This is a genomic window from Sphingomonas sp. 1F27F7B (assembly GCF_005503355.1).
Taxonomy (GTDB): domain Bacteria; phylum Pseudomonadota; class Alphaproteobacteria; order Sphingomonadales; family Sphingomonadaceae; genus Sphingomonas.
In genome coordinates this window covers 1-100,346 of sequence record NZ_SCMK01000019.1, presented here as the reverse complement: position 1 = coordinate 100,346, position 100,346 = coordinate 1, and the positions used below count along the sequence as shown (strand labels likewise).

At 67.3% G+C, this 100,346-nt stretch carries 93 protein-coding genes and 1 pseudogene; 57 read left to right on the top strand and 37 right to left on the bottom strand.

Annotated features, from left to right (window positions below):
- The first annotated feature begins 187 nt into the window (after positions 1–187).
- A complete protein-coding gene (locus tag FFS08_RS17045; protein ID WP_137863460.1) occupies positions 188–2,020 on the top strand; it encodes a hypothetical protein in 1,833 nt (610 codons plus the stop codon).
- A gap of 483 nt (positions 2,021–2,503) precedes the next feature.
- Here the strand turns inward: FFS08_RS17045 and FFS08_RS17040 are convergent.
- A pseudogene (locus FFS08_RS17040) lies at positions 2,504–2,767 on the bottom strand (magnesium chelatase domain-containing protein); the annotation flags it as partial.
- Between the two features lie 79 nt (positions 2,768–2,846).
- Positions 2,847–4,448, bottom strand: coding sequence for a glycoside hydrolase family 18 protein (locus FFS08_RS17035; RefSeq protein WP_137863461.1), 1,602 nt, complete (start codon positions 4,446–4,448; stop codon positions 2,847–2,849).
- A gap of 144 nt (positions 4,449–4,592) precedes the next feature.
- Between FFS08_RS17035 and FFS08_RS17030 the strand changes: the two genes are divergently transcribed.
- From FFS08_RS17030 to FFS08_RS17000, 7 genes are all read left to right on the top strand, one after another.
- Entirely contained in the window at positions 4,593–4,916 is a 324-nt protein-coding gene (locus FFS08_RS17030) for a hypothetical protein (protein WP_137863462.1), read from the top strand.
- A gap of 87 nt (positions 4,917–5,003) precedes the next feature.
- The gene (rpmH, locus tag FFS08_RS17025; protein WP_086128886.1) at positions 5,004–5,138 is read left to right on the top strand and encodes a 50S ribosomal protein L34; all 135 of its coding nucleotides are present in this window, start codon (positions 5,004–5,006) and stop codon (positions 5,136–5,138) included.
- Positions 5,139–5,155: 17 nt separating this feature from the next.
- Positions 5,156–5,488, top strand: a complete 333-nt coding sequence (gene rnpA / locus FFS08_RS17020; RefSeq protein WP_137863463.1) for a ribonuclease P protein component — start codon at positions 5,156–5,158, stop codon at positions 5,486–5,488.
- A gap of 31 nt (positions 5,489–5,519) precedes the next feature.
- Complete coding sequence (gene yidD, locus FFS08_RS17015) at positions 5,520–5,732, top strand: membrane protein insertion efficiency factor YidD (RefSeq protein WP_137863464.1); 213 nt, start codon at positions 5,520–5,522, stop codon at positions 5,730–5,732.
- Between the two features lie 22 nt (positions 5,733–5,754).
- Complete coding sequence (yidC, locus tag FFS08_RS17010; protein ID WP_137863465.1) at positions 5,755–7,464, top strand: membrane protein insertase YidC; 1,710 nt, start codon at positions 5,755–5,757, stop codon at positions 7,462–7,464.
- Positions 7,465–7,481: 17 nt separating this feature from the next.
- On the top strand, positions 7,482–8,099 hold the full coding sequence (yihA, locus tag FFS08_RS17005) for a ribosome biogenesis GTP-binding protein YihA/YsxC (protein ID WP_137863542.1): 618 nt from the start codon (positions 7,482–7,484) through the stop codon (positions 8,097–8,099).
- Between the two features lie 13 nt (positions 8,100–8,112).
- A complete protein-coding gene (locus tag FFS08_RS17000; protein ID WP_137863466.1) occupies positions 8,113–8,451 on the top strand; it encodes a gamma-glutamylcyclotransferase family protein in 339 nt (112 codons plus the stop codon).
- A gap of 351 nt (positions 8,452–8,802) precedes the next feature.
- Here the strand turns inward: FFS08_RS17000 and FFS08_RS16995 are convergent, their stop codons facing one another.
- Positions 8,803–9,576 (bottom strand): DUF3108 domain-containing protein, encoded by a 774-nt coding sequence (locus tag FFS08_RS16995; protein WP_137863467.1) that lies wholly within the window; start codon positions 9,574–9,576, stop codon positions 8,803–8,805.
- A gap of 113 nt (positions 9,577–9,689) precedes the next feature.
- On the opposite strand from FFS08_RS16995, the gene FFS08_RS16990 reads away from it, so the two are divergent.
- The gene (locus FFS08_RS16990) at positions 9,690–10,826 is read left to right on the top strand and encodes an acyltransferase family protein (RefSeq protein WP_137863468.1); all 1,137 of its coding nucleotides are present in this window, start codon (positions 9,690–9,692) and stop codon (positions 10,824–10,826) included.
- Positions 10,827–10,863: 37 nt separating this feature from the next.
- Positions 10,864–12,456 (top strand): methyl-accepting chemotaxis protein, encoded by a 1,593-nt coding sequence (locus tag FFS08_RS16985; protein WP_137863469.1) that lies wholly within the window; start codon positions 10,864–10,866, stop codon positions 12,454–12,456.
- An 85-nt stretch (positions 12,457–12,541) separates the two neighbouring features.
- On the opposite strand, the gene FFS08_RS16980 is transcribed toward FFS08_RS16985, so the two are convergent.
- Complete coding sequence (locus FFS08_RS16980) at positions 12,542–13,825, bottom strand: MFS transporter (RefSeq protein WP_137863470.1); 1,284 nt, start codon at positions 13,823–13,825, stop codon at positions 12,542–12,544.
- Positions 13,822–14,268 (bottom strand): MarR family winged helix-turn-helix transcriptional regulator, encoded by a 447-nt coding sequence (locus FFS08_RS16975; protein WP_137863471.1) that lies wholly within the window; start codon positions 14,266–14,268, stop codon positions 13,822–13,824. Before FFS08_RS16975 ends, FFS08_RS16980 begins: the two co-directional genes overlap by 4 nt.
- A 257-nt stretch (positions 14,269–14,525) precedes the next feature.
- On the opposite strand from FFS08_RS16975, the gene FFS08_RS16970 reads away from it, so the two are divergent.
- The gene (locus FFS08_RS16970) at positions 14,526–15,188 is read left to right on the top strand and encodes a glutathione S-transferase family protein (RefSeq protein ID WP_137863472.1); all 663 of its coding nucleotides are present in this window, start codon (positions 14,526–14,528) and stop codon (positions 15,186–15,188) included.
- A 65-nt stretch (positions 15,189–15,253) separates the two neighbouring features.
- Here FFS08_RS16970 and FFS08_RS16965 read toward each other — a convergent pair whose 3' ends face one another.
- Positions 15,254–15,700: a cupin domain-containing protein gene (locus FFS08_RS16965; RefSeq protein WP_137863473.1), complete on the bottom strand. Its 447-nt coding sequence runs from the start codon at positions 15,698–15,700 to the stop codon at positions 15,254–15,256.
- Here FFS08_RS16965 and dapE point away from each other — a divergent pair.
- The gene (gene dapE / locus FFS08_RS16960; RefSeq protein ID WP_137863474.1) at positions 15,700–16,848 is read left to right on the top strand and encodes a succinyl-diaminopimelate desuccinylase; all 1,149 of its coding nucleotides are present in this window, start codon (positions 15,700–15,702) and stop codon (positions 16,846–16,848) included. The genes FFS08_RS16965 and dapE overlap by 1 nt on opposite strands.
- 14 nt (positions 16,849–16,862) lie before the next feature.
- On the opposite strand, the gene FFS08_RS16955 is transcribed toward dapE, so the two are convergent.
- The 4 genes from FFS08_RS16955 to FFS08_RS16940 form a co-directional block, all read right to left on the bottom strand.
- On the bottom strand, positions 16,863–18,539 hold the full coding sequence (locus tag FFS08_RS16955) for a putative bifunctional diguanylate cyclase/phosphodiesterase (RefSeq protein WP_137863475.1): 1,677 nt from the start codon (positions 18,537–18,539) through the stop codon (positions 16,863–16,865).
- Between the two features lie 79 nt (positions 18,540–18,618).
- The gene (locus FFS08_RS16950; RefSeq protein WP_249341150.1) at positions 18,619–19,179 is read right to left on the bottom strand and encodes a Smr/MutS family protein; all 561 of its coding nucleotides are present in this window, start codon (positions 19,177–19,179) and stop codon (positions 18,619–18,621) included.
- Positions 19,176–20,510: a murein transglycosylase A gene (mltA, locus tag FFS08_RS16945; RefSeq protein WP_137863476.1), complete on the bottom strand. Its 1,335-nt coding sequence runs from the start codon at positions 20,508–20,510 to the stop codon at positions 19,176–19,178. Before mltA ends, FFS08_RS16950 begins: the two co-directional genes overlap by 4 nt.
- 9 nt (positions 20,511–20,519) lie before the next feature.
- Positions 20,520–21,164, bottom strand: a complete 645-nt coding sequence (locus FFS08_RS16940) for a Tim44/TimA family putative adaptor protein (RefSeq protein WP_137863477.1) — start codon at positions 21,162–21,164, stop codon at positions 20,520–20,522.
- Positions 21,165–21,327: 163 nt separating this feature from the next.
- Here FFS08_RS16940 and secB point away from each other — a divergent pair, with 163 nt between their 5' ends.
- The 6 genes from secB to FFS08_RS16910 all read left to right on the top strand — a co-directional run bounded on the left by secB (position 21,328) and on the right by FFS08_RS16910 (position 26,353).
- Positions 21,328–21,840 (top strand): protein-export chaperone SecB, encoded by a 513-nt coding sequence (gene secB, locus FFS08_RS16935; RefSeq protein WP_137863478.1) that lies wholly within the window; start codon positions 21,328–21,330, stop codon positions 21,838–21,840.
- A gap of 23 nt (positions 21,841–21,863) precedes the next feature.
- A complete protein-coding gene (gene murJ, locus FFS08_RS16930; protein WP_137863479.1) occupies positions 21,864–23,426 on the top strand; it encodes a murein biosynthesis integral membrane protein MurJ in 1,563 nt (520 codons plus the stop codon).
- Positions 23,427–23,531: 105 nt separating this feature from the next.
- A complete protein-coding gene (gene trpS / locus FFS08_RS16925; protein WP_137863480.1) occupies positions 23,532–24,521 on the top strand; it encodes a tryptophan--tRNA ligase in 990 nt (329 codons plus the stop codon).
- 80 nt (positions 24,522–24,601) lie between these two features.
- The gene (locus FFS08_RS16920; protein WP_137863481.1) at positions 24,602–24,865 is read left to right on the top strand and encodes a hypothetical protein; all 264 of its coding nucleotides are present in this window, start codon (positions 24,602–24,604) and stop codon (positions 24,863–24,865) included.
- A 93-nt stretch (positions 24,866–24,958) separates the two neighbouring features.
- Entirely contained in the window at positions 24,959–26,002 is a 1,044-nt protein-coding gene (locus FFS08_RS16915) for a CAP domain-containing protein (RefSeq protein ID WP_137863482.1), read from the top strand.
- Between the two features lie 90 nt (positions 26,003–26,092).
- Positions 26,093–26,353 carry a hypothetical protein gene (locus tag FFS08_RS16910; protein ID WP_137863483.1) on the top strand — a complete coding sequence of 87 codons (261 nt, stop codon included), beginning with the start codon at positions 26,093–26,095 and terminating at the stop codon, positions 26,351–26,353.
- 176 nt (positions 26,354–26,529) lie between these two features.
- Here FFS08_RS16910 and dnaA read toward each other — a convergent pair whose 3' ends face one another.
- The 3 genes from dnaA to mutM all read right to left on the bottom strand — a co-directional run bounded on the left by dnaA (position 26,530) and on the right by mutM (position 29,527).
- Positions 26,530–27,894 (bottom strand): chromosomal replication initiator protein DnaA, encoded by a 1,365-nt coding sequence (dnaA, locus tag FFS08_RS16905; protein WP_212742030.1) that lies wholly within the window; start codon positions 27,892–27,894, stop codon positions 26,530–26,532.
- Positions 27,895–28,353: 459 nt separating this feature from the next.
- Positions 28,354–28,617 (bottom strand): 30S ribosomal protein S20, encoded by a 264-nt coding sequence (gene rpsT, locus FFS08_RS16900; RefSeq protein ID WP_086128864.1) that lies wholly within the window; start codon positions 28,615–28,617, stop codon positions 28,354–28,356.
- A gap of 100 nt (positions 28,618–28,717) precedes the next feature.
- Entirely contained in the window at positions 28,718–29,527 is an 810-nt protein-coding gene (gene mutM / locus FFS08_RS16895; RefSeq protein WP_137863485.1) for a bifunctional DNA-formamidopyrimidine glycosylase/DNA-(apurinic or apyrimidinic site) lyase, read from the bottom strand.
- 160 nt (positions 29,528–29,687) lie between these two features.
- Between mutM and FFS08_RS16890 the strand changes: the two genes are divergently transcribed.
- From FFS08_RS16890 to FFS08_RS16835, 12 genes are all read left to right on the top strand, one after another.
- A complete protein-coding gene (locus FFS08_RS16890) occupies positions 29,688–30,443 on the top strand; it encodes a class I SAM-dependent methyltransferase (RefSeq protein ID WP_137863486.1) in 756 nt (251 codons plus the stop codon).
- A 103-nt stretch (positions 30,444–30,546) separates the two neighbouring features.
- Positions 30,547–32,082, top strand: coding sequence for a 2-polyprenylphenol 6-hydroxylase (gene ubiB, locus FFS08_RS16885; protein ID WP_137863487.1), 1,536 nt, complete (start codon positions 30,547–30,549; stop codon positions 32,080–32,082).
- Complete coding sequence (locus FFS08_RS16880; protein ID WP_137863488.1) at positions 32,079–33,194, top strand: hypothetical protein; 1,116 nt, start codon at positions 32,079–32,081, stop codon at positions 33,192–33,194. Before ubiB ends, FFS08_RS16880 begins: the two co-directional genes overlap by 4 nt.
- Positions 33,191–33,664 (top strand): hypothetical protein, encoded by a 474-nt coding sequence (locus FFS08_RS16875; protein WP_137863489.1) that lies wholly within the window; start codon positions 33,191–33,193, stop codon positions 33,662–33,664. Before FFS08_RS16880 ends, FFS08_RS16875 begins: the two co-directional genes overlap by 4 nt.
- On the top strand, positions 33,661–34,848 hold the full coding sequence (coaBC, locus tag FFS08_RS16870) for a bifunctional phosphopantothenoylcysteine decarboxylase/phosphopantothenate--cysteine ligase CoaBC (protein ID WP_171012663.1): 1,188 nt from the start codon (positions 33,661–33,663) through the stop codon (positions 34,846–34,848). Before FFS08_RS16875 ends, coaBC begins: the two co-directional genes overlap by 4 nt.
- Positions 34,838–35,647 (top strand): alpha/beta hydrolase, encoded by an 810-nt coding sequence (locus tag FFS08_RS16865; RefSeq protein ID WP_249341151.1) that lies wholly within the window; start codon positions 34,838–34,840, stop codon positions 35,645–35,647. The genes coaBC and FFS08_RS16865 overlap by 11 nt, the downstream gene beginning before the upstream one ends.
- Complete coding sequence (gene dut / locus FFS08_RS16860; protein ID WP_137863490.1) at positions 35,647–36,093, top strand: dUTP diphosphatase; 447 nt, start codon at positions 35,647–35,649, stop codon at positions 36,091–36,093. Before FFS08_RS16865 ends, dut begins: the two co-directional genes overlap by 1 nt.
- Positions 36,090–36,455, top strand: coding sequence for a hypothetical protein (locus tag FFS08_RS16855; RefSeq protein ID WP_137863491.1), 366 nt, complete (start codon positions 36,090–36,092; stop codon positions 36,453–36,455). Before dut ends, FFS08_RS16855 begins: the two co-directional genes overlap by 4 nt.
- Entirely contained in the window at positions 36,452–37,207 is a 756-nt protein-coding gene (locus FFS08_RS16850; protein ID WP_137863492.1) for a HesA/MoeB/ThiF family protein, read from the top strand. The genes FFS08_RS16855 and FFS08_RS16850 overlap by 4 nt, the downstream gene beginning before the upstream one ends.
- 37 nt (positions 37,208–37,244) lie before the next feature.
- Positions 37,245–38,243, top strand: a complete 999-nt coding sequence (locus FFS08_RS16845; RefSeq protein ID WP_137863493.1) for an NAD-dependent epimerase/dehydratase family protein — start codon at positions 37,245–37,247, stop codon at positions 38,241–38,243.
- A 58-nt stretch (positions 38,244–38,301) separates the two neighbouring features.
- Entirely contained in the window at positions 38,302–39,648 is a 1,347-nt protein-coding gene (locus tag FFS08_RS16840) for a nucleotide sugar dehydrogenase (RefSeq protein WP_137863494.1), read from the top strand.
- A 48-nt stretch (positions 39,649–39,696) separates the two neighbouring features.
- On the top strand, positions 39,697–40,653 hold the full coding sequence (locus FFS08_RS16835; RefSeq protein WP_137863495.1) for a J domain-containing protein: 957 nt from the start codon (positions 39,697–39,699) through the stop codon (positions 40,651–40,653).
- A 55-nt stretch (positions 40,654–40,708) separates the two neighbouring features.
- Here FFS08_RS16835 and galU read toward each other — a convergent pair whose 3' ends face one another.
- Positions 40,709–41,581 carry a UTP--glucose-1-phosphate uridylyltransferase GalU gene (galU, locus tag FFS08_RS16830; protein WP_137863496.1) on the bottom strand — a complete coding sequence of 291 codons (873 nt, stop codon included), beginning with the start codon at positions 41,579–41,581 and terminating at the stop codon, positions 40,709–40,711.
- Positions 41,582–41,710: 129 nt separating this feature from the next.
- Here galU and FFS08_RS16825 point away from each other — a divergent pair, with 129 nt between their 5' ends.
- Genes FFS08_RS16825 through wecC form a run of 3 tightly spaced genes read left to right on the top strand, consistent with a single transcriptional unit; the run spans position 41,711 to position 44,513 of the window.
- Positions 41,711–42,073 (top strand): VanZ family protein, encoded by a 363-nt coding sequence (locus tag FFS08_RS16825; protein WP_137863497.1) that lies wholly within the window; start codon positions 41,711–41,713, stop codon positions 42,071–42,073.
- 24 nt (positions 42,074–42,097) lie between these two features.
- Complete coding sequence (wecB, locus tag FFS08_RS16820) at positions 42,098–43,234, top strand: non-hydrolyzing UDP-N-acetylglucosamine 2-epimerase (RefSeq protein WP_137863498.1); 1,137 nt, start codon at positions 42,098–42,100, stop codon at positions 43,232–43,234.
- Positions 43,218–44,513 (top strand): UDP-N-acetyl-D-mannosamine dehydrogenase, encoded by a 1,296-nt coding sequence (gene wecC / locus FFS08_RS16815; RefSeq protein ID WP_137863499.1) that lies wholly within the window; start codon positions 43,218–43,220, stop codon positions 44,511–44,513. Before wecB ends, wecC begins: the two co-directional genes overlap by 17 nt.
- Positions 44,514–44,522: 9 nt before the next feature.
- On the opposite strand, the gene FFS08_RS16810 is transcribed toward wecC, so the two are convergent.
- Complete coding sequence (locus FFS08_RS16810) at positions 44,523–45,497, bottom strand: M48 family metallopeptidase (RefSeq protein WP_171012662.1); 975 nt, start codon at positions 45,495–45,497, stop codon at positions 44,523–44,525.
- 516 nt (positions 45,498–46,013) lie between these two features.
- Here FFS08_RS16810 and FFS08_RS16805 point away from each other — a divergent pair.
- Together FFS08_RS16805 and FFS08_RS16800 are read left to right on the top strand one after the other, a co-directional pair.
- Positions 46,014–46,247: a hypothetical protein gene (locus FFS08_RS16805; protein WP_137863501.1), complete on the top strand. Its 234-nt coding sequence runs from the start codon at positions 46,014–46,016 to the stop codon at positions 46,245–46,247.
- 104 nt (positions 46,248–46,351) lie between these two features.
- The gene (locus FFS08_RS16800) at positions 46,352–47,122 is read left to right on the top strand and encodes a metallophosphoesterase family protein (RefSeq protein WP_137863502.1); all 771 of its coding nucleotides are present in this window, start codon (positions 46,352–46,354) and stop codon (positions 47,120–47,122) included.
- A 60-nt stretch (positions 47,123–47,182) separates the two neighbouring features.
- On the opposite strand, the gene FFS08_RS16795 is transcribed toward FFS08_RS16800, so the two are convergent.
- The 3 genes from FFS08_RS16795 to FFS08_RS16785 form a co-directional block, all read right to left on the bottom strand.
- Positions 47,183–47,791 carry an FKBP-type peptidyl-prolyl cis-trans isomerase gene (locus FFS08_RS16795; protein ID WP_137863503.1) on the bottom strand — a complete coding sequence of 203 codons (609 nt, stop codon included), beginning with the start codon at positions 47,789–47,791 and terminating at the stop codon, positions 47,183–47,185.
- Between the two features lie 93 nt (positions 47,792–47,884).
- Positions 47,885–48,091: a 30S ribosomal protein S21 gene (gene rpsU / locus FFS08_RS16790; protein ID WP_010545388.1), complete on the bottom strand. Its 207-nt coding sequence runs from the start codon at positions 48,089–48,091 to the stop codon at positions 47,885–47,887.
- A 146-nt stretch (positions 48,092–48,237) separates the two neighbouring features.
- Positions 48,238–48,804, bottom strand: coding sequence for a DUF3617 domain-containing protein (locus FFS08_RS16785; RefSeq protein ID WP_137863504.1), 567 nt, complete (start codon positions 48,802–48,804; stop codon positions 48,238–48,240).
- An 89-nt stretch (positions 48,805–48,893) separates the two neighbouring features.
- Here FFS08_RS16785 and FFS08_RS16780 point away from each other — a divergent pair, with 89 nt between their 5' ends.
- From FFS08_RS16780 to FFS08_RS16765, 4 genes are all read left to right on the top strand, one after another.
- Positions 48,894–50,180 (top strand): MFS transporter, encoded by a 1,287-nt coding sequence (locus tag FFS08_RS16780; protein WP_137863505.1) that lies wholly within the window; start codon positions 48,894–48,896, stop codon positions 50,178–50,180.
- A gap of 139 nt (positions 50,181–50,319) precedes the next feature.
- Positions 50,320–51,060 carry a response regulator gene (locus FFS08_RS16775; RefSeq protein WP_137863506.1) on the top strand — a complete coding sequence of 247 codons (741 nt, stop codon included), beginning with the start codon at positions 50,320–50,322 and terminating at the stop codon, positions 51,058–51,060.
- 4 nt (positions 51,061–51,064) lie between these two features.
- Positions 51,065–52,327 carry an ATP-binding protein gene (locus FFS08_RS16770; RefSeq protein WP_249341153.1) on the top strand — a complete coding sequence of 421 codons (1,263 nt, stop codon included), beginning with the start codon at positions 51,065–51,067 and terminating at the stop codon, positions 52,325–52,327.
- A gap of 88 nt (positions 52,328–52,415) precedes the next feature.
- Entirely contained in the window at positions 52,416–53,321 is a 906-nt protein-coding gene (locus FFS08_RS16765) for a dioxygenase family protein (RefSeq protein WP_137863507.1), read from the top strand.
- A gap of 52 nt (positions 53,322–53,373) precedes the next feature.
- On the opposite strand, the gene FFS08_RS16760 is transcribed toward FFS08_RS16765, so the two are convergent.
- The 3 genes from FFS08_RS16760 to FFS08_RS16750 form a co-directional block, all read right to left on the bottom strand.
- Positions 53,374–53,763: a response regulator gene (locus FFS08_RS16760; protein WP_086128821.1), complete on the bottom strand. Its 390-nt coding sequence runs from the start codon at positions 53,761–53,763 to the stop codon at positions 53,374–53,376.
- A 74-nt stretch (positions 53,764–53,837) separates the two neighbouring features.
- Positions 53,838–56,297 carry an ATP-binding protein gene (locus FFS08_RS24080; RefSeq protein ID WP_249341154.1) on the bottom strand — a complete coding sequence of 820 codons (2,460 nt, stop codon included), beginning with the start codon at positions 56,295–56,297 and terminating at the stop codon, positions 53,838–53,840.
- A complete protein-coding gene (locus FFS08_RS16750) occupies positions 56,297–57,634 on the bottom strand; it encodes a putative bifunctional diguanylate cyclase/phosphodiesterase (RefSeq protein ID WP_249341155.1) in 1,338 nt (445 codons plus the stop codon). Before FFS08_RS16750 ends, FFS08_RS24080 begins: the two co-directional genes overlap by 1 nt.
- Positions 57,635–58,172: 538 nt before the next feature.
- Between FFS08_RS16750 and FFS08_RS16745 the strand changes: the two genes are divergently transcribed.
- From FFS08_RS16745 to FFS08_RS16735, 3 genes are read left to right on the top strand one after another with little or no spacing between them, the layout of a single operon-like run.
- A complete protein-coding gene (locus FFS08_RS16745; RefSeq protein ID WP_137863509.1) occupies positions 58,173–59,489 on the top strand; it encodes a UDP-glucose dehydrogenase family protein in 1,317 nt (438 codons plus the stop codon).
- Positions 59,490–59,514: 25 nt separating this feature from the next.
- The gene (locus FFS08_RS16740) at positions 59,515–60,339 is read left to right on the top strand and encodes a carbon-nitrogen hydrolase family protein (RefSeq protein WP_137863510.1); all 825 of its coding nucleotides are present in this window, start codon (positions 59,515–59,517) and stop codon (positions 60,337–60,339) included.
- Complete coding sequence (locus FFS08_RS16735) at positions 60,336–61,709, top strand: glutamate--cysteine ligase (protein ID WP_137863511.1); 1,374 nt, start codon at positions 60,336–60,338, stop codon at positions 61,707–61,709. The genes FFS08_RS16740 and FFS08_RS16735 overlap by 4 nt, the downstream gene beginning before the upstream one ends.
- 231 nt (positions 61,710–61,940) lie before the next feature.
- Here the strand turns inward: FFS08_RS16735 and FFS08_RS16730 are convergent, their stop codons facing one another.
- Entirely contained in the window at positions 61,941–62,192 is a 252-nt protein-coding gene (locus tag FFS08_RS16730; protein WP_137863512.1) for a hypothetical protein, read from the bottom strand.
- A gap of 201 nt (positions 62,193–62,393) precedes the next feature.
- Between FFS08_RS16730 and FFS08_RS16725 the strand changes: the two genes are divergently transcribed.
- The 4 genes from FFS08_RS16725 (at position 62,394) to nagA (ending at position 66,040) form a co-directional block, all read left to right on the top strand.
- Positions 62,394–63,074, top strand: coding sequence for a helix-turn-helix transcriptional regulator (locus FFS08_RS16725; protein WP_137863513.1), 681 nt, complete (start codon positions 62,394–62,396; stop codon positions 63,072–63,074).
- 83 nt (positions 63,075–63,157) lie between these two features.
- Positions 63,158–64,051, top strand: coding sequence for a glucosamine kinase nucleotide-binding domain-containing protein (locus FFS08_RS16720; RefSeq protein WP_137863514.1), 894 nt, complete (start codon positions 63,158–63,160; stop codon positions 64,049–64,051).
- Positions 64,041–64,922 (top strand): N-acetylmuramic acid 6-phosphate etherase, encoded by an 882-nt coding sequence (locus FFS08_RS16715; RefSeq protein WP_137863515.1) that lies wholly within the window; start codon positions 64,041–64,043, stop codon positions 64,920–64,922. The genes FFS08_RS16720 and FFS08_RS16715 overlap by 11 nt, the downstream gene beginning before the upstream one ends.
- Complete coding sequence (gene nagA, locus FFS08_RS16710) at positions 64,883–66,040, top strand: N-acetylglucosamine-6-phosphate deacetylase (RefSeq protein ID WP_137863516.1); 1,158 nt, start codon at positions 64,883–64,885, stop codon at positions 66,038–66,040. Before FFS08_RS16715 ends, nagA begins: the two co-directional genes overlap by 40 nt.
- Positions 66,041–66,073: 33 nt before the next feature.
- Here the strand turns inward: nagA and rfbB are convergent, their stop codons facing one another.
- Positions 66,074–67,159, bottom strand: coding sequence for a dTDP-glucose 4,6-dehydratase (gene rfbB, locus FFS08_RS16705; RefSeq protein WP_137863517.1), 1,086 nt, complete (start codon positions 67,157–67,159; stop codon positions 66,074–66,076).
- Positions 67,156–68,055 carry a glucose-1-phosphate thymidylyltransferase RfbA gene (gene rfbA / locus FFS08_RS16700; protein ID WP_137863518.1) on the bottom strand — a complete coding sequence of 300 codons (900 nt, stop codon included), beginning with the start codon at positions 68,053–68,055 and terminating at the stop codon, positions 67,156–67,158. Before rfbA ends, rfbB begins: the two co-directional genes overlap by 4 nt.
- A 172-nt stretch (positions 68,056–68,227) precedes the next feature.
- Between rfbA and cysD the strand changes: the two genes are divergently transcribed.
- From cysD to FFS08_RS16680, 4 genes are all read left to right on the top strand, one after another.
- Positions 68,228–69,169, top strand: coding sequence for a sulfate adenylyltransferase subunit CysD (cysD, locus tag FFS08_RS16695; RefSeq protein WP_137863519.1), 942 nt, complete (start codon positions 68,228–68,230; stop codon positions 69,167–69,169).
- A gap of 76 nt (positions 69,170–69,245) precedes the next feature.
- Positions 69,246–71,159 (top strand): sulfate adenylyltransferase subunit CysN, encoded by a 1,914-nt coding sequence (gene cysN, locus FFS08_RS16690; RefSeq protein ID WP_137863520.1) that lies wholly within the window; start codon positions 69,246–69,248, stop codon positions 71,157–71,159.
- Entirely contained in the window at positions 71,156–71,875 is a 720-nt protein-coding gene (locus FFS08_RS16685; RefSeq protein ID WP_137863521.1) for a 3'(2'),5'-bisphosphate nucleotidase CysQ, read from the top strand. The genes cysN and FFS08_RS16685 overlap by 4 nt, the downstream gene beginning before the upstream one ends.
- Positions 71,876–72,023: 148 nt before the next feature.
- Positions 72,024–73,175, top strand: coding sequence for an SET domain-containing protein (locus tag FFS08_RS16680; RefSeq protein WP_137863522.1), 1,152 nt, complete (start codon positions 72,024–72,026; stop codon positions 73,173–73,175).
- A 70-nt stretch (positions 73,176–73,245) separates the two neighbouring features.
- On the opposite strand, the gene FFS08_RS16675 is transcribed toward FFS08_RS16680, so the two are convergent.
- The gene (locus FFS08_RS16675; protein ID WP_137863523.1) at positions 73,246–75,096 is read right to left on the bottom strand and encodes a sensor histidine kinase; all 1,851 of its coding nucleotides are present in this window, start codon (positions 75,094–75,096) and stop codon (positions 73,246–73,248) included.
- Positions 75,096–76,976, bottom strand: coding sequence for a putative bifunctional diguanylate cyclase/phosphodiesterase (locus FFS08_RS16670; RefSeq protein WP_502702045.1), 1,881 nt, complete (start codon positions 76,974–76,976; stop codon positions 75,096–75,098). Before FFS08_RS16670 ends, FFS08_RS16675 begins: the two co-directional genes overlap by 1 nt.
- Positions 76,977–77,143: 167 nt before the next feature.
- Between FFS08_RS16670 and FFS08_RS16665 the strand changes: the two genes are divergently transcribed.
- From FFS08_RS16665 to FFS08_RS16655, 3 genes are all read left to right on the top strand, one after another.
- Positions 77,144–78,013 carry an HpcH/HpaI aldolase/citrate lyase family protein gene (locus FFS08_RS16665; RefSeq protein WP_137863525.1) on the top strand — a complete coding sequence of 290 codons (870 nt, stop codon included), beginning with the start codon at positions 77,144–77,146 and terminating at the stop codon, positions 78,011–78,013.
- Positions 78,014–78,074: 61 nt separating this feature from the next.
- Entirely contained in the window at positions 78,075–80,213 is a 2,139-nt protein-coding gene (locus FFS08_RS16660) for a PAS domain-containing sensor histidine kinase (protein ID WP_137863526.1), read from the top strand.
- A complete protein-coding gene (locus FFS08_RS16655; RefSeq protein WP_137863527.1) occupies positions 80,210–80,566 on the top strand; it encodes a response regulator in 357 nt (118 codons plus the stop codon). The genes FFS08_RS16660 and FFS08_RS16655 overlap by 4 nt, the downstream gene beginning before the upstream one ends.
- 239 nt (positions 80,567–80,805) lie before the next feature.
- On the opposite strand, the gene FFS08_RS16650 is transcribed toward FFS08_RS16655, so the two are convergent.
- The gene (locus FFS08_RS16650; RefSeq protein WP_171012661.1) at positions 80,806–87,981 is read right to left on the bottom strand and encodes an Ig-like domain-containing protein; all 7,176 of its coding nucleotides are present in this window, start codon (positions 87,979–87,981) and stop codon (positions 80,806–80,808) included.
- 472 nt (positions 87,982–88,453) lie between these two features.
- Between FFS08_RS16650 and FFS08_RS16645 the strand changes: the two genes are divergently transcribed.
- Positions 88,454–89,089, top strand: coding sequence for a phage tail protein (locus FFS08_RS16645; protein WP_137863529.1), 636 nt, complete (start codon positions 88,454–88,456; stop codon positions 89,087–89,089).
- A gap of 75 nt (positions 89,090–89,164) precedes the next feature.
- On the opposite strand, the gene FFS08_RS16640 is transcribed toward FFS08_RS16645, so the two are convergent.
- Entirely contained in the window at positions 89,165–89,512 is a 348-nt protein-coding gene (locus FFS08_RS16640; protein WP_249341331.1) for a DUF6916 family protein, read from the bottom strand.
- A 126-nt stretch (positions 89,513–89,638) separates the two neighbouring features.
- Between FFS08_RS16640 and FFS08_RS16635 the strand changes: the two genes are divergently transcribed.
- Positions 89,639–90,106 (top strand): GNAT family N-acetyltransferase, encoded by a 468-nt coding sequence (locus FFS08_RS16635; protein WP_171012660.1) that lies wholly within the window; start codon positions 89,639–89,641, stop codon positions 90,104–90,106.
- A gap of 6 nt (positions 90,107–90,112) precedes the next feature.
- Here FFS08_RS16635 and glmS read toward each other — a convergent pair whose 3' ends face one another.
- Genes glmS through glmU form a run of 3 tightly spaced genes read right to left on the bottom strand, consistent with a single transcriptional unit; the run spans position 90,113 to position 93,732 of the window.
- Positions 90,113–91,936: a glutamine--fructose-6-phosphate transaminase (isomerizing) gene (glmS, locus tag FFS08_RS16630; RefSeq protein ID WP_137863532.1), complete on the bottom strand. Its 1,824-nt coding sequence runs from the start codon at positions 91,934–91,936 to the stop codon at positions 90,113–90,115.
- A 30-nt stretch (positions 91,937–91,966) separates the two neighbouring features.
- Complete coding sequence (locus FFS08_RS16625; protein WP_137863533.1) at positions 91,967–92,374, bottom strand: hypothetical protein; 408 nt, start codon at positions 92,372–92,374, stop codon at positions 91,967–91,969.
- On the bottom strand, positions 92,374–93,732 hold the full coding sequence (glmU, locus tag FFS08_RS16620; protein WP_137863534.1) for a bifunctional UDP-N-acetylglucosamine diphosphorylase/glucosamine-1-phosphate N-acetyltransferase GlmU: 1,359 nt from the start codon (positions 93,730–93,732) through the stop codon (positions 92,374–92,376). The genes FFS08_RS16625 and glmU overlap by 1 nt, the downstream gene beginning before the upstream one ends.
- 86 nt (positions 93,733–93,818) lie before the next feature.
- On the opposite strand from glmU, the gene FFS08_RS16615 reads away from it, so the two are divergent.
- The gene (locus tag FFS08_RS16615; protein WP_137863535.1) at positions 93,819–94,496 is read left to right on the top strand and encodes an HAD hydrolase-like protein; all 678 of its coding nucleotides are present in this window, start codon (positions 93,819–93,821) and stop codon (positions 94,494–94,496) included.
- Here the strand turns inward: FFS08_RS16615 and FFS08_RS16610 are convergent.
- From FFS08_RS16610 to FFS08_RS16585, 6 genes are all read right to left on the bottom strand, one after another.
- A complete protein-coding gene (locus FFS08_RS16610) occupies positions 94,489–94,899 on the bottom strand; it encodes a DUF4019 domain-containing protein (RefSeq protein WP_137863536.1) in 411 nt (136 codons plus the stop codon). The two genes, FFS08_RS16615 and FFS08_RS16610, sit on opposite strands and share 8 nt — an antisense overlap.
- A gap of 60 nt (positions 94,900–94,959) precedes the next feature.
- Complete coding sequence (locus FFS08_RS16605; protein ID WP_212742029.1) at positions 94,960–95,328, bottom strand: VOC family protein; 369 nt, start codon at positions 95,326–95,328, stop codon at positions 94,960–94,962.
- 83 nt (positions 95,329–95,411) lie between these two features.
- Positions 95,412–96,422, bottom strand: a complete 1,011-nt coding sequence (locus FFS08_RS16600) for a nucleotidyltransferase domain-containing protein (RefSeq protein WP_137863537.1) — start codon at positions 96,420–96,422, stop codon at positions 95,412–95,414.
- Positions 96,419–97,264, bottom strand: coding sequence for an HprK-related kinase A (locus tag FFS08_RS16595; protein ID WP_137863538.1), 846 nt, complete (start codon positions 97,262–97,264; stop codon positions 96,419–96,421). The genes FFS08_RS16600 and FFS08_RS16595 overlap by 4 nt, the downstream gene beginning before the upstream one ends.
- Positions 97,261–97,530, bottom strand: coding sequence for an HPr-rel-A system PqqD family peptide chaperone (locus tag FFS08_RS16590; RefSeq protein ID WP_137863539.1), 270 nt, complete (start codon positions 97,528–97,530; stop codon positions 97,261–97,263). Before FFS08_RS16590 ends, FFS08_RS16595 begins: the two co-directional genes overlap by 4 nt.
- Positions 97,531–97,786: 256 nt before the next feature.
- Complete coding sequence (locus tag FFS08_RS16585) at positions 97,787–98,173, bottom strand: hypothetical protein (RefSeq protein ID WP_137863540.1); 387 nt, start codon at positions 98,171–98,173, stop codon at positions 97,787–97,789.
- Between the two features lie 356 nt (positions 98,174–98,529).
- Here FFS08_RS16585 and FFS08_RS16580 point away from each other — a divergent pair, with 356 nt between their 5' ends.
- Positions 98,530–100,095, top strand: a complete 1,566-nt coding sequence (locus tag FFS08_RS16580) for a tyrosine-type recombinase/integrase (RefSeq protein WP_137863541.1) — start codon at positions 98,530–98,532, stop codon at positions 100,093–100,095.
- Positions 100,096–100,346 lie beyond the last annotated feature (251 nt).

Sequence of the window (100,346 nt, the reverse complement as noted above, 5' to 3'; positions counted from 1 at the left end):
CCGGCCAACGTGCCTGGGGGCATGCCCCCAGGCACGTTGCCATCCCATCAACCAACCATCATGAAGGAGCCGGACTCTACCTCTGAGTGGTAACAATCAGGGGCGCACGTCACGCGTAAGCCCGGAGAGCGTCGAAGACCTGTTCGAGGGTGCCGGAGAAAACGTCGAGCTCGCCCGCTTCCTCGTCATGGAAGGCTATCTCGACGACACCTACTATCAATACACATCATTGTTTCACTCGGGCCGTCTATCGCCCAACGACAACAAGTTTCTCATCCAGATCAGGGCGTTCATCACCCCCGATCCCGACTTCCAGATCGACAATGCCAAGGAAGTCGTCGACGCGATGCGCGATACCGATTTCGGACAAGGATATGTACTCAACGTCAAGCTGGTCGACTGCCTGCTCAGCGATCAGGGACGCTACGCCGATCAGATCGCGAAGCTGCTTGGGCTCGTATCGACTGAATTCGACAGGTGCGAGGCCTTTCTCGAAGCCTACTACGTGGGCGGGAAGCGAACGCCGGCGCTGCTCACGAGGCTCACCTCCTTCTGGAAGCAGTTCATCTCGACGGCGCTGATGAGGCAGCGAGGCATCTCGCACGCAACCCGGCTGGTCGCGGACCTGTCCGAAGAAACGCTCCGAAGCCTGGCCGAGGGCAACGGCCTTCCCGCATTCGTGTCGGAGCGCCTCCCGGAGATCCTGGCACACGTGCCGGAACTTCCGCCCCAGCGCCTCAAGTTGCTGAAGATCGAAGTGGAGAGCCTGCCCGCGATCGGCGAGCACCCTTCCATCGCACGAGCGATGGCCGACGCCGGGCTGTTCGAGCTCACGGTCGAGAACGTGGAATACGTCTATCGGCAGGTACTGGGCGGATCGGACCTCCATGCCCTGGCAACCAGAAACTACACGACGCTCCGGTCGATGGGCAGCGACATGCTGGACGGCAGGATCGAACGCGAATTCGAGGCCTATCTCGACGAAGTCCTCTTGAAGCTCGACGACAATACGGACGAGGACGTATCTTCCATATTGGCGATCATACGGCGCGACGATGTCGACTCCGGTAGCCTGCGCAGATTCGTCGAGCGCCAGTCAGCGCTCGTGCCCGAACTAAGCCAGGTTCCCGAAAACCTGCACGCGATGCTGTTCGACCTGCGTAGGATCAGTCCGACGTGGGAAAACTGCCTCGCATTCTTGAGTGGTAGCGGGTTCGATGAGGCGCAACTGATTTCTTATCTGGAAGATGGCAGCGAACGGGCAGCCCTGCTCGAGAAACCCATACCGGCCGATCCAGATTCACGACCGTTGCGAACGTTCCTCTTGAACGCCGCAGGTCTCTCCGACGCCGCCTACTCGGACTACGTCGCCGCATTGCCGAAGCCATTCGGGCGGTTTCCCGAAAACCTCGAGGACTCGAAACGGGAGATCCTGATCAATCAGCGGAAGATCACGTTCACCAAGGAGAGCTTCGACGATCTCGCAGACGAGGTCGATCTGCAGGTCCTCTTCGTGACCGCAAACATCGAGGCCTACATCAACGAGCCGGACATGCTCGTTCTCGATGACGACTTCTTGGATAATCTTCTCGAAGCGGACCTAACCGATGAGAAGAAGACGTCGGTGATAAGCCTCATGAACCTCGATTCAGTCATCGAACTACCGGAACGGGCCGCCCTCATCGGTCCGATCATCGACCGCACCAACTTCGACGTTTCGGACCTGAAGGCCGACGTCGCGAAAAGCCTGATCGCGCATTCCGCACCGCTCTCGACGCGGATCTCGCTCCTGAACAAGGCCCACGCCGTCCTGACGGACGACGATGTCCGCCAAGTCCTCGCCGGGTTGCCGGCCCCGTACTCTGATATAAAGACCGGGTATTACGCGAGATTGGACAACAATTCGGAGAACAGGACGTTGCTCGGCTGGCTAGATTCGAGAAACATCATATCATCTTGGAGCATCGAAAGCGGCATCTTCTTCACCGAATATCTTCGCGTCAATCTCTATAGGCGTTGAATCAGTGGACGAAGCGGAAAGACACACGCGTATCGTTGGAAATTAAGTGCGTCGTTGCACCTGAATGATCGTCCGGCGGTCGCGAACGACGAAGCTGCCCGGAATAGCGAAATCTCGGTCTTTGCGGCTTTATCCGCGTAAACGATCGTCCGCTTCTCACCTGTGACCGCCTGAAAGCTGCCAGTCCGCTACCGGCCCAAAAGCCGCCTGACGAAAGCGTCCTAAAATCAGCCGTTGATCCCCAACACAACGGCTCCCTAGAGCGGCCCCTATCGCGCTCCGTATGGGCTTGGGAGCGGGGTCACGAGCCAACGCGATCGTCGCGCTAGGACGTACGAGTACGGTAATTAAGCACTGCCTTCGGCAGTTGCGATCAGGGCAGTTCGAATATAAAATTCGAACTGCCCTGATCGCCCAAATTTTTCCGACAGGCTATCGACTACTCGACTGCGAAATATACCGTATTTTTCAGTGTAGTTAATTCAATCTGATAGGTTCGGAATAAGTGAGACGTGTGCCTTCCTTGGGCAGGTCGGCCGGCGAGAGGTTGAGGATGATATGCTTGGGGGGCAGCGCCAGCCCGATCGCCGCCATCGCGGCGCGGACGCGCTCGCGGCTCTCCGCCACTGCCTTGTCGGGCAGGCCGACCACCACGAATTTGGGCAGCCCGGCGACGAGGTTGCACTGCACCTCCACCGCACGCGCCTCAAGTCCCAGATAGGCAACCGTCGATACGCTCGCGACCAAGCCCGTTCCCCCCAACCGGAACCGGACGATAGCCGCGGCGAAGCCCGATGCGCGCCGGGATGCCCCCGGAACGGATCAATCAGGGTGCGGCAGTGCGGAAGTTGCGCTTCACCGCACTCAGCAATGGGCTCGTGCCGTCGGGCAGATAATCATAGTTGATCGCCCAGATGATCGCGCCGCCCAGCCCCGCCTGGCGGACATACCGCCCCTTGGCCGCGATCGAGAGCGGATCCTCATAGGACAGGAAACCGGCCGCATTCCGACCGGACCCGGCCGGGACATAGCCCCCGGCATTGGTATAGCTGCGATAGCCGACCTGCGCGATCTCGTCCCAGTGATAGCTGCCGTTGGCGAGATAGCCCATGGCGACGAGGTCGGCATAGTTGAGCGCGACGTCGTCGGTCTCGTAGACCGGATTGCGCTCCGTGTCCTGGCGCGGCCCAGTGACGGTCGGGCCGAAATAGATGCCGTAGAAGCCGATCCCGACGCCGATCTTGCGGCGCGGCACACCGGTCTTCTCATAGGCGATGACGCTGGTGTCCAGGTCGCGCGGCGTGACGCCGGTGGCGCCGTAGACCGGGCTGCTGAACCAGGACAGCCAGCCATTGCCGTTCCAGGTGGTGCCGATGCCGTAGCTCATCAGATTATACTGGTCGACCGCATTGGCGAGGTCCGCCTGCCATTGCGGCACCTTGCCGCCGGGCTCGAGGTCGTTGATCGACACGGTGTAGCCCGGCAGCGTCAGCAGCGCGGCCCTGCCCGTGCCCTGATAGCGCGGCCGCCTCGCGAACTCGGCGCGCAGATCGGCGATCAGCGCGAACAGCCGCCGCTTGGCCTCGGCGGCGCTCACGCGCGGCGTGATGTCGTTGCTGCCCTCGAACTTGTCCTCCCAGTCAAGGTCGAGCCCGTCATAATCGTGCGCCACCATGTAATCGACGATGTTGCTGACGAAGTGCGACCGCACCGTATCGGTGGTGCCGAGCAGGAAGGCATTGCCGTCTCCGGCGCCGCCGAGCATGAGCAGCGCCTTGCGCCCGGCGTCATGCGCCTTCTTGATCAGATAGTCCTCGATGCTGCGGACTCCGTCGGGCGACAGCCCCGGATCGTGCGAGTTGCCGCCGCCCAGGCGCACATCGCCCGGATTGCCGCCCATCTCGCGCCCGCCCGGCGCGACCCGGGCGAAGACGAAATGGGTCAGCGCGCTCATGTCCACCTTCTCCGGCGGATACATGGTGTGCGAGAAATAGCCGAGATAATAGCCCGTCACCCAGGGCCTGTCGGTCACCGGCACGGTGACTGACACCGTCGCCGATGCCGAGGCGTTCGGATCCGCGACGCTCGTCGCCACCACATGATATGTGCCCGGGTTGGCCGGTGCCTCGTAGATTCCGGCGGCCGACATGGTTCCGCCATTCGCTTCCCGCACCGACCAGGTGCAGCGCTTGTCGACTGCGCCGGTGACGACGCAGTCGAAATGGCGCGTCGCCTGGGCGGGCAGCGAGAAGGTCGTCGGCCCCACTTCCACCGACAGTGCGGAAGTCGGCGACGGCGTCGGCGATGGGGACATGCCCGGCGAAGGGCTGGGCGTGGGTGCCGGCGATACGACGACGCCCTCGCCTCCGCCGCCGCTGCAGGCGGCAAGGAACAGCATCGGGGCGAGCAGGCAGGAAGCGCGGGTCATGGCCACGCCATGCCAATCCTGCCCTGGCGGGAGCGATGCATGCGCGACCGGGAACGCCCCGGCGGCGACGAAACAAGGCTAGGCAGCGATGAACCACGGCTCCTGTGTCTTGTGCGAGCAATACACGCTCCCCATCTCCCGCGCATGGCAGCCGCACGCAGCCCGTTCGTCCGCACCGCCCTGTTCGTCACCGGGGTGCTGGTGATCGCCGTTTCGCCGCTGGTCGGCATCCTTCCCGGCCCGGGCGGGATCTTCGTCTTCGCCGCGGGGCTGGTGCTGGTGCTGCGGAACTCGGCCCGGACGCAAAGGGCCTTTTGCCGCGCCAAGCGGCGCTGGCCGCGATTCGGCCATTATGCCGACATGGCGCTCCGCCGCCGCAGCGCCCGCAGGCGCCGCCTGCGCGAAGGAGAAGCGGAAATCGCGCGTACCAAGGCCGAACTGCCCGGTTTGCGGAACGGAACGCGTTGACTCGGCCGGATCACCCCACTATGGGCACCCGACACGCGGCCGCCCCTGTGGTGGCCCTTTTACGTTCTAGATACTCGAGGATGAGCGATGAAGCGGACCTTTCAGCCGAGCAACTTGGTGCGTGCGCGCCGGCACGGCTTCCGCAGCCGCATGGCGACTCCGGGCGGCCGCAACGTGATTCGCGCCCGCCGCGCCCGCGGCCGCAACAAGCTGTCGGCCTAATCACCGACGGTGAAGCGGTGAGCCTCTCCCGGCTCACGCAGCGCAAGGACTATCTCGCGGCGAACGCGGGCAAGCGGGCTCCCATGCCCGGCTTCGTCCTGATCGTCCATGCGCGCAACGATGCCGATCCGGTCATGCGGGTCGGCATTACCGTATCCAAGAAAGTCGGCAATGCGGTGATCCGCAACCGGATGAAACGCCGGTTCCGCGCGCTCGTCCGCGAAGTGTTGCCCGAGGCCGGCCTGCCGGGCGCCGATCACGTGCTGATCGGCCGCAATGGCGGCATCGAGCGCCCGTTCGAGAATCTCAGGGCCGAGCTGGTCAAGGCACTGGGGAAGGTGAAGCGGTGAGCTGCGCCCTTGTCCGTCAGGGGGAATCGGCATGATGGCCAGGCTCCTCATCCTGCTCGCCCGCGCCTGGCAGATCGGCCCGTCGGCGGTGCTTCCGCCCAGCTGCCGCTACCAGCCCAGCTGTTCGGCCTATGCAATCGAGGCGCTTCGCCGCTATGGGGCTGTCAAAGGCAGCTGGCTCGCCATCCGGCGGATCGCCCGCTGCCACCCATGGGGCGGGCACGGCTACGACCCAGTGCCATAAGTTTTTCCGGGGAATCGGTTACGTGAAGGACGATCAGAAGAATTTCATCCTGTTCGCAGTGATCGCGGGGCTGCTGCTGTTCGCATGGCCCTATGCGATGCACTGGTTCTTCCCGCAGCAGCCGGCCTCCTCCACCCAGATGGTGAATGGCACCCAGCAGCCCAAGGCGATCCCGAGCAGCACCGATTCGCCCGCGGCGCTGCGCGACCGCGCCGTCGTGCTGGCCGAATCGCCGCGCGTCGTGATCGACACGCCGTCGCTCAAGGGCTCGATCAACCTCAAGGGGGCCCGGATCGACGATCTCGTCCTCGTCAAATATGACGAGACGACCGCCAAGAACTCTCCGCCGATCCACCTGCTCTCGCCCAGCGGCGCGCCGGGGGCCTATTTCGCGGAGTTCGGCTGGGCCGGCGCCGGCGTGAAGGCGCCGGACGCCAGCACCCTGTGGCAGGCGAGCGGCACCAGGCTGACTCCGACCACCCCGGTGACGCTGACCAGCAAGTCCGCCACCGGCCAGGTCTTCCGCATCGAGCTGTCGGTCGATCAGGACTACATGTTCTCGATCCGCCAGACGGTCGCCAATCTCGGCCAGGCGCCGGTCTCGGTCACGCCCTATGCCTCGGTCTCGCGCGCCGAGCGCTCGAAGGATGCCGGCCAATGGGCCGCCCGCGTCGGGCCGATCGCGGCCACCGCGGACGAAGCCCATTATCTCGGCTGGACCGATGTCGAGGGCACGCCCAAGGAATTCAGGACCAAGGGCGGCTGGGCCGGCTTCACCGATCACTATTGGCTGACCACGCTGATCCCGGATCAGCGCCTGGGCGTCACGCTTGGCCAGCGCCAGAATCCCAGCAAGGCCTATCAGGCCGATTATCAGCTCGATCAGCCGCTCGTCATCGCTCCGGGCAAGCAGACCAGCTATTCCAGCCGCTTCTTCGCCGGCGCGAAGGAAGTGAAGCTGCTCGATTCCTATCAGGAAAAGCTCGGCATCACGCGGTTCAGCTATGCGATCGACTGGGGCTGGTTCGGCGTGATCGAGCAGCCGATCTTCTACTATCTCGACATGCTGTTCCGCCTGGTCGGCAATTTCGGCGTGGCGATCATCCTGCTGACGATCACCATCCGCGGCCTGCTCTTCCCGATCGCGCACAAGCAGTTCGAATCGATGGCACGCATGCGCGTCATCCAGCCGAAGATGAAGGCGCTGCAGGAACGCTACAAGGACGACAAGCAGCGCCAGCAGCAGGAGATCATGAAGCTCTACAAGGAAGAGAAGGTGAACCCGCTCGCGGGCTGCCTCCCGATCCTGCTCCAGATTCCCATCATGTTCGCGCTGTACAAGGTGCTGCTGCTCACGATCGAGATGCGCCACCAGCCCTTCGTGCTGTGGATCCGCGACCTTTCGGCGCCCGATCCCGCGACGATCATCAACCTGTTCGGCTATCTCCACTTCACGCCGCCCTCGTTCCTGGCGATCGGCGTGATCCCGGTGCTGCTCGGCGTGTCGATGTACTTCCAGATGAAGTTCAACCCGGCGCCGATGGACGAGATCCAGAAGCAGGTCTTCGCGATCATGCCGTGGATGCTGATGTTCCTGATGGCACCGTTCGCCGTGGGCCTGCAGGTCTACTGGATCACTTCCAACGTGATCACCATCCTGCAGCAGCAGTGGCTCTATTCGCGCCACCCGGTGCTGAAGCAGCCGATGAAGAAGGAATCCCCGGCGAAGTGAGCGGGTTCGATGAAGATATGATCGAGGCCGCGCGAAAGACCTTCGCCGGTCCGGTCACGTTCCTCAAGTCCGCGCCCGAGCTCAAGTTCCTGCCCGGACAGGAAGTGCCCGAGGTCGCGTTCGCGGGGCGCTCCAACGTGGGCAAGTCGTCGCTGCTCAACGCGCTGACCGGCCGCAACGCTCTGGCGCGCACTTCGAACACGCCGGGCCGCACCCAGGAGCTGAACTTCTTCGACGTCGGCGAGCCGCTGCGCTTCCGCCTGGTCGACATGCCCGGCTATGGCTTCGCCAAGGCGCCCAAGGACATGGTCCGCAAATGGCGCTATCTGGTGAACGACTATCTGCGCGGCCGCCAGGCGCTGAAGCGCGGGCTGGTGCTGATCGACGCGCGCCACGGCATCAAGGAAGTCGATCGCGAGATCCTCGACATGCTCGACGGTGCGGCGGTCAGCTACCGCATCGTCCTCACCAAGGCGGACAAGATCAAGGCGACCGAACTCGCCGATGTGCGCGAGCGTACCGAGGCGGAGGCCCGCAAGCGCCCCGCCGCGCATCCGGACATCATCGCCACTTCGTCGGAAAAGGGCATGGGCATTCCCGAGCTGCGCGCCGCGGTGATCGAGGCGATCGGGTGAGCGACGGCGCCCGATGAGCGAAGGGGCGCTGCTCTTCTCCTATGGCACGCTCCAGCTGGCGAGCGTGCAGATGAGCCAGTTCGGCCGCCTGCTCGAAGGCGGCGACGATTTGCTCCACGGCTATCGCCTGGTCGAGATCACGATCCGCGACCCGGACGTGCTCGAGGCGAGCGGGATCGCGGTGCACCGCGCGCTGGTCCCCGACGAAGGCGCCCCGCCCATCCCCGGCAAGGTCTTCCGCCTGACGGCCGAGGAACTGGCCGCGGCCGATACGTATGAGAGCGAGAACTATGTCCGCGTCGCCGCCCCGCTCGCCAGCGGCACGACCGCCTGGGTCTATGTGAAGGCGTGAGGGGCGTATCCCGCTTGGCCGGGCCTGCCAAGCTCCAGCTTACTCCAGGGTCCAAGATTGGCAATTGCCCGTGCCTGTACCGTCATGCTGACCCCGGACTTGGTCGGAGCTTGTCCCCTTGAGACAAGTACCCCTCTTTCGCCATCCCCGCGCAGGCGGGGACCCAGGGTTTCTCCGCCGTACCCCTCGTGACGCTGGATCCCCGCCTGCGCGGGGATGACGGTTATCGGACCATCCTCGTCCCAAGGGGATAGGTGCCGGACAAGTTCAGCGCGACGGAAATGGGAGAGGTGCGCGGATCGCGCGAACGGCGGGGCCGATCCGTCCCTTGCCCCTCCGGCGGCCCCGCCATCAGAACAGCAGCGTCTTGCGGAACAGCGATCCGTCCGGCGCCTTCGCTTCCAGCTTGACGAATTGCTGCGTGCGCTTGGCATACCAGAAGCGCGACGGGTCCTTGCCGGTGTTGTAATCGCATTCGACGATCCAGCAGTCCACCGGCCGCCCGTCGGGCCCGGCCAGCTGCGCGTCTCCGGTCACCGCCCACAGATAGCGCGCCGGCGGCCCGCCGGCCGGGTGATAGAAGGGGATCGACACCTGATAGCCATGCGCCAGCGGCAGCGTGCCCAGCATCTCCATGTCGGTCTCGAAGTTGAACATCGGCTCCGGGAAGGCGACGTCGAAATCGGCGCGGCTGTTGTCCGCCACGCCCGGCAGGCCGGTGATCCTGTCGGGGGCGAACAGGAAGCCCTCCACGGTCTTCTTGTCTTCCACCGTGGTGACGCGCAGATGACTGGAAGGCCGCCAGGTCCCCGGTTCGAACAGCGAATCGCGCGTGACCAGCGAAGGCTTGGCGCCCGTCCCATCCCAGCGCTGCACGATGCGCAGCTTCCGCACGCTGCCGACCGTCTCGAACCGCACTTCCCGCCGCCAGATGTCGCGGGCGACATGCACGCCGTCCTTCTCGACCGAACGGAGATAGCTGTGCACGCCGGGTCGAAGCAGGTCGAAGCGCGCCAGCCGGTCGCCCATGGCGAGCCTTGCCGGCGCCGCCTTGGCCATTGCCGCGACCGGCACCGCCGCCGCCGCCGCAAGCACGCCCCGCCGGCCGATCTTCGCTCCGTCCATACCCGACTCCCATGATATCGTACTAGATCACTAACACACCGTGACTCGGTCGCAAGCGCGGCACTTTGACCGGGCGGCGCAACCGATCCATGCTGCGCCCGGGGAGGGACGCGATGACCGAAGGCAAGACGCAGGCAAGTGCACGACTCGGCGGGCTCGACCTGTTCCGCGGGCTGACGGTGGCCGTGATGATCATCGTCAATACGCCGGGCAGCTGGGCGCATGTCTGGTGGCCGCTCGACCATGCCGAATGGCACGGCTTCACGCCCACCGACCTCGTCTTCCCTGCCTTTCTCTGCGCGATGGGCGTGGCGCTGGGCCTGTCCTTTCCTCGCGCGGTCGACGCCAGCTTCTGGGGCCGCATCGTCCGGCGCTCGCTGATGCTGATCCTGATCGGCTGGGCCTGGCAGATGCTCGCGCGGCCCGGCCTGGCGGATTTCCGGGTGTTCGGCGTCCTCCCCCGCCTCGGCCTCTGCTACGGCCTCGCCGCCGCCCTGGCGATCCTCACCGCTCGAAGGGACGCGGACGGGCGCGCACATCTCAGCGCGCCGGCACTCGGCATCGCCAGCGTCGTCCTGCTGCTCGGCTATTGGGCGCTGCTCAGCTTCGTACCCGTCCCCGGGCACGGCGCGGGGGATCTCAGCCCGGCGGGCAATCTTGCCGGCTATATCGACCGGATCGCAGTCACCACGCACCACATGTACCGCCTCGGCACCGACACGGCGGGCAATATCGTCTATGATCCCGAGGGCCTGCTCTCCACCCTCCCTGCGCTGGTCAACGTGCTGCTCGGCGCCCTCGCCGCCCTGCTCTGGAAGGCGGCGCCCGAGCGCGCGACGCTGCGCATCCTGCTCGCCGGCATCGCCCTTGCCGCGCTGGGCCTGCTGCTCGCGCCCTGGTTTCCGCTCAACAAGAAGCTGTGGACCAGCAGCTTCGCGCTCCTCACCTCGGGCCTGTCGGCGATCCTGTTCGTCGGCTGCATCCTCGCCGCGCGCAGCGCAGCGGCGCGCAAGATGCTGTGGCCGCTCGACGTTCTGGGGATGAACGCGATCCTCGGTTATCTCCTCTCGCTGCTGCTGTCGCTCGCCGCGATGCGCTCGGGGTTCCAGCCCTGGGCGTGGAAGGCGCTCGCCGCGCTCCTGCCCGGCCACCTTCTCCTCGCCTCGTTCCTGTTCGCGCTGGCGGCGCTTCTGCTCGTGCTGGCGCTGCTGATCCCGCTCCATCGCCGGGGCATCCACTTGCGACTGTAAACGCCATGGTAACCATGTTCGGCTAGTCGCTGGCCAAATGGGAGAGGCGAGCGCACACGCCCTGAGGCGGGCGATCTGGGACAAATGGGCGGCGCTCCCGCCGCCGCTGATGCGCGCGCATGCCATCGCCATCCAGCGTGGCTATCCCATCTCCTATGCCGCTGGCGTCTTCGTCAGCATCGCGCTGGCGCTGACGATCCACGCCAACAGCTTCTGGTCCTGGCACATTGCCGCGCTGGCGCTGCACCTGGCGATCGGCACGGCCGCCCTCGTCCGCTGGCGCGACGGCAAGCGCCGCGACTGGCGAGTCGACGATCCCACCGCAACTCTGCGCGCCACCGTGATCGAGGCCGCCGCCACCGGGTTCGGCTGGTTCCTGTTCCTCGCCACCATCGGCCTGGGCTCCACCGATCAGGAGCTGATCGTCACCACCACCGCCATTGCCGGCGTGGTCGCGATCGGCGCGCTGCGCTATGCCCCGCTGCCGCCCGCCAGCCTGGCGTGGCTCGGTGTCGCCGTGGCGATCTGCGCGCTCTACGCCATCTTCGCCAACATCCCGGCAGGCGTGTTCCTCTTTCTCGCCGTCTTCGTCGCCCTGCTCGCCCGCACCGTGATGGGCCAGGCCGCGCTGGTCAGCGAGCAGTTCGCACAGGGCGAAGCGCTCGCCCGCGCCGCCGGTGAGCGCGATCTGCTGCGCGCCGCCGCCCAGCGCGAGGAGCTGCAACAGGTCGCCCATGCCGCCGAGACCCGCCACCGCGCCCAGCTCGACGCCGAGCGCGATCGCCGCGCCGAGATCGCCCGCATCGCCGACCGGTTCGAGCGCCAGTTCGTCGCCGCGATCAGCGAGCTCGCCGCCGCGGCCGAGCAGACCCGCACCTCCGCCGGCGGCCTGACCAGCACCACCGCCGCCACCCGCGACGAGATCCGCGGCGTCGCCGATCGCGCCGCCCGCGCGGACACCGGCGCCGCCACGCTGCTCGAGGAATCGGCCAATCTAGGTCGCTCGCTCACTGCGGTCGAAGCCAGTCTCGATGCCCAAAGCGAGACCACCGCGCACCTCTACGGCCTCTCCCGCTCGGCCGATGCCCGCTTCGCCACGCTCGTGGAGCACAGCGCCAGCGTCGGCAGCATCGCCGACATGATCGCCGAGATCGCCGCCCGCACCAATCTGCTCGCGCTCAACGCCAGCATCGAGGCCGCCCGTGCCGGCGAGGCCGGCCGCGGCTTCGCGATCGTCGCGCAGGAAGTGAAGAGCCTCGCCGCCCAGACTGCCCATGCCACCGACGACATTCGCGCCCAGCTCGCCCGGATGACCGGCGCGGTGCATGCCACCAGCACGATCGTCGGCGAGATGCGCGACAGCTTCGACCGGATCGGCGAAGTCGGTGGCGCGGTCGGCCAGGCGATGCGCCACCAGGGCGAAGTGATCCGTTCGATCCAGACCTATGCCGGCACCGCCGCGGCGCTCACCGCCGACCTCCAGGCCGGCGCGGCGGGCGCGGAGAGCGCCACCGACGAAGCGGCACGCACCACCGCCGAGATGGACGCCGCCACCGACGAACTGGTCAACCAGGCCCGCCGCCTGCTCGGCGAGATGCAGAGGTTCCTCGAAACGCTGCGCGCGGCATAGGATCGAGCCTCGATCAGACCTTGATTTCTTTCGTCATCCCCGCGCTGCGCGGGGATGACGGTTGAAGGAATATTAGCCCCCCGCCCTAGACCATCGCCAGCCGCTCCCCCGACTTCTCCGTCCGCGCCGCCAGGATCGCCACTGCCGCGACCAGCCCGAACGCGCCTGCCACCAGGAAGGCCGGCGTATAGCTTCCCGTCCAGGCGCGCACCGCGCCCGCGCCGAATGCCGCGGTGGCCGCACCGATCTGATGCCCCACCATCACCCAGCCGAACACCACCGGTGCATCGCGCTCGCCGAAATGGACATTGGCGAGCTTCACCGTTGGCGGCACCGTCGCGATCCAGTCGAGCCCATAGAAGATCGCGAAGATCAGCAGGCTCGATGCGCTGAAATCGAGGAACGGCAGCGCCAGCAGCGACAGCCCGCGCAGCCCGTAATAGACGAACAGCAGCTTGCGCGGATCATAGCGGTCGGTCAGCCAGCCCGAGGCCGTGGTCCCGATCAGGTCGAACAGCCCCATCAGGCTGAGCAGCCCGGCCGCCTGCACCGGCGCGATGCCATGGTCGCCGCAGAACGCGATCATGTGCGTCCCGACCAGCCCGTTGGTGGTCAGCCCGCAGACGAAGAAAGTGCCGAACAACAGCCAGAACACCGGGCTTCTCGACGCGCGGAACAGCGCGGTGAACGCCAGCGCCGGCGTCGCCGCCTGCTTGAGCGCCGGCGGCGGTGCGCTCTCGTCGGTCTCGCCGAAGCGGCGCACGCCCAGGTCCTGCGGATGCTCGGGCACGAACAGCAGCACCAGCGGGATCACGCAGGCGCTGGCGATCGCCACGGCCAGCGCCACCGGCCGCCATGCCCCGCCATCGGCCAGCCAGGCAAGCACGGGCAGGAAGACGAGCGCGCCGGTCGCGGTGCTCGCGGTCAGCATGCCCATCACCAGGCCCTGCCGCGTCGCGAACCAGCGATTGACCACCGCCGCGCCCAGCACCGACGCCACCGCCCCGCTGCCCATGCCAGAGAAAACACCCCAGCTCAGCACATATTGCCAGGGCTCCGACATCCACAGGCTGGCAAAGGTCGAAAGCGACATCAGCACCAGCCCGGCGAGCATCGTCCGCTTGATCCCGAACGACAGCATCAGCGCCGCGGCGAAGGGGCCGACCAGCCCGTAGAGCATGATCCCGATCGCCGCGGCGGCAGAGATCGTCGCCCTGTCCCAGCCGAAATGCTGCTCGAGCGGCAACATCATCACACCGGGCGCGGAGCGCAGCCCGGCGGAAACGAGCAGGGCGACGAACGTGATCGCCGCGACGATGCCGGCATAGCCGCGCGCGCCGAACGGCATCCGGGAAAGTATCGCGATCATATCTGGCTCCCCTCCGCACTGCGCACCAGCCCCTGCAACGCCAGGTCGAGTCCCTGCAGCAATTCCATGCCCATGCCCGCTTCCACGCGGCGCTGCACCACTTCCCAATCCGGCTCGGCAGCGGCCATCGCGGCGCGCCCGGCCGGAGTCAGCACGGCGAGCTTGGCGCGCCCGCTGCCGGGCTCCACCTTCACCCAGCCGCGTTTCTCGATCGGCGCCAGTGCCCGGTAAAGCGAAGTGCGGTCCATCACCAGCCGATCGGCCAGCCGGCTGAGCGGCAGGCCCGGCGTCCGCGACACGTTGCGCAGGATCGCGAATTGCGCGGTCGTCATGCCATGGCCGGCCAGCGCCTCGTCATAGATTCGCCCCACCGCGCGGGACGCCTTGCGCAGCATCGTGCAGGCACAGGCCGACGAAAGCTCATATTGATGCATATGCATCATGTATATGCATCAAATGCGGTTCGGCAACCCCTTTGCCGATGTCGCAGGCTCCCTGGGACGCCGGGGCATCGACCCCAATCAAGCTGTTGTTCCGTATATATTCCTTACCGTTGTCCGACAGCCGCCGAGCCGGCATTTGCTCCTTTTATGTTCCAATCCGGCCATATCTCACCGCCCGAAGCCCCCCAGGGGCGTCAATGCCGTCAACATTTTCCGGCGGTTGCCAGCCCCCCATTCCCACCGCTATCCCCGGGTTCATGAAGCTCTACATCGGCAACAAGGCCTATTCCTCCTGGTCGCTGCGCGGCTGGCTCGCCTGCAGGCAATCGGGCCTCCCCTTCGAGGAAGCGGTGGTGCCGCTGTACGACGAGGCATGGGAGAAGCGGCGCGAGGGCGACGAGTTCGCGCCTTCCTCGGGCAAGGTGCCGATCCTGTGGGATGGCGACGCCGTGGTGTGGGACAGCCTGGCGATCATCGAGTATCTCAACGACAAGACCGGCAACACCAGCTTCTGGCCCAAGGATCCGGCGGCGCGCGCCATGGCCCGCTCGATGGCGGCCGAGATGCATTCCAGCTTCGCCGCCCTGCGCCGCAAGCACAGCATGAACGTGCGCAAGGTCTATCCGCCCAAGGCGCCCGATGCCGATGTGCTGCAGGATATCGGCCGGATCATGGAGCTCTGGGCCCAGGCCCGTGCCCGTTATGGCGGCGAGGGGCAGTTTCTGTTCGGCGCATTCGGCGCGGTTGACATCATGTTCGCGCCGGTGGTGACGCGGTTCGTCACCTATTCGCTGCCGGTGGCGCGCTTTGCGCCTGCCTATATGAACGCCGTGCTCCAGCACCCCTTCATGCAGGACTGGATCGCCGCGGCCCAGGAAGAGGATTGGGTGATCCAGCAGTTCGAGATGGATCCGGCCTGAAGCCGCCAGGCGCCGTTCGCGAACCGATCCCATGCCCATCCCCCTTCGGGGAAGGATGGACACGCCTAGAAGTCGCTGCCGTCCTTCCGCCGAAAGCCCTGTCCGGCAAACAGATGCATGTCGATGTCGGGATAATGGCAATCGGTCTCGGAGGGCCGCCCCACCGCGACGAAGATGCAAGGCGCGTCGCCGCGGTTCTGGAGGACATGGCCGTCGCCGCTGCCCTTGGGAAAGGCCGCGATGTCGCCGGCGCGCAGGACGGTCTCGCCGCCATCCTCGACCAGCACCGCCTCGCCGGCCAGCATCACCACGAACTCGTCCTCGCCGGCATGCCAGTGGCGCTGCGACGACCAGGCGCCGGGCTCGAGCGTCACATGGCTGAACCCGAAGTCGCCGATCCCGCTCGCCGGGGCGAGCCGGCGATACCAGCGGCCCTGCACCGGTCCGGCATATTCGGCCGGATAGCCGGTGGCATTGGTCTGCGGGATTGTATCGAGATCGAGCTTGGGCAATGCCACCTCCATCAACTCCGGAGACTATCTTGCCCGACGCAATCGAACTGACCAAGGCCCTGATCGCCGCCGAGAGCGCCACGCCGGCGCGCGGCGCCGTGTTCGACGTGCTGGAAGCGGCGCTGCTGCCGCTCGGCTTCAAGGTCGAGCGCTTTGTCGAGGGCGAGGCGCCCGAGGGGCCGGTCGAGAACCTGCTCGCGGTACGGGGCGCCGGGCCGCGCCACTTCGCCTTTGCCGGTCATCTCGACGTGGTGCCGCCGGGCGCGGGCTGGACGGGCGACGCCTTCGTTCCCCAGGTGCGCGGCGATCTGCTCTACGGCCGCGGCGCGGTCGACATGAAGGGCGCCATCGCCGCCTTCGTCGCCGCGGCGGCGCGGGTGCCGGAGGGGATGACCAGCCTGATCGTCACCGGTGACGAGGAAGGCCCAGCCACTTTCGGCACCCAGAAGCTGATGGAAAGGATGGCGGAGCGCGGCCTCGTGCCCGACATGTGCCTGGTCGGCGAACCCACCTCGCAGCACCGGCTGGGCGACATGATCAAGATCGGCCGGCGCGGCTCGACGGTGATCGACGTCTCGGTCCCCGGCAGGCAGGGCCATGTCGCCTATCCGCATCTCGCCGACAATCCGGTTCCCAGGCTGGTCCGGGCCCTGGCGGAGATCGATGCCATCGAGCTGGACCGGGGCAATGCCTGGTTCCAGCCGTCGAACATCGAGGTGATCGACCTGGCCGTCGGCAATCCGGCGACGAACGTGATCCCCGGCCACGCCGGCGCGCGGCTCAGCATCCGCTTCAACGACCAGCAGCGCGGCCCGGACCTGATCGCCCGGATCGAGGAGATCGTGCATCGCCACGCCCCCGCCGGGATCGTGAAGGGCCGCGTCTATGGCGAGGCGTTCCTTACCGCGCCCGGCGCGCTCTCGGCGCTGGTCGCGGAAGCGATCGAGGCGAAACTGGGGCTGGCGCCCGAGTTGTCGACCACCGGCGGCACGTCGGACGCGCGTTTCCTGTCGAAGCTCTGCCCGGTAGTGGAGTTCGGCCTGCTCAACGCCACGATGCACAAGCTCGACGAGGCCGTGGCCCTTGCCGACCTGGTCGCGTTGACGGATGTCTATGAGGAGGTGTTGCGGCGGGCGTTCGCGAACTGACCGGGAGGGAAACGTCAGCCCGCCGCGCGCTGCAGTTCGATACCGCGCGCCCATTCGAGGAAGGCATGTTCTTCCATCGGCGTCGCCACGGCATAGCCCTGAAGCACGTCGCACCCGATGACCCGCAACACGGTGGCCTGGTCCTCGCTCTCGATCCCTTCGGCCACGGCTTCGCAGCCCAGGCCGTGGATCAGCCCGATGACCGCCTGGGCGATGGTGCGGGCATCGGCGCTCTCGGCGACTTGCTCGATCAGGCTGCGGTCGAGCTTGATGCGATCGATGGGCAGCTTGCGAAGGCGGGCGATGTTCGAATAGCCGGTGCCGAAATCGTCGATGGCGATGGTGGCGCCATCGGTCCGCAGCGTGGCGATCGCCTCGAGCACTTCGCTCGAACAGTGCATCGCCAGCGTCTCGGTGATCTCGAGTTCGAGCAGGTTCGCCGGGGCGCGGGCCGCCAGCATCGCCTCGCGCAGCTTGCGGAAGAAGCTGGCATGGTCAAGCTGGCGCGGGCTGATGTTGACCGCGAGCCGCTGCTGGATGCCCAGCCGGCCCCAGCGCGAGATCGTCTCGGCGACGCTCTCGACCACCCATTCGCCGATCTCGACGATCAGGCCGGTCTCCTCGGCGCGCTGGATGAAGGTGCCGGGCATCTTGAGCCCGTCCGGGTGGCGCCAGCGCAGCAGCGCCTCGGCGGCGACGATGCGCCCATCGGCGGCGGAGACCTGGGGCTGGTAGACGAGCGTGAACTGGTCCTTGTCCACCGCTTCGCGCAGGTCGCTCTCCAGCCGGGCCCGCTCGGCGATCTCTGCGGCGAGGATCTCGGTGAAATGCTCGGCCCGGCCGCGGCCCATCGCCTTGGCATGGTACATGGCGGCGTCGGCGGCGCGCATCAGGTCGTGCAGCGTGGTGCCGTGCTCGGGGCGCAGCGCGATGCCGATCGAGGCGCCGATCGACACTTCCTGGTCGGCCAGGTCGAACGGCTCGGAAAGGGCATAGAGGATGCCGCGCCCGATCCGCTCGGCGTCGCGCTCGTGGCGCAGCGCCGGGAAGAACATGGTGAACTCGTCACCCGCCAGCCGCCCGATCAGCGGCGGCCGCGCCTCGGCCTCGGCGGCGAAGCGGTCCGCGACGGCGCGCAGGCGGTTGGCCACCATGCCGAGCAGCGCGTCGCCGGTGGCGTGGCCCAGCGTGTCGTTGACGTGCTTGAAGCGGTCGAGATCGATGAAATAAAGCACCGCGACATTGCCCGGCGACAGTTCGGCGAGCATGCGCTCGGCGGTGCGGCGGAAATTGGTGCGGTTGGGCAGCGAAGTCACCGGATCGAACATCGCCAGCCGCTGGACGCTCTCCAGATTGGCGTGGAGCTGGCGGAACAGCCCGTCCATCGCCCGCGCCAGCGTCGGCACCGATTCATGCACCTGGGGCGGGATGCCGCTCTGCAAGTCGCCATTGGCAGCGCCCTGAAGCCGCTCGATCGCCGCATCGATGGCTTCGGCGGTGGAGGCGATGCTGCGCTCCGCCGAGGCCCAGCACATCACGCCGCAGACGATCGCGGCGATCAGCGCGCGACCCGCCGTCTCGACCGTGATCATGCCCGGAGTCGACGCCGCAGCCAGTGCCAGGATGAACGCCACGGCACCGGAGCACATCGCAAAGGCTATCGCACGGCTCTTGAGCGAAAATCCTTCCACTGCGCTCGCTCTTCCCCCAGCAACCCGTTCCGAGCCGGCTCATGCCGGCCTCGATCCCCGGACACATCGCAGACAGAAGTTAAGATTTTTCCCGGGAACGGCGGAGCACGATGTAGAGCGCACCGGCTCCACCATGGCGGGAATGCGCGGTCCTTACGGCAGCGATACGATCGGAATGGCGCGACGAGGCGAGCCAGTCGCCCACTGCCGCGCGGATCGCGCCGCGGGCATGCGGACGCTCGGATTCCGGCCGCGGCGGCTTGCCGGTGACGAGCAGCAGCACGCGGTCGCCCCGCCCGATCGCCGCCTCCAGCCCGAAATCGAGCCGGTCATAGGCCGAAGCGAGGCTGTGGCCGTGCAGATCGACGGAAGAATCGGGAGAGACCAGCCCGCGCGACAAGCGCCTGTCCCAGGATGCATCTAGCGTGTTCACCGCCCGAGCACGCAACGGCGCGGGTGCCTGGGGCGCCGCGCGCAGCGGCGGTACCCGGCCCTTCGGCTTGGCCGGCGCGGACTTCGGCACGGCGGGCTCAGGCTGCCCGGCGACCTCCACTGCCTTCATTGGACGCGCCTCGAGCGGCGTCACGCTGGCGATCACGCGTTGCCAGAGCGCCGCTTCCTCGGGCGCGAGGCGCCTCACCGCTGGCGTTGCGGCGCCGGCACCGTGGCGATCGGCCCCCCGCCCAGCCGGCTGAGCGTGCCGACCGGCAGCAGCAGCCAGGCGGAGCCGCGCGCATTCATGCCGCCCGCGATCGCGCGCGCATCGTCGCCCGCGCCCCAGAAGGTGTCGACCCGGTTGGGGCCCTTGATCGCCCCACCGGTATCCTGCGCGATCCACAGGCCGTTGGCCTCGGCGCGGTCCATCGAGAGGAATACCGGGGCGCCCAGCGGAATGAACTTCGGGTCGACCGCCGCGCTCACTTGCCCGGTGACTGGCAATCCCAGCGAGCCATTGGGCCCGGCGCCCTTCAGTTCCTGGAAGAACACATAGCTCTTGTTCTCCCACATGATGTCCTGCCCCTCTTCGGGGTGCTCGCGCAGATAGGCGATGATGCCCTGCATCGAAGCGCCGCCAGGCTTGAGCAGCCCGCGGTCGCGCATCAACGCACCGATGCCGACATATTCGCGGCCGTTCTGGCCGGCGAAGCCGATGCGCATGACCTGCCCGTCAGGGCCACGGAGACGCCCCGAACCCTGGATCTGGAGGAAGAACAGCTCGATCGGATCCGCTGCCCAGGCGATCTCCAGTCCGCGCCCGTCGAGCGCGCCCTGATCGATCTCCTTGCGGTCGAAATAGGGGATGAAGGTCTTGCCGGCGACCCGGCCGCGGATCTTCTTGCCCTTCATGTCGGCGGAAAACTGGCCGAGATCGACTTCGATGATATCGTCCGGCTTGGCGTAGACTGGCACGCCATAGCCGGGGCGGCGATGGCGCGATCCCGCGATCTCGGGCTCGTAATAGCCGGTCGCCTGCGCCTTGCCGTCGGCGACCTGCACCGTCTCGAACCAGCGCGCGAAGAAGCCGCGCGCATCGCGCTCGGGCCAGGTCTTCGCGGCGTCGCACGCGGGCTGCCAGTCACGTCCCTGCGTGAGCCCGCTCGCATCGGTGCGGCGCACCAGCGAAGGGCAGCTCAGCCGATAGGCGACCAGCGCCCGGACCGCGGCGGCATCGCCCAACGGCAGCGAATCGAACGAAGGGCCGGCAAGCAGGCCGGCCGAGGCCGCGAGGAGGGTGCCCGTGGGCGCCGCCGGCGCCGGAATGGCGGCGAGCGGCGTTGCGGGAATGGGCTGGCGCGCGGCGGGATTGCCATGCGGCTCCGAGATGCGCCCCGGCTCTCGCGGCACGTCGCGCCGACGCTCCCTCGGCGCCTCGCGCGGCGGCGTATAGCCCGGCTCCACCGAATGCGGCACCACGCCGCCCGAACAAGCGCCCAGCAGCGCCGCGAGCGCGACTCCCCCCCAGATCCGCATAATGGCCCCTCAGGCTTCGTCGGTCTCGACGAGCTTCCAGTTGGGATCGTCGCTGCGGAGGCTCCGCGCGAAGGTCCAGATGTCGTGCGTCTCCACGGCATCGCTCAGCGAGCCGGCGACGACATTGCCATCGGCATCGCGCGTCACCGCGGCGATATCGGCATCGAAGCGCACCGTGATGCGGGCGGCCTTGCCCTCCACCACCGCATCCGAGATGAGCGCGCGCTCGATCGCGACCAGGCGATTCTCCAGCACATGGCCGGCGGCCTTGCGGTCGGCGATCGCCTGGGCGAAGCCGGCACGGACATCGTCCTCCACCAGCCAGCCGAGCGTCTCCTCGTCGCCCTTCCAGAAGGCCTCGAGGATCATCTTGTACGCGCTCTTGGCGCCATCGAGGAACTGGGCGACGTCGAAGCTGGAATCGGCGGCGATCACGGCCTTCAGGCCCGATTCCGCACCGGTCTCGATCACCCGGGCGCCCGCTTCGCGCACTTCGGGAGTCTGGTCGATGGTGCGGTTCGCCGGCGGCACCGCCACGCGCTCCTCGCTCGGCTTGGGCAGCGCCTGCTCATGGCCGGTGCGCTTGCCGAGCACGGCATAGAGTCGGAGCGCCAGAAAACCGGCCACCATTGCGAACAGGATTATCGTGTACACTACGCCTCCAAACGCTTCGCCGGTTAACATAGGCGCAAGCGCCGCGGGTTTCAAATCCGGCCGAATCCGGCGGCAATTGAAACCCGTGCGCCCGCCTGCTAGGCGCGCAACCGATCCAACGCTTCAATAGCGCGAAACTATCCGGAAAAGAGGTACTTTAGAAATGGCCGAGAACGACACGATCGCCGAATTCGGCGAGCCCGCTGCCAATGGTGAGGACACCGCCCCGGCCGTCGGCCTGTTGTCGCAATATGTAAAGGACTTCTCGTTCGAGAACCCGAACGCGCCGGCCATCTTCCAGAGCCCGACCGCGCCGGCGATCGACGTGCAGTTCAACATCGGCTCGGGCAAGGTTGCCGAGGACGTCTTCGAAGTCGTCCTCAAGATCGAAGTGCGCGCGACGGCCGACAGCCAGACCGCCTTCATCGTCGACTTGTCCTATGCCGGCCTGTTCGGCATTCGCAACGTGCCCGAGGGCGAGGCGCTCGACGGCTTCCTGCTCGGCGAGGCCCCCCGCCTGCTCTTCCCGTTCGCCCGCCGCGTGCTGGCCGACGCGGTGCGCGACGGCGGCTTCCCGCCGCTGATGCTCGAGCCGATCGATTTCGGCGGCATCTATCTGCAGCAGCGCGCGGCGAACGAGTCGGGCCTGACCGGCGACGTGGCGGGCGAAGCCTGATCCACGCCTGAAGGGGGAAGGCGATGAAGCTCGCCCGCAGCCTGGGGTCGGTCGGCGGGCTCACGCTCGCCAGCCGCGTCCTCGCGCTGGTGCGCGATTCGCTGCAGGCCCGCTATGTCGGCGCGAGCTTCGCGTCGGATGCGTTCACCATCGCCTTCCGCCTCCCCAACATGTTCCGCGCCCTCTTCGCCGAGGGTGCGTTCAACTCGGCCTTCATCCCGATGTTCAATCGGAAGGTAGGCGAGACGGGCGAGCTCTCGCAGGGGCTCGACTTCGCCGAGCGCGCGCTCTCGGTGCTGTTCCTCGCGCTCGCGGCGATGACCGGCGTGATGCTGGCCGCCGCCTGGCCGCTCACCTGGCTGCTCTCCGGCGGCTTCAACGACGTCGCGCCCGACCGCTTCGCCTTCGCAGTGGAGCTGAGCCGGATCGCCATCCCCTATCTGATGCTGATCAGCCTGGCCTCGCTGCTGGGCGGCATCCTGAATTCGCTCGACAAATTCTGGGTCAACGCCGCCGCGCCGATCCTGCTCAACATCGCGATGGTGGTCGCTCTCGCCGTGTTCAACGGCGATCCGTTCGAGACGGCCCGTGCCCAGGCGATCGCGGTGCCGATCGGCGGCGCGCTCCAGCTCGGCTGGCTCGCGCTGGCCTGCCGCCGCTCGGGCGTCTCGCTCAAGCCCCGCCTTCCCCGGCTCGATCCCGAAGTGAAGCGGCTGATGAAGCTGATCCTGCCGGCCGCCGCCGGCGCGGGCGCCGCGCAGATCAACCTGCTGATCTCGAGCGCATTGGCCGGCGGGCTGCTCGCCGCGGGCTCGCTTTCCTACATCTATTATGCCGACCGGCTGAACCAGCTGCCCCTCGGCATGATCGGCATCGGCCTCGGCACCATCCTGCTTCCCACCATCTCGCGCCTGCTCGGCGCCGGAAAGGACGAGGAAGCGATGGAAACGCAGAATCGCGGCATCGAACTGGCGCTGTTCCTCACCTTGCCCGCGATGATCGCGCTGATCGTCGCGGCCGAGCCGATCGTGCGCGGCCTGTTCCAATATGGCCATTTCGGCCCCGAGGCGACGCGTGCCTGCGCGCTGGCACTCGCCGGCTTCTCGGTCGGCCTGCCCGCCTATGTGCTCGTGAAGGTGCTAACGCCCGGCTATTACGCGCGGCACGACATGAAGACGCCGGTGCGCTATGCGATCGTCTCCGTCGGCGTGAACATCGCGCTCAACCTGGCGTTGATCCCGCTGATCGGGGCCAGCGGCCCGCCGCTCGCCACCGCGATCTCGTCCAGCGTCAACACCTTCATGCTCTATCGCACGCTCAATCGGCGCGGCCATTTCACCGCCGACGCGCAGCTCAAGCGCCGCCTGCCTCGCCTTGCGCTCGCGGCTGCCATCATGGGCGGGGCGCTGTTCGCCTTCGATCACCTGCTCGATCCCTGGCTCAACGGCCATATGGTCGAGCGCTACGGCGCGCTCATCGTCCTCGTCGGCGCAGGCTGCACGATCTACGTCCTGGCCTGCTTCGTCACGCGCGCCTTTCTGATCTCTGACATCAAGGCGCTGGTCCGCCGCCGTTCGGCGCGCTAGAGGCCTCCGCGTCCCTGACATCCTTGTGCGGCTGCGTCCCCGCCGTCTCGGACCCGCGGCCCGTCCAAAGGCCGAACGGTCAGCCCGGGCGCGGAAGGAAAATTCATGCGTGTCGTTTCCGGCATCCAGACCACCGGCAATCTCCACCTCGGCAACTATCTCGGGGCGATCAAGCAGTGGGTGGCGATGCAGGATCAGGGGGAATGCCTCTTCTTCCTCGCCGATCTCCATGCGCTGACGGGCAACATCTCGCCGCAGGAACTCGCCAATTCCACGATCGAGATGGCCGCGACGCTGATGGCGTCCGGCATCGACGATCGCGCCATCCTGTTCAACCAGGCCCGCGTTCCCGCGCATGCCGAATTGTGCTGGATCCTCAACGGCACCGCGCGGATGGGCTGGCTCAACCGCATGACCCAGTGGAAGGACAAGGCGGGCAAGAACCGCGAAGGCGCCAGTGTCGGCCTGTTCGCCTATCCGGTGCTCCAGGCCGCCGACGTGCTCGTCTACAAGGCGACGCACGTGCCGGTGGGCGAGGACCAGAAGCAGCATCTCGAGCTGGCGCGCGACATCGCCGCCAAGTTCAACACCGATTTCGAGGTCGACCTCTTCCCGCTGCCCGAACCGTTCATCTCGAAGGCTGCCCCGCGCATCATGAGCCTGCGCGACGGCAGCGCGAAGATGTCCAAGTCCGATCCCTCGGACCTGTCGCGAATCAACCTGTCGGACGATGACGACATCATCGCCCAGAAGCTCCGCAAGGCGAAGACCGACCCCGAGCCGCTGCCCGATTCGTTCGATGCGCTTGCCGAACGTCCCGAGGCGAAGAACCTGGTGACGATCTACGCTGCGCTGTCGGGTCGCGACCCCCAGTCGGTGGTGACGGAGTTCGCCGGCCAGGGCTTCGGCGCGTTCAAGCCGGCGCTGGCGGACCTCGCCATCGCCGTGCTCGGCCCGGTGCGCGAGCGGCTGAACCAGTTGCTGGCGGACCGCGACGCAGTGGGCCAGCAGCTGGCCAAGGGCGCCGAGCGCGCCAGCACCCTTGCCGAGCCGACGCTCAAGGCCGCGCAAAAGGCGGTCGGACTGCAAATCTGAAACCGAATCCGTGGCACCCGCGCTCGCCGCGGGTGCCATGGCCGCATAGTCTGAGGCCTTCCGTTTTCAGGAGGTACTCGATGCATCACAAGCTTCGCTTCGCGCTCACCCTCGCCGCGGCCATCGGGCTACAGACCGCGCCGTTCCAGGCCGCCCAGGCCCGGCCCGATCCGGTCCCCGACTGCACTCAGCCGCCCTCGGCCTTTTGCGACGATTATGCCGCCCTGGGCTTCGCGACCCGCATCCAGTGCGTCGCCTACGTCATGCAATATTGCGAGGCGATCAATAATCCGGGCGACAATTGCTACATCAATCCGCGCACCGGCCAGCGCGTCTGCCAATAACTGCTGACAGTCCTTCTCCCGGCGCTATGCTCCGGGGAAAGGGCTGGAACCGTGCCGCGCCCTTCGGGTTCTGCCAACCGGGAGTGCGTGCAGATGCGTAAGCTGGTTACCCTGTTGCTGCTCGGCAGCGCCCTGTCCGCGTGCAGCGGGGGCGGCTCCGGCGGGGGTGGCGGCACAGTCGTCACGCCCACGCCGACGCCTGGGTCGGGATCGACGCCCACGCCCACGCCCAGCACACCCTCGCCCAGCCCGACGAGCACCGAGCCCGCCACCGGCTCCGATTTCCTCAGCTCGGTCGCCCTGCTCTACAGCACTCCACCCAATATCGCCGCATGCCAGGCGGGAACGCTAAAGCCCGAAGTCGGCGCACGCGTGCTGGCGACGCTCAACGACATTCGCGCGCACCACAATCTGCCCGCGGTCACTTATGCGCCCGCCGACGAGCCCGCTTCCCAGCAATCGGCGCTGATGATGGCGGCCAACGGGCAGCTCAGCCACAATCCGCCGGCGAGTTGGAACTGCTATACCAACGCCGGCGCCACCGCCGCCGGGCAGAGCAACATCTATCTGGGCATGGGGGGCCTGCGCTATTCGCAGGATGCCGATCTGCTGATCGGCTGGCTCACCGACACCAACAATGTGGTGGCGAACAATATCGGCCATCGCCGCTGGCTGCTCTATCCGTTCCTCTCGACTATTGCCTATGGCCGGGTCGCCGGAGTCTGGCAGGGCAGCAATCGCGCGGACGGCGCCTCGATCAAGGTGATCAACAATACCCAGAACACCGCCGGCCCGCTGCCGGATTATGTCGCCTATCCGTTCGAGGAATATCCGGCGCGCTATTTCGACACCGCGGCGCTGCTCTCCTTCGGCGTGATCGCCAACAAGAGTGCCAATTTCGGGGCGAACGCGACGGTCAGCTTTGCCAATGCCACGATCGTCGTGCGCGCGCGCGGCGGCGCGGCGCTCACGGTATCGAACGTGTCGTGGGACAATGACGGCTATGGCCTGCCCAACAGCCTGCAATGGAAAGTCGCCGGCCTGGCCGCCAACACCATCTATGACGTGACGATCAGCAATGTCACCGTCAGCGGCGCCGCACGAAACTACAGCTATTATTTCCGGCTGGTGCCCTGAACGCTCCGAAACCACCATATCCGCGCGAGATCCGCTAGGCCGTGCGGACGTCGCGACTTAGCCTGCGCTTTCCACGACAGGGAGGCACATATGCGCAAGAAGATCGGTTTCTCGCTCTCGCTCGCCGCCGCGGCCGGGTTCCAGGCCGTCCTGGCCCAGCCGCTCCAGGCACGTCCGGGCTTCGGCGAATGCGACAATCCGCCATCGGTCACCTGCTCCAGCTATCAGGCCCGGGGCTTCGCCAGCCATGGCGACTGCGTCACATATTACAGCGACTATTGCCCGCAACTCGAAAGCGGCAACGGCGGCTGCGTCTATGATCCGCGGATCGGCCAGACCATCTGCTGGTGAAGCCGAGGCGGTCATAGCCGCACGAAAGCGCACCGCCATTATGACTAGACAAAAAGGCCGGACCCGCCAGGGCCCGGCCTCTCTGTTGATCAGGGTGGAGGCGTGACCGATCCGCGTTGCCCCGCTCTCAGCTCCTCCACCCCGCCCGCCCCTGAAGGAGGCGGGAACATGGCTCCTTAGCCTTCCAGCGTGCGCATCAGCGTGCGCACGGCCGTGTCGATCTCCACGTCCTTGCCGCGCAGCTCCTCGATGCGCTTCACTGCGTGGATCACGGTCGAATGGTCGCGATTGCCGAACTTGCGGCCGATCTCGGGCAGCGAGCGCGTGGTCAGCCGCTTGGCGAGATACATCGCGATCTGGCGCGGCCGGGCGATCGCCACGGCACGACGCTCGGAGATCAGATCGATCTGCTTCACTTCGAAATGCGCCGAGACCGCACGCTGGATCTCGTCGATCGTGATGCGGCGCTGGGCCGAGCGCAGCACCTCGCCGAGCACGTTGGTGGCAAAGTCGATCGTGATCACTTCGCCGTTCAGCTGGGCATAGGCGACGAGGCGATTGAGCGCGCCCTCAAGCTCGCGGACATTGGTGGTGATCCGTGCAGCGAGCAGGTCCATCACTTCGTGCGGCATCGTCACTGCCGGCATGTCCTGCAGCTTGCGGCCGACGATCGCACGGCGCAGCTCCAGCTCGGCCGGCTTGATGTCCGCCACCAGGCCCGAGGCCAGGCGGCCGGCAAGCCGCGGCTCGAAGCCTTCCAGCGCCTGGGGCGCGCGGTCCGCCGCGATCACCAGCCGCTTGCCCGACGACATGAACTCGTTGACGGTGTGGAAGAACTCCTGCTGCGTGGCGTCCTTGCCGCCGATGAACTGCAGGTCGTCGATCATCAGCAGGTCGACCGAGCGCAGCCGCGCCTTGAACGCGTGGGTGTCCTTGTTGCGCAGCGCCTGCACAAATTCGAACATGAAGCGCTCGGCGGTCACGTAGATCGCGGTCGCGGCCGGATTCGCTTCCAGGAACGCATGGCCGATCGCGTGCATCAGGTGGGTCTTGCCCTGGCCCGTGCCGGCATGGAGGTAGAGCGGGCTGAAGCGCGGGGCGCCAGGCTCGGCCATTGCCTTGGCCGCGTTGCAGGCCACGCGATTCGTCGCATCGATCACGAAGCGGTCGAAGGTGAAGCGCGAGTCGAATTGCGGGCGCTCGGCGGGCGATGCCGTGGCGGCCGCGACCGGTGCCGAATCGGCAGCCGCCGGAGCGGGCGCCGTGCTCAGGACACGCTTCGGTTCTTCCGTCAGCGTCTCGATCGACACACTGCGCACCGCCGGAATCTGGCCGCGGAATTCGAGCAGCAGCCGCTCGGCATAGTGATTCTTGACCCACTGGGTCATGAACGCCGAGGGCAGGCCCAGGCGCACGATCTCGGCATTGCTGCCTTCGATCAGGACCACCGGCTTGAGCCACTGGTCGAACAGGCGCTGGCCCGCAGAGCGGCGCAAGTTCGCACGCACATGCGCCCAAGCCTTCGCAACCGCAGCTTCCATCCCGTCCCGTTCCAAGGCCTGAACCTGAGTCACCGTGACGCACCCCTCCTTCGCGGGAAAGCAGCCGCTTCCCGTGCGCTAATTCGCTCCGACATGAGGCCCTTCGACACCGGACATCCCCGGTCCCTGTGCGACGGGCTTCGCTAAATACCCTGGCGAGAACTCGCCTGGGAGGTCTGTTTTAGGAACCCCTTTCTGAGTCGATCAAGGGGGTCGGGTGTAAAGATACTGAAATAGTTTTGTTGACTCGCCGTAACCCGCGGAAAACCGTGGGGGCATCCTCACAAACTACTGAAAAGCTTGGCTTCTGCGGATTATTGCAAACCAAAGACACTGCGACTCGCGCGAATCTCAGGGTTCCATGGGCTTGCCATGATTCGTTCCGCAAACCCTTGTCAGACACGACAAAAACCCCGCGGAACCGGAGTTCCGCGGGGTTTTATTACGAAAAAATTACGATTACGCCAGCGCTTCGACGCGCTTGTTGAGACGCGCGAACTTGCGCGAGGCGGTATTCTTGTGGAGCACGCCCTTGGCGACGCCGCGCGCCATTTCCGGCTGCGCAGCGGCGAGCGCGGCAGCGGCCGCGGCCTTGTCGCCGGCCTCGAGGGCCGACTCGACCTTCTTCACGAAGGTGCGGATACGGCTCACGCGGGTGCCGTTGATCTCCGCGCGGCGCGCATTGCGCCGGATACGCTTCTTCGCTTGCGGCGTATTCGCCATGCCGTCTCGTTCCTAGCTCGAAATGTTTAGGGCGCGGGGAACATGCCTCCACGCCCGGAAAGACGGGCCCCTTAGCGCTACCGGCGATTCGGGTCAACCGTTACGACTGGCATTTCGGGCACCAGAAAGTGGAACGCCCCGAATCGACGCGCCGCTCGACCAGCCCTCCGCACCCGCACGGCTCCCCTTCCCGGCCATATACCCGCCATTCCTTGGCGAAATAGCCGAGCTCGCCATCGGGCCGGGCATAGTCGCGGATCGTCGAGCCGCCGGCGCGGATCGCGCTCTCCAGCACCTCGCGAATCGCGGCGGCCAGCTTCTCCAGCCGCGCCTTCGAGATCGAGCCGCCTTCGCGGGTGGGCGCGATGCGGGCCATGTACAGCGCTTCGCACACATAGATGTTGCCCAGTCCCGCCACCACACGCTGGTCGAGCAGCAGCGCCTTCACGGGCGCCACCCGGCCCTTGAACATGCGCGCGAGGTGCGCCGCATCGAAGTCCGGCCCCAGGGGCTCCGGCCCGAGCGCGGCAAAGGGCGGCCAGGCCGCCACTGCCGCGCTCGGCATCAGGTCGACCGAGCCGAATCGCCGCGGATCGTTCAGCGCGAGCCGGTGATGCTGCGTCTCGAGCACCAGGTGATCATGCTTGCCGATCTCCCCGGGATCGATCCGCCAGCGCCCGGACATGCCGAGATGGAAGATCAGCGTGTCGCCGCGATTCGTCTCGATCAGCCCATATTTCGCGCGCCGGCCGAGCCCGGTGACGGTGGCCCCGGTCAGGCGCTGGCCGAGCCCTTCCGGAAACGGCCGGCGCAGATCGCCGCGGTGCAACGTCACGCGCATGATCGCGTCGCCCTTGAGCACGGGTTCCAGGCCGCGGACAGTGGTCTCTACTTCGGGAAGCTCAGGCATGCCGCTTCCCTAACGTGCCGACCCCCTGTTCGCCATCCCCGCGAAGGCCGGGATCCGGAGCCATGCCTGCCGCGCTCGCCGGTCCCGGATCCCGGCCTTCGCGGGGATGAAGGGTTTAAAGGCGATGACGTGGGAAATTTCCCCCGCTAGAGCCCCTGACATGACCGACACCGTCTCCTTCGGCTACGAGGACGTGGCCCCCGAGGAAAAGACCCGCCGCGTCGGCGAGGTCTTCTCCAGCGTCGCTTCGAAATACGACCTGATGAACGACGCCATGTCGGGCGGCCTCCATCGCCTGTGGAAGGACAAGTTCGTCCGCCGGGTAAAGCCGCGCGCGGGCGAGCATATCCTCGACATGGCCGGCGGCACCGGCGACATCGCCTTCCGCATGGCGCGCTCCGGCGCCTCGATCACGGTGGCGGACATCAATCCGGAGATGCTCGCCGTCGGCATCGAGCGCGCCGCGGAGCGCGGAATCGCCGGCGCGGGCGAGCCCGAAACCGGAAGCCTGGTGTGGAGCGAGGCCAATGCCGAGCAGCTGCAATGGCCCGACAAGTTCTTCGACGCCTATACCATTGCCTTCGGCATCCGGAACGTGACCGACATCCCCAGGGCGCTTCGCGAGGCGCACCGCGTGCTCAAGCGCGGCGGCCGGCTGTTCGTGCTGGAATTCTCGACCACCCAATGGCCGGGCTTCGCCGAGGTCTATGACGCCTATTCGCACCATCTCGTCCCCAGGCTCGGCCAGATGCTCGCCGGCGATGCAGACAGCTATCGCTACCTGATCGAATCGATCCGCCGCTTCCCGCCCATGCCCGAATTCGAGCGGATGATCCGCGAGGCCGGCTTCACCCAGACCAAGGTCGAGCCGCTGCTCGGCGGCCTGGTCGCGATCCATTCGGGCTGGAAGATTTGAATTCGGTGACGACGTCCCAACTCCGATTTCGTCATCCCGGCAAGGGCGGGGATGACGGGGCCTTGCACGCCGGGCTGGGCAAACCAATGCGCCGCGGGGTGCTATGACCGCGCCTGTCGTCCATCTCTGGCGCCTGCTCAAATGGGGCCGCATCCTGGCGCGCCACGGCGCGCTGCGCGGCATCGAGCAGGACCCGCACACGCCCCGGCCCGTCCGCCGCGTGGCCCGCATCGCCCGCTTCGGCGCGCGCGTGCCCAGGGTGCCGCACTATGCCGATGCCTTCCAGGCGATCGGTCCGGCGGCAATCAAGCTCGGCCAGACGCTCGCCACTCGCCCCGACCTGGTCGGCGACGAAGCGGCGAGTGACCTGCTCCGCCTGCAGGACGCGCTGCCCCCGCTGCCCTTCCCGGTGATCCGGCAGCGAATCGAAAGCAGCTTCGGCCGGCCGCTGGAGACCTTCTTCGCCGAATTCGACGAGACGCCGGTCGGCGCCGCGTCGATCGCGCAGGTCCATCGCGCGGTCACCACCGACGGGCGCCAGGTCGCGGTGAAGGTGCTGCGCCCCGGTATCGAGACCGAATTCGCCAAGGCGATCGACACCTATGAATGGGCCGCCGCCCAGGTCGAGGCCATGGGCGGAGAGGCTTCGCGCCTGCGCCCGCGCCTGGTCATCGAGACCTTCAAGCGCTGGACCGCGCGCGAGCTCGACCTGCGCCGTGAAGCCGCCTCTGCCTCCGAGCTGGCCGAGGGCATGCAGGCCGAGCCCGATTTCATGGTCCCGCAGATCGACTGGCAGCGCACCACCGGCAAGGTGCTGACGCTGGAATGGATCGACGGCATCAAGCTCTCGCACCGCGACCGCATCGTCGCGGCGGGGCACGATCCCAGTGTCCTGGCCGGCCGGCTGATCCGCGCCTTCCTGCGCCAGGCGATCGCCGAGGGCTTCTTCCATGCCGACATGCATCAGGGGAACCTCTTCGCGCTCCCCGACGGCCGCATCGCCGCGATCGACTTCGGCATCATGGGCCGGATCGATCGCCGCGCCCGCGTCTGGCTGGCCGAGATCCTCTACGGGCTGATCACCGGCAACTATGCGCGCGTGGCCGAGATCCATTTCGAGGCCGGCTATGTTCCGCCGCACCACAATGTCGCCGAGTTCGCCACTGCGCTCCGCGCCGTTGGCGAGCCGATGCGCGGCCTGCCGGTCAAGGACATGTCGATGGGCGCGATGCTCGACGGCCTGTTCTCGATCACCCGCGATTTCGACATGCAGACCCAACCGCACCTCCTGCTGCTCCAGAAGACGATGGTGATGGTCGAGGGCGTGGCGCGCACGCTCGATCCCGACATCAATCTGTGGGACGTCTCGGCGCCGTTCGTGCGCGAATGGATCCGCACCGAGCTGGGGCCGGAGGCCAAGATCGCCGATCGGCTGGTCGAGGATCTGCGCACCCTCGCCCGCCTGCCCGATCTGATCCGCAACATCGAGCGGCGCTTCCCCGCGCCGGGCGGCGCGCCGCCCGCGCCGCCGCTCAAGGAGATCGAGCGCATCCGCGTGGTCGGCGGCTGGCGCTATGCGGCGGTGGCGGTGTTTTCCGGCGCGGTGGGCGCCGCGATCATGATGTACCTGCTTTCGTGAAACTGCCGGCGATCCGCTGGCTGGCCGGGCCGACGCGCTTCGCCGCGCTCGGCCGCGCGCACGCCCGTGTCGCGCTCGCCCTGCTCGGCCTGTTCCTGCTGCTTTCGCTGACCGCCCTCGTCACCGTCGGCCCGCCCCCGGTCAGCGGCGACCCCGCCAACCGCGCCGACGACCAGAGCGATGTGGTGCTCTATGAGAGCATCGTCGCGGGCGTCCGCCATGGCGGCGGCTATTACGAAGTCGCCGCCGATGCGCTGCGGGCCGGCAATTATCCGCTGCGCCCCTTCGCCACATTCCGCCTGCCCGGCCTGGCAATGGTCGAGGCCCACCTTCCCCGACTGGTGACGCTGGGCCTGCTCTATCTGCTCGTCGCTTCGGTCTTCGCCGTCTGGGGCATGCGGCTGCGCGGCGGGATGACCCGCTGGCCGCCGGTGGCGATCGGCCTCGCCCTGCTCGCTGCCGGGCTGATGGCCTTTCTCCGGCCCGATCTCTGGGCGTTCCACGAAATCTGGGCGGGGCTGCTCGTCACGCTCTCGCTGGGCATCCGCCGGCAGGGCCGCTGGATCGAGGCAGTGGCGATCGCGCTGCTCGCCATGCTGATCCGCGAGACCGCCGCGCTGTTCGCGCTCGTCATGCTCGCCGCCGCCTGGTTCGAAGGCCAGAAGCGGGAGGCCCTGGCCTGGGGCGTGGCGCTCGCCTGCTTCGCCGTCGCGCTCGGCTTCCATGCCTGGGCGGTCGGCCAGGTCACCACGGCTTCCGATCCCGCCTCGCCCGGCTGGGCGGGGCTGCACGGCTATGGCTTCTTCGCCAAGTCGGTGGCGCTCTCCACGGCGCTCCGGCTCCTCCCGATGGCGCTGGGCGCACCGCTCTTCACGCTGGCGCTGTTCGGCTGGATCGGCTGGAGGGACCAGGCCGCGGCCCGGGTCGCCGCCACGCTCGCCGCCTTCGGACTGGCGATCGCCCTGTTCGCGCGGCCCGATACCTTCTATTGGGCGCTGATGGTCGCCCCGCTCTCGCTGATCGGCCTCGCCTTCGTGCCCGATGCCCTGCGCGACCTGTTCCGCCAGGCGCTCGACAGGCGCAGGATCACCGTGACAAAGGTGGTCCGATGAGCCGCGAGACCCTTGGCACGCCCAGACAGGGAAGCTGGCTGCTGGCATGGCTGGCCGGCACGCTTGTGACGCTTGGGCTCACCCTGACGGCGCTACTGCTCTGGATAAGCGCGATATCCAATTCCAATCCCCCCGCAGGCGGGGGTGGCGACACGCTCATGATGACTCTCTACGCCGCGCCATATTTTGCGGCGGGAATCGGCGTTACCTGTTTCCTCGTCATCACAATCATGACCCTGGCTGACGCTCGCAGCCCGAAGCCACCTGCCGCCTGGCTGCTTGCCGGGCTCTTCGCGAACGCCCCCGCCGCCTTGGTCATCTGGGGCCTGTCCAACTTCGGCGATTGCTTCAATCGCTGCGACAAGATCGACACCCTGCAGACTGTCGCGCCCAGTATGTGCTTCTATACTTTCGGGATTCTCGGCACCCTTGCCATCTATCGCGTCCGCCGTGGAGCCTGGCACCAATGATCAAGCGCATCCTCCTGATCGTCGGCGGCGGCATCGCCGCCTACAAGGCCTGCGAGCTGATCCGGCTGTGCCGCAAGGCCGGCATCGAAGTGAAGTGCGTGCTCACCGCCGGCGGGCAGCATTTCGTCACGCCGATGACGCTGGCGGCGCTCAGCGAGAACCAAGTCTACACCACGCTCTGGGACCTGAAGGACGAAGCCGAGATGGGCCATATCCAGCTCAGCCGCGAGGCGGATCTGGTCGTGCTCGCGCCCGCCACTGCCGACCTGATGGCGAAGATGGCGGCCGGCATCGCCGACGATCTCGCCACCACGCTGCTGCTCGCCACCGACAAGCCCGTGCTCGCGGCCCCGGCGATGAACGTGCGGATGTGGCAGCACGCCGCCACGCGCCGCAACGTCGCCACCCTGCGCGGCGACGGCGTGACCGTGCTCGAGCCCGATGAGGGGCCGATGGCTTGCGGCGAATATGGCCCCGGCCGCCTCCCCGAGCCCGAGGCCATCCTGCGCGCCATCCAGAGCGCGTCGGATCCGGGCCCCGGCGCCGCCCGCCCGCTTGCCGGCAAGCATGTCCTCGTCACTGCCGGTCCCACGCACGAGCCGATCGATCCGGTGCGCTACATCGCCAATCGCTCTTCGGGGAAACAGGGCTATGCCATTGCCGGCGCGCTCGCCGCGCTGGGCGCGCAGGTCACGCTCGTTTCCGGACCCGTCGCGCTGGCTACGCCGCCGGGCGTCACGCGCATCGACGTCGAGACCGCGCAGGAGATGGCCAATGCCGTCGCCCGGGCATTGCCCGCCGACGCCGCAGTGATGGTCGCCGCCGTAGGGGACTGGCGCGCCGAGGCGGCCGCGCAGAAGATCAAGAAGGAAGGCGGCGCCCCGCCCCGCCTCCAGCTCTCCGAGAACCCCGACATCCTCGCCATCCTCGCCGCCAGCCCGCGCCGGCCGGGCCTGGTCGTGGGATTCGCCGCGGAAACGGAGCGGGTCGTCGAACATGCCACCGCGAAACGCGCCCGCAAGGGCGCGGACTGGATTGTCGCCAACGATGTTTCGGGCGATGTGATGGGCGGTGAAGCCAATGCCATCCATCTCGTCACCGCCGACGGTGTCGAACATTGGGAAAGACTGCCCAAGGACGAAGTCGCCCGCCGGCTTGCGCAGCGTATCGCCGATGCGCTCTAGCTTCGCACTGCTGCTGCTCGGCGCGGGCCTTGCCGCCTGCGCGCCGCCGACGAGCCCGGGCGAGCCTCCCGCGCCGGCGAACGGCCTCTATACCCAGAGCTTCGGCAACACGCCGGCGCGCCAGGTCCGCACGCTGATCGTCGTCCTGCACGGCGATGCACCCGTCGCCAAGCCCGACTATCAATATGCGTTCGCCCGCGCGGCCGCCGAGGCAGTGCCGCACAGCATCGCGGTCGCCCTGCTCCGTCCCGGCTATGAGGACCCCCAGGGCCATCGCTCGCCGGGCGCGCGCGGCCAGACCACCGGCGACAATTACACCCCCGATCGCATCGCCGCAGTTGCGGAGACGATCCGTCACCTCCAGCGCCGCTACGGCCATGCCCGCACCGTGCTGGTCGGCCATTCGGGCGGCGCGGCGATCGCGGCGGACCTGGCCGCCACCTGGCCGCACCTGGTCGACGGCATCGTCCTGGTCTCCTGCCCCTGCGCGCTGCCCGAATGGCGCAAGCACATGAAGACCGTCGCGCCGACGCCGCTCTGGGATGCGCCGGTCGACAGCCTCGATCCGGTCAAGCTCGTCGGCGGCATTCCGCCGAGCCTGCGCGCCGCGGTGCTGGTGGGCGCCGACGACAAGACCACGCCGCTCCGCTTTTCGCGACTCTATGCCGAAGCTTTGTCCTTGCGCGGAATCGCCACCGATTTCCGCATTGTCCCCGGCAGGGGCCACGAGCTGCTCGGCGATCCCGAAGTAATCTCCGCGCTCCAGCGCCTCGCTGCTGCCCTTCCAGGAAAGTCCTGATGCTCGCTCCGATCCGTATCGCTCTCCAGCGCCTGCCGCATGGAGAGGAACTGCCGCTTCCCGCCTATGCGACGGCGGGCGCGGCGGGCATGGACGTAGTCGCGGCCGAGGACGTGGTGCTGGCCCCCGGCGCGCGCCACGCCGTGGCGACCGGCTTCGCGATGGCGATCCCGCCCGGCTATGAAGTCCAGGTCCGGCCGCGCTCCGGCCTGGCGCTCAAGCACGGCGTCACCTGTCTCAACACGCCCGGCACCATCGACAGCGACTATCGCGGCGAGGTTAAGGTGATCCTCGCCAATCTTGGTGACGCCGCGTTCACCGTCGCGCGCGGAGACCGTATCGCACAGCTCGTGCCCGCGCCGGTCCAGCGCGCGGAGCTCGAGGAGGTGGGGACGCTCGACGAAACGGCGCGCGGGATCGGGGGCTTCGGATCGACGGGCACGTGATCGGATCGGTTCTTCTTGCAGCGGCGCTCCAGGCAGCGCCGATCGACTGGGACGCGCTGCCGCCCCTGCCCTGGCGCACGCCTCCGGTTCTCACGCCGGACATGCAGGGCTTCGTCCAGCGCGAAGTGAAGCTGCGCAAATGCACCACGGCCAAGCCCGGTACCGTGGAAGTCTCGATCGCGGTACTGGTCGACGAGAATGGCGCCATCCGCACCACCGTGCCGCGCGCGATCGCCTGCCCCTCGGTCGAGCAATATGCGGCGGCGCTCGCGGCGGGCTTTGCCCGCGGCAATCTCCTCCCGCGTCCCGGCGCGAGCGAGCAATGGTATCGCACGACGCTCACCTTCACTCTGCCGCAATGAACTTCACCGACGCGGAGCTGGAACGCTACGCCCGCCACATCGTGCTGCGCGAGATCGGCGGCGGTGGCCAGATGCGCCTGAAGGCCGCGCGGGTGCTGCTGATCGGCGCGGGCGGAATCGGCTCTCCGGCGATCGAATATCTGGCGGCTGCCGGCATCGGTACGCTCGGCGCGATCGACCACGACCAGGTCTCGCTCTCCAACCTCCAGCGCCAGACGCTCTACGCCACCACGGACGTGGACCGCCCCAAGGTGGAGGCCGCGCGCGCCCGGGTCGCCGCGCTGAACCCGGAAGTGACGTTCACCGGCTTCCGGCAACGGATCGACGCGCGCAATGCCGACGCGCTGATCGCCGAGTTCCATCCGGACGTCGTCCTCGACGGCTGCGACAATTTCGCCACACGCCTCGCCGTTGCCGATGCGTGCCTTCGCCACCGCATCCCGCTCGTCTCGGCCGCGGTATCGGAGTTCGAAGGCCAGCTCGGCGTGTTCCGCGGCTGGGAGGCAGACAGGCCCTGCTATCGCTGCTTCGTCGGCCAGGATCCCGACCGCCCCGGCATCAGCTGTGCCGAACAGGGCGTGCTCGGCGCGCTCACCGGGGTGATGGGCAGCCTCGCCGCGCTGGAGGTCGTCCGCGCCATCGCCCCCTTCGGCGAGGATACCGCCGGCAAGCTCCTCCTCGTCGACACGCTCGCCTTCCGTTTCCGCGCACTCGCCCTGCCCAAGGACCCCGGCTGCCCCGCGTGCGGATGACTGGACTTGACTACGACCTTGGGGCACGGGGCACCGCATGACCCGCGTCCTCGTCACCGGCTCGGCCGGCTTCATCGGTTTCCATACCGCCAGCAAGCTGCTCCAGCGCGGTGCAACCGTGCTCGGTGTCGACAATTTCAGCGACTATTACGACCCGGCGCTCAAGGAAGCGCGCAACGACGTCCTGTCGAATCATCCCAATTTCAAGGTAGCCCGCGTCTCGATCGACGACATGGCGGCCTTTGGCGCCGTCTGGGCCGAGTTCCGGCCGGACGTGGTGATTCATCTTGCCGCGCAGGCAGGCGTGCGCCACTCCATCGACGCGCCCGAAAGCTATGTCGCGGCCAACCTGATCGGCACGTTCAACGTGCTCGAGCTCGCCCGCCGCCACGCCACCGGGCACCTGCTCGCCGCTTCGACCAGCTCGGTTTACGGCGCGAACACCGACATGCCGTTCACCGAGACGCAGCGCACCGCCACGCCGCTGAGCTTCTACGCCGCCACCAAGGGCGCGACCGAGCTGATGGGACACAGCTACGCGCATCTCTACAAGATCCCGACGACCTTCTTCCGCTTCTTCACGGTCTATGGCCCATGGGGCCGGCCGGACATGGCGCTGTTCAAGTTCACCAGGGGCATTCTCGCCGGCGAGCCGATCGACATCTACAATAACGGCCGGATGGTCCGCGACTTCACCTATGTCGACGACCTGGCGGAAGCGATCGTCAAGCTCACCGAAGCCGTCCCCGGCACGGCGCCGGTCGAGGGCGACAGCCTATCCCCCGTCGCGCCCTTCCGCACCGTCAACATCGGCGCGGGCCAGCAGACCCAGCTGATGGACTATATCGGCGAGATCGAGCGCGCACTGGGCAAGCAGGCGATCAGGAACTTCATGCCGATGCAACAGGGCGACGTGCCCGCGACCGAGGCCAGTTCGGCACTGCTCAAGACCCTGACCGGCTATGCGCCCTCCACCCCGCCGAGCGAGGGCGTTCCCGCATTCATCGATTGGTATCTGGCGCATTATCGAAACTGAAACCCCTCCCGGGGCATGAATGCGCGCGAAAGCGTATTTCCACCGGGATAGGGTTCCTATGAGCATCGAATGGCCCGCGCACGGGCTCAAGCTTCAGGCGCGGATCGAGAACGGCACGGCGATCATCGGCGTGATCGGCATGGGCTATGTCGGCCTGCCGCTCGCCATGGCCTTTGGCGAGGCCGGCTGCCCCGTCCTCGCCTTCGACGTCGACCAGGCCAAGATCGACGCGCTGGAAGCCGGCGAGAGCTATATCAAGCATATCGACGCCGCCCGCATCGCACCGCTCGTCGCGAACGAGAAACTGCGGGCCACGGCCGACCTGGCCCGGCTGGGCGAGGCGGACGTAGTGCTGATCTGCGTCCCCACCCCGCTCACCCGCCATCTCGAGCCCGACCTGAAATATGTCGAGAGCACGACCCGCGCGATCGCGAAGACGCTGCGCCGCGGCCAGCTCGTCATCCTCGAATCGACCACTTATCCCGGCACCACCAGGGAAGTGATGCAGCCGATCCTGGAGGAAACCGGCCTGATCGCCGGCAAGGACTTCTTCCTGGCCTATTCGCCCGAGCGCGAGGATCCCGGCAACCCGACCTATTCGACCACCAAGATCCCGAAAGTGGTCGGCGCGGACGACACTGCCTCGGCCGAGCTGGCGCTGGCAGTCTATCGCCACATCGTGCCCCAGGCGATCCAGGTCTCGTCCGCCGCGACAGCGGAGGCGGTGAAGATCACCGAGAACGTGTTCCGTGCGGTCAACATCGCGCTGGTCAACGAGCTCAAGCTCATCTTCACGGCGATGGACATCGATGTGTGGGAAGTGATCGACGCGGCCAAGTCCAAGCCGTTCGGCTTCATGCCCTTCTATCCGGGCCCGGGCCTTGGCGGCCATTGCATCCCGATCGATCCCTTCTACCTCACCTGGAAGGCGCGGGAGTACAACCAGCACACCAAGTTCATCGAGCTGGCCGGCCAGATCAACGCGGACATGCCGCAGCACGTCGTCCGCGTCCTGGCCGACACGATGGACGCGCGCTTCGGCCGGGGCCTGCGCGGCGCGCGCATCCTGGTGCTGGGCGTCGCCTACAAGAAAAATGTCGAGGATATCCGCGAGAGCCCGTCGCTCCGCCTGATGGAGATGATCGAGGCGCGCGGCGCCACCGCCGATTTCCACGATCCCCACGTCGCCCAGATCGACAACACGCGGGAGCACCCGACGCTCAACTTCCGACGCGGAATGGCATGGGATGAAGCAGCGATCGCGGACTATGACGCGGTGCTGATCGCCACCGATCACGACGCGGTGGACTATGCCGCACTCGTGGCGTCGGCAAAGCTAGTGCTGGATACCCGCAACGCGTGCGGACGGGCCGGCGTGGCTTCGGACAACGTCGTGCGGGCGTAGCCCAAACCCGCCTTTCGCCCCTGCGGCGCGCCTGATAGATATTCGCGCATGCGGGCCCCCGACGACATCGATCCGTACGAGGTACTCGGCCTCAACCCCAAGGCCGACGATGTCGTTATCCGTGCCGCCTGGAAGGCGCTGATCCGCAAATATCACCCCGATGCCAGCACGGCACCCGACGCCGCCGAACGGTCGGCGAGAATCAATGCCGCGTTCAAGCTGCTGGTGACGGCCGAGGCGCGTACCGCCTATGATCGCCGCCGGACCCAACCCGCCACCGCACCGCAGCGGCCGGCACCCACGCAGGCGTGGCAATCCGCCGGTCCACGCCACCGCGCCCCGCCGCAGCCAGCCCGCCGACGGGCGTCGCGTCGCCGCAAGCTCGCGCTGGTCGGACTGGCGATCCTGCTCGTGAGCGCGCCGACGCTATATCTGGCCGTCAACGACATCCACCTGCCCGCGCCGGTGCAGCGCACGATGGACGGACTCCTCACCAATCCCTCCGTCGCACAGGTGCGCGGCAACGCACGTCGGCTGCTCGGGCTCGACGCGCCGCCGGTCTTCGCGGCGGCGTCATCCGCTACCGAAGCCAGTGCCGCCCCACCGCCCCCGATCGACAAGGCGGCGATCGTCGCGACGGTGGAGCGGTTCGTAGTGCTTTCCCGGCAAGGCGGTGACGCAGTCACCGCCAAAGGTCGCGATTGCGTCGCCCAGGTCCGGGACACGCCGAGTTGGACGGCGCTGGACAATTGCACCGCACTCCACATCGCTGGACTGGCGGCGGGTAACGGCTTGTTCGAGGGACCCGATCCGAACGCCGCCTATTTCGACGAGGCCACGCCGCTGATGTCCGGGCGCTATGCCGCGCTTTCCGGCGACGACGCTCTGGTGAACACCCGGATCGATAGGATCCGCGCAATGGTCTGGCCGACGCTACTCAGCAAGTACGAGGCGCAGGTGCGCGCGCGACAGCCCCGGAACGCAGTCGAACTGCCATCCCCGTGAGGGGACGGGCCCCGCCTCCGGGGCCGATCGAGCCCGCATACCGGGCGGCTGTCGTTCAGCCCGTGCAGCGCTTCGCGACGAACTCGCGCACCGCCGGGGCGATGTCCTCGCGCTCCAGCGCCACCGCGATGTTCGCCTGGATGAAGCCAGCCTTGTCACCGCAGTCATAGCGCACGCCGTCGAAGGTGACGCCGTGGAAGCGCTGATCCCCGATCATCTGAGCCATTGCGTCGGTCAGTTGGATCTCGCCCCCGGCGCCCTTGCCCTGCTTCTCCAGCACGCGCATCACTTCGGGCTGCAGGATGTAGCGGCCGATCACCGAAAGGTTCGACGGCGCCGTGCCCGGGGCCGGCTTCTCGACCAGGCCCCGCACTTCCGTCAGCGCCCCGTCCTGCGCTCCCGGCGTGATGATGCCGTAGCGGTGCGTCTGGTCATCGGGAACGATTTCGGCACAGATCAGGTTGCCGCCCACCCGATTATAGGCATCGACCATTTGCTTCAGGCAGCCCGGTTTGCCCAGCATGAAATCGTCGGCAAGCAACACCGCGAAGGGTTCGTCGCCCACGATGTCGCGGGCGCACCACACCGCATGGCCGAGCCCCATCGGCTCCTGCTGGCGGACATAGGCGACCGCGCCCGGCTTGAGCCGGGTCGCGTCGAGGATCTCGAGCGACTTGCCGCGCGCGGACATTGTCGTCTCGAGTTCATAGGCAATGTCGAAATGGTCTTCGATCGCGCTCTTGCCGCGCCCGGTGACGAAGATCATCTGCTCGATGCCGGCCTCCAGTGCCTCGTCGACGGCATACTGGATGAGCGGGCGATCAACGACGGGCAGCATTTCCTTGGGAAGGGCCTTGGTAGCGGGCAGGAATCGCGTACCCAGACCACCGACGGGAAACACGGCCTTGCGCAGCGGCTTGATGGTCATGGCGCGACTTGATCTCCAAAATGCTGGCGCGCTGCTACTCGTCAAATTCGCGCCGCGCAATCGATGTGATGTGCCGGGCAAGCGGCGAGCGCGCTCGTATTGCACTGCAACATATGCCAATGACCCCGCATGCAGTCCATAGCGCTCCGCCTGTTCTTTGCCTCGGCCGTGGTCCTGGTCACCTTTCTGGCGCTAACGCCCGGACCGTTGGGCCAGATCGTCGAATCCGGCCCCGCGCGGCATCTGCTCGCCTTCGGCGCGCTTCCGGTGCTCAGCAGCCTGGCCTGGCCGCGGCTCAATCCCTATTGGCAATTTCTCGCCTATGCGGGTTTCGGCGCCGCGATCGAGATCGCCCAGCTGCTGATGGACGTCGGCCGCGTCGCCGAGTGGGAGGATTGGGCAAATGATCTGATCGCCACCACGATCGCGCTGGCGCTGGTCTCCGCCGCAAGAATGTGGTCGCGGCGCGGCGCAAGGTTAGAGGCGCGTTAAGCCCGATCTGCTATGCGGGCGACCATGTCTTCACCGTCCCGCCGCGTCCTCCTCATCTTCGGCACCCGTCCCGAGGCGATCAAGCTCTTTCCCGTCGTGCGCGCGCTCGCCGCCGCCCCCGGGCTCGACGTGCGCACCTGCGTCACCGCGCAGCATCGCGGGCTGCTCGACCAGGTGCTGGCGATCGCCGGTCTCACGCCCGATATCGACCTCGACCTGATGGAGCCAGGCCAGGCGCTCGAGCAGCTGACCGCCCGCCTGCTCACTGGCCTCGGCAAGGTGATGGATGAGGAAAGGCCGGACCGGGTGATCGTCCAGGGCGACACCGCCACGGCCATGGTCGGCGCGCTCGCCGCCTATTACCGCAAGGTGCCGGTCAGCCATGTCGAGGCCGGGCTGCGATCGGGCGACATCTACCAGCCCTGGCCCGAGGAAGTGAACCGCCGCATCGTGGCCCCCATTGCCGACCAGCATTTCGCGCCCACCGAAACGGCCGCCGAGGCGCTGCGCCGCGAGAACATCGATCCCGCGACGATCCACGTCACCGGCAACACGGTGATCGATGCCCTGCTCGCCACGCGCGCGCGCATCGAAGCCGAGCCCGGCCTGTCGGCAGGCCTCGATCCGATCGCCGATCGTTTCGCCGGCAAGCGCGTCATCCTCGTCACCACGCATCGCCGCGAGAATTTCGGCGGCGGCATGGAGGATATCGCCCGCGCGCTCGGCCGGATCGCCGATCGCGACGACACCGCGATCCTCTTCCCGATGCATCCCAACCCCAATGTCGTGGCGGCAATGGACAGGCTGCTGGGCGACCGGCCCAACGTGGCCCGCATCGCGCCGCTGGACTATCCGCACTTCATCCGTGCGCTCGAGCTGTCCGACGTCGTGCTCAGCGATTCCGGCGGCGTGCAGGAAGAAGCCCCCGCGCTCGGCAAGCCGGTGCTGGTCATGCGAGAGACTACCGAGCGCCCCGAAGGCGTCGCGGCGGGCACTGCCAGGCTGGTGGGCACCGACCCGGAGCGTATCGTTTCCGAAATCTCAACCCTCCTCGACGTACCTTCCGCCTATTCGGCCATGGCCCGCGCCCACAACCCGTTCGGCGACGGCCATGCTTCCGAGCGGATTGCGGGGATCGTCGCACATGGTTTCGGATTCTGAGCTCAAGGTCTGCGTCCTCGGCCTGGGCTATATCGGGCTTCCCACGGCGGCGGTGATCGCCCGTACCGGCGCAAAGGTGCTCGGCGTCGACGTCCACCAGTCGGTGGTCGACACGGTCAATTCGGGCAAGGTCCATATCGAGGAGATCGACCTGGACGGCTTGGTCTCGGGCGTCGTCGCCCGCGGCAATCTGCGCGCCTCGCTCCAGGTCGAGCCGGCCGAGGTGTTCGTCATCGCCGTCCCCACCCCGTTCGGCGAGGGCCATGCACCCGATATCGGCTATGTGCTCAAGGCTGCGACCAATGTCGCGATCACGCTCAAGGCCGGCGACGTGGTGATCCTCGAATCCACCTCTCCGGTCGGCACCACTGAGAAGGTGGCCGAGCTGCTCGCCCAGCTACGCCCCGACCTCAAGATCCCCGGCCACTGCGCCGGCAGCGCCGATGTCGCGATCGCCTATTGTCCCGAACGCGTGCTGCCCGGCCGCATTCTCGTCGAGCTGATCGACAATGACCGCGTCATCGGCGGCATCACGCCGCGCTGCGCCCGCAAGGCATTGCAATTCTATCGGCGCTTCGTGCGCGGCGCCTGCGTCACCACCACGGCCAAGGCCGCGGAGATGACCAAGCTCACCGAGAATGCCTTTCGCGACGTCAACATCGCCTTCGCCAACGAGCTGAGCCTCATCGCCGGGAAGATGGGCGTCGACGTTTGGGAAGTGATCCGCCTCGCCAACCGCCATCCGCGGGTCAACATCCTCTCGCCCGGCCCGGGCGTGGGCGGTCATTGCATCGCGGTCGATCCCTGGTTCCTGGTCAGTGCCGCGCCGGAGCAGACGCCGCTTATCCGCACTGCCCGTGAAGTCAACGACGGCAAGACCGACTACGTCATTGCGCAAGCCGCCGCGATGATCGAGGCGAACCCGGGCGCGCGCGTCGCTTGCCTGGGCCTGGCCTTCAAGGCGAACATCGACGATTTCCGCGAAAGCCCGGCGCTCAAGGTGGCGGCGGCGCTGGCGCGGCGCTTCGGCGAGCGCATCCAGATCGTCGAGCCCTATGCGCGCGCGCTGCCCCCCGCATTCGACGGCACCGCCGCCGAGCTGATCGACGTCGACAGCGCGATCGAAGGCTGCGACATCTTCGTGGTGCTGGTCGATCACGACGTGTTCAAGTCGGTCCCCCTCGACGAACGCGCCGAGAAGCAGGTCTATGACACGCGCGGCATCTGGCCGGATCAGCCCCGCGGCGCCGCGGGCGAGGCGCTGCGGCTGGCGAGCTGATCTCCGCCGCTAGCGGCGAACCAGGATCGACTGCCAGTCGCCGTCCAGCGGCTTGTCGCGCTCGGCGATCAGCGCGGGCACCAGCGGACGGGCGGACAGCGGCTCCACCTTCGCCACCTCCGCTTCCAGCGTCGCCACTCGATCGCGCCAGGCGGGATGCGAGCGGCTGCGCAGGATGCCGCCTGCCTTGCTCGGCCCGAAACGCTTCCAGAAATCGATCGTCGCACGCACCGGATAATTGGCGTTGGCGAGCAGATAGACCGACAGGAGATCGGCCTGCACTTCGGTCTGGCGGAAATATTTCACATTGGCCCCGAAGCCGGCCAGCAGCCCATAGTCGACGCCGCGGGCCTCCAGGCGATCGCCATGGTGCAGGATGTTGTGAGAGAATTCGTGCGCCATCACCGCCGCGAGCTGGTCGTCGGGATAGTCGTCGAGAAAGCCCGACCCGATCTGCACCATCGTCCCGTCCGCCGAGGCTCCGAAGCCGCCGTCGAGTGCGAGCTCGAAGCGCGATCTGCACGCGCGCACCGGCTGGATCGTCACCTGGATGGGCGCACCCGACCGGATCGCCTCAATCGCGATGGGGCCGTTGGCGGGAAGCGCCGCGATCGCAAGCTGTGCGGCCACCAGCTTGTCGGTGCTACCCGGCTTGCCCGGCAGCGCGGCGATATCCACCGTGCCGACGCGCACCAGAGAATCGTCGGCCCGCAGCCCGGCGCTATCCGCCGGACTGCCCGGAACCACGCCTTCCACCGCCACCGCCGTCGCGAAATGAAAATGCTTCCGCGCCGCCTCACGCGCGCCGGGATCGAACTGATCGAGCGTATGGAGCTGGAGGCCGATGCCCGCCTCGATGCGGTCGCACAGTGCGGCGTTGGCGGTGGCCAGCCTCCAGCCGATCCCGGCAACGCGCATATCGGCCATGCGCACGGTTTCGAACAGGCTCCCGTCCTGCGCTCGCGCCGGAGCGGAAGAAGTCATCAGGAGGATCAGAACGCCGGCCAGCAGACCATCCCGGCGGCCAGGCGCGCCAATGCGGAATTCGCGGAACAGGGGTTTCATGGCGCCCTAGTACGACGGACGGACCACATCGCCAATCGGGCACTTCCGCAACATGGGCTCCCGATTCGTACTTGCCCCGATTCGGCGTCCTTCCGTTTGATTTTGCAGTGCAACTTGAAGCCGAGAGCGGCTCCCGCAACAAAAGCGTCACAAGAAATCCGCTCTAACCATCACGAAACAAGCCCATTTTGGCTGAGAGACTTCATTAACCCCCTTGGCTATATTGGTGCGGCGCGTTAAGGACGGCTCCGTAACCACTTGGTGCGGGTCGGCCCGGTGCTAATGGAGCCCGGACAAACCGGGCCGAGTGTTGCCAAAGGGTCACGACGGGAAGTTTCTCGCCGTAGCCAAAGTTTGAGGTGTTGCGACTGCGCAGGTCCTGTGCCATAGGGCTGCGTGACGAGAGCACCAGAGCTCGAAAGAGGGAGAAAAAGAGTGTTCACTAAGCTTCTTACTGCGGCCGCTATCGCGTCGATGGCGACTGCTCCTGTTCTGGCCGCTCCGACGAGCGCTTCCAAGCTGTCGCTGTCGGGTGTCCGCACCGCGACCTCGACCAGCAAGAAGAGCGAGCTGGCCCCGGCCGTCCTGATCGGCGTTCTGGCCACTGTCGCCATCATCGGCGGCGCCGTGGTTCTGGCCAACAGCGACGACAAGCCCGACAGCCCGTAGTATCGGACTGCCAAGGCAGAGTTTCGAGGTGGCGGCCCCAGGGCCGCCACTTTTGTTTTCGGGGTAACAAAAATGCCCCGCTTTACGTAGTTCAAGTGCGCGCAATGCTCCGCAAACTCTTCAAGTTACGCGACACCGCGAGCAAGGGTCCGGAAGGCCACTTCCCCCCCGGGCAGCGCGGATATGCCATTGGTGACATCCATGGCCGCCTGGACTTGCTAGAGCAGTTGATCGAACGCATCCTGGCCGACGACGCCAGCCGGCCCGCCGCCGACACCATGCTCATCTTCCTTGGCGACCTCGTCGATCGCGGCCCGCAATCCGCGCAGGTGATCGACTATCTGCGCGCACTCGAAGCCCGCCGAGAAGCCGGTCGCACACGTTTCCTGCTGGGCAATCACGAAGAAGTCTTCCTCGCTGCGATCGAGGATGAGAAGTCGCTGCGCTTCTTCGCCCGGATCGGCGGCAAGGAGACCATCCTGAGCTATGGCATCAACTTGGAGCAATATAACGCGCTCGACTATGCCAAGCTGCACGAAGCGCTGCGCGAACTGGTGCCCGCCGAGCATATCGCCTTCCTGTCCAGCTTCGAGGACATGATCCTGCTGGGCGACTATGCCTTCGTCCATGCCGGCATCCGCCCTTCCGAGCCGCTGGAGCGTCAGCGCGCCAAGGACCTGCGCTGGATCCGCGAAGAGTTCATCGAACATTCCGGGCCGCTGGAAAAGATCGTCGTCCACGGCCACACCATCACCGAGGCGGTGGAAGAGAAGCCATATCGGATCGGGCTCGATACCGGCGCCTATGGCAGCGGCAAGCTCACCGCGATGGGCTTCGAGGGAAATCAACGCTGGGTGATCGACACCGCGCCCTGAACCGAGCAGCCACGCAAGCAAAAACGCCGGCGGAGCGATCCGCCGGCGTTTTTCATGTTCCTACTGCCCCTCAGGGCCGCCCGGCGGAGGGCCGCCAGGACCGCCCGGGCCACCACCGCCCTGCTGCTGCATCATCTGCTGTTGCAGCATCATCTGGCGCAGCTCGGCTGCCGGGATGATCTGCTTGATCTCGAGGTCGAACTGCAGGAGCTTGCCGTAGAGCGGATGCTGCGGGCCCGCCTTTTCATAGGCGAGGCTGGCCGGGATCCAGATACGCAGCTTCGAATCCTTGCTCATCATCTTGAGCGCTTCGTCGAAGCCCGGAATCGCACCGCCGACCGGCAGGCGGATATCGCCGGCGGGCTGGAATATGGTGCCGTCGCGCAGCGTGCCGACAGTCCATACCGAGACACCGTCGCCGTCCTGCGCCTTCGGGCCCGCGCCCTCCTTGAGGACCTGATACTGAAGGCCCGAAGCACTAGTCCGCACGCCGAGCTGGCCCTTGTTCCAGGCAAGGAACTGCGCATCGTCGCCCTTGGCGGCCACGACCGAACGCGTGCCCGTCCAGGCCAGCGCCACCGCAACGGCGATCGCCAGCACCAGGCCGACCCAGAGCCAGATCTTGTAGCTGCGCTTGATGGGCTGGAGCGGAACTGCGGTCACGGACATGCGATAGGCTCCAGGCGCGGGTATTGGACTACCCGAAAGTCACGAAGGTCACGACAGCCACGCGCGAGATGCCGCGCGTGGCAGATCGCGAAATCAACGGGCGCTGTCGCGCTCCATGCGCTTGCGCTCGAGCTTGCGGGCACGACGGACCGCAGCGGCACGCTCGCGGGCGCGCTTCTCGCTGGGCTTCTCGTAGTGACGACGAAGCTTCATCTCGCGATAGACGCCCTCACGCTGCAGCTTCTTCTTGAGCGCGCGCAGCGCCTGGTCGACATTGTTGTCGCGAACGATGATCTGCATAAACCCGTCAGTGCTCCGATCTTCAAATCAATAGAAAAGGGTTCGCCGGAACGCAGGGTAGCGGCGTCGTGGCGGCCACCTAACAGCGCAATTCCATTTTTTCAAGCACGAACAGGCTCACTACCCCGGATGGCACGTCGAGCCGCTCACGCGGCCGGCTTGCCCTGGCAGAGGCCAAGCCGCTTGCCATAGACGCGCATCCGGATTGCGGCATAGCCCGGCTGACCCTTCACGCCACTCTTCTGATCGACCGTCACGTCATAGGCTTGCTTGCCCATGGCGCCGACATAGAGAAGCGTCGTCTTCGCGCCGTTCGCCTGCGTGCACTGGATCTCCACGTCCAGCTTCCCGCCCTTCTGCACGAAGCGCGGGAAAGTGCAGGTGCCGGCCACCTTTTCGAGATTCTCGATGTCGAGCGGCTTGAGGTCGCTCGCCGTCTGGCACTTCACCGCATGGCGCTGCTGCTTCTGCACCGCCGCCAGCTGATCGGCCTTGTCCGGGCCGTCCGCGAACTCCGCAGACAGGACCTCCATCCCCGAATCCCACGTACCGGGCTGCATCAGCGTCTTGGAGTGCGCCGCCTTGGAGAGGCCGGACACCTCCTTCATCGAGGCATTATGCACTTCGAACTCGCCGGTTGCCGCGGCCTGGCGCTCCGCGGCGGACTGACAACCGGCAAGCACAAGGGCACCGACGAGCAGGATGGCACGCATCTTCCGGAACTTCCTCTCCAAATTCGTGGCGCCACACAGCCGATATCGCAGCCAAAGACAAGCGCGATTCCTGACGGCATAGTGGCGCGATGACAGCAGCCGATACCGCCACGCCGCCTCGACACCGCCTGCGCTCGATCCTGGGAGGGTCGGCCGGCAATCTGGTCGAATGGTACGACTGGTACGCCTATTCGGCCTTCACGCTCTATTTCGCGCCGCACTTCTTCCCCAAGGGCGACCAGACCGCGCAGTTGCTCAATGCCTCGGCGGTGTTCGCGGTCGGCTTCCTGATGCGGCCGGTGGGCGGCTGGCTGATGGGCATCTATGGCGACCGATATGGCCGCAAGGCGGGGCTGACGCTGTCGGTGACGCTGATGTGCGCCGGATCGCTGCTGATCGCGCTCACCCCCGGCTATGCCACAATCGGCGTCGCCGCGCCCGCGCTGCTCGTGCTCGCCCGGCTGATGCAGGGCATATCGGTGGGCGGCGAATATGGCGCCAGCGCCACCTATCTCTCCGAAATGGCCGGCAAGCAGCATCGCGGCTTCTGGTCGAGCTTCCAGTACGTCACCTTGATCTCCGGCCAGCTGGTGGCGCTGCTCGTGCTGCTCGTACTGCAATCGACGCTGAGCGAGGCGGATCTCGACGCCTGGGGCTGGCGCATCCCCTTCCTGATCGGCGGCGCGCTGGCGGTGATCGTGTTCTGGCTGCGGCGCCGGCTGGCCGAAACCGAGAGCTTCGAGAAGCGGAGCGCGGGCCGTTCGAGCATCTTCGCGCTGCGCCGGCACCATCTGCGCGAAGTCATGCTGGTGATGCTGCTCACCGCGGGCGGCACGCTCGCCTTCTATGCCTATTCGATCTACCTGCAGAAGTTCCTGGTCAACACTTCCGGCTTCGATCGCGCCACGGCTTCGGAGATCAATGCCGCGGCGCTGTTCGGCTTCATGCTGATCCAGCCGCTGGCCGGCGCGCTTTCCGACCGGATCGGGCGCAAGCCGCTGATGATCGGCTTCGGCGTGCTCGGCGTGCTGCTGACCTGGCCGATCTTCACCACGCTGGAGAGCGTGCGCAGCCCCCTGCTCGCCTTCCTGCTCATGCTGGGCGCGCTCGTGATCGTGACCGGCTATACGTCGATCAATGCCGTGGTGAAGGCGGAGCTCTTCCCCGCGCACATCCGCACCCTCGGCGTCGCCTTTCCCTATGCCGTCGCCAACGCAGCGTTCGGCGGGACGGCGGAGTATGTCGCGCTGTGGTTCAAGGATGCCGGCTGGGAGCGCGGCTTCTACTGGTACGTCACCGGGATGATCGGCGTCTCGCTGATCACCTATCTGTGCATGCGGGACACTGCGAAACATTCGCGGATACTCGAGGAGTGACAGGTTACTGCTAATCATTAGCAAATAATGCGCCGGGTCGGCGATTGCCCCTTCGGAGCGGGCGCCTCTTCCCTTCCGATGTTTCCGCGCGTTGCAGCGCTGCAATACGGGCGTTAGGCTCGCATCCTAACCCTGTCGGATGCTGCAAGACGCCTTGGCCTTGGACCTCGAGACCCGCCTGCTGATCGTCGACGACGATCCCGGTATCCGCGAACTCACCGCGGCCTTTCTGTCGCAGCACGGCTATGTCGTCGACACCGCTGCAGGCGGGACCGAGATGCACGCGCTCGCCGCGCGGTACGATTACGCGCTGATCATCCTCGACGTGATGATGCCGGGCGAGGACGGACTCGCCATCCTGCGCTCGATGGACCGCGAGACCGGCCCCGCGGTGATCCTCCATTCCGTGATCGGCGAGGACATCGACCGGATCGTGGGGCTGGAAATGGGCGCGGACGATTACGTCCCGAAACCCGCCAATCCGCGCGAGCTGCTCGCCCGCATCCGTTCGGTGCTGCGCCGCAGCCAGGGCGACCGCGCCGCGCCGACCGCGCTGCCGACCCGCGCCTTCCTTCGCTTCGCCGGCTGGCGGCTGGATCCGGTGGCCCGCCAGCTCTGGGATCCGGACGAGGTGATCATCAACCTGTCCGACGGCGAGTTCCGCCTGCTGCTCGCCCTGGTCGAGCGGCCGCGCCGGGTGTTGACCCGCGACATGCTGCTCGACTTCTCGCGCGGCCCCAACGCCGAACATTTCGACCGCGCGATCGACGTGCAGATGAGCCGCCTGCGCAAGAAGCTCGCCCGCCCGGGCTCCGAGGACCTGATCCGCACCATCCGCAACGAAGGCTATATGTTCGTCGCCGAAGTCGCGACCAAGTGATCCCGTGACTCGGCGCTCGATCACCGTTCCCATCGTCCTGCTCGTCATCGCCGCCGCGGTGATCGCGACGACGACGCAGTTCACGATCATGTTCAACGGCCCGCCGCCGGGGCCGGGGCCGCTGCCGCTCGCCCGCGTGGCCGAGGCACTGCGCACCGGCAGCGTGCCGCCCGCCGCCCAGCGGCGCATGACCGTGACCCGCACGAACGAGGACAAGTTCGGCCGCGAAGACGAACACCCCTCCCCCGAGCGCGACGCTGCGATCGCCCGGCTGATGGACGTGCCCGCGGAGCGGGTGCACGGGCTCTATCAGATTCCGGCGCGCGATCCCGAGCAGGACATGCGCGGCAGCTTCACCGTGGCGCTGGAAGTGCAGAATGGCTGGGTCGTCGCCACCAGCCTGCCGAAGCCCGCCTTTACGCCCTGGCACTTGGTCCGCCTGCTGGGAATGCTCGGCACGCTGCTGGTGCTCTCGCTGCTCGCCTGGGGAGTCGCGCGGCGGATCTCGCGGCCGATCCGCGAACTGGCCCGCGCAGCGACGCGCGTGCGACTGGGCGCGCGCCAGCCGATCCCGCAAACGGGCCCGCGCGAGGTGCACGAGCTCGCCCGCGCGCTCGACAGCATGCAGGAGCGCATCCTGCTCGAAGCCGAGAACCGCAGCGCGATGCTCGGCGCGATCGCGCACGATCTGGGCACGCCGCTCTCGCGCATCGCCTTCTGGGTGGAGCGGCTGCCCGACGATGCCCGCCTGCGCGCCGAAGCGGACATCGAGGAGATGCGCGCGATGATCAAGGCCGCGCTCAGCTTCACGCGCGATGGCCGCGATGGGGCCTCGCACCAGAGGCTGGACCTGGGCAGCCTGATCGAGAGCCTGGTTGACGATCTCTCCACCGCCGGCACGCCGGTGACCGTCGCGGCGGGTCCCCGCGCGGTGGTGCGCGGCGATTCCGCGGCGCTGCGGCGGCTGTTCTCCAACCTCATCGAGAACGCGGTGCGCTACGGCGAACGCGCGCGGCTCGCCTGGGCGCTGCATGACGGCAAGGTGGACGTGACCGTGGAGGATGACGGGCGCGGCTTCGACCTGGCGCGGGCCGAAGCGCTGTTCGCGCCCTTCGTCCGCGGCGAGGCTTCCCGGAGCCGGGAGACCGGCGGCACCGGGCTGGGCCTGGCGATCGTCCGCTCGATCGCCGAAGCACATGGCGGCGAGGTGAGGCTGGAGAATCGCCCCGGCGGCGGAGGGCGGGTCCGCGTCCGCTTGCCGGCCTGAGCCGCGACCCATTGAAATATTCGGCGACTGCCCGAAATTCCGGCATGTGTCCGGCATGTGACCAGAGCCTTCCAACCAAGGAGGCACAATGGATCATCGAGATGCGCACGACCTGGGCCTTGCCCATGACCTGAAGACAATGACGCGGCTCGCCAGCCGCCGGCGGGCGCTCGGCTGGTTCGCGGGGGCGAGCGGGGCCGCAATGCTCGCGTCCTGCGACGGCGGATCATCCGCGGCCATGTCCGCGAGCGCCGGCGGCACGGAAGCGAGCGGCGCCACGCCAACCCCTTCACCCGCGGCCACTGCCGCGCCAACGCCCGCCGCAACCGGCGGCAGCTGCGTCGCCGACCCCGTCGAGACCAACGGCCCCTATCCGGCCGACGGCACCAACATTTCGAGCGGAATCACGTCGAACGTGCTCACCGCCGCCAACGTGGTGCGCAGCGACATTCGTTCCAGCTTCCTCGGCAGCTCGACTGCCACGGCGGCCGGAGTGCCGGTGGTGTTGACGCTTACCCTGGTCGACGTGAACGCCGCCTGCGCGCCGCTGGCCGGCCATGCCATCTACCTCTGGCACTGCGACCGCGACGGGAAATACTCGCTCTACGACCTGCCGGCAGAGAGCTATCTGCGCGGCGTCGGCGTGACCGATTCCAATGGCCGGGCGACATTCACCACCATCTTCCCCGGCTGCTATGCCGGGCGCTGGCCACACATCCATTTCGAGGTCTTCTCGAGCCTGGCGAACGCCACGGGCGGTCGCTATGCGACGCTCGTCTCGCAACTCGCGATGCCGAGCGCGGCGTGCGGCACGGTCTATAACGGCGCGAGCGGCTATACGGCCAGCATCCGCAACTTCGCGGGCGTCAGTCTGAGCAGCGACAATGTGTTCGGCGACAATAGCAGCGCCCAGATCGCCCAGCAGACGCCGGCGATGAGCGGAAATATCGCCGACGGATACACCGCGGTCGCAGTGATCGGCATCGCGCGCTGAGACCCGCGGACGGCGGGAACGGACCAACCCGTTCCCGCCGCCCCGCCCGGAATCAGAGGATCATCCCGCCACCGCCGCGGATCGCGAGCACGCGGCCGATCGAATCGAACAGCGCGTCCATCGCCACCGGCTTGAACAGCACGTCGTCGGCACCGATCGCGAGGCAGCGCTCGCGCAGGTCCACCGCAGTGTCGGCGGTGACGACGATGATCGGCAGTTCGCCCTTCGCGTCGCCGCGCGCGCGGATGCGGCGGATCGTCTCGAAACCGTCCATGCCTGGCATGCGCAGATCGACCAGCACGACGTCGAACGATTCCGCGTCGAGCATCGCCAGGCCCTCCTCGGCCCAGCTCGCTTCCGCCATCGTGGCCCCCGCGACGTCGAGCATGTCCTTCACGACCCGACGGTTCATCGGATCGTCCTCGATGAAGAGGATATTCATGCCCGTCCGCCCGTGGCGACCGGTTTCCCCGAGATGCGCGCGACCGTTTTTTTCATGTCCGGTGTGCTATCGCCCTAAGCCGCCCGAGATACAAGCGGGTCCCCCTCCCTCTTGCCGGAATTTTCTTCCGCTGATGGAATGATAGCATCGATCAAGCCAACGCCGGTAATAGGTTTTTCGATTATCTTGCCGTTACTTGCTGCAATCAGCTCAGCAGCGGTCTCTGCATCGGGCCTGAGCCAGAGGATCGCATGGACCGCGTCTTCGGCCGCTGCGCGCAGCATCGCAAGCGCCCGCACGGGGCCATCCGCCTCGGCCTTCAGCGTAGCCTCGTCGGCAAGGAGATGGCTGACACCGCCTGCCTCGAGCATCGGAACGGCCTCCGCGGCGGAACCGGCGAAGCGCAACCGGGCGACGCGCGGTTCCAGCAGGGTGCGCAGCATCGAGCGCGCGATGGGATTCCTGTCGAGCACGACCAGGTCGAAGCCCGCCGCACCTTCGCTCGCCGCAGCCGCCGCGGGCGCTTCGGCCGGGACAAGCGGCAGGTCGACGATGAAGCGCGAACCCTTGCCGTCCTCGCTCTCCACCATGATGTCGCCGCCCAGCGCCCGGGCGAGATTGCGGCAGATGGCGAGGCCCAGGCCGGTGCCGCCGAAACGGCGCGTGGTGCTGGTGTCGACCTGGCGGAAGCTCTCGAATATCTCCTCGAACTTCTCGCGCGGGATGCCGATCCCGGTATCCTCGATGGACAGCTTGAGCCGGCGCGCATCGCCTTCGCCCTCGGCCACCGCACGCAGCGTGACGCCGCCCTTCTCGGTGAATTTGATCGCGTTGGAGAGCAAGTTGAACGCCACCTGGCGCAGGCGAGTGGCGTCGCTGACGATCCAGTGGGGGGCGTGGCTGAGCTCGAGCCGGAAGGCGAGCCCCTTCGCGCGCGCCTGCTCCTCCCACAGACGCGTGACGTCCCGGAGCGTGGCGCACAGATCCATCGGTGCGGCTTCCACGCTCAGATTGCCCGTCTCCATCTTGGCGACGTCGAGGATGTCGTCGACCAGCGCGCGCATGGTGACGCCCGCGCCATGGACGATGCCGATCCGCTCGCGCGTCTGCGCCTCGAGCTTCGAATCCGAAAGCATGACCTGAGTCATGCCCAGGATGCCGTTCAGCGGCGTGCGGATCTCGTGGCTGGTGGTGGCGAGGAACTCGGTCTTGGCCTTGAGTGCCTTTTCCAGCGCCACATTTGTCTCGCCGAGCACGATGTTGGCGGCGCGCACCTTGTTGCGGCTGCGACGAACCGTGATCAGGCCCCAGCCGAGCGCGGCCATGACGATCACCGTCGCGGCGCCGATCAGGAGGAACAGCGTCTGCAGATATCGGGCCCGCCCCTCGGCCTCGCGGGTCTGGAGCTGCAGGATCTGGTTCTGCTGCTTCGCCCAGTCGAACTGCGCCGCCATCAGCGCCGCGCCGGCGGTGGCGGCCACCTTGGTGGATTCATCGTCGAGGCGCTTCATCGCCTGGAGATGCGTCAGCGCTTCCCGCGCATTCCCCGCCTTCTCGAATATCTGATAGGCGTAGAAATGGTCGCTGCGGAATTCGACCGTGGTCTTTCCCAGGTCCATGCCGTCGAAAGTGCCGTGGATGAACCGCAACGCCTCCCCGATATTCCCTCGTTCGGAAGCAAGGGCGGCGGCGGTTGCGAGCAGGTGCCGCCGCAGCACGTCGGCATCGGCGCCGCGGATGAGCTCGAAGCCGCGCGTGATCGTCCGGTTGGCGTCGTCATAGCGTTTCAGCGCCACCTGGCTGCGCGCGAGGTTGCTGAGCAGGCGCGCTTCGAGCAGCGGCTTGTTCATGCCGCGTGCGACGACGATCGCCGCATCATATTCCTTGCTCGCCTCCGCATCGCGGCCCAGCTTGGCGAGCACATTGCCGCGGCTGTTGTGGAGCGAGAGCGAAAGCACCGGATCGTCGGTGAACAGCACGGCCGCCTGGTGGAAATATTCCTCGGCGCGGGCATCGTCATTGGCGACGCTGTAGAGCCCGCCGATGTTCTGCAACGCGATCGCCTGGCTGCGCGGCTCCTTCACCTCGCCGAAGATGCGAAAGGCGTTCTGGTAGCTGTCCAGCGCCTGCGCCGCCTGGTCGCGCGCCATGAAGAAGGCGCCCTGCGACATCATGAGGTCGCCGCGCAGCTTGATCGGCTCCGGAATCGAACGGATCAGGTTCAGGCCGTCGGAGAGCAGCGGCGCGGCCTTGGCGGGCTCCTCGTTGCGGATATGCGCCTCGGCGGCCAGCCAGCGCGCAGTACCCAGCGCCAGCACCCGCCGCCGCTCGTCCCGCAGGCCCCGCGCCAGGCCGTCGATCGCGGCGGCGTGGCGGAGCGCCTCCGCCTGATCGGACATCATGCTTTCCTTGGCGGCCCGGATCTCGGCCTCGATCGCCGGCGGGAAATCGGAACGCGGGTGCACCTGGGCAAGGACGGGCGCCGCGGCGAGCAGCGCGGCAACGGCCAGGAGGGAACGCAGCAGCACGCGCATCAGGCGCGCTTCCAGAAGCTCTCGGGCCGGACGAACGATGCCGGATGGCCGTTCGCATTGTCGAGATGGCCGTCGTCCGCGAGGAATTTGCGGAACGCGTCAAGTCCCAGCGGGCGCGAGATCAGGAAGCCCTGTACCATGTCGCAGCCCATCACGCTGAGCAGCGCCAGCGCGGACGGCGTCTCCACGCCCTCGGCGGTGACTTCCATCTCCAGTGCATGGGCGAGATCGATCGTCGAGCGCACGATCAGCGGATCGCGATTGCTGCTGGTGAGCTGCATCACAAACATCTTGTCGATCTTGAGCTCGCGCGCAGGCAGCTTCTTCAGATAGGCGAGCGAGGAGAGTCCCGCGCCATAATCGTCGATCGCGAGCGTCACGCCGCTGTCGGCGAAGAACTGGAGGTGGCGGATCGCGCTTTCCGGATCGCGGATCACCGCGGTCTCGGTGATCTCGAAGCCGAGCTTCGCGTCAGTATTGGCCAGCATCTCGCACACTTCGTCGACGAAGCCGGGGTCGGCCAGAAGCTGGCCCGAGATGTTGACGAAGAGCAGCATGTCGAAACCGTCGGCACGCAACTTGCGCTGGTCCTCGATCACCTGGCGCAACGTCCAGAGCGTGAGCGTCGATATCTCGCCCGCCTGCTCCGCGACCGAGATGAAGTCGCCCGGCAGGATCAGCCCGCGCGTAGGGTGCTGCCAGCGGACCAGCGCCTCGGCACTGGCGATCTCCTGCCGGCGAACATGGACCTTGGGCTGATATTGCAGGAACATCTCGCCATTGGCGATCGCCCGCGGCAGCTCACGCATCAGAGTCAGCTTGTCGAAGGCCAGGTCCGCGCGCGAGAGATCGAGCATCACCACGCGCCCGTCCGCCCGTGCTTGTTCGAGCGCGGATTCGGCGGCCTCGGCGAGCAGCACCTCGTCATCCTCCACCGAGGGCGCGGCGGCGACGCCGAAGTGCATCTGGAGGTGATGCGGCTCGCCGTCGAGGTCGAGCGTACGCTGGAAACCCTTGCGGATCCGATCGATGTCGTCGGCGACGGCTTCGGGCGATGCCCGCTCGAAACTGATCTCGATCAGCGCGCGCCCGGCCGCGGCGATGCGAACATCGGGCACCAGGCCGGTGATTCGCCGCGCCACGTCCAGCACCAGCGAATCGGCGCGGGCGCGACCCAGATGGCGGCGCAGCGAGGCGAAATTCGCGATCTCGCACAGTCCCAGAACGCTCCAGAAGCGCCCCTCGACATGGCGATCGTTACTTGCCCGGTGCAGTTCGCGCTTGCCGCCGCGCCCGCGAATGCCGGCTCCTGCGCCGCCCTCTCTCGCGCCGTGCACTTGCACGAATTCCTTCGCGATTTCCGCGTGTTCCGCGGTGATCGCGAAGGCGCTCGTGGAAGCACCGACCAAGGTCGCCAAGGGCTCTCTGCGTGCCGACATGCCCCCTAGGCCTAGGCCCCGACCCTTGAAGGAACGGTTAAATCACGCGTTCGCAGCGCTTTTTGCGAAGCCAACTCCGCAGAAATCCGGATTGATTCATTGTTAAGAAGCCTTTAACCATCTGAATCGCGCACAAGTGCGCACCGATGGGAGACTATGAATGTTCGCGTTTTTCAGCCTGATGTTCCGTGACGGCGGCGGTAACGAAATCCGCCCGTTCTGAGGAACGTTCATCCGGGCCGGCAGTGGAGCGACCTCAGGTGAGGCCGTGCTGACCGGCCCGGACGACAACTGCTAAAGGCGGCCGCGAGCCGCCTTTTTTAATGCCCGCGCTTTTCTTGGCGGCCACGGCGGAGAGAGCCGCCGTTCCGCCCCCTTGCTCCCGGCGCTGGCGTCGCTATCTGCGCAACAGACTTTCTTCCCAAGGGGATCCACGTTGCGCATCGCGATGATCGGCACGGGCTATGTCGGCCTGGTTTCCGGCGCCTGTTTTTCGGACTTCGGCCATGAAGTCGTCTGTGTCGACAAGGACGCCCGCAAGATCGAGCTGCTCCACCAGGGCGTGATGCCGATCTACGAGCCGGGCCTCGATGCGCTGGTCGCCTCGAACGTCAAGGCCGGCCGGCTCTCCTTCACCACCGACCTGGCCGAAGGCGTGAAGGGTGCCGACGCAGTGTTCATCGCGGTGGGCACGCCGAGCCGCCGCGGCGACGGCCATGCGGACCTCAGCTATGTCTTCGCCGCTGCACGCGAAATCGCCGAGAACCTGACCGGGCCGGCGGTGATCGTCACAAAGTCGACCGTCCCCGTCGGCACCGGCGACGAAGTGGAGCGGATCATGCGCGAAGTCGCCTCCGGCGCCGGCGCCAAGGTCGTCTCCAACCCCGAATTCCTGCGCGAAGGCGCCGCGATCGAGGATTTCAAGCGGCCCGACCGCGTGGTCGTCGGCACCGATGACGAGGAAGCGCGCGAAGTGATGCGCGCGATCTATCGCCCGCTCTCGCTCAACCAGAGCGCGCCGATCCTGTTCACCGGCCGCCGTACCAGCGAGCTGATCAAATATGCCGCCAACGCCTTCCTGGCAGTGAAGATCACCTTCATCAACGAGATCGCCGATCTTTGCGAGGAAGTGGGCGCCGACGTGCAGGAAGTGGCCCGCGGCATCGGCATGGACAACCGCATCGGCGGCAAGTTCCTCCATGCCGGCCCGGGCTATGGCGGCTCCTGCTTCCCCAAGGATACGCTGGCGCTGCTCAAGACGGCGGGCGACAATGAGACTCCGCTGCGCATCGTCGAAGCGACCGTGCAGGTGAACGACGCCCGCAAGCGCGCCATGGGCCGCAAGGTGATCAAGGCGATGGGCGGCGACGTGCGCGGCAAGACGGTCGGCCTCCTCGGCCTCACCTTCAAGCCCAATACCGACGACATGCGCGACGCCCCCAGCCTTTCGGTCGTCGCGGCGCTGGAAGACGCCGGCGCCACGGTGAAGGCCTATGATCCTGAGGGTTTCGAGCAGGCACGTCCGCTGCTGCCGAACGTCGAATTCAGCGAGAGCCCCTATGCAGCGGCCGACGGCGCCGACGCGCTGGTGATCGTGACCGAGTGGGATGCGTTCCGCGCGCTCGACCTGGGCCGGATCAAGTCGCTGCTCAAGACGCCCCTGCTCGTCGATCTGCGCAACATCTATCCGCCCGCCGAGGCGGAGCGCGCCGGTCTCAAGCTGGTCGGCGTCGGCAAGCCGAAGCACGGCTGAGCCCGGCCCTGACGGGGAGGAAGCGATGAAGGCCAGCCTGCTGCAAATGACGAGCGGGATCGATCCGGCCGCCAATGCCCGTGCCATCGTCGACGGCATCGCGCGGGCGGCGACGGAGGGCAGCGCGATGCTGTTCACGCCGGAGATGTCCGGCCTGCTCGACGGCAATCGCGAGCGCGCGCGCCGGCATGTGGTGGCCGAGGCGGAGGACACCGTCCTCGCCGCAACGCGCGAGGCGGCGGCGAAGCACGGCATCTGGGTGCATCTCGGCTCGCTGGCGCTGCGAGGCGAAGGCGACAAGTTCCTGAACCGCGGCTTCGTGATCGACGATACCGGCGCGATCCGGGCAAGCTACGACAAGCTTCATCTGTTCGATGTCGACCTCGCCACCGGCGAGAGCTGGCGCGAATCCAACACCTATTGCCGGGGCGAGCGCGCGATCGTGGCCGATACCCCCCTGGGCAAGCTCGGCCTCGCCATTTGCTACGACATGCGCTTCCCGGACCTGTTTCGCGCGCTGAGCGATGCCGGCGCCACCATCCTCGCCGTTCCCGCTGCCTTTACCCGCCCCACCGGCCAGGCGCATTGGCACGTGCTGCTGCGCGCCCGCGCGATCGAGGCCGGCGCCTATGTGATCGCCGCGGCGCAGACCGGTCTGCACGAGGACGGCCGCGCCACCTATGGCCATTCGCTGGCGATCGACCCCTGGGGCGAAGTGCTGCTCGACATGGGCGAGGCGCCGGGGCTCGGTTCGGCCGAGATCGACCTCGCCCGCCTCGAGGATATCCGTTCCCGCGTGCCGGTGCTGCGCCACCGCCGCCCCATCCCTCCCGTCGAGATCGTCGCATGAGCACCAAGACCGAAAGCAACAAGGTGGCGGCACCGATCGAGGACCGCCGGCAGCTGATCGACTATTTCGCCGGCGGCGAGAAGGCGAAGGAGCGCTGGCGGATCGGCACCGAGCACGAGAAGTTCGTCTTCTGCACGCAGGATTTCCACGCGCCGAGCTATGACGAGCGGGGCGGTATCCGCGATCTGCTCGATGGCCTCACCCAGTTCGGCTGGAAGCCGGTGACCGAGGGCGGCAATGTCATCGCTCTGTCGGGGCCGGACGGCACCGTGAGCCTGGAACCCGCCGGGCAGCTCGAGCTTTCGGGCGCGCCGCTGGAGAATTTGCACGAGACCTGCAACGAGACCGGCCGCCATCTGGAGCAGGTGAAGCAGGTGGGCGAGAAGCTGGGGATCAACTTCCTCGGCCTGGGCATGTGGCCCGACAAGACGCGCGCCGAGCTGCCGATCATGCCCAAGGGCCGCTACGGGATCATGCTGCGGCACATGCCGCGGGTGGGCAATCTCGGGCTCGACATGATGCTGCGCACCTGCACGATCCAGGTGAACCTGGACTATGCCAGCGAAGCGGACATGGTGCAGAAGTTCCGCGTCGGCTTGGCGCTGCAACCGCTGGCGACCGCGCTGTTCGCCAACTCGCCGTTCACCGAGGGCAAGCCCAACGGGTTCCTCAGCTATCGCTCGCACATCTGGTCGGACACCGATCCGGCGCGGACGGGCATGCTTCCCTTCGTGTTCGAAGAGAGCTTCGGCTATGAGCGCTACGCCGAATATGCGCTCGATGTGCCGATGTACTTCGTCTACCGTGACGGCAAATATATCGACGCGGCGGGACAGAGCTTCCGCGACTTCCTGAAGGGCGAGCTGCCCGCCTATCCCGGCCACAAGCCGACGATGGACGACTGGGCGGACCATCTCTCGACGGCCTTCCCCGAAGTGCGCCTCAAGACCTTCCTCGAGATGCGCGGCGCCGATGGCGGGCGCTGGGGGCGGATCTGCGCCCTGCCGGCGCTGTGGGTGGGCCTGCTCTACGACCAGGGCGCGCTCGATGCCGCCTGGGACTTGGTCAAGGGCTGGTCGATGGAAGCCCGCGAGACGCTGCGCAGCTCGGTGCCCCGGCTGGCGCTCGACGCGCCGCTGCCGGGCGGCAGCAAGCTGAAGGACATCGCCGGCGAAGTGCTCGACATCGCCGCCGCGGGCCTCAATGCGCGCGCGCGCCTCAACGCTTCGGGCGACAACGAGTCCGGCTTCCTCGATCCGCTGCGCGAAGTGGTGCGCACCGGCAAGGTACCGGCCCAGGTGCTGCTCGACCGCTTCAACGGCGATTGGCAGGGCGACATCCGCCGCGTCTATGAGGAAGCGCGTTTCTAGGCCGGGGACTCATTCGACGAACCCCGTCATCCCCGCGCAGGCGGGGATCCAGAGCCAGGCGCGGAACCGAGGTGACGGGATGCTATCCGTCTCCGGAAGGCGTTCGCGCTGTGGTGCCGATATCCCGCATCACCCTGGATCCCCGCCTGCGCGGGGATGACGATTGAGGGATATGAGGCGCCGACCTGGCTTTCCCGGCCCGGGGGGAGCACCACCGGGAAGGCTAGGACTTCAGTCCCTCTTTTCCCCCCGCAGCACGCGCTCCACTTCCTGGAGCCGCCCGTCGATCGCGGCCACTTCGTCGTCATCACCCTTGCGGATCGCCGCGACGACCAGGTCGACCAGCCCCTGCGCCACCGATGCCCCGAAGCGCAGCACCAGCTCCTCGCCGGAAAGCATCGCCACGTCCCGGAGCGTCACGCCCCCGGCCGGTACGGCATCCTGTTCGAGATCGGGTTCCCTGCGCTTCGCATTCGCTGGCATGATCGGCTCGTCTCACTGCTATCCCGCGAAGCCTGCGCCCCCGGGGCAGGAGGGAAAACTCGTAAATTTACGTGTTTCCGGCGAGCCCCGGAGGGGCTCCCATCGTCCTCGCCCTCGGGGCAGCCGAGGGCCACACAGGAACCGTGACGTCCGGGAAACGTTCTCTGACGGAAAAACGATTAAGATCGTGGTTGGAGGGTTATGACATCTGGGGAAAGCGCCGAGCCACGCCCCGACGAAGACTTCGAACTGCGCCTGAGAGCCCTTGAGGTAGGGCTATGGGACTATGACATCGACGCCGACCTGCTTGTCTGCGACGCGCGCTGGTATCAGATCACCGGGCTACGGCCCAACACGGTGCGCAGCCTCGCCGATTTCCGGCCCTTCATTCACCCCGAGGACGAAGAACTGGCCACGACCATAGACCTGGCCATGGTGGTGGAGCTGATCGCACGCGATCTGCGCTATCATGTCGATTTCCGACTGATCCGGCCCGACGGGCAGACGCGCTGGATCCGTTCCGTCGCCTGCCTGCTCGTCGATGCCGGATCCGGCCATCACAAGGCACTGGGGTGCATCACCGACAATACCGACTTCGCCCTGATCGCCGCCGGGCGCGCCTTTACCCGGCCCGCGACGCGCGGCGACCCGGAAATTCCCGATCCCGCCGTGACGATCGGCGCCGCGGGCGCGGCGCTGAGCGAGCGGGAGCTCGAATGCCTGCGCTGGGTGAGCCTGGGCAAGACCGCCTGGGAAACGGCGACGATCATGGGGCGCAGCCAGCGCACGGTGGAGTTCCACCTGATCAACGCCACGCGCAAGCTCTCCGCATCGAACAAGATCCACGCAGCCGTGATCGCCGTGCGCAAGGGGCTGATCTGAGCGGTGAGGGCCATATCCGCGGACTATGGCCCCCGGGCGGTTCGGCATGGCAAAGCGGGGCCGGGCTGCTGTAGGGAGCGACCATGGTCTATTTCCTCGGCATAGATGCGGGCGGCAGCCATTGCCGCAGCCGGCTGACAGACGAGCGCGGAACGATCCTCGGCACCGGCGAGAGCGGCCCGGCCAATACCCGGATCGGGATCGAGCGGCTCCACGTAGTGCTGAACGACGTCGCCGGCCAGGCGATCTCGGCCGCCGGGCTGGACGAAGCCCAGGTGGCGACGATCCGCGCCGGCATGGGCATTGCGGGCATCTCGCGCCCCGGAATGCGAGAGCAGCTCGCCGCGCTCCCCTTCCCCTTCGCCGGGGTGGAATTCGTGACCGACGCGGCGATCGCCAATCTCGGCGCACATGGAGGAGTCGAAGGTGCGACGCTGATCATCGGCACCGGCAGCGTGGCCGAGGTGCGGGTGGGCACCACCAGCTTCACGATCGGCGGCTATGGCTTCCCGATCTCCGACGAAGGCAGCGGGGCGGCGCTGGGCCTCAGCGCGATGCGCCACGCACTGCGCGCGCTGGACGGGCGGAGCGAAGTGACTCCGCTCAGCCATGCCGTCACCGCCGGCTTCGGGCACGACACCGCGCGCGCGGTCGCCTGGATGGATGCCGCCACGCCCAGGGATTATGCCGCCTTCGCGCCGCTGGTGATGGACTATGCCGAAAACAACGACGCGATCGCTCGCTCGATCGTGGAGGACGCGGCGCTGCACATCGAGCGGTTCATCGAGACGATCTTCGCCCGCGGCGCAGTTCGCTGCGCGCTCGCCGGCGGGCTGGCGATGCGGATGAAGCCATGGCTGCGCGCACGCACGGTCGCGCGGCTCGCCGACGCGGTCTCCGATCCGCTCGACGGGGCATTGCTGCTCGCCGGCCTGCCCGCCACTGCCCTCCCGACCCGGAAGCCCGATGCCGACTGAAGCCGCAGACCCCCGTTACCGCGAGATCGACCGCTGGCCCACCGAAGCCGCCGTGGAGGCGATGCTCGAGGCCCAGCTCGCGGCGATCGCGGCGCTGAAGAGCCAGACCGGCGCAATGGCGGCGGCGATCGACGCCGCGGCCGAGCGGCTGCGGCGCGGCGGGCGCATCGCCTATGCCGGGGCCGGCACTTCGGGCCGGATCGGCGTGCAGGACGGTGTGGAGCTCACCCCCACATTCAACTGGCCGCTCGAGCGGCTGGCCTTCCTGATCGCGGGCGGCCCGGCGGCACTGACGCGCACGCAGGAAGGCGCCGAGGACAGCCGCGAGGCGGCGCTGGCAGCGGTGACGGCCGAGGCGATCGGCCCGGACGACGTGCTGATCGGCGTCGCGGCGAGCGGACGCACCCCCTATGTGATCGCCGCGCTCGAGGCGGCGCGGCACGCGGGCGCGCTGACCATCGCCCTCGCCAACAATGCCGGCACCCCGGTGCTGGCCGCAGCAGAGCATGCGATCCTCGCCGACACCGGCAGCGAAGTGGTGGCGGGCTCCACACGGATGAAGGCGGGCACCGCGCAGAAAGTCACGCTCAATCTCCTCTCCACCGGGATCATGTTGCGGCTCGGGCTCGTTCATGACGGGCTGATGGTCAACATGCAGGTCTCGAACGCCAAGCTGCGCCAGCGCGCGATCCGCATGGTCGGCACGCTTGCGGGCGTCGATGCGGATGCTGCCGAGGCGGCGCTCGATATGGGCGGGCGCGACATCAAGCGCGCGGTGCTGATCGCGCGCGGCCTCGGCCCGGCAGAGGCCGAGGCGCGGCTGGCGGGAGCATGGGGCAGCCTGGGCGCGGCGCTGGACACGCTGCCGTGAAGGCGCTGGTCAACGGGCGCATGCTGCTGGCCGAGGGCTGGCGCGACGATGCCTGTGTGGTGATCGAGGGCGACCGGATCGCAGCGATCCTGCCCGAACCGCCGGCCGGCGCCGAGACGATCGACCTGGGCGGCGCGACATTGCTCCCCGGCTTCATCGACGTGCAGGTCAATGGCGGCGGCGGCCGGCTGTTCAATGACGATCCGAGCGTGGAGACGATCCGGGTGATCGCCGAGACGCACCGCCGCTACGGCACCACCGGTCTGCTCCCCACGCTGATCAGCGACGATCTCCCGGTCGTCGAGGCCGGCATCCGCGCAGTGAGCGCCGCGATCGAGGCGGGCGTTCCCGGGGTGCTCGGCATCCATATCGAAGGGCCGTTCCTCAACCCCGCTCGGCGCGGCATCCACAGCGAAGGCAAGATCCAGCCGCTGCGCGACGAATTCCTGGCGCTGCTGGAATCGGCCGAGCGCGGCAAGACGCTGGTGACCCTGGCACCCGAGGCAGCGACGCCGGAACAGGTGGCGCGGCTGGTCGCGGCGGGGGTGATCGTCTCGGCCGGGCATTCCGATGCGCGCTACGAGACGGTACGCGACGCGATCGACAATGGGCTGACCGGCTTCACCCATATCTTCAACGCCATGTCCCCCCTGCTCAACCGCGCGCCGGGCATGGTGGGCGCGGCGCTCGAGGATCCGGACGTCTATGCGGGGATCATCGCCGACGGCCATCACCTCCACCCGGCGACGCTCCGGGTGGCGCTGCGGGCAAAGGGGCCCGAGCGGTTGATGCTGGTGACCGATGCGATGCCGAGCGTCGGCAGCGACGAGACGGTGTTCCTGATCCATGGCCGCGAGATCCACCGCAACGGCGACCGGCTGCTCGGCGCCGACAACACGCTGGCGGGCTCGACACTCACCATGGCCGGGGCAGTGAAGGGGATGATGGCCCAGGGCCGGGTCGGGCTGGACGTCGCCGTCCGCATGGCTTCCGCCACGCCTGCGGCCTTCCTGGGGCTGGGCGGGCAACTCGGGCGGATCGCACCGGGCTTTCGCGCGGACCTGGTGCTGGTGGACGATGCGATGGACGTGCTGCGCAGCTGGATCGGCGGGGCCTAGTTCTCGGTCCTCACTTCCCGGGGAAGGGCCGGATCAGAGAACCCCGAGCCGCTGCCCCTGATACGCCCCGTTCCGGATCGGTTCCCACCAATCCCGGTTCGCCAGATACCAGTCCACCGTCTTGGCCAGCCCGGTCTCGAAGCTCTCCATCGGTTCCCAGCCCAGCTCGGCCTCGATCTTCGACGGATCGATCGCATAGCGGCGATCATGCCCGGGCCGATCGGCAACGAAGCGGATCAGATCGCGGTGACGCCGTCCCCCGACGCGCGCATCGAGCAGATCGCAGATCGCCTCGACTACCTGGAGGTTGGTCCGCTCCTGCCGCCCGCCGATCAGATAGGTCTCGCCGGCCCGGCCCCGAGTCAGCACCTGTTCCAGCGCCTCGGCATGGTCGTCGACATAGAGCCAGTCCCGCACGTTCGCACCCTTGCCATAGACCGGCAGTTCCCTGCCTTCGAGCGCGTTGAGGATGACGAGCGGGATGAGCTTCTCGGGAAAGTGATGCGGCCCGTAATTGTTCGAGCAGTTGGAGAGTACCACCGGCAGGCCATAGGTTTCGTGCCAGGCGCGCACGAAATGGTCCGACGCCGCCTTGCTCGCCGAATAGGGCGAGGACGGCGCATAGGGCGTCGCCTCGGTGAACACCCCGCCGTCGAACGGCAAGTCGCCGAACACTTCGTCGGTCGAGATGTGGTGGAAGCGAAAGGCGGCACGCCTTTCCTCGGGCAATCCGCGCCAATGCTCGAGCGCGGCGTCGAGCAGGCGGACGGTGCCGAGGACATTGGTCTCGACAAAGGCGGCCGGGCTGTCGATCGAGCGATCGACATGCGTCTCGGCGGCAAGATGCATCACGCCCTCGATCCGCTCCTCGCGCATCAACCGGTGGAGTTGCGCGGCATCGCCGATATCGGCGCCGACGAAGCGGAAATTGGGCTTGCCCAGGACATCGCGCAGCGATGCCATGTTGCCGGCATAAGTGAGCTTGTCGACGCAGACGATGCGGTAGCGCCTGGCGACCAGCAGCCGGCACACCGCCGAGCCGATGAACCCGGCGCCGCCGGTTACGAGCACGCGGCGGATCCTCGAGGCCGGCGCGCCGATCGGCTCGAGGAAGCTCATGCGGCGGCGGCCTCCACGCAGCGGCGCAGATAGGCGGCATAGTCGGTCTTGCCGAGCGTCGCGGCGCGAGCGAGTACCGTGTCCGCGTCGAGATAGCCAAGATCGAACGCGATCTCCTCGGGGCAGGCGATCTTGATGCCCTGGCGGTTCTCGATCGTGCGGACGAAGCTGGCCGCGTCGTGCAGGCTGTCGTGCGTACCGGTGTCGAGCCAGGCATAGCCGCGGCCCAGCCGGTTCAGGTTGAGATTGCCCCGCTCCAGATAGGCCGAGATCACATCGGTGATCTCCAGCTCGCCGCGCGGAGACGGCTTCAATGTGCGGGCGATGTCCGTCACCTGATCGTCGAAGAAATAGAGGCCGGTCACTGCCCAGTTCGACTTGGGAACGGCCGGCTTCTCGACGATGCTCGTCGCCTTGCCCGTCACCGGATCGAAAGTTGCGACGCCGTAGCGCTCGGGATCGTCGACCTGATAGGCGAAGACCGTCGACTGGCCCCGCATGGCCGCCTCGGCGGCTGCGCGGCCCTTGGCGGCAAGACCATCGCCATGGAAGATGTTGTCGCCCAGGATCAGCGCGGCGGGGCCGTTATCGAGGAACTTCTCGCCAATCAGGAAGGCTTGGGCCAGGCCGTCGGGACTCGGCTGCTCGGCATATTCGAAGTTGATCCCGAATGCCGATCCGTCGCCCAGCAGCAGGCGGAACATCGGCAGGTCGCGGGGGGAAGAGATGATCAGGATGTCGCGGATGCCCGCAAGCATCAGCACCGACAGCGGATAATAGATCATCGGCTTGTCGAACACCGGCAGCAGCTGCTTCGAGATCGACAGCGTCGCCGGATAGAGGCGCGTCCCGGCCCCACCCGCAAGGATGATCCCCTTAGCGCCAGCCTTGCCCATGGGTTCGCAGCCTCCCCTGTGGCGCCAAGTGCGCCCCCCGCCCTTCATGGACTGCAATTGGTTCAAGAACCGCTAACCCTGGAGCGCGGCGGGTATTCCCCGCTAAACATAAACTAGATCGCGCGCTTTCGGGCGGCTTCCTAAATCGCCCACCATGCTGCATTCCGGGAACATGACGGAGACACAGGCGATCGGCGCGACCCGGGGGATTGCACCCGCGCGGCTGACGCATCTCCAGCGGCTCGAAGCCGAGAGCATCCATATCCTGCGCGAAGTCGTCGCGGAGGCCGAACGGCCGGTGATGCTCTATTCGATCGGCAAGGACAGCGCGGTGATGCTGCACCTCGCCCGCAAGGCCTTCTACCCCGCACCCCCGCCCTTCCCGCTCCTCCACGTCGACACGACCTGGAAGTTTCGCGCGATGTACGATCTGCGCGACAAGGCCGCACGCGATGCGGGAATGGAGCTGCTCGTCCACAAGAACCCCGAGGCCGAGGCGCAGGGGATCAATCCGTTCGATCATGGCGGCCGCCACACCGACATGTGGAAGACGGAAGGCTTGAAGCAGGCGCTCGACCGATACGGGTTCGACGCGGCGTTCGGCGGCGCGCGGCGCGACGAGGAGAAGAGCCGCGCCAAGGAGCGCGTGTTCAGCTTCCGCACCGCCTCGCACCGCTGGGATCCCAAGAACCAGCGCCCCGAGCTGTGGCACCTCTACAATGCCCGCAAGGACAAGGGCGAGAGCATCCGCGTCTTCCCGCTCTCCAACTGGACCGAACTCGACATCTGGCAATATATCCTCGCCGAGGGGATCGAGATCGTGCCGCTCTATTTCGCGGCGCCGCGCCCGACGGTGGAGCGCGACGGGCTGATCCTGATGGTCGACGATGCGCGCTTCCGCCTGCGGGACGGCGAGGAGCCGGTCATGCGCTCGATCCGCTTCCGCACGCTCGGCTGCTATCCGCTGACCGGTGCAGTGGAGAGCGCGGCGGATACGCTGGAGGCGGTGATCCAGGAAATGCTGTTGACGACGACCAGCGAACGCCAGGGCCGCGCGATCGACCATGACCAGACGGCGAGCATGGAGAAGAAGAAGCAGGAGGGGTATTTCTGATGGCTTGCTTCGCTGTCCCCGGCATTCCAGCCTCCCGCTCCGGCGCCCTCGCCCTCTTCCCCGTGGAGGCAGGCGCATGACCTCCTATCGCCCCGACGCGCTGATCGCGTCCGACATTTCCGCCTATCTCGCGCTGCACCAGAACAAGTCGCTGCTGCGCTTCATCACCTGCGGCAGCGTGGACGACGGCAAGTCGACCCTGATCGGGCGTCTGCTCTATGATTCGAAGATGATCTTCGAGGATCAGCTCGCCAGCCTGGAGGCCGACAGCAAGCGCCTGGGCACGCAGGGACAGGAGATCGACTTCGCGCTGCTGGTCGACGGCCTCGCCGCCGAGCGCGAGCAGGGCATCACGATCGACGTCGCCTATCGCTTCTTCGCGACCGAGAAGCGCAAATTCATCGTCGCCGATACCCCTGGACACGAACAATATACCCGCAACATGGTGACTGGCGCCTCGACCGCCGATCTCGCCGTGATCCTGATCGACGCGCGCAAGGGCGTGCTCACCCAGACGCGGCGCCATTCCTATCTTTGCCACCTGCTCGGCATCCGCCACATCGTGCTGGCAGTGAACAAGATGGACCTGATCGGCTATGATCAGGCCGCCTATGACGCGATCGTCGCGGACTATCGCATTTTCGCCGAGAGCATCGGCATCGCGGGCTTCACGCCGGTCCCGATCTCGGGCTTCAAGGGCGACAACATCGCCGGGCCGAGCGGGAATACGCCCTGGTATTCCGGGCCGGCATTGCTCGAGCATCTGGAAGCGGTCGAGATCGACACGGACGCCGATGCCGGCCGCCCCTTCCGCCTCTCCGTCCAGTGGGTGAACCGCCCCAACCTCGATTTCCGCGGCTTCGCCGGCATGATCGCGGCCGGCACGATCAGGCCCGGCGACAAGGTGCGCATCCTGCCCTCCGGCCAGACCACCGAGGTGGCGCGCATCGCCGCGTTCGGCGGCGACAAGGCCGAAGCAGTGGCGGGCGAGAGCGTGACCATCACGCTGGCCGATGAAATCGATTGCTCGCGCGGCGACGTGATCGCCGCCGCCGAAGCGCCGCCCCAGGTCGCCGACCAGTTCCAGGCCACGATCGTCTGGATGGACCAGGCGGAGATGCTCCCCGGCCGCGCCTATTGGCTCAAGCTCGGCACCCAGACGGTAAGCGCCACCGTGCAGCCGCCGCGCCACGCCGTGTGCGTCAACACCATGGCCGAGCTCAGCGTGAAGACGCTCGGGCTCAACGATATCGGCGTGGCCGAAGTCTATACCGATCGCGGTGTCGTCTTCGAACCCTATGCCGAGAGCAAGGACCTGGGCGGCTTCATCCTGATCGACAAGGCGACCAACGCCACCGTCGCCGCCGGCATGCTCAACTTCGCGCTGCGCCGCGCGCAGAACGTCCATTGGCAGGCAGTGGAGATCAACCGCGAGGCGCATGCCCGGCAGAAGCACCAGGCGCCGCGCCTGCTCTGGTTCACCGGGCTGTCCGGCTCGGGCAAATCGACCATCGCCAACATGGTCGAGAAGCGGCTCCACGCGCTCGGCAAGCACAGCTTCCTGCTCGACGGCGACAATATCCGCCATGGACTCAATCGCGATCTGGGCTTCACCGATGCCGACCGGATCGAGAATATCCGCCGCGTCGGCGAAGTGGCGAAGCTGATGACCGATGCAGGGCTGATCGTGCTCACTGCCTTCATCTCGCCCTTTCGCGCCGAGCGCGAACTGGTCCGCAAGATGCTGCCCGAGGGCGAGTTCTTCGAGATCTTCGTCGATACGCCGCTGGAAGTGGCCGAGGCGCGCGACGTGAAAGGCCTCTACAAGAAGGCGCGGGCCGGCCAGATCGCCAACTTCACCGGCATCTCCAGCCCCTATGAGGCGCCGCAGACCCCGGAAATCCGCGTGGACACGACCCGGGAAAGCCCCGAGGCCGCGGCCGAGCGGATCGTGGAGACGATCATGGGCACCTGGAGTCCGGTGATTTGACCGACGCGGAACTGGCCCGGGCGATCGCCGAGGAAGCAGGGGCGCTGCTGCTGCGCATTCAGGACGAATGCGCAGGCGGCGACCGCGGCGACCGCGAGGCCAACATCCTCATCCTCGACCGGCTGCGCGCCGCGCGGCCCGGCGACGCGATCCTTTCCGAGGAATCCGCCGACGATCCGGCCCGGCTGTCGGCACGGCGGGTATGGATCGTCGATCCGCTGGACGGCACGCGCGAGTTCGCCGAGCGGCGCGAGGACTGGGCGGTGCATGTCGCCCTCGCCATTGACGGCCAGGCGGCAGTGGGCGCGGTCGCCCTGCCCCGGCTCGGCTGCACCCTTTCCAGCGATTGCCCGCCCGCCTTGCCCGAAGGCGAATTGCCGCCCCGCATGCTGGTAAGCCGCACCCGGCCGAGCCGGCTCTGCGCGGGCGTGGGCGAACGGATCGGCGCGGTGCATATCGGCATGGGCTCGGCCGGCGCCAAGGCAATGGCGGTGGTGCGCGGCGAGGCCGAGATCTATCTCCATTCCGGCGGCCAGCATCAGTGGGACAATTGCGCGCCGGTGGCGGTGGCGCTCGCCGCGGGGCTCCATGCCTCGCGGATCGACGGGGCGCCGATCGTCTATAATGCCGCCAGCACGAGCATCCCCGACCTGCTGATCTGCCGCAAGGAATGGGCACCGATCGTGCTTGAGGCAGTGCGGGACTGCGGGGCGTAATTCCCTTCCGCGGGAGGAAGCCCGGTTCATGAGATTCGCCTCCTAAGTATCTCTATCCGATTCCCCGCGACTCGCGGAGTCACCACGAGTCGCGCATAGACGGCGAATCCCGGACATGGTAAATGCTCCGTTTGGGAGGGAGCGTATTTTGACCGCCGATATCTGGTTCCTGCTGGCGATCGGATTCAGCCTTGCGGGCTATGCGGCCTATTTGATCGGGTTGCGCCGCGAGCTGGTGGAGCCGAACCGTGCGTCATGGCTGATCTGGAGCGCGGCGACTTCGCTCGAGGCGCTGACCTATGCCGCGGTGAACCCCGGCGCACCGCAGGGCTGGGTGTTCGCCCTCTCCTCGGTCGCATGCATCACGGTGACGATCGGCATCTGGCGGCGTTCGTCCTGGGCCCCGCCCTCGCTCACCGAGACCATCTGCATCGCGGCCAGCCTCAGCGCGCTGATGCTGTGGCTCGTCTTCCGCGAAGCCTTTTGGGCGCACATGCTGGTGGTGCTCGCCGTGCCGGTGAGCTTCTGGCCGACCTGGGCAAGCGTATGGACCGACCGCAACCGCGAACGCTCGCCGGCCTGGGGCCTGTGGACCTTCGGCGATCTCGCCACGCTGCTGGTCGCGGTGCGCGCGACCGAGCCAGGCGTCGCCGAACTCGCTTATGTGATCGTCGAGTTCCTCTGCCATGCCAGCATCTGGTTCCTGATCGGCCTGGCGACGATCAACCCGCTGCGTTCCTTCGGCGCGCGCCGGGGCGGGCTGCGCTGGTTCGATCGCTACCGGCCTTCGAACAATTTGTTCAAGGTGGGCGAGAACCATCTGGGCAAGGCCGTGTTCGCGGCGAGCGGCTTCGCCGAGGGCGATGTGCTGATCGAGTTCACCGGCCGCCGTTTCCGCGCCGACCAGATCCCCAGCCTGATGCGCGGCCGGGGCGACCGCTTCGTGCAGGTGACGCCTGACCATTATATGGGCCCGTCCGGCCGGATCGACGATCTGGTCAATCACAGCTGCGACCCCAATGCCGGCCTGCGCTTCACCGATGCGGGCGTGTTCCTGGTGGCGGTGCGGGCGATTCAGCCGGGCGAGGAGATCGCCTGGGACTATTCGACGACGCTCCGGGAATCGAACTGGCACATGATCTGCCAGTGCCGCGCGCCCGAATGCCGCCGGGTCATCGGCAATTTCGACAGCCTCGATCCGGACCGGCAGGAATGGTTCCGCGCGCGGAATCTGGTGGCGCCCTATCTGCGGCGCAAGGATGAAGTCGCGGGCAAGCGGAGGCTTGCGGGCCGGCGATAGGCTTGTCCGTAGTGGCGCTGGTTCGAGCCGAAATGGCGAAGAAGGGGCCTAAGCTCCCTTCTTCCCTGCCTCAGGCCGCCATCCCGCTCGGCTGCGCCAGCTGCGCGGTACCCAGCGTCAGGATCGCCTTCGCGCCCGTCCCCTTGCCGTCGCTGACCAGTTCGAGCTTGCCTTCCATCGCCAGCATCGAATTGGCGCACCAGTGCAGCCCCAGCCCGCCGGATTTGTGCGCCCGGGTCGAGAAGCCGCGCTGGAACAGAGTCGGCGCGGTCGACGGGTCGAAACCCTCGCCATCATCGCGGATGTAGATCTCGGTGCTGTCGCCCCTGTCGTGGATCGTCACTGCGATCGAACCGCTGCCGCGGCCAGTCGCGGCGATGGCCTCGGCCGCGTTGGCGAAGAGATTGCCGACCACCTGGCTGAGGATCACGCGGTTGGCCATCACCCAGTGCGGCTTGGACGGGAAGCTGAAGGCAATGGAATTCTCGCCCGAATAGCGTGCGATGGTGGCGTTCTGGGCGACGATGTCGGTGATGTCGCAGGCATCGAGCGGCGGCCGCTCATGGGCGGCTTCCTGCTGCTGGCCGATGATTTCCAGCACATGGTGCAGTGCCTCGCGGCCGATCGCGATCTGCTCGCGGCGGTCGGCCCGCTCCTGCTCGACATTCTCGATCGCGGCAGCGAGGAAGGCGACCAGCTTCTGGCGACGCGCCGCGGGAATCTCCGTGCTCGCCAGCTCGCCCAGCGCGCGATCGAACAGCGCCCGGTCCATCGGCGCGCCGCTGCCCAGCCCCTGGCTGAGCACGGTGCTGATCGGATTCAGCGCATTGCGGACATTGTGCATCACCGCGACGGCGCTCTCGCTGCGGCCCAGGGTGAAGCTCTGCACCTCGAGCTGCTCGCGCAAGTCCTTGAGCTGGCGGAGCATCGAGTTGAAGCTGGTGACGAGGCTGCCGATCTCGTCGTCGCGCGGCTTGTCGGTCAGCAGGCCGAGCGTACCCGAAGCGCGGACCACGCCCATGTGGCGCTCCACGCGTTTCAGGGGCGCGAGAACCAGGCGTGCGATCATCCGGCGCAGCACGAGCAGCACGATCGCCAACAGGATCGACGATCCGACCACGGCGAGGACCAGCATCCGGGTGCCGAGCGTCGAGAGGTCGCGCGGCACGGTGTAGGTCGCCGTGGCGACCGAGCGGCCGTCCGGGCCCGGGATCGGCACGGCGATACGGGTCCGCGTGGCGCCCGGGGTCTTGGTGACTTCGGCCACCGGATTGTCGAGCGCGAGGCTCGCCTGGAGCTGGAGCAAGGTGCTGAGCTGCGCGGCGGTGACCGCGCGTGCCATCAGCACATAGCCGCGCGGTTCGCCGCTGCCGTCGCTCCTGCGGACCTGCGCGATGCCGACCGCGGCGAGCCTGTCTCCAAGCCGGATGAAGAAGCCGGCCGAGCTCTCGCCGTGCAGCGCCCGTGCGAAATCGAGCCGGGCGATCGCATCGGCAAGGCGCGTGCGCATCGCGGGCACATCGGCATGTTTCTCGAGGTCGAGCCAGCGCGCGATCACGATACCGCGATCGGGCCGGACATAGGCCATGCCGTTGACGTCGAGATTGACCATGGCCAAGGTCGAGAAGCTCTCGTCCTCGAACGCCTTGGTCGGATGGGCCATATAATCGTAGGACGCGTTCCAGTCGCCATAGTCGCGCACGGCATTCTCGACCTTGGCCACGACGTCATGGACCACGGCCTGGGTTCGCGCGACATGTGCGTCGACCGCATCCCGCTCCAGCTGGTTGAAGCTCGGCGTGATGACGGTGGCGAGCATCAGGGTCAGCGCGGCGGCGCCGATGATGCCGACGCCGGTGAGGATCAGGACCAGTTTCGCGCCGAGCGAGGCCGGCGCCTTGAAGCGCCTTGCGCGGGGCATCAGCCGTGTGTCCCGTTGCCCAGCTCGGCCTCGACGGGCTCCACGTCGCCGATATATCCTCTCTGCGCAAGCAGCAGCGCGTCCTCGGCATCCATCGGGCGCGCGAGATAATAGCCCTGGAGATGGCTGCAGCCGGCGAGGCGGAGCGCCTGGAGCTGGGCCTCGGTCTCGACGCCCTCGGCGACTACTTCCATGCCCAGCGCGCGACCGAGATGAATGATCGAGTGGACGATCGCCGCGCTTTCGCGCTCGCGGCCCATGCCGTCGACGAAGCTGCGGTCGATCTTCAGGCAGTCGAGCGCGAAGCGGCGGATATTGTAGAGGCTCGAATAGCCGGTGCCGAAATCGTCGAGCGCGATGCGGAAGCCCATCTGGCGGAGCTTGAACAGCGTCTCGGCGGCACGCTCGACATCGTCGAAGATCGCAGTCTCGGTGATCTCGATCTGGAAGCGGCCGGGCTCGACGCCGGCATTGGCGACGCGCTCCATCACATGGCCGACGAAATTGTGGCGACGGAACTGGCGCGGCGAGAAGTTCACCGAGACATATTGGCCCGGCCAGGTCTTGAGCGTCTCGACCGCGCGGTCGATCACCCAGTCGCCCAGCTCGTGGATCAGGTTCGATTCCTCGGCGATCGGAATGAACATGCCGGGCGAGACCATGCCATATTCGGGACTGCACCAGCGGATCAGCGCCTCGAAACCGGTAATCTCGAGCGCATCGCGGCCGACGATCGGCTGGAAGACCAGCTTCAGCTCGCCCTTGGCGATGGCTTCGGAAAGCCCGCCTTCGATCTGTCGGCGGAAGCGGATCGATTCGTCCATGACTTCGTCGAACAGGCGGACGATGCCGCGGCCGCCATGCTTGGCTTCGTTGAGCGCGAGGTCGGCGCGGCGCATCACGTCGATCGGATCGTGGATGGTGCCGGGCTGGACCACCATCAGGCCGACCGAGGCCCCACCCTGGACCGAGTGGCCGAACACCTTGAAGCTGATGGAGACTGCCTTGAGCAGCCGCTCGGCGATCATCGACGCCTCGTCCTCGCCGGTGACCGGATAGAGCATCGCGAACTCGTCGCCGCCCAGGCGCGCGACGAAGCCCTGTGCCGGCACCTGCGCGCGCAGGATCTCGCAGACCATGCGGATCAGCTCGTCGCCGGCAAGATGACCGAGCGTGTCGTTGACGATCTTGAACCGGTCGAGGTCCATCATCGCCATGGCGAAGCATTGCTCGCCCTTCACGGCCTTGCCGAGCATGTGGAGAAAGGCGAGCCGGTTGGGCGCATCGGTGAGCGAATCATGGTTCGCCATGTGGACGGCGCGCGATTCATTGGCGGCAAGTTCGAGCTTCTGCTCCTCGAGCAGGGTGATGGCGCTCCGCAGCCTGGCGTCCGCCTCCCAGCGACGGGCGAGCGCAGTGGCGGTCTGCATCACCTCCTCGGCCTGGAAGGGCTTGGCGATGTAGAAGATCTTGTCGGCCGGGCCGGCGGCACGGCTGATGTCGAGCGGCGAGAAATCCGAATAGCCGGTGACGATGACGAGGTTGATGTCCGGATCGAGCGCGCGGATACGGCGCGCGGTTTCCTTGCCGTCGATCCCAGGCGGCATGCGCACGTCGATGAACGCAACGGCAAAGCGCTTGCCCGTCTCGAGCGAGTCCTTGATCGCCTCGACCGCGTCGAGACCCTGGTTGAAGTGCGCGCAATCGAAATCGATGATGTCGTTGGCCGGCGCGGGTTCGGACGCGGCATCGTCGTCGTCGCCGAACAGTTCGGCCGCCATCGCGTTCAGGGTGCTGACATTGCCGCCGCTGCGGGCCCCGAACACCTGGCGATAGGATTCGTGCATCGCCGGTTCGTCGTCCACGATCAGAATGCGCACGTTCGAAATCCCCTCGTTCATCGCCAAACGAGGTAAGCGGACAGCGTTAAGGAGGCGTAAAATCCAGCGGCCGCACAGAGGGAAAACCGCCGGGCAGGGTTAAGAACGACGCGCGGTTTACCCGCCCGCCCGCGCGCGATAGCAAGGCCTCCACGACAGGAGGATGCATGACCGACCCGCTGGCCGCCCGATCCCTATTGTTCGCGCCGGGCGATTCCGAGCGCAAGCTCGCCAAGGCAGGCGCCAGCGAAGCCGATCTGGTGCTGCTCGACCTGGAAGACGCCGTGGCCGAGGGCAACAAGCCCGCCGCCCGCGCGCTGGTCGCCGAGCATCTGAAGACGGCGGCGCGCGCCCAGCCCCAATGGGTGCGGATCAACCCGCTCGACACCTCGCACGCCCTGCGCGACCTTGCGGCGATCGTGCCCGGCCGGCCCGACGGGATCATGCTGCCCAAGGCGACCCGCGCCGAAGCCGAACTGCTCCACCATTACCTCACCGCGCTGGAAGCGGCGCACGACCTCCCCCAAGGCGGGATCCGCACGATCGTGGTGGCGACGGAGACCGCGCCGGCCATTTTCGGCCTGGGCGACTATGCCGGCTGCCCGCGCCTTGCCGCGCTCACCTGGGGCGCCGAAGACAGCGCGACCGCCCTGGGCGCCACGCACAATCGCGACGAGACCGGCGAATATGACTTTCCCTATCAGGTCTTCCGCGCCCTCGCCCTTGCCGGCGCGGCGGCGGCGGCGGTGACGCCGATCGAGACGATCCACGGCGACTTCCGCGACCTCGAGGGACTGGAGAAAGTTGCAACCAAGGCGCGCCGCGCGGGTTTCCGTGGCATGCTTGCGATCCATCCCGATCAGGTGCCCGTGATCAATCGCGCCTTCTCGCCCTCTCCCGTGGAAATCGAGCGGGCCGAGCGGATCGTCGCGGCCTTTGCGGCGGCGCCGGACGCGGGCACGATCGGGCTGGACGGCGAGATGCTCGACATGCCGCACCTGAAGCGCGCACGGGCGGTACTTGCGATGCGCCGGTGACAGGCGTTGGTGTGCAATAGCTCGAGGTTGGGAAATTGCTGATGCCTTTCAACTGGCCCCGATGATCGACGCACCGGCCGAACCGCTTCCGGTGGGCGAGGACGAGTTCCGCATGATCGCGGACAGCGCCCCCGTCGCGGTATGGGTGACTCGGCTGGATCGCAGGCGCAGCTTCGTCAATCGCGCCTATGTGGCATTCCTCGGCGTGTCCTATGAAGAGGCGCTCGACTTCGACTGGCGGCGGATCATCCATCCGGACGATGCCGCACAGGTGCTCGCGCAATCGGTCGCGGGCGAGGCGAGCCTCGACGCCTTCGAGCTCGAGGGGCGCTATCGCAACGTCCATGGCGAATGGCGCTGGCTCCATTCCACCTCGCAGCCGCGCCGCGATGCCCAGGGGCGCCATATCGGCTTCATCGGCGTCGCGCACGACGTGACCGAGGCCAAGACCGCCGAACTCGCGCTGCGCGAGCGCGAGGCGCAGCTTTCCGCGTTCATCAACCAGACCACCGCCGGCTTCGGCCAGGTCGACCTCGAAGGCCGTTTCACGCTCGTCAACGAACGCTTCTGCGAGATCGCGGGCTGGAGCCGCGACGAGCTGATGGGCAAGACGATGCAGGAGATCACCCATCCGGACGATCTTCCCCGCAACACGCCCCTGTTCGAACGGGCAGTGCGCGAGGGCACCCCCTACACCCACGAGAAGCGCTATATCCGCAAGGACGGCAGCATCGTCTGGGTGAACAATTCGGTGGCGGTGATCCGCCGGGCGAATGGCGAGCCCTTCGGCGTGCTCGCGGTCACGCTCGACGTGACGCGGCGGCGCGAGGACGAAGAGGCGCTGCGCAAGAGCGAGGAGACGCTGCGCCTCGCCACCGAGGCCGCCGGCATGGCCACCTGGGAGCTCGATCTCGAGACGATGGAAGGGGCCTGGTCGCCCAATCGCTTCGACCTGCTCGGCATCGCGCGGCGACCCGAGGCGCGCGGCACCTTCGACGAATGGATCGCACGCGTGCACCCCGACGACCGGGAGATGGTGCGCGACGCCGCGTTGCGCTGCTTCACCGCGGGGGCGCCCTATACGATCGAGTATCGTATCCTGCGCGCCGACGACGGCGCCGAACGCTGGCTGCAGAGCCATGGCAGCCGGATCGACTATGGCGACAGCCGGCCCAGCCGCTTCGTCGGCGTCTCGCTGGACGTCACCGATCGCAAGCGCGCGGAGGACCAGCTGCGCGCGAGCGAGGCGCGCTTCCGCACGATCTTCGAGCAGGCCAATGACTTCCTGATCACGACCACGCTCGACAATCGCGTCACTTCGGTGAACCCGGCAGTGGTGGAGGCGATCGGCTATCGCGAGGACGAGATACTCGGCCGCTCGATCCGCGACTTCATGGACGAGGACCAGTTCGCGATCGGCATGGAGGCATTCAACCGCAAGCTTCAGCATGGCGGCTCGACGCGGCTGACGCTGAAGCTGCGCGCGCGCGACGGGCGCGAGCTGATCTGGGAAGTCAATTCGCGGCTCAGCCTCGACGAGCAGGGTCGCCCGGTGGCGCTGCACGCCATCGGGCGCGACATGACCGAGGCCAAGCGCGCCGAAGCGCATCTCCGCCTGCTGATCGACGAACTCAACCACCGGGTGAAGAACACGCTCGCCATCGTGCAGGGCATCGCCCGGCAGAGCTTCAAGGACGATGTGCCGCCGCGCCAGGCCCGCGTCGCCTTCGAAGGCCGGCTGGCCGCGCTGTCCGAAGCGCACAACCTGCTGACGCGCGAGCATTGGGGCCTGGTCTCGATGCGCCGGATCATCGAGGACGCCTTGCGCCCGCATGGCGAGCCGGGCCGCTTCGCGCTCGACGGGCCGGACCTGTCGATCCAGCCCAAGACCGCGATCAGCCTGGCGCTGGCCATCCACGAGCTGGCGACCAATGCCGTGAAGCACGGCGCCCTGTCGCGGCCCGAGGGGCGGATCACCATTCATTGGCAGAGAGCGCATGGCGACGGCCCCGCCAGGCTCGGGCTGCGCTGGGAGGAAATGGGTGGCCCGCCGGTGGTGGCGCCGACGCGGCGCGGCTTCGGCACCCGGATGATCGAGCGCGGCCTCGCCGCCGAGCTGGGCGGCACGGTGAATATCGAGTTCCGCCACGCCGGACTGGTCTGCATCGTCGACGCGCCGCTGCCGGAGAGTGCGGCATGAATGGGCTCCGGGGCTTGCGGGTGCTCGTCGTCGAGGACGAGCCGGTGGTCGCCATGTATCTCGAGGATCTGCTCGACGCGCTGGGTTGCGAGACGATCGGCCCGGCGAGCCGGCTGGTCGACGGGCTGGCGCTGGCGGAAGGCGGCGGCTTCGACGTGGCCATCCTCGACATCAACCTGGGCGGAGAGCGCAGCACCCCGATCGCCGAGGCGCTTCGCGCACGCGGCCTGCCCTTCGCCTTCGCCAGCGGCTATGGCGCGCCGCCGGAAGGGTTCGGCGAAAACGTGCCGATGATCGAGAAGCCGTATCGCGAGGCCCAGGTAGCCGGCGCCCTCGCCCGCCTGCGATCCTAGGTCGGGGACTCACATTCCTTCAATCGTCATCCCCGCGAAGGCGGGGATCCGGGGTAATGCGGGATATCGGCACCACCGCGCGAACGCCGTCCGGAAAGGACAGGATTCGCCACACCCGTTCCGCGCCTGGACCTGGATCCCCGTCCGCGCGGGGATGACGGGGTTCGCTGAATCAGTCCTCAACCTAGACGGATCGAGGCCCCGGGACCGGCGCTGCCGGCCCCCGGGGGCCCCTTTCCCTACCAGCGCTTCGACAGGCGGAGCTGCAGCGTGCCGGCCTTCTCGCCCTGCGCCGCCCGCAACCCGGTCTCGAAGTCGAACGACCAGCCGCTGGAGAGGATGTCGAAGCGCGTGCCGAAGCTCAGCTGGAGCTGCTCACGCCGCCAGCCATTGGCCGCCAGCTCATAGATCGCGGCCCCCGGGATATCGGCATAGTCGAGCCACTGGGCATCGACATTGGCGAACTCATGGTTCCATTCGGCGCGCAGGCGCGGCGTGATCGAGCCGAAGCCCGTCTTCTGGCGATATTCGAGGCGGCCGCCGATCGTACCGGTGATCGAGCGAACCTGGCGAGCGTCGAAGCGAAGATTGTAGCGCCCGGCGCCGCTCTCCGCATAGGCGTCGAGCTCGGCATCCATATATTCGCCGCGGCCATAGATCGACCAATGCAGCGGGCCGCCCATCCGGTCGATCCCCAGCGAGATCGCGGCAATGGTGTAGCTGCCGTCGCGGCTGCCATATGCCGTCGCGTTCACTGCCTGGGCGATGCGCCGGGTAGTGAAGTCGAGCTGGCCGCGGCCGATCATGCCGTCGATGAAGGTGCCGCTGGCGGGCTGGACGCTCGTATAGGCGGCATAGATCGTGCTGGTGCCGCGCACCTGCGCCGCCGTGCCGATCCGGCTCAGGTCATTGCCATAGCCACCGCCCAGGCCGACCAGCACGCCCTCGGAGAGCTTGATGTCGGCACCGGCGCTGAGCCCCGCGGTGGTGGCGGTGATCTTGCTGCGATCGGTCCGCTTGTCCCGCGTGCCGATATCGATCGCGCCGCCCGCCCAGGTGGCGATCGAGCCGACCCGGCGGTTGCCGTCCTCGTCCACCGCGCCCTTGCGCGGCGCTGCCGGGCTGCCGCCCGTCCCCTCACCCCCGCCGGTGCCGGCGATCGTCCGGCCATAGCCGAGCTGATCGGCGCGCGAGAGCGGCGATTGCGGGTTGTTGACGAACTGGCCGATCGCCGGATCCTCGCCCGAGACGCGCATCCGCTCCGTGATCCCCAGGCCCCAATCCTTGTCGTCATAGCGCCGCATCGGCGCCGAACCGTCGCGCGACGCCAGCGTCACGCCCATCGCCAGGCCGGTGCTGCCGCCGCCATTGTGGAGCTGCTCGGTGCGCCGCATGAAGTTGGAGACCTGGGCCCGGGCGAAGCGGCGGGTCGTCTCGGCCTGTGCGTCGCTGATCGCGGCGATGTTCGGATCGTTGCGCGGATCCGGGCGTGCCTGGACGGTGAGCGTCACCGTCGACGGCGCCGAGGCGCCGAAGACGTTGCTCAACGTATAGGTGACCACGATCTGCCCGCCAAAGCGGTTGTTCGGCGTCACATCGAGGCGATAGGCGCCGTTGCCCGCCGCCACGATCGCGGTCGTGGCCGAATTGGCCGGCGACACGCTCACCACGTTCGCGCCGGTGAACGGCCCGCGGATCGCGCCGTCGGTGAGCATCACCGAGACCATCTGGCCGTCGCCCGCCGTCGCCGTCTTGGGTGCCGCGACCGGCACCTGGCCGACGACCGTGATCGTCACCGTGCCTGGGGCCGAGGTGCCGCCGGGGCCGACCGCAACATAAGTGAAGCTGTCGGTGCCCGAGTAATTGGCGGCCGGCGTATAGGTCGCGATGGTCGGCGAGGCCGGCGCCACTGCAACCGGCGTCAGGCTCGGCCCGGCCCCGCCGCTCAGCGTGACCGTCCCGTGCGCCGGCTGGCTGGCGATCTGGATCGAATCATAGACGCCGGTGACGAGTGCCGAGAGATTGATCTGGACGCTCGTCCCCGCCGTCGTGGTGCTGCCCGCCACCGTGGAAGTGCCCGGCGCTGCGTTCGGCGGCGGCGGCGTCGCCACGGTGAGGCTCACCGTAGCCGCCGCCGACGTGCCGCCCGGGCCGGTGACGGTATAGGTGAAGCTGTCCGCGCCGAAATAGGTGGCGGTGGGCGTATAGGTCACCACGTCGCCGTTCACGGCCGTCGTGCCATGGGTCGGCGCGGTGACGATCGTCAGCGTGCTGTGGACGCCGGTGATCGATGTGGTGAGATCGATCGCCGTGCCCGAGCTGTTATAGGCCACGGTCACACCGGTCTTGTTGGCCGCGGTCGGTGCCGCCGGTGTCGCCACCGTCAGGCTCACCGTCGCCGGAGCCGAGGTGCCGCCAGGGCCGGTCGCCGTATAGGTGAAGCTGTCCGCGCCGTAATAGGTCGCGGCCGGGACATAGGTCACCACCTCGCCCGCGATCGTCACCGTGCCGTGCGCCGGCGCCGTGCCGATCGCAATGCTGCCGCGCACGCCGGTGATCGAGGCCGACAAGTCGATCGCCGTGCCGCTGCTCGCATAGGGCACCGCCACGCCGCTCTTGTCCGCCACGGTCGGCGCCGGCGGTGTCGCCACCGTCAGGCTCACCGTCGCCGGAGCCGAGGTGCCGCCAGGGCCGGTCGCCGTATAGGTGAAGCTGTCCGCGCCGTAATAAGTCGCGGCCGGGACATAGGTCGCCACCTCGCCCGCGATCGTCACCGTGCCGTGCGCCGGCGCCGTGCCGATCGCAATGCTGCCGCGCACGCCGGTGATCGAGGCCGACAGGTCGATCGCCGTGCCCGTGCTCGCATAGGGCACCGCCACACCGCTCTTGTTGGCCGCCACCGGTGCCGCCGGCGTCGCCACCGTCAGGCTCACCGTCGCCGGAGCCGAAGTGCCGCCAGGGCCGGTCGCCGTATAGGTGAAGCTGTCCGCGCCGTAATAAGTCGCGGCCGGGGTGTAGGTCACCGTGTCGCCCGCGATGACGAAGGAGCCGTGCGCGGGACCGCTGGTGACCGCGATGCTCGAATGGACGCCGGTGATCGAGGCCGACAGGTCGATCGCCGTGCCCGTGCTCGCATAGGGCACCGCCACGCCGCTCTTGTTGGCCGCCACCGGCGCCGCCGGCGTCGCCACCGTCAGGCTCACCGTCGCCGGGGCCGAGGTGCCGCCAGGGCCGGTCGCCGTATAGGTGAAGCTGTCCGCGCCGTAATAAGTCGCGGCCGGGGTGTAGGTCACCGTGTCGCCCGCGACGACGAAGGAGCCGTGCGTGGGACCGCTGGTGACCGTGATGCTCGAATGAACGCCGGTGATCGAGCCCGACAGGTCGATCGCCGTGCCGGTGCCCGCATAGGGCACCGCCACGCCGCTCTTGTCCGCCACGGTCGGCGCCGGCGGGTTGGCCACCGTCAGGCTCACCGTCGCTGCAAGAGCCGAGGTCCCGCCCGGACCAGTCGCAGTGAAGGTGAAGCTGTCTGGGCCATAATAAGTCGCAGCCGGGGTATAGGTCACCACGTCGCCCGCGACGACGAAGGAGCCGTGCGTGGGACCGCTGGTGACCGTGATGCTGCCATGGACGCCGGTGATCGAGCCCGACAGGTCGATCGCCGTGCCGGTGCCCGCATAGGGCACCGCCACGCCGCTCTTGTCCGCCACGGTCGGCGCCGGCGGCGTCGCCACCGTCAGGCTCACCTCCGCCGGGCCGGAGGTGCCGCCTGGACCGGTCGCAGTGTAGTAGAAGCTGTCTGGGCCATAATAGGTCGCAGCCGGGGTATAGGTCACCACGTCGCCCGCGACGACAAAGGAACCGTGCTGCGGCACCGTGACGACTGCGATGCTGCTGTGCACGCCAGTGATCGAACCCGACAGGTCGATCGGCGTGCCGGTGCCGTTGTACGGGATCGCGACGCCGCTCCTGGCGTTCGCCACCGGCGCCGAGGGAGCCACCACCGTGATGCTGACTTGCTTCACGTCCGAAGTCCCGCCCGGACCGCTTGCGGTGTAGGTGAAGCTGTCCGACCCGATATAGCCCGCCGTCGGGGTATAGGTCACCGTGTCGCCGGCGATGCTGGTCGTGCCGTGCTGCACATTGGCGACGATCGCGATGCTGGTGTGCGGACCGCCGGTGGAGACTGCACTCGACAGGTCGATCTGCTTGGCGGTGTTATAGGACACCGTGGTGCTGACGTCCGCCGCGCTCGGCCGCGCGATGAAGGTGTAGCTGTAGGAACCGGAGCTGGTCTGGCCGTTGACGCCGACCGTAACGGGCTGCGCGCCCGTGCCGGCTGCCGGCGCGGTGACGGTGAGCGACGTCACGCTCGCCGCGGTGACCGTGCCGGTCCCCGCCGCGCCGAAGGTCACCGTGTTGTTGCCTGGCGTCGTGCTGAAGCCGGTGCCCGAGACGGTCACCACCTGGCTGACCGGGCCCGAATTGGGCGAGAGCCCGGTGATCGTCGGCACCACCGCAAAGGCATTGCTGGACGCTGCCGGCGTGGTCGGATAGCCGCTCGGCGTGAAGGCGCCGAGCACGAGGCCCGAGGACGAGCCCGCGGTGACGCCGGCATAGGTGAAGGTGATCGTGCAGCCGCTCGACGGGATGGTGAAGTTGCCGAACTGATAGTTCGGCCCCGCATCCGATCCGGTGGCCCCGCAGCTGCCGCCCGGCGCTCCGCTCACGCGGCTCAGCAGCGAGGAACCGGCCAGCAGCGGCGCGACGTCCGGCGTGGCCGAGGCATTGGGATTGGCGAAGGTGATCGTCAGCGTGCCGTCCGCCCCGACGCCGAGCGAAGTCGGCGAGAAGCTGAGCGATGCCGTGACGGTCTGCGCCGCGCCGACCGCGATGCTCTGCTGCACCTGGGCGGCCGCGTTCCAATTGGCGTCGCCGGCCTGGTTGGCGTTGATGATGCATGTGCCGGTGGCGATGAAGGTCACCGTGTTGCCCGTCAGGGTGCAGACGCCGGTCGTGCCCGAGCTCAGGCTCACGCCCAGGAGCGAGCTGGCGCTCGCGCTCACGGCATAGGGCGCGCCACCCACCGTCGCGCCGGCCGGCGCGGTCGAGGTGAAGCTGATCGTCTGGTTGCCCTTGGCGATCGTGACCGTGGTGACCGGAGTCGTCGCGGTCACCGCCGGCCCCTGGCTGTCAGAGACCTGAATGATGTAGCTGAAGCTGCCCGCCACCGTCGGCGTGCCGGAGACGGTGCCCGTCGACGAATTGAGGCTCGTGCCCGGCACGAAGGCGCCGGCGTTAAGCGAATAGGTATAGGGCGTGACGCCGCCCGTAGCCGTATTGGCCTGGGAATAGGCGACGCCCACCTGAAGGCCGGTCGCGGCGGCCGGGGTTATCACCAGCGTGGCCGGCGTCACCGTGAAGCTCTGCACGACGTTGCTCGCCGGGGCCCAGTTGCCGTCGCCCGCCTGACTGGCGGTGATCGAGCAGAGGCCCCGATCGACCAGCGTCACCGTGGTGCCCGATACGTTGCAGACAGCGGGCGTGGTCGAGGCAAAGCTGACCGTCAGGCCCGAGGTGGCGGTGGCCGAGAGCGGCGGCGGCGTCGACGACAGCGCGATGTTGGACAGGGCGCCGAAGCTGATCGTCTGGGTGCCCGAGCCCACGACGATGCTATAGGCCAGGGTCTTGGTGTAGGGGCCGCCGCTGCCCACGGTCGAGCTGTCCGTCGCGGTGATGTCGAAATTGAACGTGCCCGCGGTGGTCGGCGTGCCCGAAAGCGTGTTGCCCGCCACGGTCAGCCCCGGGGGCAGGGTGCCGCTGCTGCGCGCATAGCTGTAGCCCGACGTGCCGCCGCTCGCCGTGAAGCTCTGCGAATAGCCGATGCCGACGGTGCCGCCCGGCAGCGGCCCGGCGGCTGGCGACAGGCCGATCGTCGGCGCGGCGATGCTGAGCGTGAGCGAGCCGGTCGCCTGGGTGAAGGGGCCGGTGCCGAGCGAGCTGTCCGTCACGATGGGCGCGAAGGTGAAGTTGCCGCTCGCCGCCGGCGTGCCGCTGACGGAGCAATCCGGGTTGATCTGCGTGCCTGCGGGCACCGTGCCCGATGCCGGCGTCGACGAGCAGCTATAGGTTGCCCTGCCGCCGCTGGTGTTGATCTGCACGCCCGAGAGCGCGACGCCGCGCGTACCGCTGCCGGTGAGCGTCGACGAGAGCGTGGGGTTGCTCACCGGCACGGTGACCGTCGCCGGGCTGGACGTGCCGCCCAGATTGGTCGCCGTGAAGGTGAAGCTGTCGTTGCCGCGGAACCCGATGGGTGCGCTATAGGTGACCAGCCCGGTGGAATCGATCGAGACCGTACCGCCATTGGCCGTGGTCGCCGAGCCCACCGCATAGCTGGTGGGGCTGTTCGTCGCATGGCCGGCGACGCTGAAGGTCACCCCCGCGGCATTGTACGCGACCGCGGAGGCCGTGAAGGAACTGGCGACCGGCGGAGCGATATAGGTAAAGCTGGTGGAAGCCGAGCCACCCGCCGTGGTGACCACGACCGGGACGGCGCCCGGGGCGGCATGTGCCGGCGCCGTGAAGGTCACCGTGGTAGCGGTGGTGCCGGTCGGCGTCACGCTGGCGCCGTCGACCGTCAAGGTCGCACCGGTCAGATTGGTGCCGGTCAGCGTCACCGCGGTGCCGCCCGATGTCGGCCCGCTTGCCGGCGAAGGCGCGCCGACGGTCGGCGCCGCGACATAGGTATACTGGTCCGCCGCGCTGGTCACGCTGGTGCCGCCTGGCGTGGTGACGGTGATGTGGACCGTACCCGCCGTGCCGCCCGGCGAAGTCGCGTTGATCTGCGTGCCGCTGATGACCGTATAGGTCGCGGTAGCGGCGCCGAACTTGACCGCACCCGTCGAAGCTGCCGCCGAGAAGCCGGTGCCCGTGATCGTCACCGGGGTGCCGCTGCTGGTCGGCCCCGAGGTGGGAGAAACCCCAGTGACCGTGGGCACCGGAGGCAGCGCGCAGCTGAGCGAGAAATTTACCGCGCTGTTGTTGGCGCCGTTATTGGTGGTGTTGCCGTCATACGTGCTGTTCGACAGGCCGATCTGGAAATAATCGCCCGCCTGCACACCGGAGAAAGTGAAATTACCACTTCCAGTCGAAGTCGTCACATCCTGCACGATCACGACATTCTGGGTCGCCCCGGCACGCGTATACAGAATGTAGATGAATGCGTTCTTGGTGTTCCCGCTCCAGGAATAGGTCACGACCTCATTGTTCGCGAGCGGTTGAGTTGCGGAATCGGTATATTTGTCCGTCCCATTGCCGCCGCCGTCGACCGTGAACACGCCGCCCAAGGCATTGATGGCGGTGCAACCCGCGGACGCCCATGCGTTGGCCGGCGCGAGCGCCACCAGGGCGGCCATGACGCCGCGCAATGCCGCCGAAGCGACTCGATTCGGACGCGAGGGTGTGGCGGAGGAATCCTTCCTTCGCGAATCAACCGAATCGCGATGGAAAGCCGCCTCCACGAGACGAATAACCCCGGAACGGATGGCTTGCCCGACGCCCCAATCCATAGAATTTCCCCCGACCCGCCCAATGGGCGCGTGCATTCCAGTTACCACAGCAACTTACGCGCCTACAATCAAGTTTGGTCGACACCGGGCCACATAAGAACAAACGCTGTACCGGATCCGGACACGCCTAGAAAAAACGGGAGATATCGCAGCCAAAATAGCTCCATTTTGGTTGCATTATTCCGAAAACCAAAAAGATTCCGCCGCAGACAACTTTCTCACATTGCCAAGCGCGACATCTTGGCCGCATCATGACGAGGGCGAACTGACCGCCCGTACAGCGCACCCAAGCAAACACATCCATCTTCGGGAGGGCACCATGAGTGAACCGTTTGTCGGCCAGATCATGCAGGTCGGCTTCAACTTCGCGCCGCGAGGCTGGTCTTCGTGCAACGGCCAAATTCTGAGCGTCACGCAGAATCAGGCGCTGTTCGCGCTGATCGGCACCACCTTTGGCGGCAACGGCTCGACCACTTTCGGCCTGCCGAACGCGGCCGGCCGCGGCTTTGTCGGCCTGGGCCAGAGCAGTGCCAGCGGCCAGACCTATATCTGGGGCCAGGCTGCGGGCGCCGAAAGCGAAACGCTGTTGATCGCCAACATGCCGGCGCACAACCACACTGCCACTTTCGCGGGCCTGGCGGGCAGCACAAGCGCGAGCGGCTCGATCCAGGCGGTCACCGGTGCGACGACGCAGACCAACGTTCCGGCCGACGGTTCGCTGTTCGCCAACTGCGCCAATGCCGGCCCGAACCAGGTGAAGATCTATGCGCCGACGGGCACAACCGGCACCATGGTCAATCTCGGGGGCGTCAACATCACCGGCGGCAACTTCACGCCGCAGGGATCGGTCGCGGTGGGCCCCACCGGCAACAACCTCCCCTTCTCGATCATGAACCCCTATGTCGCGGTGCAGACCAACATTGCGTTGGTGGGCGTGTTCCCCTCGCGCAACTGATCGCCGGGCGAACAAACTGTTTCCGGCTTCGTCGCCCGCGCGACGGAGCCGGCTTCGTTTCCGACAGGTTCGGGCTCAGGAAAAGACCGCCTGGTAGATTCGCCGATCGGGATGAGGCTGCAATTGCGTGATCATGATCGCATGCGGACCGCCCCTGCCGCAGTCGAGATCATAGGTTCCGTCGATCAGATAGACTTCCAGGGGAGATTCGAAGAAGAGTGAAAAGGGTGGACGTACATCGATGCCACGCAACGGAGCGAGCCGCTGGATGCTGGCGAGCGTGATTTCCACCTGTTCGGGAATCGTGGCAACCCGAACCTTGCGGCCGACCCAGGGCTCGAAATCTTCCGGTGCTAGTAATTCCATGTGGCTTATATCCCCCTCCCGCCGAACGGATGATCGCCCCGGCTTCGAGAAAGCCATCCTGCCGGGTCCATTGCGGCGCGTGAAGCCGGTCCGCGCCGTTTCGGGGCAAAAGTCGATGAAATGCTAGCCCCCTTCCCCGCCCCGCTACCGCTACCGCTGCCGGATGCCCTGCACGCGCGGGACGTGACATTGCCGCCGGCGCGCGCCGCCGACTTGCAACCGCTTGCCGATCTCTACGCGGTTTCGCGCATGCCCGATCTGCTCCTCGCGCCTTGGCCGCCAGAACGAAAGCGCAGCTTTCTCGACGAGCAGTTCGCGCTCCAGCACGCACATTTCGTCAAGCACCACCGCAAGGGCCATTTCCGGCTGGTCGCCCGACAGGGCACGCGGATCGGCCGATTCTATTTCGACTGCAGTCTCCCGGAATGGGTGTTGATCGACATCCTGCTCGGCCCGGGGGCGCAAGGCAGCGGGATCGGCGGCGCGCTTATCGGCTGGCTGCAGCAGGCGGCACGCGAAGCAGGGGCTGTCGGGCTGCGCCTGAGCGTCGCCCGCACGAACCCGCGCGCGCGCGCGCTCTATCAGCGGCTGGGCTTCATCGATGCCGGCGACGTTGCCGGCACGCACATCGCCATGGTGTGGCGCCCCTGAGGCCCGTTATTCGACGGTGACCGACTTCGCCAGGTTGCGCGGCTGATCGACATCGGTGCCCTTGGCCACCGCGACGTGATAGGCGAGCAGCTGCACCGGCACCGCATAGACCAGCGGCGCGATCAGCGGATGCACCTTCGGCATGGTGATCGTCGCCACGGTACCCTCGCCCGCCGCTTCGATCCCGTCATAGTCCGAGATCAGGATCACCTTGCCGCCGCGCGCCTGCACTTCCTGCATGTTGCTCACGGTCTTGTCGAACAGCGGACCCGACGGTGCGATCACGATCACCGGCACGGCATCGTCGATCAGCGCGATCGGACCGTGCTTCATCTCGCCGGCGGCATAGCCCTCGGCATGGATGTACGAAATTTCCTTGAGCTTGAGCGCGCCTTCCAGCGCCAGCGGATAATCGGTGCCGCGGCCCAGATAGAGCACGTCGCGCGCAGCGGCGACGATGCCGGCCATCGCCTGGATCGCCTCGTCATAGGCCAGCGCGCCGTTGAGCGCGGCCGGCGCCTCGGCGAGGTGCTTGACCAGCGCCTTCTCGTCGGCCTCGGACAGCCGGCCCTTGGCCTTGGCGAGATTGGCGGCGAGCGCAGCAAGCACCGCGAGCTGGCACGTGAAGGCCTTGGTCGAGGCGACGCCGATCTCGGGGCCGGCATGCGTCGGCAGCAACAGGTCCGCCTCGCGCGCCATCGAGCTGGTCGGCACGTTGACCACCGCGGCGATCTTCTGGCCCTCGCTGCGGGCATGGCGGAGCGCCGCGAGCGTGTCGGCGGTCTCGCCTGACTGGCTGATGACGATCATCAGCCCGCCCTCTTCCATCACCGGCGCGCGATAGCGGAACTCCGAGGCGACATCGAGGTCGACGGGCACGCGGGCGAACTGCTCGAACCAGTATTTGGCGACCATGCCGGCATAGAAGCTGGTGCCGCAGGCGACGATGGTGACGCGCTTGATCGCGGAGAGGTCGAACTCCGGGATCGGCAGCGTGACCTGCTCTTCCATGCGCTGGAGATAGGCGCGCAGCGTCTGGGCGACGACGATCGGCTGCTCGTAGATCTCCTTGAGCATATAGTGCCGGTGATTGCCCTTGGAGACGAGATCGCCGGTGACGCCCGAAATGGTGATCGGGCGCTCGACGGGATTGTTGTCCCGGTCGAAGATCTGGGCGCCGCCATGAGTGATGACGACCCAGTCGCCCTCCTCGAGATAGGCGATGCGCTGGGTGAGCGGCGCCAGCGCCAGCGCATCCGAGCCGAGATAGGTCTCGCCCTCGCCATAGCCGACGACCAGCGGCGAGCCGAGGCGCGCGCCGACGAGAAGGTCCGGATGCTGGCGGAACAGGATGGCGAGCGCGAAGGCGCCATGGAGCCGCGGCAGCACCTCGGCAACGGCCTCGGCCGGGGCCAGGCCTGCCTCGATCTTCTCGCTGACGAGATGCGCGACGACTTCGCTGTCGGTCTCGCTCTCGAAGGTCCGGCCGCGCGCGATCAACTCGTCGCGCAGCGTCTTGAAGTTCTCGATGATGCCGTTGTGGACCAGCGCGACTTCGCCAGTGGCGTGCGGGTGTGCGTTGTTCGTGGTCGGGCCGCCATGGGTCGCCCAGCGGGTGTGGGCAATGCCGGTGGTGCCGGGGAGCGGATTGGCCGCCAGCTCCTTGCCGAGATTGACCAGCTTGCCCGAGGCGCGGCGGCGCTCGATCCGGCCATCGACATCGGTGGCGATGCCGGCCGAATCATAGCCGCGATATTCGAGGCGCTTGAGACCGTCGAACAGCCGCTCCGCGACTTCCTCCTTGCCGACGATACCGACGATTCCGCACATGTTCTGGGTGTTCCTGCTCTTGCCCGGCGATCAGCCGAGGATTTCGATCTGGTCGATGGAGTCGACGGCGATGCGCGTCTGGAAATGCGAGCCGATCGGCACGCGGCGGGCAACGCCCTTCACGCGCACCCGCTTGCCGACCAGCCTGTCCTCCGGATAGCCGCCGAGCTTCTGCTTCAACGCACCGATGGCTGCCGAATGCAGTTCGATGGTCAGATTGCCGGGGTCGCGATAATTGGCGGCGGAGTTCAGATAGACGTTGAACCCGCCCGCGCCGCCCGAAGCGACGACGAACTCGAACACCCCCGTCACTTCGCCCGTCCGCGATCCGGCCACCGCCTCGATCGCCTGGGCGGGGTTCATCGGCGCCGCCGTCTGCGCGAAGGCCGGCGTGGCGACCACGAGGGACAGCATCGATATCAGGGTTCGGGTGCGCATCACTTCTTCGCCGCCTCCTTCTTCGCCTTCATCACTGCGCGGAACTTCCGCGCCCAGCCCGGCTTCACCTGTTGCTCGGCCCGCACGATCCCCAGCGCGTCCGCCTCGACATCGCGGGTGACCACCGAGCCGGCCCCCACGATCGCGCCGTCGCCGATGGTGACGGGCGCGACCAGGGCGCTGTTGCTACCTACAAAGGCGCCGTTTCCGATCACTGTCCGGTACTTTAAAAATCCGTCATAATTGCAGGTGATGGTGCCCGCGCCGATATTGGCCCCCGCCCCCACCACCGCATCGCCGATATAGCTGAGATGGTTGGCCTTGGCCCCCGGCCCGATCACCGCCTTCTTGATCTCGACGAAATTGCCGACCTTGGCGCCCTGCTCGATCCGGGCGCCGGGACGCAGCCGGGCATAGGGGCCGATATCGGCGCCCGAGAGGATCTCGGCCCCCTCGATATGGCTGAAGCCATGGATGGTGACTAGATCCGCCACCGACACGCCGGGGCCGAACACCACGTTCGGCTCGATCGTCACGTCGCGGCCGATCACGGTGTCATGGGCGAACCACACCGTCTCCGGCGCGACCAGCGTGGCCCCCTCGGCCATCGCGCGGGCCCGGCGGCGCTGCTGCCACTCGCGCTCGAGCCCGGCCAGCTCGCCGCGGCTGTTGACTCCGGCCACTTCGATCGCGTCGGTCTCGATACCCACCGAGAAGCGGCCCTCGCGGCGCGCCAGCTCGACCAGGTCGGTGAGATAATATTCACCCGCCGCATTGTCGCTGGTAAGCTGGCCGAGCAGGCGGAACAGGTCCGGCCCGCGCACCGCCATCAGGCCCGAATTGCAGAGCGTCACCGCCCGCTCCTCCGGCGTCGCGTCCTTGTACTCGACGATCTTGTCGAGCCGGCCATCGGAGCCGACGATCACCCGGCCATAGGCGCCCGGATCAGCCGGACGGAAGCCGAGCACCACCACGCTGGGGCCGCCATCGCCGTGGAGCGCGTCGAGCATCCGGCGCATCGTCTCGGCGGTGACCAGCGGCACGTCGCCATAGAGGATCAGCACATCGCCCTGGAAGCCGGCGAGCGCGCTCTCCGCCATGCGCACGGCATGGCCGGTGCCGAGCTGCTCGGCCTGCTCCACGGTCTCCACGCCCAGCGGATGGACCGCCGCCTCGACTTGCTCGCGCCCCGCGCCGACAACCACGACCTCGCGCTCCGCGCCCAGCGCCTTCACGCTGTCGATCAAATGGAGCAGCATCGGCCGCCCGGCGATGGGGTGGAGCACCTTGTGGGTGTCGGACTTCATCCGCGTGCCCTTGCCGGCCGCGAGGATGATGGCTGCGATCGGTGCGGTCATTGGCCTCTCTGTTCCGGGGTGCTGGACCGGCCCCCTGCCACGATATGCTTGCCAATTCCATAGCCCGGCTGGCAGGCAGCACCGCGATGGCTGCATTCCCCTTCGCGATCGTCGGGTTCGACCTGGACGGCACCCTGCTCGACACCAGCGCCGACCTGGCCGGCGCCGTGAACCATGCGCTCGACCTGGCCGGCCGCCCGCCGCTCGACATGGCGACGGTGATGACCACCGTGGGGCGCGGCGCGAAGCACATGCTGGAACAGGCGCTGGAAGCGTCGGGCGGCTATGACGACGCATTGATGGCGCGGGTCTATCCGCCGCTGCTCGACCATTATCGCGATCATGTCTCCGACCATTCGCGCCCCTTTCCCGGCATGCTGGACGCGCTCGACGCGCTGGCGGCCAGGGGCGCGACGCTGGGGATCGTGACCAACAAGTTCGAGTATCTGGCAGTGAAGCTGATCGCCGAGCTGGGCCTGGACCACCGCTTCGCCGCGATCATCGGCGGCGACACGATGGGCAAGGGCAACGCCAAGCCGTCGGCCCTGCCGATCCGCGAGATGATCCGGCGCTGCGGTGGCGGCCGCACGGCGTTCGTGGGCGATTCGATCTACGACACCATGGCGGCGCGGAATGCCGAAGTGCCGAGCGTGGCGGTACGCTTCGGCTTCCTCTCCCAGCCGGTGGAGGAGCTGGGCGCCGATGCCGTGATCGATTCCTATGCCGAGCTGGTCCCGGTGCTGGAGCGGCTGGGGACTAGTTGAGGATCAGCGCGTCCGAGTTGACGTGATAGCCGGCGAGCGCCGCCTTGCCGGCGTCGATCCGATAGACGAACTGCTCCTGCGCGGTGCCGCGCTCATATTGCGCTTCCTGGTTGAGCACGATGAAGTGCACGCCGTTGTTGAAATTGTCGTTCCAGCCGATCGTCTTCGACGTGCGGAACTTGCCCAGCTTCCGATGCACCGCGTCGAGCAGCGCGAGCCATTTGTCCTGCGGCGTGGCGGCGCGCAGTTCGGGCGCCGCGCTCTGCCAGGTCTCGGCGAACTTGCCCGCATCGAGCGACTGGTGGAAACGCGCAGCTCCGGCCTCCGCCAGCGGCACGTCCTTGCCGATCGAACAGGCCGAAAGCGCCAGCGCCGCCGCGACGATTCCCAGAGTCCGCATCATTCCCCCTCCCTCAAGTCAGGGTCGATATGCTGCCACCCTGCCCCGGCGATGTCGATGCGGTCAGCCCGGATCCTTGAGCTGGTGCAGCAGCACGGCATTGCCTTCGCTGTCCTCGATCACACGCATCCGGCAGACCGGCGAGTGGATGAGGTCGCTCTTGAAGGTCACGCCCTTCCCCTCCAGCGCCGTGCAGAGCGCGTCGAGATCCTCGACTTCGAAGGCGATCGTGCCGCCGGCATCCGAGGCGGGCCGGTCGCCGGTCACGTCGGTCAGCGCCAGGCAGCCGCCGCCGGGCAGGTCGAATTCGATCCATGGAATCCCCTCCGGCGCATGGCTGGCCGGAAGGCCGAGCGTCCGCTCGTAGAAATCGCGCGCGCGGGCGAGATCGACGGCCGGATACATGGTGAAGGCGACCTTGCGGAACATCATCGTCTCTCCCGTGGAATGCCCATGCAGAATAGCGGAGGCGCCCCAACAAGGCAAGGATTTGTTCCTGTTATGTTTCATTCGGTTCAGCCGACCGGGCGATAGCCCTTGCGGTATTTGGTCCAGAGATGCCGGGCGAGCATCAGCGGCGGCATGCGCAGCCAGTGGCTGCGGACATAGAAGCCCAGCCGCGTGAGCCGGGCGGTCTGGCGGCCCCAGCCATCGCGGGCGGTGAGGCGGTGGAGATAGAGGCGGTCGAGCGGGGTGCGCCGCCGCCATTCGGGCGGGACCTCGGTGCCGTAGAGCGCATGGCTGAGCCGGGCGGCGCGGGCCATCGCGGCGGAGAGGCCGTGGCGGCGGGCGCGTTCGGCCAGGCCCTCGACCTCCCCATCTCCAAGCAGGCAGTGAATGTCCCAAAGGTTGCGCATTCCGCCGGCCAGGTCGCCGTCCGCCAGGAGGTGGGCGGCAGCATGAACCAGCATGTCCGGACGCGAAAATGTGCACAGTCCGTTGTCGAGCGGCACGGCGGCGGCGAGCAGCGCCCCGGCATCGGGGGTGATGCGCGCCGTCAGGGGGAGGATCGTGTGGTGGACGTCGATCATCCGGTCGCGCTCGCGGTGGATGAGCGGCGGCAGCTCGTGCATCCAGCGGCGATAATAGGCGTCGTCATAGGGATCGGGCTTCACCCATTCCCAGCCCGCCGCAAGCAGGGCCGCCTCCACTTCGTCCAGGCGGTCGCGGGGGACGAGGATGTCGAGATCGCCGATGTTGCGCCCTCTCGCCGGCGACAGGCCGGCAGCGGCAAAGGCAGTGCCCTTGAGCAGGACGACCGGCACGTCGAGCGGCGCCAGCGCCCGCCGCGCCATCTCGGCCTCCCAGAGCGCCGCCAGGCGGACCTGCCCGGCCGAGGCGATCGCATCGTCGACCAGGCGCTGCACCGCGGCGGGCAGCGCCAGGCCGTTCAGCCGGTGCGCGAGCGTGCCCGCCATCTGCTCGGCCCGGGCGACGGCGAACAGCTCGGTCCATTCCCGCGCGGCAAAGCCGAGCGCCGTGCCGGGATCGCGCAGCACATGGGCCAGGCGCCAGCCGGGGCTCATGCCAGCGCCTCGACCAGGGCTATGCCAGCTTCGGCGTCCGGATAGTCTATTGCCCGCGCGGGGACGGCCTGCACGAGCCGGGTGAGCGCATCGAAGCCGCGCTCGGCGAGATGGACATAGTTGGTCGATGCCTGAGTCAGCCGGACGAACGCCTCGCTCTGCGGCACCGGGCGCTCGGCGGCCTCGAAGCCGAAGCGGGGGAAGAGCAGCAGCGCCGGCTCGGCGGGCTCGGCCATGTTCGCGATGGCGCGAAGATCGGGGACCAGATGGCGGATGTCGCCCTTGGGCGTGCCGGGAAGCAGCGGCCCGAACCGGGCATCGGGCAGCGCGGCCCGGACGACCGCGATCGCCTGGTTCTTGAGGCTGATCAGCCGCGGAAAGGCATGGGCCAGGCCGGTGGCGGGATCGATCAGCACGAACTCGTCGCCCATCAGCCGCCAGCCGCGCGCCATCAGCAGCGCCGCGAGCGTGGACTTGCCCGCACCCGAGATGCCGGTCATCAGCACTGCCCGGCCATTCCGTTCCACCGCCGATGCGTGCAGCAGCAGGAAACGGCGCTGGGCGAGCGCCATCTGCAGGTTCATCCCCATCTCGGCGGCGAGCAGCCCCTGGGCAAGCGGCAGGGGCGCGGCATCGGGGATGGTGAAGTCCCCGCCGATATGAACCGCCGGACGAAGCCAGCGCCGCCAGGGCCGCGCGGCGAAGAGGTGGACATTGAAGTCCGGAACGTCCGGCTTGGGATAATCGCAATACAGGGCTTCCAGGGCAGCGACCGGCGCGCGCCAGTCGCTGCCGATGCGGAAGGCCGCGGGGCCGATGGCCAGGTGGGCGACGTGCCTCACAACCGCTCCACCAACCCGGCGGCGACCAGCTCGTCCAGGCGGATGGCGAGCGCGGCTGGATCGGCGTCGAGCAGATCAAAACGCTCGCCGAGGCGCGCGAGCAGCTGGGCGGCGGACAGCGTGTCGCCGGCGAGCGCTTCGAGCATCTCGGGCACGGGCGCGTCGACGACATGGGTGATGCCCGAGGCGCGGTGATAGATCAGCGTGAGCGCGTCGAGCGGGACGATGCGCAGCGTTTCCGGCGGCGCGGCGCGATAGCTGGTCATCGCCGATCTTCGCGCAACGACGCTGCGGCGAGACGAAGAAGAAGATGTTCACGCAGAGACGCGGCGCCGCGGAGGCCGTCCCGCATCGCGTGCGCGATGCCCGCAATCGTCGCCGGAGCCGAGATCCTGCCGCCGACGCAACGCCCGGGCTCGCCGAAGGGACTCCCTCCGCGGCGCCGCGCCTCCGCGTGAACCCGCTTCCGTCTTCCCTTCTTCACATCGTCGCGTCGTCGCGCGGTCGGATCGGCCACGGCCTTCAGCCGCGCGGCATCTGCAGCGAGGCGAAGCAGGTGAAGCCGCTGGTGCCCGACTGGAGGCGGCGGATATAGTTGGTATAGGCGCGGCTGCGTTCGTAATCGGTGCCCGGCAGCGTGCCGCCGTTCAGCGCGCGCTTGACGTCCTCCGCCTTGAACGGCGCACCGGCCGGCGGGAAGGCTCCGGGTGTGCCGGCCGGGACGAGCTTGCCGTCGGCCGCGACATATTGGCCCGCGCGGCCCGGATCGGGCACCGGGATCTCGCAGTTCATCACCGAAGCATTGGTCTGCGCCAGCGCCGGGCGAATCGAAACGATCGCCGACGCGCTCGCGGCGCCCAGCATCAGCGCACGGCGGCTGGCCTTCGGAAGCGGATCGTCGTCTGCCATGGCGCATTGTCCTGCGCCCGCCGGCGTTTCGCAATCGTAAATTGCGGGAGAACGGGACACATGCGGCCCCTTAGGTTGATGACTCCCCGTCATCCCCGCGCAGGCGGGGATCCAGGGTAGTACAGGATATCGGCGCCACCGCGCGAACGTCATCCGGAGAGGAGGGGACCGGCCACACCCGTTCCGCGCCTGGCCCTGGATCCCCGCCTTCGCGGGGATGACCAATATAATCTAAATCACTAGGAAAAAATGATAAATTTTGGTATAGCTTTCTGCACAAGGGCTGCACAGCTACGGTGGATCAATGACTTACGCCGCTGTTCTGCACAGAACCTACACAGAGAGTGAGGTCGCGCATGGCGTTTGTCACAGACAAAGAGGAGCTGAAGCCCGGTTTGGTGATCTTTCGCCGAGCAGACGTGCAGCATCGCAACTGGTATTGCCGGGTGAAGGTGCCGAAGGTTGACCGGTATAAAACGGTCTCGCTCAAGACTGACGATATCAATACGGCGCGCTCGTTGGCGTGGGATCAGGATGGCGAAGTCCGGTATGCCACAAAGCGCGGCGATCCGGTGTTCAATCGCCCTTTCCGCGACATCGCGAAGGAATTTCTGGCTACCCAGGTTGCACGGGCGAAGCGCGGCGAGATCAGCAAGGGGCGGCCCGAGAAGATGAAAGCCATCATCGAAGGGCCGCTCAATGAGTATGTCGGCTCAACGCAGGTACACCGCATCGGCGATGAGCTATGGGGCAGTTATCCGGCGTGGCGACGTGAGAACGGCGAAGGCCGGGCCGAGCGCAATGGCGGCCGGAAGGTATCGCCGGAGCTGGCGGCCAAGCTCGTGCAGCAGGATCAGGCGATGATCCAGAAGGCACGTGCGGCACGCAAGCTTCGCGCAAAGCCCCTGACGCCCAAGCAGTTTGAAGAAGCGGTTCAGGCCAAGCTCGATAAGCTGGTGCCTTTCGTCAGCGATGCGACGATCCGCTTTGAAATGTCGATCTTCGGCTCGATCATGCAATACGCGATCAAGAAGCGGTATGTACCTGCCAGCCAACGCTTCGATGATCGCCCGCAGCTCAAGAAAATGCGTCGCGATGAACTCAACCACGAGGAGTATGTCGCGCTTCATACCCATGCCCGCACGAAGTGGATCAGTGCGAAGCCGAAGGGTGAGGATAGCAAGCCGAACCCCGACGCCACCGCGTCCGACCGGCAGATATGGTATCGCACGGTCGCCTACAATTTCATGCTCATTATGTGCAACACTGGCATGCGCCCGAGCGAGGCCAAGAACTTGCGTTGGTGCGACATCACGCCCGCCAAAGACCGCGACGGCAACGAGATCGTGGTGCTGTTCGTGCAGGGCAAGGGCAAGTCGCGCAAGCTGGTGGCGGTGTCGAGCGTCGGCAAATATCTAGCCCGCATCCGCGAGCAGGCCAGGGAAGCCAATTGGAAACGTGCTGGGAAGAACGGCAAGCAATCCGATCCTGTCTATGATCCAAAGCCGACCGATACCGTCTTCACCACCATCGATGGTACGCCCGCCAAGACGCTCTACGGTACACTGGTCGAGGATATGCTGACCGATGCCGGGTTACGTGTCGGCCCGTGCGGGACGATCCGCTCCACCTACAGCTTCCGTCATACCTATGCGACGTATCGTCTCTCCGAAGGCGTGGACGTGTATCTGCTCGCCGAGCAGATGGGCACTTCGGTCAAGATGATCGAGGATCACTATGGGCATGTGAACACCATCAAACATGCCGACCGCGTGTTGCAGGGTGCTGGAGGCTGGAACCCGGTTGAGCCCGAGGAGAAGAAAAATGCCGCCGAGGGTAAGGCAAAAGCCTCGAAGGCGTCTCAAATGCGCGATCAGGCAGCGCGGCCCGCGCCCAAGAGCCGTAAATCGCGCAAGGCGTAGCCGATCCCGCGCCCGGCCCGGGCTCCCTGGCGGGATCAAGACCCGCTTCGCTGACGCGCCGCTGGCGCTCCCCGGTCAGCGAACGGCCAAGCAGGCATGGGAAGAAGGCGCGCCCGGCCCGTAGCGCTCCATTGCCTCTGACGTGCGCCCCTGATTGTTACCACTCAGAGGTAGAGTCCGGCTCCTTCATGATGGTTGGTTGATGGGATGGCAACGTGCCTGGGGGCATGCCCCCAGGCACGTTGGCCGGC

What these genes read in the sequence shown, in the direction of transcription:
- FFS08_RS16975 (WP_137863471.1), bottom strand. Translation starts at nt 14,268, where the DNA reads ATGATGCATATGCATCAATATGAGCTTTCGTCGGCCTGTGCCTGCACG.
- FFS08_RS16785 (WP_137863504.1), bottom strand. Translation starts at nt 48,804, where the DNA reads ATGCGTGCCATCCTGCTCGTCGGTGCCCTTGTGCTTGCCGGTTGTCAG.
- FFS08_RS17000 (WP_137863466.1), top strand. Translation starts at nt 8,113, where the DNA reads ATGAGCGAAGGGGCGCTGCTCTTCTCCTATGGCACGCTCCAGCTGGCG.
- FFS08_RS16985 (WP_137863469.1), top strand. Translation starts at nt 10,864, where the DNA reads ATGGGAGAGGCGAGCGCACACGCCCTGAGGCGGGCGATCTGGGACAAA.
- mutM (WP_137863485.1), bottom strand. Translation starts at nt 29,527, where the DNA reads ATGCCTGAGCTTCCCGAAGTAGAGACCACTGTCCGCGGCCTGGAACCC.
- ubiB (WP_137863487.1), top strand. Translation starts at nt 30,547, where the DNA reads ATGACCGCGCCTGTCGTCCATCTCTGGCGCCTGCTCAAATGGGGCCGC.
- FFS08_RS16840 (WP_137863494.1), top strand. Translation starts at nt 38,302, where the DNA reads ATGAGCATCGAATGGCCCGCGCACGGGCTCAAGCTTCAGGCGCGGATC.
- FFS08_RS16610 (WP_137863536.1), bottom strand. Translation starts at nt 94,899, where the DNA reads ATGATGCGGACTCTGGGAATCGTCGCGGCGGCGCTGGCGCTTTCGGCC.
- FFS08_RS16585 (WP_137863540.1), bottom strand. Translation starts at nt 98,173, where the DNA reads ATGGCAGACGACGATCCGCTTCCGAAGGCCAGCCGCCGTGCGCTGATG.
- FFS08_RS16980 (WP_137863470.1), bottom strand. Translation starts at nt 13,825, where the DNA reads ATGATCGCGATACTTTCCCGGATGCCGTTCGGCGCGCGCGGCTATGCC.
- cysD (WP_137863519.1), top strand. Translation starts at nt 68,228, where the DNA reads ATGACGGAGACACAGGCGATCGGCGCGACCCGGGGGATTGCACCCGCG.
- FFS08_RS16910 (WP_137863483.1), top strand. Translation starts at nt 26,093, where the DNA reads ATGCGCAAGAAGATCGGTTTCTCGCTCTCGCTCGCCGCCGCGGCCGGG.
- yidD (WP_137863464.1), top strand. Translation starts at nt 5,520, where the DNA reads ATGATGGCCAGGCTCCTCATCCTGCTCGCCCGCGCCTGGCAGATCGGC.
- trpS (WP_137863480.1), top strand. Translation starts at nt 23,532, where the DNA reads ATGCGTGTCGTTTCCGGCATCCAGACCACCGGCAATCTCCACCTCGGC.
- FFS08_RS16615 (WP_137863535.1), top strand. Translation starts at nt 93,819, where the DNA reads ATGGCTGCATTCCCCTTCGCGATCGTCGGGTTCGACCTGGACGGCACC.
- wecC (WP_137863499.1), top strand. Translation starts at nt 43,218, where the DNA reads ATGGTTTCGGATTCTGAGCTCAAGGTCTGCGTCCTCGGCCTGGGCTAT.
- FFS08_RS16715 (WP_137863515.1), top strand. Translation starts at nt 64,041, where the DNA reads ATGCCGACTGAAGCCGCAGACCCCCGTTACCGCGAGATCGACCGCTGG.
- FFS08_RS16810 (WP_171012662.1), bottom strand. Translation starts at nt 45,497, where the DNA reads ATGACTTCTTCCGCTCCGGCGCGAGCGCAGGACGGGAGCCTGTTCGAA.
- FFS08_RS17030 (WP_137863462.1), top strand. Translation starts at nt 4,593, where the DNA reads ATGGCAGCCGCACGCAGCCCGTTCGTCCGCACCGCCCTGTTCGTCACC.
- FFS08_RS16730 (WP_137863512.1), bottom strand. Translation starts at nt 62,192, where the DNA reads ATGCCAGCGAATGCGAAGCGCAGGGAACCCGATCTCGAACAGGATGCC.
- nagA (WP_137863516.1), top strand. Translation starts at nt 64,883, where the DNA reads ATGGGGCAGCCTGGGCGCGGCGCTGGACACGCTGCCGTGAAGGCGCTG.
- FFS08_RS16865 (WP_249341151.1), top strand. Translation starts at nt 34,838, where the DNA reads ATGCGCTCTAGCTTCGCACTGCTGCTGCTCGGCGCGGGCCTTGCCGCC.
- FFS08_RS16765 (WP_137863507.1), top strand. Translation starts at nt 52,416, where the DNA reads ATGGATCATCGAGATGCGCACGACCTGGGCCTTGCCCATGACCTGAAG.
- galU (WP_137863496.1), bottom strand. Translation starts at nt 41,581, where the DNA reads ATGACCATCAAGCCGCTGCGCAAGGCCGTGTTTCCCGTCGGTGGTCTG.
- FFS08_RS16875 (WP_137863489.1), top strand. Translation starts at nt 33,191, where the DNA reads ATGAGCCGCGAGACCCTTGGCACGCCCAGACAGGGAAGCTGGCTGCTG.
- glmS (WP_137863532.1), bottom strand. Translation starts at nt 91,936, where the DNA reads ATGTGCGGAATCGTCGGTATCGTCGGCAAGGAGGAAGTCGCGGAGCGG.
- FFS08_RS16625 (WP_137863533.1), bottom strand. Translation starts at nt 92,374, where the DNA reads ATGCGCACCCGAACCCTGATATCGATGCTGTCCCTCGTGGTCGCCACG.
- FFS08_RS17045 (WP_137863460.1), top strand. Translation starts at nt 188, where the DNA reads ATGGAAGGCTATCTCGACGACACCTACTATCAATACACATCATTGTTT.
- FFS08_RS16845 (WP_137863493.1), top strand. Translation starts at nt 37,245, where the DNA reads ATGACCCGCGTCCTCGTCACCGGCTCGGCCGGCTTCATCGGTTTCCAT.
- rfbA (WP_137863518.1), bottom strand. Translation starts at nt 68,055, where the DNA reads ATGGGCAAGGCTGGCGCTAAGGGGATCATCCTTGCGGGTGGGGCCGGG.
- FFS08_RS16995 (WP_137863467.1), bottom strand. Translation starts at nt 9,576, where the DNA reads ATGGACGGAGCGAAGATCGGCCGGCGGGGCGTGCTTGCGGCGGCGGCG.
- FFS08_RS16655 (WP_137863527.1), top strand. Translation starts at nt 80,210, where the DNA reads ATGAATGGGCTCCGGGGCTTGCGGGTGCTCGTCGTCGAGGACGAGCCG.
- FFS08_RS16590 (WP_137863539.1), bottom strand. Translation starts at nt 97,530, where the DNA reads ATGACCAGCTATCGCGCCGCGCCGCCGGAAACGCTGCGCATCGTCCCG.
- FFS08_RS16890 (WP_137863486.1), top strand. Translation starts at nt 29,688, where the DNA reads ATGACCGACACCGTCTCCTTCGGCTACGAGGACGTGGCCCCCGAGGAA.
- FFS08_RS16800 (WP_137863502.1), top strand. Translation starts at nt 46,352, where the DNA reads ATGCTCCGCAAACTCTTCAAGTTACGCGACACCGCGAGCAAGGGTCCG.
- FFS08_RS16775 (WP_137863506.1), top strand. Translation starts at nt 50,320, where the DNA reads ATGCTGCAAGACGCCTTGGCCTTGGACCTCGAGACCCGCCTGCTGATC.
- yihA (WP_137863542.1), top strand. Translation starts at nt 7,482, where the DNA reads ATGATCGAGGCCGCGCGAAAGACCTTCGCCGGTCCGGTCACGTTCCTC.
- FFS08_RS16920 (WP_137863481.1), top strand. Translation starts at nt 24,602, where the DNA reads ATGCATCACAAGCTTCGCTTCGCGCTCACCCTCGCCGCGGCCATCGGG.
- secB (WP_137863478.1), top strand. Translation starts at nt 21,328, where the DNA reads ATGGCCGAGAACGACACGATCGCCGAATTCGGCGAGCCCGCTGCCAAT.
- dut (WP_137863490.1), top strand. Translation starts at nt 35,647, where the DNA reads ATGCTCGCTCCGATCCGTATCGCTCTCCAGCGCCTGCCGCATGGAGAG.
- FFS08_RS16665 (WP_137863525.1), top strand. Translation starts at nt 77,144, where the DNA reads ATGACCGACCCGCTGGCCGCCCGATCCCTATTGTTCGCGCCGGGCGAT.
- murJ (WP_137863479.1), top strand. Translation starts at nt 21,864, where the DNA reads ATGAAGCTCGCCCGCAGCCTGGGGTCGGTCGGCGGGCTCACGCTCGCC.
- FFS08_RS16795 (WP_137863503.1), bottom strand. Translation starts at nt 47,791, where the DNA reads ATGTCCGTGACCGCAGTTCCGCTCCAGCCCATCAAGCGCAGCTACAAG.
- FFS08_RS16990 (WP_137863468.1), top strand. Translation starts at nt 9,690, where the DNA reads ATGACCGAAGGCAAGACGCAGGCAAGTGCACGACTCGGCGGGCTCGAC.
- wecB (WP_137863498.1), top strand. Translation starts at nt 42,098, where the DNA reads ATGTCTTCACCGTCCCGCCGCGTCCTCCTCATCTTCGGCACCCGTCCC.
- dapE (WP_137863474.1), top strand. Translation starts at nt 15,700, where the DNA reads ATGCCACCTCCATCAACTCCGGAGACTATCTTGCCCGACGCAATCGAA.
- FFS08_RS16640 (WP_249341331.1), bottom strand. Translation starts at nt 89,512, where the DNA reads ATGGCTTTCTCGAAGCCGGGGCGATCATCCGTTCGGCGGGAGGGGGAT.
- mltA (WP_137863476.1), bottom strand. Translation starts at nt 20,510, where the DNA reads ATGCGGATCTGGGGGGGAGTCGCGCTCGCGGCGCTGCTGGGCGCTTGT.
- cysN (WP_137863520.1), top strand. Translation starts at nt 69,246, where the DNA reads ATGACCTCCTATCGCCCCGACGCGCTGATCGCGTCCGACATTTCCGCC.
- FFS08_RS16740 (WP_137863510.1), top strand. Translation starts at nt 59,515, where the DNA reads ATGAAGGCCAGCCTGCTGCAAATGACGAGCGGGATCGATCCGGCCGCC.
- FFS08_RS16760 (WP_086128821.1), bottom strand. Translation starts at nt 53,763, where the DNA reads ATGAATATCCTCTTCATCGAGGACGATCCGATGAACCGTCGGGTCGTG.
- dnaA (WP_212742030.1), bottom strand. Translation starts at nt 27,894, where the DNA reads ATGGAAGCTGCGGTTGCGAAGGCTTGGGCGCATGTGCGTGCGAACTTG.
- FFS08_RS16970 (WP_137863472.1), top strand. Translation starts at nt 14,526, where the DNA reads ATGAAGCTCTACATCGGCAACAAGGCCTATTCCTCCTGGTCGCTGCGC.
- FFS08_RS16720 (WP_137863514.1), top strand. Translation starts at nt 63,158, where the DNA reads ATGGTCTATTTCCTCGGCATAGATGCGGGCGGCAGCCATTGCCGCAGC.
- rpsU (WP_010545388.1), bottom strand. Translation starts at nt 48,091, where the DNA reads ATGCAGATCATCGTTCGCGACAACAATGTCGACCAGGCGCTGCGCGCG.
- FFS08_RS16725 (WP_137863513.1), top strand. Translation starts at nt 62,394, where the DNA reads ATGACATCTGGGGAAAGCGCCGAGCCACGCCCCGACGAAGACTTCGAA.
- FFS08_RS16735 (WP_137863511.1), top strand. Translation starts at nt 60,336, where the DNA reads ATGAGCACCAAGACCGAAAGCAACAAGGTGGCGGCACCGATCGAGGAC.
- glmU (WP_137863534.1), bottom strand. Translation starts at nt 93,732, where the DNA reads ATGACCGCACCGATCGCAGCCATCATCCTCGCGGCCGGCAAGGGCACG.
- FFS08_RS16850 (WP_137863492.1), top strand. Translation starts at nt 36,452, where the DNA reads ATGAACTTCACCGACGCGGAGCTGGAACGCTACGCCCGCCACATCGTG.
- FFS08_RS16650 (WP_171012661.1), bottom strand. Translation starts at nt 87,981, where the DNA reads ATGGCCGCCCTGGTGGCGCTCGCGCCGGCCAACGCATGGGCGTCCGCG.
- FFS08_RS16780 (WP_137863505.1), top strand. Translation starts at nt 48,894, where the DNA reads ATGACAGCAGCCGATACCGCCACGCCGCCTCGACACCGCCTGCGCTCG.
- FFS08_RS16600 (WP_137863537.1), bottom strand. Translation starts at nt 96,422, where the DNA reads ATGAGCCCCGGCTGGCGCCTGGCCCATGTGCTGCGCGATCCCGGCACG.
- FFS08_RS16675 (WP_137863523.1), bottom strand. Translation starts at nt 75,096, where the DNA reads ATGCCCCGCGCAAGGCGCTTCAAGGCGCCGGCCTCGCTCGGCGCGAAA.
- FFS08_RS17035 (WP_137863461.1), bottom strand. Translation starts at nt 4,448, where the DNA reads ATGACCCGCGCTTCCTGCCTGCTCGCCCCGATGCTGTTCCTTGCCGCC.
- FFS08_RS16580 (WP_137863541.1), top strand. Translation starts at nt 98,530, where the DNA reads ATGGCGTTTGTCACAGACAAAGAGGAGCTGAAGCCCGGTTTGGTGATC.
- rpmH (WP_086128886.1), top strand. Translation starts at nt 5,004, where the DNA reads ATGAAGCGGACCTTTCAGCCGAGCAACTTGGTGCGTGCGCGCCGGCAC.
- FFS08_RS16835 (WP_137863495.1), top strand. Translation starts at nt 39,697, where the DNA reads ATGCGGGCCCCCGACGACATCGATCCGTACGAGGTACTCGGCCTCAAC.
- coaBC (WP_171012663.1), top strand. Translation starts at nt 33,661, where the DNA reads ATGATCAAGCGCATCCTCCTGATCGTCGGCGGCGGCATCGCCGCCTAC.
- rfbB (WP_137863517.1), bottom strand. Translation starts at nt 67,159, where the DNA reads ATGAGCTTCCTCGAGCCGATCGGCGCGCCGGCCTCGAGGATCCGCCGC.
- FFS08_RS16825 (WP_137863497.1), top strand. Translation starts at nt 41,711, where the DNA reads ATGCAGTCCATAGCGCTCCGCCTGTTCTTTGCCTCGGCCGTGGTCCTG.
- FFS08_RS16915 (WP_137863482.1), top strand. Translation starts at nt 24,959, where the DNA reads ATGCGTAAGCTGGTTACCCTGTTGCTGCTCGGCAGCGCCCTGTCCGCG.
- FFS08_RS16645 (WP_137863529.1), top strand. Translation starts at nt 88,454, where the DNA reads ATGAGTGAACCGTTTGTCGGCCAGATCATGCAGGTCGGCTTCAACTTC.
- rpsT (WP_086128864.1), bottom strand. Translation starts at nt 28,617, where the DNA reads ATGGCGAATACGCCGCAAGCGAAGAAGCGTATCCGGCGCAATGCGCGC.
- FFS08_RS16605 (WP_212742029.1), bottom strand. Translation starts at nt 95,328, where the DNA reads ATGATGTTCCGCAAGGTCGCCTTCACCATGTATCCGGCCGTCGATCTC.
- FFS08_RS24080 (WP_249341154.1), bottom strand. Translation starts at nt 56,297, where the DNA reads ATGCGCGTGCTGCTGCGTTCCCTCCTGGCCGTTGCCGCGCTGCTCGCC.
- FFS08_RS16660 (WP_137863526.1), top strand. Translation starts at nt 78,075, where the DNA reads ATGATCGACGCACCGGCCGAACCGCTTCCGGTGGGCGAGGACGAGTTC.